Source organism: Ferruginivarius sediminum (assembly GCF_003344765.1).
Lineage (GTDB): Bacteria > Pseudomonadota > Alphaproteobacteria > Kiloniellales > Rhodovibrionaceae > Ferruginivarius > Ferruginivarius sediminum.
The window spans coordinates 57,672-173,014 of record NZ_QPMH01000006.1; the positions used below are offsets into that span (position 1 = coordinate 57,672).

Genomic DNA, 115,343 nt, shown 5'->3' on the forward strand with positions numbered 1-115,343 from the left:
GGGCGGCGCGGTGGGCAGCACGTATTCCTCAATCAGCGCGGTCGGCACGCGCAGGATATCGACGTAACCAACGGCCCGCAGGCTGCGGCGCAGGCACAGTTCCTCGCCATGGCGGACATGGCGCAAGACCTCTTCCAGGCCGAAGACATCGTTCTTGGTGGCGTAGCCGACGGTGCGCTGGCCGTGGTCGAGCTGCTCGGTGATGCGGGCGAAGCCGGAGCGGATCAGCATCAGCCCGTCCAGGTAGTGCCCCTCCTCGGCGATCACCGGCTCGTGCTCCAGCACCTCGGAGGGATCGCGCTGCTTCACCTGCTTGAAACTGCCGAACCACTCGAAGGTGCCGTGCGTCTCGAAGATCGTCTGCTCGGCGATGCGTTGCAGCGTCGCCTCGTCAAGATGGGCGAAGATCGGCGACTCGCTGAGGTGCTGGGTCAGGCTGCGCTGCCGGTAGAGGCCGTCGACATACTCGCGGAAGCCGCGGTCGCGGCGACGGATGTCGCGCAGCCCCTGCCAGCGAAGCTCCACCACCTCGGTCTCGCCCTCGGCGAACACCGTGGCCGTGCGCGGCGAACGGGCCAGGGCCGCGATTTCCCCGAACGCCTCGCCGGCATCGATGGCAACCGTCTTGTGCCGGCCGAGAAAAGTGTCGAGGTCGTCGATGAACGTCCGCGCGTCCTCCGCCGTCCCGCGCACGTTGACGTTGCCGCCGTTGCGATAGGCGGCGACGTCTCGAACCTCCGGCTGCCGTGGGTTGGCCCAGAGCTGGCGCAGCGCCTGGAAGAAGTTGCGCCGGTCGTGGCTGGTCCGCCGGCCGAGCTCGCGGTCCGTGGTGCCGTCGAGAACGACGCGCACGCGCCCCGACAGCACCACGAATACCGAGTTGCCGTAGTCGCCTTCCCGGACGATCACGTCCCCCGCCGACAGCCGCTGGATGCGCGCGTCGTTGCGGATGATGTCGCCGAGCGACAGCGAGGCCGGGAACTGCGCCGGGTCGATGTCGCGGAAGATCGGCTGCGCCAGGACGCGCTCGACGTCGGCGTCCGTCATGTCCGGGCCGAACGGGCGGTCCCAGCGCTGCGGACGCGAGATCGCGGTTCCGGGGTTCGTGACGACGGTCATCTTGACCTCTTTTCGGAGCCGACGGCTACTGCGAGGGTTCGCCTTTCCACTTCGATTTGCCCGGCAGGGCGGGGTCGATGGCGGCAAAGGCGCTGCCCTCGTGGCTGTCCACCATTTTCCGGGTCAGTTCGCCGATACGATCGGCGGCGGCGGTCAGCTCGGCCTCGTTGTTGAGCTTCAGGCCGGCGCTCTTCGCGACCTTGGTGATCTCGGCCATTTCCGGGACATCGCCGACCAGTTCGGTCGCCTGGGCGAAACGCTTGCGCGCCCGCGCCGCGCGCTTGGCCATGGAGACAGCGTATTCCGCCTTCTCGGTCGCCTTGCCGACGGCGCGGAGCGCGGTCTCCAACTCCACCGCCATGCCGACGACGAACATCTTGCGCCGGCGGTCCATGTCCGCGGGCGGGTTGGACTCGCCCTCGTTGTACCAGACGTTGTGGCGGACCTCACCCTGGGACCAGGCGACAAGCTCGAACGGGCTGCCCGCCGTGTGGCCGCCGACGTTGACCAGCTTCTCCTGCGGGACGACGTGGCAGCTATAGCAGTTCTTCGCCCAGCGATACATCATCTTGGGCCGGATCATGCCGGCGGCCTCGGACTTGGCCCAGCGCTGGGCCTCTTCCTCCGCCGTCTCGTCCTCTTCCTCCTTGCCGGAGAACTCGCTGTGCACCTCCAGATAGCCCTTTCCGGCGCCGTGGCAGGATTCGCAGGAGATGCCGGCCACCGGCTCGCGCTCACCGTCCTGCATCGTTGTGGTGAAGTGGCAGTCCAGGCACAGGCTGCCCTCCTTGATGCGGCGAAGGCCCATCTTGCGGGCGATCTTGATGCCGTCCTTGTTGCGCGGCATCTCGCGGTAGGTCGCGTAGTGGTGCGTATTGCGCCAGATCGCGACGGTATCCTTGTGGCACTCCGCGCATTCCTTGGGACCGACAACGTCCTGTGGGTCACGCTCCACCTGCGCCGACGCGCCGCCGGCGTGAAGCAGCATGCCCGCGAAGGCCAGCGCCGCCAGCAGGCCGGAGCGCCGCAAGAGGCTACCCGTAGGCTTCGTGTTGGTGTTCGGCATCGGATCCGCTCCCGTTTCGACTGACCTGTCTTCTTCGTTGTCCGCGCAGCGCCCCGGGCGGCCGCGCGGGGAATCATGCATCCAGCACCACGCGGCTCTTCGGCACGGCGATACAGCTCAGGCAAGAGCCCTGCTCCGGCGGCACGCCCGGCTCGCTGAGGTAGGTGACGTCGCCTTCCTTGACGGCGGTGACACAGGTTCCGCAGTTGCCTGCCCGGCAGCCGAAGTCGAGGGAGACGCCGTTCGCCTCGGCCAGGTCCAGGATGGCGCCGTCGTCGGGCCGCCAGGTCACCTTCTTGCCAGAACGAGCGAATTCCACCTCGACGCCGTCGTCCGCGGCCTGTGCCTCGGCCTGCTGGGCCGGCTGGGGATGCGGCTTCTTCTTCACCGTGGCCGGTCCGAAGGCCTCGTAGTTGATGGCGGACTCGGGCACGCCCCAGTCCTCCAGGCCCTCGGTGATGATCTTCATCATCGGCGGCGGGCCGCAGATGTAGAATTCGTAGTTCGGCGCCCCCAGCATCTGCTTCATCAGATCGACGCTGACGTGGCCCTCGGCCTCGTAATCGACGCCCTTCCGGTCTTCCTCGCGCGGCTCGCTGTAGCAGGCCACCACGTGCACGTTGGGGTGGTTGCGGTCGATCTGCTGCAGATGCTCCTTGAAGGCGTGTTCGCCGCCATGGCGAACGCCATAGAAGAACCAAGTCTCGCGCCCGCTGCCGGTCTCGCAGATCGTGTTCAGCATCGACAGCATCGGGGTCAAGCCGACGCCGCCGCCGATCAGAACGACCGGCTTGTCCGTGCTTTCGTCCAGGTAGAAGTGGCCATTGGGCGCGCGGACATCGACGATGTCGCCTTCCTGCAGCGACTGATGGAAGTAGCTGGAACTCAGCCCCGGCGGCGCCTCGGGCTTGTCGCGCGGCGGCGGCAGCCGCTTGATGGTGACCCGGTAGCGATCCAGGTTCACCGGCCCGTCGGAGAGCGAGTAGCAGCGCACCACCGGCTTCGGCTGATCCGGGATGCGAAGCTGGAAGGTCAGGTACTGGCCGGGCCGGAACGGCGGCAGCGGTTTGTGGTCGTGCGGCTTGAGGTAGAACGAGCAGATGTCGTTCGCCTCCATCACCTTGCGCTCGATGGTAAACTTGCGCAGGCCGGTCCAGGACAGCTCCTTCTTCGCGCGCTCCGCCTCGGCGGCACGCAACAGGGCGGTGGCGCGGCGCTCGAACAGCTTTGCGTCGGCCTGCTCCTGCCGGGCCTGCCGGGCGCGGCGCTGCAGCGTGCCGGCCAGTCCGACGCCCGCCTGCGCCAGCGCCGCCCCGACGATGGCGACCCCCGCTCCCTCGATAAGACCTATCATCCCGTGCCTCCGTGTTCCGAAACGCACTGCCTAGAAGCGCGTCACGAACTCCGTGCGAAAACCGCTGCCCGTGTCGCCGATGTCCTGCGCGGACACGAAGGCGTCGGCGCGGACGATGAAACGGTCGCCGATGGCTTGCTGTACCCGCGCGCCGATGGCGGCCTGGTCGTTCTCCTCATCCTCGGTGCCCGCGCGACCGCCGGCCTCGAAAATCACCTGCGTACGCTCGTCGTTGAAAAACATCTGATAGCCGATAGCGGCCCCCATGACGTTATCGGCCCGGTTCGACAGGGCAGAGCCGTACTCGCCCAGGCCGACGGCGGCGAACAGGATGCCGGTCTGGCCCAGCGGCCCGCCGGCCGTCTCGTCGCGCGAGGCGGAGCTGTACTCGTCGATGCCCCAGAAGGCGTTGCCGTAAAGGACGTTGTTGGTGCCGTGCGGGGTGGTCGAAAGCTCGGCGAACAGCAGGGTGCCATCGCTCACTTCCGAGGTCTCGTCGTCGAGCGCGAAGGAGGTATTGGCGCGGAAAGCGGTATTCACCGTCTGCCCGAGGATCGCCATGCGCTGCACGCTGCTGGCGCCGAGATAGAGCCCGTCGTTGTCGCTGTCCACGTAGGCCGCGTCGAACTGCACGGTGCTGGTCAGCCAGTCGCCCTCGGTGAAGACGCCGAAAAGCTGCGCGTCCTTGTCCTCGTCGTTGTCGTCCCGGTTGACGTCGTTCCAGGCCCAAAGGGCCGTCACCCGTGTGTCGACGGAAAGCCCGGGAATGATGATGGTATCCCGCGTGATGCCCAGCGCATCCTGCGTATCGTTCACCATCATGCCTTCCTGGAAGAACAGCGGCTGGCGGCCGACCGAGAAGCCAAGGTCCAGCGCGCCGCTGTCGTCGGGGTCGAGGTCCGGGAAAATCTCCACGATCTCGCCTTCGAAGAACAGCGTGGTAATGTCGGCGTTGAACTCGTTGTCCCAGCCTTCCTCGACCTCGGAATCGAAGGTGTAGCCGCTGAACTCGCTCTCGTCGCGCAGGGGCGACATGCCGAACAGGATGCGCTCCGTCCCCGTCAGCCGCAGGTTGGCGAAAAGATCCAGGCGGTTCGCCCACTCCGTCGTTTCCGGGTTGCGCCCGTCGTCGAAGTAGTTCAGCGCCGTGCGATAGCTGCCGAACACCCAAAGCGCCGGGTTCCACACCGCACCCGTCGGCAGTTCGATACCCTTCGGCAGGTTGCCCGTGCCCAGGAAGTCCGGGCCGATCTCGATAAGCGGCGGCGTGCGGGCCGGCAGGTCATCCTCGGTGGCCATCGGAATCGGCTCGTCCGAGAGTTCGCTGCCCGCCGCGCGGACGCGGTCGACCGGTGCCGCCGCAACCGCGAGCGCCGCGGCAACCCCGGCGCAGACCGTTTTCGAGCAAACACCCATGCCCGTCTCAATCCCCCTAGCTTTGCCGCACCCCTGCGGCGGCAGCCGGGCCCGCCACGCTACTGCGCGGCGTTGGCCTGCTGCGCGATCCCGGTCTTCAGGTCCACCGTGACCTGCTTTTCGTAAAGCGTTTCCGCGCCCTTGACGACGCGCTCGGCAATCTGCTTCGGGCTCATGCCGTAGTCGAAGCCGACGCCCTGAATGGCGGCGATGAGGTTCACCGGCACCATCTGCGCCATCAGCTTCACGTTGATGCTGTAGGGCCCCTCGCCCGCCAGTTCGCTGCCCGCGACGTCATATTCGGCGGTGCGCTCGCCCAACGGCTCGATCGTCATCTTGTGCTTGCGGGCGCTGCGCGGCCGACCGTAGAGCGTGGTCGCCCGCGTTTCCGGCCGGACGAACGGCTGCGGCGAGAATGAGTGGTTCAGCGACAGCACCTCCTCGCGCTCGCCGCCGCGTTCCAGGCGCACAACGAAGCGGGTCTGCAGGCTGAACAGGTCCTCGTCCAGCGGCGCATCGCCGTTATGGACGTAGAGCGAGTGGGAATCCCGCACGTCCCCGTTCGGATCGCGGTCGCCCGAGACGTAGACCAGCTTGCCGTCGGCGTTACGCACCTCGACCTGCAGGAAGATCAGGCGCTCGGCGTCGAAGCCGGTGGGAACGGCGTGCCCGTTCGTCGGATTTCGCACGTCCACCTCGAAGGACAGCCCGTTGACGCCGGCCTCGACGACGCGGATATCGCTCATCTCGAAGCCGTTACGCAGGACCTCCAGACGCTGCTGGCGCGCCCATTCCAGGCGCTCGAACTGCTCGTCCAGGATCTCGCGCGCGTCATAGCGGTCGTCGATGGAGAACCAGGCGTCCGGGAACTCGTGGTCGAGGGAAATACTGTCCTCGAACGCGTCCGTGCCCCAGCCGGCCTTGTAGTCGAACTTCAGCCACTCGCGCAGGGTCTTGAACTTCGCCGCCTCCACGTTGTGCGGGAAGATGCCCGGATGGATGATCGGGTAGTCCGGTCCCGCGAAGTAGTGGTTGGTCAGCTTGCGCTCCCGCGTCGGCTCGCCGCCGACGACGGCCGCCGGTCCCCGGTCATAGCCGGACGCCACACCCTGCTCCTTGCCCATGTGGCAGTCCTGGCAGGTGACGCCTTCCTTCGAGGCCTCGGTCTGCTGGTACTCGGCGAATGCTTCCTCCAGCCGGAAGCCGTTCAGCAGCGTCACGTCGTGGCAGGTGCCGCAGAAGCCGGGCTTGGTAAGCTGGAAGAACTTCTTCGCTTCCTTATGGATGCCGCGGCCCGCCTCTTCCCGGTCGGTGACGACGCGGTACTTGGTCGGCTTGCTCAGCACACGTTCCAGCTCCTCGCCGCCCTCCGGGCCGTAGACGGGACTGAACAGGTCGCCTTCCTGCAGCGGCAGGCGGCCGGACACCTTGCCATAGGGCTTGTTGATGCGGTGGCAGACGACGCAGGTGATGCCCTCGCGCGAGGTCGGGTGGCGGTCCAGGTTAGAGGTATAGACCGACTCGCCCAGGTTCATGCCGACCTGGTTATGGCAGCGGATACAGAAGTCGCCGTTCGTTCCCGCCGTCTTGGCGTTGATGGCCATCTGCATGGCCATGTACACCGGGCTCAACTGGGCGTAGGCGTGCTGCGAGACGGACCACTGCCGGTACTGGCGCGGATGGCAGGTCGCGCATTCGTTCGCGGAAGGATAGCGCTCGCCCGCGTTCTCGAACGCCGCCTTGTGCATCTCGAAGGCGGTCTTTTCCGCCTCCGTATCCTCTTCGGCGGTCTTGGTTCCGCCCTCGCCGCCATCCTCTTCGCCGTCAAGCAGGTCGTCCGACAGCAGGTTATCGTCCCCGCCACCGTTGCCCCCGCCCAGCAGGTCGCCGCCGCCTTCGTCGCCGCCTGTCGGATCATCGGAAAGAAGGTTGTCCTCGCTGTCCTCGGCGCCGGACAGAAGGGATTCGTCGCTTTCCTCCTCCGCGCCCGACAGCAGCGAATCTTCCCCGCCGCCGGAGGCCGCCCCCTCGTCCGACTGCGACAACAGATCGTCGTCGGCCGCCAGTTGCAGGCCGCCCGGTTCGGAGGGCGGCGCCGCCACGGCATCAGACGCCTCGACACTCAGGCCGAACGCCGACAGACAGAACGCCAAAGCCAAGAATCGGCCCAGGATGTCCCCCTGCCGCATGTTTCCCCTTCCCCGTGACTTGCCGGCCGTGAACCCCCACAGTCTGGCGGTCGTCCCACCGCCGCCGGCGCAGATTCCGTTAAGACTCTAAGCACTAAACTATAAAGAAAATCATACCACCTAAAGCGAGGTATCGGAAGGCGAAAGTCTCACCATACTGATGTTGCAAGATAACGAAGGAAGTGAAATTTCCCAGTCATTCCAGGTAATTTTTGATATTTTCACGTAACGTTTGTTTGCTTTCCGCCCGATATCGAGCCATAGCACCCCGAGCCGTCCCTAGAACTCGAAACGCTTTGTTACGAGCGCGCTCGCCCGCCAGTTTTCGTAATCGAAGTTCGTGATGTTGCTGTCCGACCGGAAATACTCTCCCGAAACCGAGAGGACGAGGTTGCGCAGGAATTCCGGCTCCTGCGGCGTGCCGAACGTCGTCGCGATCAGGGAAGCCGGCAGGCCATAGGTCAGCCTGACCCGGCTGTCCATGTCCTCGCGCGTCGTGGTCGGGCTGATGAACGGGTCAATCTCGTCGAAGTCGAGGAACTCGACGCTGCCGCTGGCCAGCGCGAACATCCGGTTCGGAAACACCCAGGTATAGGAGGCGCGGAACTTGTGGGACTCGTATGAGTGGAAACCCACGTCCGCGCTCTTGTCGCCATAGGTGTAGCTGGCCGCGACGCGCATGCTGTCGCTGATGTTGTACCCCGCGCCGGCCTCGATCTCGTAAAGCTGACCGTTCTGCTCGTTGTTGAAGCGCAAGGTCTCGGTGTTGCTGAACTCCTCATAGGCGGCGCGGCCCTCGATGTGCGCGTCCAGCCCCTGTACTTGCCGGAAGCGCCGCTGCAGCCGCAGCCCGGCCTCGCTGATCCGGGCGAAGAGGTCGCCGTCCAGGCGCAGATGCTCGTGGCGCAGGTGCGGGACGATCTCGACAACCGTCGCGTCATAGCTGGCGCCGACCTCCAGGATGCCGGCCGCGAGGTCGAGCGAATCCTCCTCAACCTGATCGTCGACGAGGCCGGTGGCGATGGCATAAAACTCCCGCAGCCGCTGGAAACCGGGATCGTAGGTGACATCGAAGGTGCCGGTCAGCAGCCGGCCGACGTCGGCGTTCTCTTCCTCCGTCCCGTCGATCAGGGTATCCAGCACCCGGAACTCGTCCGCCTGCGGATAGCTGTTACGGTTGGAGTCGTAGTGCGCGCCCGCGCCCAGCGTGAAGCTGCCCTTGAACGCGCGTTGCTGGCGCCGCGAGGCTTCGAGGTAGCGGTCGGCCTGCCGTTGCAGGTTCTCCGGCAACTTGTCCGATCCCTGGAGAACCTCGAACTCCCGCTCGGCTTCCGTGTAGTTCGCGATACGATAAAGAACGATGGCGTAGTAAAGCCGCACGCGGTCCAGTTCCGGATTCAGCAGCAGGATGCGCTCCAGCGCCGTCGCCGCCAGGACGAGATTGCCCTCCTGGACCAGCTTGCGCGCATAGCGCAGGTTGCGGCTCGGGCTTGTCGGGTCCGCCAGGATCTCGTCGAAACTGATCGCCGCCGGCCCTTCCGGCAGCACGCCCTCGGGAACGTCGCCGCCAGTTTCCGCCGCCTGTGCGGACGCCTGCGCCATGCCGAAAGCGACAAGAAGAGCCGTTACATATTTAATTGTCCGCACTCCCATGACGGATACTCGACCCCGATCTACCTGCTGCATTAATCCAACTGGTTTGCTGGATTGCCGTCAGTTGTGAAGATCAAGCTATTAATTTCCTGTATGCTTTGCGTATTCGGGTCGATATCAAACCCGTACAAAGTATTGGCTAGCCCTTGTGGCACTTGATCAATACGTGCAAGTTCCTCGCCATTTACAACAACACTGCCGCCCGGGCCGCGCTCTATGACGCCATTACGCAACAGCGTCAGAACCGCACCGGTATCGAAAATCGACTGGGTCTCGAAATCGGCGTTCGGGTTGAAAACTGTAACTTGGTAAGGGTCACCAGGATTGAACTGTCCGATCGAAACAACCTCGGACACTTTGCCGCCGGACGACGTCGCATCGTTGTCCGCTTCCGTGAACGGCGTCGTTTCAAGCGCCCCAGGATCACCCTTGAAGGAGACGTTGAAGCGCCCCGTTGTGTCCGGGTCGTTCCCGATGACGTGCAAATCCAGATCCGGAACCGACGGCTGAACCGGATTCGTCCAGGACAACTGCGCGAACATCTCGATGTTCACGGTCGTGTCCATGTTCATCATGTCGTTGACGCGGTCGGTCAGGCGCGGGATATCGCCAGTATTCCGCGTGGCGCCCTCGTCGGTGCCCTCGACCTGCCATTCGGCGTAGCGGTCGCCGGACTCCAGGAACTTGCTCAGCTCTTCTCCGAGGCTCGTGCCTTCGGCCAGCAACTGGCCGGACAGCGCGGCCGGGTTGAACCCGCCGCCAAGGCGGCCGGTGCCGAAATCGGTCGTATCTCCCGGGCCGCCGCGGTCGTCATCCGGGCTGCCCTGCAGGTTCTTTTGCATCAAGGCCGTTATGCGCTCGGGAATGCGCACGGGCTGCCCCGGCGCCTCGCCCGGCTTGACGAAGATGCCGAAACCCCCGCGGCGGACCACCTGACTGCCGAACTCGTTGGAGAAAACGAAACCGCCCCGCGTCAGGCCGGCGTTGTTCGTCGGTCCGGGCCCCAGAAGGCCAATGAAGAAACCGCCGCTTTCGGGATCGCGCAAGGCGAAGAGGACGGTGCCGCGGATGCCGATCGTGCCTGCCGGTGTCTCCACCTGGACATTCTCCGGCTGCAGCTTGCCGACGCGGCCCGAAACGTAGCGGAAAACGCCCTCGACGAACTCCGCGGACACCGTGCCGCCGGTCTCGGGATCGTACACGAACTCGTCGATGACAAGTTCGCTGTCCGCGCCAACGGTAAAGCTGGTTTCGTCAAGGAGCAGGAGCTGCGCGCGCGAATCGGTGCGCGTGACAACCCTGTCGAAACGCAGGAGATCCATCCCGCTTTCGGCGCCGACCGGCTGCGGCCGCGGCTCACCCGTCACGGTCACATCGCCGACGACGGCCGCCGCGATGCCGGCCTGGTCCGCGGCGCGAACAGGCGCGCTCGAAAGGGTGGCCGCGAACGCGGCGTACATCAACGTAAAGGCAAAAGCGACGAAACGCCCGCCGTTCAACATTCCGATTCCCCCGTCCCCACGAAGGCGTATCCGGCCGAATGGTGAGAACCGCCTGCCTTCGATGCGACAATCGGTATCACATCATATGGCTATCACAAAACGTTTACCGGGGACGGGAAGATCAGAGGAAACATGAGTCAAATATTATCGCACATTCTTATGCTGTTTTGTCACGGACCTACACTGACTCCATGTCATTTGTTTTTCAAATTTTCCGGCACGCAACACCCCGGAGGGTCGATTGCTCGCCGACCACCGGACACGAACCGGATGGAGCCGAAAAGCCCCACCGCTATCTCGCCGCCCCACAGAACCCCGCCAAGATGAATCCCGGAAAGCGGATCAGCTATGCTGCAGGGTCATCAACTCAAGGAAGACATCAGGCGCGATCTCGATGAAGCGCAGGCCAACCTGCCCCGCGTCGTCCATCCAGATCACCTCGCCCGTGAACTCCCCGGACGGTCCGCCCGGAATCTTCAGTGTGCCGTCCACGCGGTCGAGGCGTTGCACCGGCCTGGGATAGTCGGCGATACGCACGCCGCCAAGGGACCAGTCGATGGTGCGATACGCACGACCGTCGACGCGCACCTTCAGGCGCGGCTGCTTGATGCGCTCCGAACGGCGCCGTCCAGTCAGCTTATCCCACAGGTCCGGCAGCATGATCGCCCATAATTGACGAGACAACTTGCCGAAAGGTTAATGGCAGTTCAATTTTCAGCTTTTCCACTGTAGGACAGCTGTGAAACTAGAAATATATATCTTATGTTCATAAATGAACAAAAAACAATATTATACATATATTGCCCGCGGACGTCAGGGCGATAAAATTATATTTCATACGCCAAATCAAAGCGCTGGCTCATAAAAGGGTCACACAATCAAAACTCCGGCTCGCCGGTGCATTCCGGTAACATGGGACAAGTCTCCCTGTTTTCGGGCGCGCGTTTGTGTAATACCTTGCGCGCACTCGAAACCCGGTGTGCTACCGACGCCGACGGATCGCGCCGTCGGTGGCCAAGCGCAAGGCGGCGGAAAAGGCCGGTCGATGACCGTCACTGGCAATCACAACGATCCCGATGTTCGCGTCTGGCTTCTCAGGGGCGCGCGGACCGGTGACAACAACCAGCTTGACGCCCTGGCCGAGGCCCTGCCCTGGGCTTTCCAGGCAATCGACATCGAATACAACCCGCTGTTCTGCTGCCCTAACTGGATCATGGGCGCAAGCCGCGGCAGCGCGCGCCGGGTTTCCAGACCGCTCGCGCCGCCGTGGCCCGACCTGACGATCGGCATCGGCCAGCGCAGCGTCCCACTGGCGCGGTGGATCAAACGGCAGAGCGGGGGGCGGACCAAGCTGGTGCAAATCGGGCGGCCCCGGGCGCCTTTGAACTGGTTCGATCTTATCGTCACGACGCCGCAGTACGGCCTTCCAGAACGGCCAAACGTGCTGCGCAACCTATTGCCGCCGCACCGCCTCTCCGTCCCCGGTCTCGCGGGGGCAAGCGCGGAATGGTCGCCACGGCTCCAGCACTTGCCGCACCCGCGCATCGCCCTGATGGTGGGCGGGCCAACCTGGTCTTATCGCCTGGATGCCGCCACTGGGCGGGATATCGCGCGGCGGGCGGACGCGGCGGCGCGCGCAGCCGGCGGCTCCCTTCTGGTCACCACCTGCCCGCGCACCCCGGCCAAGGTCGCCGATGCCGTGACGGCGGAAATCGGCGTCCCGTCGCACGTCTACCGCTGGGACAGGGCTTCGCGGCGCGACAACAACCCTTTCCTGGGATATCTGGCGCTGGCCGACCGCTTTTTCGTGACGGAGGAAAGCGTCTCGCTCCTGGCCGAAACCTGCGCGACCGGCAAGCCGGTCACGGTCATCCCGTTGCGCAAACACCCGGGCGCCGGCCTGCTGGAAGCACTGGCCAAGCCATCATGCCAAGCCCATTACATGAGCCTGATCGAGCGGGGAATATTCACGCCACCCCGCCGCATCCGCGCCGTCCACGAGGAACTCGTGCGACTTGGCCTTGCCCGCTGGCGCGACGGAGCGCTAGAGGTTCATATGCCAGCGGAAGCTCCCCACGATCCGCTTCAGCGGACCGTTGACCGTATCCGCCGGCTTGTTGGCCTGGACGCAGCCCCGATCGCAACTTCGCCAATGATCGCGGCCGAATAGGCCGTCGGCGCTGTCAGTCCGCCGCTCCGGCGTCGTCCCTGCGGCGCTTGCGCAGGTAGTCCCGCGCCACGACCAGCGCCCCGACCACGCCCTTGCGCTGGCGGCGAAGCTCCGCCTCCAGGCTGTCGATGTGGCGCAGCACGGGCGCGAGGTCGGCGTGCGTGCGCTCGATCCGCGCCCACTCGGCCTTGAATGCATCGGACTCCAGCGTCGCCTCGCCGGATGCCAGCCGGTAGAGCGCCAGATAGGCGTCGCGCGCCAGCGGGTTCAGGCGCGGATGCGTGCGCAGGTCGTCCGCGTCGAAGCTGTGGTGGCGGAGGTCCTTGCTGAGGAACTCCCCGGCGTAACGGTCCACGCCGGCCTCGACCTTCGGCGTCACGGGCAGCGACAGTTCCCTCGCCACCCGCATCAGCTCGCCCTTGGCGTCCAGCATCAGCCGGTCGTAATCGACGACGGCCAGCGGATGCCGGGCCGCGCGGGCGAAGTAGGGCACCACCCGGGCCAGGAACTCCAAGTCGCTGTTCTCCTGGATGCCACGGCGCAGGCTGACCTTGGAGCGGGAGCGCGCGACGCTGAGCGGGTTACGCAGCGCCAGCACGTAGTGCGGTTGCTGCCCGGTGGCCTCGAAGACGCGCTGCCAGAACGGCAGGAAGCTCAAGACGCCGCCGGCCTTGAAGCCCCAGGGGTCGGCGTGGGCGAAACGCTCGCGTATAAGGCTCACCGCCGCATCGTGGATCGGCCGCACGTCCGGCTGCTCGAACCGCTCGGGCGGCACGATGGAGACGCCGGCCCCGCTGCGCTTGATGCCGAAGGCGTCGCGCAGGCGGTAGTTGATGTCGATGAAGTCCTGGTCCTCGAAGAAGCCCTTGGCGTTCTTCTTCGTGCCCGCTTTCAGCCGGTCGCCAAGCTCCACCCCAAGCGCGCCGATGCCGCGGGTAAGCGCGCTGGTGCCGCTGCGCCCGGCCCCGACCACGACGATCAGGCGCTGCCGCGATGGCGCGGCGGAGGTGTCTTGTCTCTCGTTCATGCGTGTGAAGGCTTTCCGTTCGCCGCGTGCCGGTGTTCCAGTTCCCTGCCAGTCGTTGTCACGCGACGAGGCTTTTCAGGCGGGTGGCCAGGTTCCGGCGCTTGATAACGACGATGAAGACCTTGCGCAACTTGCCCTCGGGGCAGGCGATCTCGCGCACGCCGTGCCAGGACCGGCCATTGCGGATGAACAGCAGGCTGTTGTTGCCAAGGGCGTTGGAGCCATAGGCATGGTCGAAGTCGCCGAAGTCCGGCGCCGAACGGAAACTGAAGCGCCCATGATCGTCCAGGATCACGGTCTCGCCGCCCCAGTCGGGGGACCAGTCCGCCTCGGTATTGAAGTAGAAGATGTGGGAGCCGAGCTTCCACCACGCATCGCAGTGCGGCGACACCGAGCAGCCGTTCGGCGTATAATGCCAGTGGAAATCCAGCTCGAAGCTGTCGCTGCCCATCATCCGGGCCAGGAAGGCGCGGTAGTCCGGCCCCTGAAGCTCGTCGACGAAGCCGCGCCAGGCCTCTGGAAGGTCCAGGCCATCGCTGTAGGTCAAGGCGTAACGGTCGTGGCTGCGCTGACCGTGCTTGCGCGCCTTGCCGAAGCAGGGCTGCATGATGTCGAGCGACGGCAAGTTCGCGCGCAACGCCTCATAGGCGTCGTCGCGCAACAGCCCGGCCGGATTGCACCAGGGATACGGGTGCGCTCCCTGGAAGGCGCGCTCGTCCTCCGCAGCCAGACGCGATTCGTCGAGATACTTCAAGCCCGGACCATCCTCGCTTCGGTAAAACGCCCGCCGCGCGCCCTCGCCCGCGCGGCCCACACCGCCCCGGATGTAATCACCCCGGCGCCGCTCGTCCAGGGCCGCCGCCAGGACGGCTTGGCCCTTCACGCGAAGGCCGCCCGCAGCGCCCGCCGTCCGAACAGCAGCATCAGCGGCGGCCCCAGCAGCACATGCGCCAGCGTGGCCATGCCGGCGCCCGCAAGCCCGTACCACGACATCGCGAAGTAAAGCGCCACGAGGTAGCCGATCATCGCCACCAGCCGCACCGTGACCACCAGCCGCACCCAGCCGGTGGAGATCAGCAGCGGGCCGACCGGGAACAGCCAGACGCCCAGCATGCCGGCGAAGGCAAGCCACAGCATGGCGGTATAGGCTTCGGTGAACTCCGGCCCGACGACGAGGGCGATCAGCGTCTCCCCGAAAACCGCGAGCGCGGCGAAAACCAGGGCGGAGATGCCGCCGGACAGCAGGGCCGTGCGCACCACCATCTTGCGCCGGGCGCCGGTCTTCCCCTTCGCCGTCAGGCGCGCCAGCTCGGGATAGATCGACGGGACCAGAAGCTTCTGCGTCGGCTTGCTCAGCACGTTGGCGAACTGTCGTGCCACGCGGAACAGCCCCGCCGCCGCCGGGCCCAGCACCCAGCCGACCGCCAGCACACCCAGGTGCTGCTGCGCGGTGCCGAGCGACGTACTGAGGTTGGTGCCGAGGGAAAAGCCCCAGATGCCGGGCTCCGGCCGCCACGATCCCCGCATCGACCGCCAGAAGCCGTCGCTCAGCCCGCGCCGCCGCATCTCGTGCCATGCCGCCAGCGGAAGATAGAGCCGCCCCACCATGCTGGCCACGAACCATACCGCAAGGAACGCCACCAGCCCGCCGCCGAGGAACAGCAGCGCCGCCGAGCCGATCACCCGGATCAGGGGGGCGATGGCACTTTGCGCCGAGAGCAGATCGAAGCGGTCGCAGAGCCGCAGCGCCCCGTTTGCCGCCGAGTTCAGCATGAAGAACACGACGGAGAGGCCGTACCACCGCGCGGCATCGTGCAGCTCCACCGGAATGCCGAGCAGACCCGCCATCGGCGCCATCGCCAGCAGCACGATCCCCGCCCCGATGCAGGCACTGATCACGTCCAGCATCAGGCCGAAGCGCAGGATGCGCTGCAGGCGCGGCGTGTCGCCCGCCTCCATCGCCGGTGCGCCGTAGCGCAGGACCGGCTGCCATGACTGGAACCGGACCATCTCACCCACCATCAGCACGAAGCTGTGCAGCAGCGTCAGGGTGCCGAAATCCACCGCGCCCAGCGCCCGCGCCGCCAGCGCCACGGCCACCAGCGACAGCACACCCTGGGCGGAGCGGCCGATCAGCAGCACGCCTGCGCTGCGAAACGGCTTCAGCCAGGCCTTGCCGCGCAGGCGGGCCAGCAATCCCGTTCGTGTCTCGGTTTCGGCGGTCACCTGGACGTTTACTCCGTCCCGCAAAGAGCACATCCCTCACCCTGTCCCTCACCCCGCAAGCGGGGCGAGGGGACCATAAACGCGCTTGTTCAGCTACTCACCGGCATCGCGGGAACCAGTCGATTATCGTTCCCTCTCCCCCGCGTCGGGGGAGAGGGCCAGGGTGAGGGGGAAGGCCCAGGCTTGTCCGTCAACTCTCTTCCCATGCTGCTGCCGCGATGGTGTTCAGAATACTGAAACAGGTCGCACAGGACACGCACGCGGCCACCGCAAAGTCAATCGCGGGGCCTGCGCCCCGCCCCCGCCGCCTCCAGCAGCGCCTCGACGTATCCCGCGACGGCGCGGTCGACGCCGAACGCCGCCGCACGGGCCCGCAATGCCTCCCGGTCGGACCGCTCGTCGAGCGTTGCCTCGATCGCCTCGGCCAGCGCCGCCGGGTCGCGCATTGGCACCAGACGGCCATACGCGCCGTCGTCCAGGATCTCGCGCGGGCCGCTGGGGCAGTCCGTGCTGACAACGGGACAGCCGCAGGCCAACGCCTCCAGAAGGGCGTTCGGCATACCCTCGAACGTCGAGGACAGCACGAATACCCCCGCTCGCGCCATGAAGGCATAGGGGTTGGCGTTGAAGCCGGCAAGGTCGACGCAATCGCTCAGGCCCAGTTCCGCGATCAGCGCGTCCAGTTCCGCCCGCGCGGGCCCATCCGGCCCCAGGACGATCAGGCGAACCTCGCGCCGCTCGCGCACGCGGGCGAAGGCGCGCAGCAGCGTGGCATGATCCTTCTGCGCCACCAGCCGGCCGACGTTCAGCACCACGGGCGGCTCGCCCGGCGCAAGCCAGGGATGATCCGGCGTCTCGCGGGCCAGGGTCGGCACCGCCTCGGCCACGCCGGCCTGCACGGTGCACACGCGCGCCGCCGGCAGGCCGGTTGCCGCGACGACGTTGTCGGCCACGCCGTGGGAAACGGCGATCACCCTGTCGGCGCCGCGATAGAGGGTACGGACCACCGGGTCGCGCAACTGGCGCTGCACCTGGCCATAGCGCGCGTCACCGGCAATGCGGATCACGTTGCTTTGCCGCAGGACGACGCGCGTCGCCGACCCGGCCATACGCCGGGCCAACAGCGCGGCCAGGTTCGGCGGGATCGAGCCGGACAGCAGCGCATCCGGCCGCGTCTTTCGCAGGTAGCCGGCGACCAGCGGCGTACTCAGGTATGTCCGGTGCTTGCTGCGCCGGCGCCGGCCCGGCACACGCATCCACCAGCGGTCCAGGCAGACGAAGCGCGCCCCTTCGGGCAGGCCATCGCCCAGCACCTCGCGCGGGGCCGGCAGCAGGATGTCGACCGTGTGACCCAGCTCCAGCAGCCGCCGCGCGACACCCAGCAACAGTCGCTCGCGCCCGTAGACGCCCACGGGGCTGAGCAGGATGGCGAAGCGCAACGGCCCGTCACTCCGCGGCAAGGCGCTTGCCATCGCTTTCGAGTATCCGCCGGAACAACGCCAGATGCGCGTCGGCGGAGCGTTCCTGCGAGAACATCGCCGCCCGCTCCATCAGCACGTTCCGGGCCGGCGGCGCGTCAAGCGTCTCCGCCATCGCGCGCGCCAAGCCGGCATCGTCGCCCACCGCCACCAGCGGCCCATAGCGCCCACCGTCGAGGATTTCCCGCGGGCCGCTCGGGCAGTCGGTGCTGACGACGGGACAGCCGACGGCCATGGCTTCCAACAGCGCGTTCGGCAAGCCCTCGCCGCGCGAGGACAAGGCGAAGAGATCGGCGTTCGCCATGAAGGGATAGGGGTTGTCGGCCCAGCCGGGAAGATCGACGTCCTCGGCCACTCCAAGCTCCGTCACCAGTGCTTCCAGGGTCCGACGATGCTTGCCCTCGCCCAGGATGACCAGCCGGGCGGCCCGCTCGGCCCGCAGCCGCGCGAAGGCGCGCAGCAGCGTGGTGAAATCCTTCATATCGGCCAGCCGGCCGACGCCCAGGATGACGGGCCGGTCGCGCTCGACGAACCACGGATGCGTCACCGGCTCGCGCGCGCGTTCGTAGACGGCGGGCGTCACCACCGGGTTGTAGATGACGCTGATCCGCTCCCGCTCCAACCCGGTGTACTGCGCCAGTTCATCGGCCACCCCCTCCGACACGGCCACGATGCCATCCGCCCGCGGATAGTTCCGCGCCAGCAGCGGCGCAAGATAGCGCCAGCGCCACTTGTATCGGTGGTGAGCGTCGAGAAAATGGGAAAAGCTGACCCGCTCGCTTCCCACCACCTTTGTAGAAGCCCCGGACATCCGCCGCGCCCAGAGCGCAATCAGGTTCATGTAGGGGCCGGCCGAAAAAATGACCTCTGGCTGACGCTCGCGCAGGTAGTCGCTCAAGGCGGGCAGGTATTGGATGTGCCAGGATGTCTTGACCGGAAACAGCACAGGCAGCGACAGTTCCCGCCACCCCTTTGAATCGGCCCGAAGTGTACTCACACGGCCGCAGATATGCCCGGATTTCTGCAAGTGAGTAACAGTGATGCCGGGTGGAACGGGGTGGAATGGCGGTCCCTCATCGCGACAGGCAATTAACTCGACCCGGCATCCCCTGCGATGGAACTCATTTGCCAAGTGCAACAGTGACCGCTGGACTCCTCCTCCGCGCACTTTGTGAAAAAGGATGGCGATCATACTAGCTTGCCGTGAAATTCCTGGATATCCAGCGGGATATGGGGGCTCGACCCGTCTTTGCGCAGGTGATCCGACGGGATTCTCTGACGACTATCGGCGCAACACGGCCGAGCCAAACCCGCTGGCCTCATTACTTCGCCGGATTATCACGTTCAGAAACCGTCGAGAACAGTGCAAGATGCTCGTCCGCCGACCGTTCAAGTGAAAATTTGGCTGCCCGCGCCTGCAACGCCTCCTTTGGTGTGGGGCTTTGGAGCGCCTTGACAAGTTCGTGGGCAAGCGCCGCACTGTCCCCGACCGGGACAAGGGATCCGTAATCCCCATCGGCTAAAATCTCTCGCGGACCGCTTGGGCAATCCGTGCTAACCACCGGACACCCGCATGCCATAGCTTCAACGAGGACGTTCCCGAAGCCTTCCGACTTCGACGACAATGCAAATACATCGGCCCGTGCCATGTAGGCTTCGGGATTGCTCACCCATCCGGCCATATCGACGTCATCCGTGATCTCAAGTTCTCGCGCGAGATCCATTAGCTGCTCTCGGTCCTTGCCATCGCCGAGAATAATGAGCCGGACCCGGCGCACCTGCCGAATGCGCGCGAAAGCCCGAAGCAGTGTCGGATAGTCCTTGGTTTCGACAAGCCGACCGACACTCAGAATCACGGGCCGGTCGCGGCATTGATCCAGCCAGGGATGGGAGATGGAAGCCGCGGCGCGTTCAGCCAGAGACGGTGCGACCGCCGGATTGTAAATCGGTGTCATGATCGTCCTGTCGAGGTTGGCGTGGCAAGCCAGTTCATCTGCGACACCCTGCGAAACGGTGACAATTGCATCCGCCGAAGGATAGACACGATTGAGCAGAGGCGCCAAGTATCGCCACCGCCACTTGCACAGCCGCCTTGAGTCCAAGTACTGCGAGAAACTTACAGGCTCACTGATGACAACCTTTGTGGACGCGCCCGCCAAGCGTCTTGCCCACAACGTAACGGCGTTTGTATACGCTCCGGCTGAAAAGATGATTCTCGGGCGTTGGCGCCGCAAATAAGATGAGAGACCCAATAAATACTTTATGTGCCAGGGAGCTGTAATTGGCAGTAGTATCGGCCGCAGCACTGTCGTGCGCGCGCCCTTCGCGGCTCGTAACACCGAAACTCGGCCTATAATGCTTTGCGTCTGGGAAAGGTGCACGCATTCCACGCCCGGAGGCACCAGTTCAGATTGCTGTCCGTCGTCACGACAGACAACAAGTTGAACATCATGCCCACGCCGCCGAAATTCCTCCGCCAGCGCCAGAAGAGAATGCTGAACGCCGCCTCCCGCCAACTTGTGCAGGACGATTGCCATCATGGCAAGCAAAGCGGTAGAAGAAAGGCGCCATGCGGGACCTCAGCACAGGCCTGCGCACGTGCAGATAGCACGCTCAAGATTTCTTGCCCCCAACAACCACCGCGGCGGATCATAACGGATGATCGTTTCGTTCGTACATAAGTTCATTTTCGTCAAGACCCGTAAGGTGGCGGGAACATCGGTCGAACTTGCCCTTGCCCCGAATTGCGGCCCGGAAGATATCATTACGCCGACCGTGCCAACCGAGGCTGGCCACGAACGAGCGTGCATCGAATTGCCGAGGAATTACAGCGCGTTGCCCGGTTTCGAGCGTGCCTTTCGATGGTCCGCAAAAGCCGGTTTCGAGACGCCTTTTCACAATCTCACCAAGCGTCGCTTGATGATATATAAGCAACATATGTCGGCAGCGCGAATTCGCAGGCGCCTGGAAAAGACCAAGCCCGGTTTTTGGAACGAAGCATTCAGCTTTACGATTGAACGCCACCCTTATGACAAATGCCTATCGCAGGCGGCGTTCATGCTTTCCCGGATTATGCCAAAGCCGATACCAGAGGTAGCAGCGGTGCGACGTATTGATGAAGCGATCCAAACCGGCGAAATTGAACGATGGAGCGACTGGAAAAACTATACATATAATGGTGAAATCTGCGTCAACCGTATTATCAGGTACGAAAATATTGCGGATGAATTTAAAGATGTAAGCCGAATTATTCAATTACCAGAGATACATTTACCCCAAGCGAAGGCGGGGGCGCGCGAGACGACTAAAAGGCCAAGCCATGAGGTGTTGTCAGAAAGACAGAAAACAGCCATTCAAGCTGCCTTTGCGAACGAGTTTTCATACTTTCAGTTCGAAACGTAGAAGCAATAACTTGATTCTCACAATGGCAACCGAACAACTGATGAAAATTATGGATTACACCCGATCAATACGAATGTCTGCTTCTATTCCGAATACAATTTTTACATATCTAATATGAATATCCGATTTTATTTAACATATATTCGGATTATTGAAAATAATATTCTTGCATTAATGCATCGCAAGAAGCGCTGCTTTATACATCTGAAACACGTTGGCGCGGCATTCCAAATACGTACCGGGAATGACAGAATAACCATCAGCACGTTGCGGCGATGGCGTCGGTATAGGTTTGGCATCGACCGATGGTTGGAAAGGCTTGCTGGCGAATATGGCTATAAGCAGCACTGGACCCTGCGGCCTGGTGACACAGTCATCGATATCGGGGCGAATATCGGAGAGTTTTCTATTTTTTCGGCCAGCCAAGGTGCCCAGGTTATTTCAATAGAAGCCGATAATTATATTTTTGATATATTGAAATCAAACGCCAAAGAGCAAGCCATCGAAACGATAAACTGCGCTATTTGGAAAGAGGACGGGGCCGTTACATTCTATTCAAGCTACGAGGACGCCGACAGCTCGACCATTGAGCCGGCATCGTTCACAGAAGAATACCCCCAGCGGGCGCTCACCCTCGACACCATCGTGGAGCAGCGTGGCATCGAAGACATCGCCTTGATCAAGTGCGATGCTGAAGGGGCCGAGCCGGAGGTTCTGGCGGGCGCCAAGCGCACGCTGCTGAGAACACGCGCCCTCACCCTCGACTGCGGCTATGAACGTCAGGGAACATCAACCGTAGCGGAGTGCAAGGCCATCCTGCAAACTGCGGGTTTCCACGTGACCGATTACAAGATACGGGGGCGAATCATCGTTTTCGCCAGAAAGGATGGCCCCTGACGTGCGAACGTGCCTCTAGCGTCAAGGCACCACCACGCACGGGCAATGCCCCAACCCCACGACCTTGTGGGAGACGCTGCCCACCATCAGGCCCTTCAGCGTGCCCAGGCCGCGCGTGCCGAGGACGACGAGGTCCGCCGCCTCGCTCTTCACCACGTGGTCGATGACCTCGGTGGCGTCGCCGTCCTCGATGACGGGGGTGACCTTGGCGACGCCGGCCTTCTTGGCGTGGTCCCCGGCGTCCTCGACGATGGCGCGGGCGACCGCGAGGCGGGCCTGATAGGGCACGCGCATCAGGCGGTCGTGGGTGATGGTGCCAAGCCGGCCATAGGCTGGAATGTCCTCCGCCGGCGAGGGCTCGGGTGGCGTTTCCACCAGATGCTCGGCGCGCGCCCATTGCAGCAGCCCCTCGGGCATCGGGCCGCCCATGATGGCGTGCATCACGATCAGCTCGGCGCCGTACTGCCGTGCCAGATCGATACCGACGTTGAGCGCGCGCTGCGCGTTGGCCGAACCGTCGGTGGCCACCAGGATCTTCTTGAACGCCATGTCTGCCCCGCTCTTGTTTGTCAATGGCGGCGCCCGCCGGCCCTCCGGCCTCAACGGCCGCACAGGTGACAACTGACCGCGCGGACCCCGTCATGCATTGAGCGAGGTCAAGCAAACCCGCCTCGGAGGAACACGCCGACGGCGGTTGACGCGCCTCATTTCCGCCAGGGCCAGGGGGCGGCTACCCTTACCCCGTAACCGACATTACCCTGCAGGACGCACCATGCTGCGCAGTCTTCTCGTCGTCGTGGACAACACCGTGGCCAGCCAGGAGGCGGGCGAGCGTGCCCTGGCGCTGGCGCGCGAGCACAATCTGGCGCTCGGCTTCACCGGCATGCTGGACCTGTTCTGGGCCTGCCGCGCCGCCTATCGCAGCCCGCTCGTGGGCCTGGAGATCGCCCTGCACCCGGACCGGATCGAGGCGATCTACGACGAGCAGCGCGCCATCATCGATAAGCTGGAACACACCGCGCGCGCCGCCTCCATCCACGCCGAGACGGTGCACGTCCCGGACTATCCCGACCCGGCCTTCGCCGCGTTCCCCCACGCCTACGACGCGGTCGTGCTGGGCAACGACGCCACGTTCCACCTGGAGGTCGAGCCGCACCTGCGCTCTCCGGTGGAGAGGATCTGCCGGGAGATGGTGCGCCCGGTCCTGGTCCATCCCGCGCGGCCACACGGCGGGCAAGGGGTGCTGATCGGCTACGACGGCAGCGCCGCGGCCTCGCGGGCCATGCTGCTGGCGGTGCTGCTGGATTTCGCCGTCGAGATGCCGGTCAACGTGCTCAGCATCGCGGACGAGCCGGAGGCGGCGCTGCGCATCGCCGAGACCGGCGCCGCCCTGCTGCGCCACCACGGCATCGAGGCGACGCCGCATGGTCTTGCCCGCGACGGCAACGAAAGCGCGATCTTCCTGCGACGAATCGCCGACGAGCCGCCGGCCCGCGTCGTGCTGGGCGCCACAGGTCATTCGGCATGGGCGGAGGCGGTGCTGGGCTCGACCACGCGTACCCTGCTGCACGACGCCGGGGTGCCGCTTTTCATCGGCTCCTGACGCGCGGCTTGCGCGGCGAATACAGCCGTTACGACCGCGCGTCCTCTTTACCCAACGCCTCGAAGCCGGAGACGATGTCCAACAGCTCCTCGGTGATCGACTGCTGGCGGCTGTGGCGGTAGGCCGCGCGCAATTCCTCCAGGTGGTCCTCGATATTGCGCTCGGCCGCCTGCATCGAAGCGAGGCGGCTGGCATGCTCGCTGGCCAGGGATTCGGCGGTGGCGCGGAATACCGTGACGACAAGGTGCTGACGCACCAGGCCGGCGAACAGGGTCTCCGGCTCGGTGCGGAACTGTGGCAGGCTGCGCGACGGCCACGGCTCGTCCCGCAAGCGGCGCAGCCATTCGGGCAGCATCGGCAGCATCTGGTGCATCGCCGGCACGGCGGGCGTTTGCCGGCCCCGGCGGTTGTGCACCAGCATGACCGTCCCCACCCCCTCGTCCCGCCAGACCTGCACCCGCCCGATCACCGCATAAGCCGTCTCCACCAGCGCATTCACCGACCCTGGAAGTTCAAGCCATGCCTCGACCGGCAAATCGGCGGCTGAGAGGCGGTCGGCGGCGCGCGCGCCTACCGCAAGGCGCCGCGCGGACGCGAGATCGACCCCGGCCTCGGGCAGGTTTTCCCTGGCGAAGCGCACCGCCTCCTCATTGAAACGTCCGCAAAGGCCGTGGTCGGAGCCGAAGACGACGACGCCCGCCCGGCCGTCGCCGCCCGTCTGCTCCTCCGGCATCACGGCCCGCTGGCGCAGCACCGCCTGCAAGCCGGCCTGCACGGTGTCGGCGTAGTCCTCCAGGGCATCTGCGGCGCGCTCGTACTGCCGGATGCTGACGGCGGCCAGGGATTTCATGGTGCTGACGATGCCGTGCAGGTCGTCGGTCGTCTCGATCTGCCGGCGCAGGGCCTCAAGCGTCTGCATCGCCGCTGCCCTCCTCCTCGCCCGCCTCGCCGGTCAGGCCGGCGTCGCGCAAGGCATCGCGCGCGACCTCGAGCAGGCGCTCGCGCCCCTCGTCCCGCAACGCCTCGCCCGCCGTCATGCGACGGCACAACTCGGGCATCTCCGCCGTGACGCGCTCGCGGATCGCCTTTTCGGCCTCGCCCACCTTCTCCACCGCCACGCTGTCCAGCACCCCTTCCGACGCCGCCAGCAGTACGGCGATCTGTTCCGCTACCGGAATCGGCGCGTACTGCGGCTGCTTCAGCACCGCGCGCACGCGGGCGCCGCGATCCAGCTTGCGCCGTGTTTCCCTGTCCAGGCGGGTGCCGAAGCGGGCGAAAGCCTCAAGCTCCTCGAACTGCGCATACGACAGCCGCAGCTTCCCCGCTACCGCGCGGTATGCCGCAAGCTGCGCCTTGCCGCCGACGCGGGACACCGACTTGCCGACATCGATCGGCGGCAGGTGGCCGCGTCGCTGGAGATTCGGGTTCAGATAGATCTGCCCGTCGGTGATCGAGATCAGGTTCGTCGGGATATAGGCGGAGAGGTTCTGCGCCTCGGTCTCGATGACCGGCAGTGCGGTCAGCGAACCGCCGCCCTTCTCTTCGCGCAAGTGCGTCGCGCGTTCCAGCAGGCGGGAGTGGATAAAGAAGATGTCGCCCGGATAGGCCTCGCGCCCCGGCGGCCGGCGCAGCAGCAGCGACAGTTCGCGGTAGGCGCGGGCGTGGCGCGTCAGGTCGTCATAGACCACCAGTACGTCGCGGCCCTGTTGCATGAAATACTCGGCCATCGTCGTCGCGGCGTAAGGGGCCGCGTACTGCATGCCCGGCGGATCCTCACCGCCCGCTACGACGACGATGCAGCGCTCGAAGTCCGCGTGCTCCCGCAGGTCGGCTATGACGCGGGCGACGGCGGTGCCCCGCTGTCCGATTGCGCAGTAGATGGCGACGACCTCGGTGTCGCGCTGGTTGATGATGGTATCCACGGCAATGGCGGTCTTCCCGGTCTGGCGGTCGCCCAGAATCAGCTCCCGCTGTCCGCGCCCCACGGGAATCAGCGCGTCGATGGCCTTCAGGCCGGTTTTCAAGGGCACGCTGACCGGCGCGCGGTCCAGGATGCGCGCAGCTTCCTGCTCGATCGCACGGCGTTCCAGTGCGTGTAGCGGCCCGCCCTCGTCCAGCGGACGGCCAACCGCGTCCACCACGCGGCCAAGCAGCGCGTTGCCCACCGGCACGTCGATGACGCGTCCGGTACGCCGGACGGTATCCCCAGCGCATAGATGCCCGCTATCGCCCAGCAGGACCACGCCCAACTCATCCGAATCCAGGCCGGAAACCATGCCGGTCAATCCGCCAGGGAAACGCAGGACCTCCTCCGACTGCGCCCGGTCCAAACCGCGCACGCGGGCAATACCGCTGGTGACGTGGACCACCGTGCCGGTCTCCACCGCCTGCGGCGCGCGCCAGAGCCCCTTACGCGCCGCCTTGGCTGCGTCCAGGCTTTCCTTGCCCGCCTTGTCCAGGATGCCGGCCATATCCCGCGTGTCCTATGCCGCTTCCGGCTGCGTCTTGGCTGCCATTTCCTGTATCTTCTCCGCCAGCCGCTCCTCGAACTCATCAAGGTAGGCGTCCAGGCTCCACAGGACGCTGTGACCGGCAGCGCGCAGTTCGATGCCGCAGGTGAGGTCGTCGCTCTGCTCGTAAATGACGTCCAGCCGGTCGCCGAAGGCCTCGTGCAGCACGCGCGTCACTTGGCGGCGCACGTCGGCGGGCAGGTCGAACGCGCTCGTCACCGTCAGGCGGCCGTCCTCGCGCAGGGCGGCCTCGGCGATGCGCTGGCGCAAGTCGGCGTCCATGTCGCGGACGCGGTTCGCGAAGGCATCGGCGATTTGCGCTTCCAGGCTGCTGTCGGCTAGATCGCTCATGGCGCGGCGGGCCAGGGCCTCGAACTGCTCGGCAATCTGGCGGCGCAGGTCGCGCACGAAATCGGCCTGATCCCGCGCCACCTGCTTGTGCATCTGGCGGCGCTCGGCCTCCATGTCCTCGCGCACCTCCTGACGCAGCTCCTTGCGGTAGCTCTTCGCTTCCTCGCGGGCGTCGCGCAAAAGCTCGTCGCGCTTCTGTTCGAGATCGCGCTCCTTCTCGGCGTAGGCCTCGGCCTTGTCCTGGGCCGCCTTCTCCCGGTCCTCGGCCTCATGCAGGCGGTCGGCGATGTGCTGCTCGCGCCGGGCCATCGCGCGCACCACCGGGCGGTAGAGGAACCGCTTCAACAGCCACACCAGGATCACGAAATTGACGATCTGGGCCGCGACCGTCACCCAGTCGATCTGCATAGCGCTCAGCCTCCGGCCGTGGCCAGCACACGATCCCAGAAAGGATTGGCGAAGATCAGGATCATCGACACCACGAAGCAGTAAATTGCGGTCGATTCGATCATCGCCAGGCTGACGAACAGCGTGCGGGTGATGGTGTTCGCCTCGTCGGGCTGCTGGGCGATGGCGTTCAGCGCCTGCGAGGCGGCACGCCCCTCGCCCAGCGCCGGGCCGATGGAGCCGATGGCGATGCACACCGCCGCCCCCAGAATCGAAGCCACGGCCACCAGTGCCACGTCGCTCATGAAATCGCCCTCCTTGTCATGATTGCGCGCTGGCGTTCTCGCCGCCCTCGTTGGAGTCGCCGTGCTCGCCGGGGTGCGCGCGGGTCGCCGAGGCGATGTAGACCATCGCCAGGATCGCGAAGATGTAGGCCTGGATCAGACCCGTCAGCAGGCCCAGCAACTGCATCACGATGGGGAACAGGAAGGGCACGATGGACAGCAGGATGCCGACAATCACCGTGCCGCTCATGATGTTGCCATAGAGACGCACCGCCAGCGCCACGGTGCGCGACAGTTCGCCGATGATGTTGAACGGCAGCATGAAGAACGTGGGCTGCACGTACTTGCGCAGGTAGGCGAGGACGCCGCGCTCGGCGATGGCGAACACCGGCACGGCCACAAGGACACAAAGCGCCAGCGCCGTGGTGGTGGAAAGCGACCCCGTCGGCGGCTGCCAGCCGGGCACGATGGTCAGTGCGTTCGACACCGCGATGAACAGGAACAACGTGCCGATGAACGGCAGGTAGTTGCCCGGCTCCTGCCGGCTGACCTCGCGTATCTGGCTGCGCATCCCCTCGACCAGCACCTCGACCAGGTTCTGCCACCGCGAGATTCGGGTCGTCGTGCTCAGCCGCCAGGTGATGACGCGCGCACCAACGGCCAGCAACGCCATCACCATCCAGGTGAAGACGATGGTCGCGTTCAGTTCCAGCGTGCCCCAGCGCCACAGCACGACCTGATCGGGACTGATCTCCACGGCCTGCCTCCACCCTCAGTCGCTGGCCTTGGCCGGCACGCGCCGTGGCAGCCAGCGCACCGTCAGCGTCCGCGCGATCAGGAGCCCGGCGATCCCGCCGGCCAGCACCTCCGGCCCTGCCCGCGTGGCCAGGTAGATCGCCGGCAGCACGCAGGCGAAACGCGCAAGCGCGCCAAGCAGCAGGCGCCGTTCCGGCCTCGTGTCTCCGGCCAGGTCGCGCACCGAGCGCCACAGCGCCGCGAAATAGGCGGCGCCCACGACCGCACCCCCCGCCAGACCGGCCAACACCAGCATCGGATCTAAGCCCACGGATTTCTCCTCCCCGCGCCGAAGTTCGGCGCGTTCAGTGATTGTCGTGCCGGCTTTCCCGCTTCACCCAGAACCAGGCGTTCAGGCAGCCCAGCGCCACGCCGGCCAGCAGCAGCGTCAGCGTCCAGGACACCTGGCCGGGGAACGTCGCGTCGAGCCAAAGGCCCAGCGCGGTTCCCGCCACCGTCGGCACCGCCACCGACCAGCCGACCAGCCCGAACATGCCAAGGCCGAACCACACGCCGCGATCACGCTCGCGCCGGGCGCGCAGCTTGCGCCGGGCCTTGCGGTCCACGTCCTCGGCCATGCCGCGCTTGTGGGCCCGTCTGTCCCGCTCGTCCGCCCGGCGTTCGTCCTGGGGGGACATTTCAGCGCTCCGCCAGCTCGATGAAGCGGCGCACCACACCGGCCTCCAGCCGCGCCAGCGCGCTGCGCGCCTGCTTCTCGCGCTCGTCCAGCGTGCGATAGCGCTGCTCCACGATAAGCCGAAGCTCGTCCAGGTCGCGGCCCGCCACGGCGTCGCGCAACGACAGGTTCACCCTGTCGCCGCGCTTCACCAGCACGCCCTCGTCCACCGCCAGATAGCGCTCGCGGGCCATCTCATCGTCGCCGGACCCAGAACCCGGCAAGGTGTAGAGCACGACGCCCGGCACGATCAGCGCCACGTAGTCGGCGTGGCGCGGTAGCAGGCAGAACTGGCCCTCCAGCCCCTCGGCGATCACCTTGTCGACAGCCTCGTCCACCAGCACCTCGGTTGGCAGCAGGACCTTCAAGTGCATCGCCCCGCCCCCTTACGCCGCCTCGCCGGCGGTCTCGCGCACGGGCAGATCGTCCAGGGCGCCGATCATGTAGAAGTCACCCTCGTCGCGCCCGCGGAACTCGCCGTTCAGGATGCGCTCGCAGCCATTCAGGCAGTCGGCCAGCGAAACCAGGCGTCCCGCCTGTCCGGTGAACTGCTCGGTGGTGAAGAAAGGCTGCGTCAGGAACCGCTCAAGCTGCCGGGCGCGGGCGACGGTGGCGCGGTCGCGTTCCGACAACTCCTCCATGCCCAGCATGGCGATGATGTCCTTCAGTTCCTCGTACTCCGCCAGCGTCTGCCGCACGCCCTGGGCGATGCGGTAATGCCGCTCGCCGACCACTTGCGGGTTCAGCATCTTCGAGGCCGACTGCAGCGGGTCCACGGCCGGGTAGAGCCCCTGGCTGGCCCGCTTGCGCGACAGCACGATAGTGGCGGAGAGGTGCGAGAAAACGTGCGTGGCCGCCGGGTCGGTGAAATCGTCGGCCGGCACGTAGACCGCCTGGATCGAGGTGATGGCACCCCGGTCGGTGCTGCAGATGCGCTCTTCCAGGCCGGCAAGCTCGGTTCCCATCGTGGGCTGGTAGCCGACGCGCGAGGGGATCCGCCCCATCAGGCCCGAGACCTCCGAGCCCGCCTGGATGAAGCGGAAGATGTTGTCGATCAGCAGCAGCACATCCTGGCGCCGGTCGTCGCGGAAGTATTCCGCCATTGTCAGCGCCGCGTGGCCGACCCGGAAACGCACACCCGGCGCCTCGTTCATCTGGCCGAACATCAACACGGTGCGCTCCAGCACCCCGGCCTCGCGCATCTCGCGGTAGAGTTCCTCCGCTTCGCGGCAGCGCTCGCCGATGCCGCAGAACAGACTGACCCCCTGGTAGTGGGTCACCATGTTGTGGATCATCTCGGTGATCAGCACGGTCTTGCCCACGCCCGCCCCGCCGAAAAGTCCGCTCTTGCCGCCGCGCTCCAACGGGGAAAGCAAGTCGATAGCCTTGATGCCGGTTTCGAAGACCTCGGAACTCACCCGGCGGCGCGACAGCGGCACCGGCGTGCCATGGATGGAACGGTAATCGACGCCTTCCAGCGCCGGGCCGTCGTCGATCGGTTCGCCGAAGACATCGAACATGCGGCCCAGCAGCGCCGGGCCGACCGGCACCTGCAGCGGCTGGCCGGTGTCGATCACAGGGTCGCCGCGCGCCAGGCCGCGTGTGGGATTGAGCGCGATACCGCGCACGCGGTGCTCATCCAGATGGCTCGTCACTTCGACGACGACGCGACCGTGCGGACCGACCAGCAAGCGGCTGTTCAGCGCCGGGAGGTGATTGGCGAACTCGGCATCCACCACGCTGCCCTGGATGCCGCGAATGCGGCCGCGGCTTTTCGTCGTCGTGGAACTGCCGGGACGGGTCATAAGGTGCCGGATGCCTTGCACAGCTACGCATTTCGGCCGTGGCCGATTGGTGGCATCATCGGTGGGTAAACCGGCATCGGCATTGACGTGCCTCAAGGTTTGCACGGCGCGACTGCGGCATTCATCAAACAGAAAGGGTGACGCCGATGAACGACGAAATCGCGGAACGTATCGTCCAGGACGCCGCCGACGCGCTTGGCGAAGGCTTGCTGCAAGTTACCGGCGGCGACAAGGTCCAAGGATATGAGGGCTTGGCGAAGGCAACGCTCCTGGCCGGGCTGGAGCGTCTGGCCGACAGCGAGCCGCCGGCGGCGCGGCTGGAAACGGTGGCCCGCGCCATCTACTTCAAGCTGCATGACGAGGATCGGCAACCCTGGTCCGAACTGGATAGTTACCAGCGCGGCTTCTGGCACGACATCGCCCGCACCGCGATCCGCGCGGCGGATGAAAGCGCCGTCACCGAGATCCGGGGCAAATGAAGCAGCCGGCCCTGGCCGCGCGCGACCCGAAGGTGACCCGGTGACACCCGCCACACGCGCCAGCTCGTCGGATGCGAACGCCGCGACGATCGCGGTCGAGCGGTTCGATGCCGTGCTGCTCGACCTCGACGGCGTGGTGACGGAAACGGCGGCACTGCACGCCGCCGCGTGGAAGGAAGCCCTCGACCAGGCGCTGGCGGAATGGAGCCGGCAGAGGGATGGCAGCACGGCGCCCTTCGATATCGACACCGATTACCACCGCCACGTCGACGGCAAGCCGCGCGAGGCCGGTATCCGCGCCTTCCTGCAGGCGCGCGGGATCGAACTTCCCGACGGCAAGGAGGCCGACACCGCCGCCGACCTCAGCGTGCGCGGCATCGCCAATACCAAGAACGCCGCCTACCACCGCCTGATGGCGGAACGCGGCGTCAAGGTGCACGACGACGCCCTGGACTTCATCAAGCGCGTCCGGGCGGCGGGCCTTGTCTGCGCCGTCGTATCGTCGAGCCGGAACGTCGCCTCCGTGCTGGCGGCGGCGGATCTGGAGGAGTCGTTCGACCTGCGCGTAGATGGCAATGACCTTGTCGCCGAAAACCTTGCCGGAAAACCCGCGCCCGACCTGTTCCTGCTGGCCGCCCGCCGGGCGGGGGTCGAGCCCGCCCGCGCGGCGGTGCTGGAAGACGCGCTGTCCGGCGTCGAGGCCGGCAAGGCCGGAGGATTCGGCCTCGTGGTCGGCGTCGCGCGCGGCAACGCCGCCGAGGACCTGCGCGCCCACGGCGCCGACGTGGCGCTGGTCGATCTGCGCAAGCTCGGTGTCTCTGGCGCGACAAAGCGATTGCCGGAGGAACTGCCGTCCGCCCTTGACGCCCTTCCCGAACTGACGGCCATCGCCGCAAGCCGGCGGCTGGCTGTCTTCCTCGATTATGACGGCACGCTCACACCTATCGTGGCGCGGCCCGATCTGGCCGTGCTGTCGCCCGAAATGCGCGACGTGCTGCGCGGCCTGGCAAAGGTCTGCACCGTCGCCGTCATCAGCGGCCGCGACCGCGCCGACGTGGCCGAGCGCGTCGGCGTGGGAGACCTGATCTACGCCGGCAGCCACGGCTTCGACATCGCCGCGCCGCACGGCCAGCGGATCGAGCACGAGGAGGGCGCGGCCCACCGCGACGAGCTGCGCGCAGCCGCCGAGGAACTGCGTGAGGCCCTGGCCGAGGTGCCGGGCGCCATCGTCGAGGAAAAGCGCTATGGCGTCGCCGTCCACTATCGTCAGGTGCCGCCGGCGCGGCAGGACGCGGTGAACGAGGCCGTCGACGCCGCGCAGCGACGGCATCCACGCTTGGCGCGCACGCTGGGCAAGAAGGTCTACGAGTTCCGCCCGGGCATTCCCTGGGACAAGGGCAAGGCCGTCGACTGGCTGCTGAGCGCGCTGGATCTGTCGGACACCGGTGTGCTGGCGATCTACCTGGGCGACGACGTCACCGACGAGGACGCCTTCGCACAGCTTGCCGAAAGCGGTATCGGCATCCTTGTCGGCGAAGGCTATGGGGCGACGCGGGCGCGCTACCAGCTGGAAGACGTTGAGGCGGTACGGGCATTCCTGGCCGCGCTGAGCGAGGCGTCGGCAACGCGGAGGCGTTGAATGAGCGACGACTGGCGGCTCGTCTACACAGGCTACGATCCGGCCTCGGAAGGGCTGCGCGAGGCGCTGTCCACGCTCGCCAACGGCTACCTGGGCACGCGCGGTGCCGCGCCAGAGTCCGAGGCGGACGGCACGCACTATCCGGGGACCTACATCTCCGGCGGCTACAACCGCCTGAAGACCGAGATTGCCGGCCGGACGGTCGAGATCGAGGACCTGGTCAACATGCCGAACTGGCTGCCCGTCGCGATCCGCGTCGATGGCGGGCACTGGCTGCAGCCGGACCGGCACGAGACGCCGGACTATGAACAAGTCCTGGACCTGCGTCGCGGTATGCTGGAACGCCACTACCGCATTCGCGACCACGAGGGCCGCGAAACCCGGATCGCCGAGCGGCGTATAGTGCATGTGCACGAACGCCACTTGATGGCCCTGGAGATCGCGGTCGCAGCGCTGAACTGGAGCGGCCATGTCGAGGTGCGTTCCGGCCTGGATGGCCGCGTGGAGAACAAGGGGGTCGAGCGCTACCGGGCGTTCAATGGCCGGCACCTGCGCCCGCTGGAGGCGAGGGCGGACGCACAGATGCTGTTCCTGAAGATGGAAACGGTGCAGTCCGAGCTGCGGGTCGCCGTGGCGGCACGGACACAAATTCTGTGCGACGGCCAGCCGATCGCGCTGACGCCCGAAGTTGAGCAGGACGACGACCGCTGTGCCCAGGTCTTCGCCACCACACTGGAACAGGGCCGGACGATGGCCGTGCGCAAAACCGCGGCCATCTTCACCTCGGCCGACACGGCGATTTCCGAGGCCGGCGACGCCGCCTGCAAGCTGGTGGCCCGCGCGCCCAGCGTGCCGGAGCTGTTCGAATCGCAGGCGACGGCCTGGGCCCACATCTGGCAGCGCTTCGACCTGCACCTTGCCAGCAAGGCAACCCCCAACGGCAATGACGCACAGAAAGTCCTGCGCCTGCACCTGTTCCATCTGCTGCAGACGGTGACCAGCGAGGACCACGCCGCCAAGAGCTGCATTCCCGCGCGCGGGCTGCACGGCGAGGCCTACCACGGGCACGTGTTCTGGGACGAGTTGTTCGTCTTCCCCGTCCTGAACCTGCGCGATCCGGAGATCACGCGCGGGTTGCTGTCCTACCGCCACCGCCGGCTGGGTGAAGCCAGGGCCACCGCGCAGGAAGCCGGCTATCGCGGCGCGATGTATCCCTGGCAAAGCGGCAGCGACGGCCGGGAGGAGACGCAGGCGCTGCACCTGAACCCGCGCTCGCAGCGTTGGCTGCCGGACAACTCCTATCTACAGCGCCACGTCGGCACGGCCGTCGCCTACAATATGTGGCAGTACTACCAGGCGACCGGCGACATCCACTTCCTGGCCCACCGCGCCGGCGAGGTGATCCTGGAAATCGCGCGTTTCTGGGCCAGCACCGCCACCTACAACGCGCGCCACGCGCGGTACGAGATCGCTGGCGTTATGGGGCCGGACGAGTACCATGACGCCTATCCCGGCGCCGACCGGCCCGGCCTGCTGAACAACGCCTATACCAACATCATGGCCGTCTGGGTGCTGTGCCGGGCGCTGGAAACGCTGGAAACCGTGCCGGAGGGGCACGCGACCCGGCTGCGCGACATGATGGGATTGAGCGACAGCGAATTAAAGGAATGGGACGCCATCAGCCGCAAGATGCGCATCCCCTTCCACGACCGCGACATCATCAGCCAGTTCGAGGGCTATGCCACGCTGGAAGAGTTCGACTGGGCGCATTACCGGGAGAAGTACGGCGACATCCAGCGCCTCGACCGCATCCTGGAGGCCGAGGGCGACACGCCCAACCGCTACAAGGTTTCCAAGCAAGCCGATGTGCTGATGCTGTTCTACCTGTTCTCGTCCGAGGAACTCACCGAGCTGTTCGAGCGCCTGGGCTACCCCTTCGACCCGCAGAGTATCCCGCGCACGATCGAGTATTACGAGTCCCGCACCTCGCACGGCTCGACGCTGAGCCGCGTGGTCCATGCCTGGGTGCTGGCTCGGGGGGACCGCACAAGATCCTGGCAACTGTTCCGCGAGGCGCTGGAAAGCGACATCTGCGACATCCAGGGCGGAACGACGGCCGAGGGCATCCACGTTGGCGCGATGGCCGGCACGGTGGACCTGATCCAGCGCTGCTATACCGGCATCGAACTGCGCCGTGACGCCCTGCACCTCTCGCCGTGCCTGCCCGACGACCTGCACCGGCTGAGTTTCCGCATGACCTATCGCGGCCAGCCATTGGCCGTGGACCTGACACCGGGCCGATTGACCCTCACCGCCGGGCGGCGGCCGGAGCGGCCGATCCACGTGAAAGTCCGGCAGGAGGAAACGACGCTGGCCCCCGGCCAGACGCGGCTGTTCGAGGTCTAGGAGGAGTCGCCGGAAGAAGTAGTTCCCAGACGCTGGCGGGCGACAACCGAGGACCAGGGTGGCGTCAGCGACTATCCAGCGTGACGCTCCCGCCAGGCGGCCGCAGCGGTAACAGCAACTGCGAACGCAACCAGGCCTACAGGCACGAACAATTCCACCATCAGCCCCGGCGCGACGACCAACACCGTGCCAAGTCCCAGCATCATCAAGCCCGAGACGAGCTTGAGAAGCCGGCCTTCCCGCTCAGTCAGTCTGTGCGTGCCGAGTGTTATGGCGAACCATGCGACAATGGCGGCCAGCGGGATCACGTAGATGACGTTGTAAAGCGCAAGATAGAGGTAATGCCCGGCGGGGCTGAGGTCCTGCAGCGTCAGGGCACGGGTGTAGACCATTGGAAAGCCGGCTGTGCAGAGCACGGCATAGAGGTTGGCGCCAATGGCCAGGACGGCGGTTCCCGACAGCAACAAGGGCAGATTCGCGGCCTGAACGAGCTGCCGCATGCGCGCGAACAGCTTCGGCTTGGCCGATTCCGGAATATGCAGGCTCACACCGGGCGCAAGCCGTAGGAAGTCCTTGACATTCAGAATGCCGATAGCAAGAGCCACCAAGCCCGCAACTGTGGTGATTACGGCAATTTGCCCCACGACCATGAAGAAGTTCAGCCACGCCGCCATGAACAGGAAATAGATCACACCCGAAAACAACACGAATGCGCCACCCACAATGGCCATCCGTGCATGGCTGTGAGCGTGGACAAGGAGACTTAGCAGGAACAAAAGTACGAAAAAGCTGCACGGGTTGAAGGCATTGAGACCCGCGAGGACCAGTGTCAGCAGGGGAAGCGAATACGTCTCCAAGGAGACGGTGCCGAGCAGGGGAATTTCGGCAGTTCGTTTGGCTTGTAAGGGCGCTGCCGAGACGTCCCCCGAAAGCGCCTGCGTCGCATAACTTCTGCATTTTTCACTCAGCGCCCGTATCCTGGCCCCGGTCGTTTCCGCCCCGTCGAAGCCGACGATCGACCGCCCGCATATAAAGACCGCCGGAACGTATTGGGCCTCCTCCCCCACGGATTCCGCCATTTCAGCGAAAAGCTCGGCGTTGGCGGGGATCGCGACGACCTCGTGGCGATGTACGCGAAGCCAGGGCCATTCGGCTTCAAGTTCGGAAAGGAAGGCAGCGGCCTTGAGGCAGTGGGGACAGGTGTACGTCCAGAAGAAATAGAGGTCGACGACGACGCCACCCTGGCTGTCCGTCCCAAACCACGGCGATAGCCGCGCCTCGTCGGAGGCGGGAGCGCGCGCGGACCCCGCAGCATAGACAAGCAATAGCACAACCAGAATAGCGCGGAACATGGGTCATGTTGCCCGGCAGGGCATCACCACGCACAGGACATCAAGGTCCTCAGGCCGGGCTTCTTTCCTTGTTTTTCCAGGCTCGGGTCAAGCCTCAATCCGCCATGCCAACGATACTCTGGGGAAGAAACGACAATCGCGCATTGACCGGGGTCAAGCGCAAGACCATGCCTCGACGGCGCTTCTTGCCGCCCTCGGTCTTCATCGACCGCACAGGGCCGTCAGCGCCCCGCGCGGTGGATATCCTCCAGATACGCGCCGTAACCTGATTTGGCTTGGCTGCGCGCCAGGCGGCAGAGCTGGTCGCCGTCGATATAGCCCATGCGGTAGGCGACCTCCTCCACGCAGGCGACCTTCATGCCCTGGCGGGCCTCGATGGTCTGCACGAAGGCGCTGGCGTCCAGCATCGACGCGTGCGTGCCGGTATCCAGCCAGGCGTAACCGCGCCCCAGGCGCTCCACGTCAAGCTCGCCGCGCTCCAGGTACCAGTTGTTGAGGTCGGTAATCTCCAGTTCGCCGCGCGCCGAGGGCCGCAGGTTGCCGGCAATGTCGGACACCCGTTCGTCATAGACGTAGAAGCCGGTGACGGCCCAGTTCGACGGGGCCGGGTCGGGCTTCTCCAGCAAGCGGCGCGGCGTCCCGTCCTCGGCGAATTCGACGACGCCATAGCGTTCCGGGTCGGCCACCCAATAGGTCAGGACCGACGCCCCTGCCTCGCGCGAGGTCATGCGCCGCAGCGTTTCCGGCAGGCCGTGGCCGAAATAGATGTTGTCGCCCAGGATCAGCGAAGCCCCCTGCCCGGCCAGGAAGTCGCGGCCGATGATGAAGGCCTCGGCAATGCCGTTCGGTTCGGCCTGCGCGGCGTATTCGATACCGATGCCAAGATGGCTTCCGTCTCCCAGCAGGCGGCGGAACAGTTCCTGCTCCTCCGGCCGGGTGATCACCAGGATCTCGCGGATGCCGGCCAGCATCAGCGTGCTCAGCGGATAGTAGACAAGCGGCTTGTCGTAGATCGGCAGAAGCTGCTTGCTGACCGCGAAGGTCGCCGGATACAGGCGCGTGCCGTTGCCGCCGGCCAGGATGATGCCTTTCAAGTCGCGCCCCTTTCGGTTTCCAGTTCGCCAAGCTCGCCCAGCACCTCGCGCAGCGAGGCGCGCCAGTCCGGTGCCGGATAGCCGAAGGCCGCCTCGAACGCGCTTGTATCCAGCACCGAGTAGTGCGGCCGCCGGGCGCGTGTCGGGAACTCGCTGCTGGGAATCGGCTGCACTTCCGGCACGCGCGGCCAGCCCGGCGCGGCAAGGTCGAAGATCACGCGCGCGAAGCCGTACCAGCTTACCGGGGGCTGCCCGCCGAAGTGAAAGGTGCCGGTAACGCCGTCGCGAACATGCGGCGCGGCGGCAAGAAGCGCGCGCGCCAGGTCGATGGCGGAGGTCGGACTGCCGGTCTGATCGTCGACAATGGTCAGGCGCTCCCGCTCGCGCCCCAGCCGCAGCATGCTGCGCACGAAGTTCTGGCCCCACGGCGAGAACACCCAGGCAGTACGCACGATGGCCGCCTGCGCCCCCGCCGCCCGTACGGCCTCCTCGCCCGCCAGCTTGGTCGCGCCATAGGCGTTCAGCGGCGACGGCGGGTCGTCCGGCCGCCAGGGCCGCTCGGACGTGCCGTCGAAGACATAATCGGTAGAGACGTGGATCAACGCGCAGCCCTGCCGGGCGCAGGCCCGGGCGATGTTCGCCGCGCCATCGCGATTGACCCTGTAGGCTGCCTCGGTCTCGTCCTCGGCATCGTCGACCTTGGTATAGGCGGCGGCGTTAATGACGGTGCCGGGCGCGGCATTGGCGATTGCGTCGGCGACGCTTCCGGCATCGGCGATATCCACCTCACCATGCCCCAGCGCCATAAGCTCCGCCCGGGAGTCGGCGGCCGCCTTCCGCAGGCCACGGCCAAGCTGGCCATCGCCGCCGAACACCAGCACGCGCCCTGGGCCGCTCATGCCGTCTTGCCCAGACGCTGGCCGTCGTAGCGCTCGCGCCGGATGCGACGCCACCAGGCGGCATTATCCAGGTACCACCGCACCGTCTTGCGCAGCCCGCTTTCGAACGTCTCCGCCGGCGCCCAGCCGAGTTCGCGCCGGATCTTCCCGGAATCGACGGCATAGCGCAGGTCGTGGCCCGGCCGGTCGGCGACGAATGTGATCTGCTCGCGGTACGGCCGGCCGTCGGAGCGGGGGCTTAGCTCGTCCAGGATGTCGCAGATGGCGCGGACCACCTCGATGTTCCGCCGCTCGGCCCCGCCGCCGATGTTGTAATGCTCGCCAATACGGCCCTCGGTCGCGGCCAGCAAAAGGCCGCGCGCATGGTCGTCCACGTGCAGCCAATCGCGCACGTTCTCGCCGCGCCCGTAGATTGGGAGCGCCTCGCCGTCCAGCGCCTTCGTCACCACCAGCGGGATCAGCTTTTCCGGAAACTGCCACGGGCCGTAGTTGTTGGAGCAATTGGTGATCACCACCGGCAGGCCATAGGTCTTGTGCCAGGCCCGGACCAGATGGTCGGACGCCGCCTTGCTGGCGGCATAGGGCGAGTTCGGTGCGTAGGCCGTTTCTTCGGTGAAGGCGCCCGTCACACCGAGGGAGCCGTACACCTCGTCGGTGGAGATGTGGTGGAAGCGGAAAGCCGCGCGCCGCGCGCCGTCGAGCCCCTCCCAGTAGCGGCGAACGGCGTCGAGCAGCACCTGCGTGCCGACAACGTTGGTGCTGATAAAGTCCGCCGGCCCGTCGATGGAGCGGTCGACGTGGGTCTCGGCGGCCAGGTTCATCACCAGGTCGGGCGCGTGCCGGGCCAGCACCTCGGCCATGCGCGGGGCGTCGGCGATATCGGCCTCGACGAAGCTGTAGCGCGGGTTGCCGGCAACCTCCGCGACCGCGTCGGGGTTCGCCGCGTAGGTCAGCTTGTCGAGGTTGATCACCGCGCTGTCGGTTTCGGCGATCAACAGGCGCACCATCGCCGAGCCGATGAAGCCCGCGCCGCCGGTGATCAGAATCCGCTTCGCCATCCGCCTGCCCGTCCAAGGTTCCTAGAACAACTCATCCGCCGCCGTTTCAGCGAGAGGCAGCCAGCGGCTGTCCTTCTCCGATACGGTTGCGGCCGCCGCATTTACCGGCCAGTCGATGCCCAGCGACGGGTCGTGCCACAGCACGCCGCCCTCGCAGTCCGGGGCGTAGTAGTCGGTCAGGTTGTAGTGCACCGTCGTTTCCGGCATCAGCGTGCAGAAGCCATGCGCGAAGCCGGCCGGAACATAAAGCTGCCGCCAATCGCCGGCCTCCAGCCGCACGGCCACATGCTTGCCGAAGGTCGGCGAGTCCTGGCGCAGGTCCACGGCGACGTCGAGGATCGCCCCGGCCATCACCTGCACAAGCTTGCCCTGCGCGTGCGGCGGCTTCTGATAATGCAGGCCGCGCACGGTGCCCCGGTCGCGCGAATACGACAGGTTGGACTGCGGGAAATCGCCGGGAAGGCCCGCATCCTCGAAGCGGCGGCGGCTGAAGCTCTCGGCCAGCGCGCCGCGGGCGTCGCCGTAGGCACGCAGGGTGATGAGCTTCACATCCGGAATGTCGAGATTTTCGATCTGCATCGCGAACACGTTTGCATGACTGGCCGACACTTACATGAGCGCGAAGACAAGTGTCGATATACCCGCCCGGCTGTCGCGCGGGTCATGCGGACTACCCCGACCGTGCCAGGCGCGCGTACCCTCTCCCCGCGCGCCCTGGTCAGGGCGCCCGGCCCTCCAACGGCGTAACCTCTCCGAAGCCGCCGCGTACCGCGATTGCATCGTTGCAATAGCAAGGGCGGCGGCGTGTCCTGTAACTGCCCTGTTTCGCGACCGGCGGGCGCGAGCGAGCAGGGCAGCGCGAGGGACGGGGAACATGGGCGGGATTTTCGGCAGGGACGGCATCCGGGGCACGGCCAATCGCGGCGCTCTCGGTGCCGGCAGCGCACTCTCCATCGCCATGGCGGCGGGCGCCGTCGTGCGCCACGGCGGCCGCCGGCAGCTTGCGGTCGTCGGCAGGGACACACGACTTTCCGGGCATATGCTGGAGCCGGCGTTAAGCGCGGGGTTCACGGCTGTCGGCCTCGACGTATTGCTGCTGGGCCAAATCCCGACGGCGGCGGTGGGCATGCTGACGGCCGAACTGGGTGCCGATCTCGGCGTGATGATCACGGCTTCGCAGAACCCCTATGCGGAAAACGGCCTGAAGCTCTTCGGCGCCGACGGCCACCTGCTCGGCGACGAGATGGAGGCGGAGATCGAGGCCGGCATCCGCGACGGCGGGCAGGAGATGGACGTCTCCTCGGCGCAGATCGGCTGCGTGAGCAAGCTCGACGATGCTGCTCACCGTTATGTGGAGCGCGTGGCGGAAACCCTGCCCGACAGCGCCCGCCCGAACGGCCTGACGGTCGTGATCGACTGCGCCAACGGCGCCGCCTGCGAAACCGCGCCGCGCGCGCTGCGCCGGATCGGCGCGCGGGTGGTGGAGATCGCCTGCGCGCCCGATGGCTTCAACATCAACGCGAATTGCGGCGCAACCGCGCCAGGCGTCATGCAGCAGGCCGTGGTGGAACACCGGGCCGATCTCGGCATCGCCCTGGACGGCGACGGCGCCTGTCTTGCCATGGCGGACGAGACGGGCGCGCTGATCGACAGCGATCAGATCCTCGGCACGATTGCCGCTTTCCGAAAGAGGCTCGGCGTTCCGCCCGGTACCGGCGTGATCGGTACGTGGTCCAGCAATTTCGGCCTGGACGCCTACTTGAAGGGGCTGGGGCTGGACCTGCTGCGGGGACCGGCAAGCGAACGCGGGATCCTGACCCGGATGCGCGAGGGCGCACATGTCCTGGCCGGCGAGCCGTCGGGGCACTTCGTGCTATCGGACCATGCCGCCACGGCGGATGGCCTTGTCGCGGCGTTGCACGCCCTCTTGGCCGTCGCCGCGTCCGGACGGCCGGCCAGCGAAACCCTGCGCCCCTTCGAGCTGATCTCCCAGCGCCTCGCCAATGTCCGGGCGGAACGCGGCGTCCTTCGCTCCGCCGAGGTTCAGGCAACGATCGCCGAGGTGCGCACGCGCCTGAACGGCCACGGCCACCTGCTTGTCCGCGCCTCGGAGAACGAGCCGGTGATCCGCGTCCTCGCCGGCGGCAACGACGACGCCCTCGTCGATGAGGCCGTGTCGACGCTGGCGAATAGCATCGCAGAAATTGCGTTGAAACAAATCCCATCAAATACAGGCATTATTATATAATTGCAGCGCATAATAATTATTTTATTTCGACCACTTCCAATTTAGGCAAATCGGATACAATTTCTCTACCGATTTTCTGGCAACAATCTTTCAACTTAGAAACTGCATGCTTATTTCTCCTTTTGAATTCATAGCCGGCAATCATTGCCGAAAGCCATAGCGGGCTACTGTATAAGGCAATTGTAGCTGCGAAAGCGAATGACGCAACCACGACAATTAAAAGAAACAATGAAAATACGAGACTAAATATCCCGAGTATCCAGAATGATGACATATAGGACGCAATCCCGGCAAATATTCCTATACAGAATCTTATTATTGTAATCATTGGGCTTGTTACCATAAAAAAATATTTGAAGAATTTAGATTTTTCAATGTGAATTGTACTAATAAAATGTTTAATATTTTCTTCATCAAAATTTATATAATCTTCGTAAAGATATATTTTCGCAATAGAAGGCATTACACCAAGCGTTTGGGCATTAGAATGAATTTCAACTTCAGAATCATTTTTCTGAAGAGCATTTACCTCAATGTTCTCACCGAAAAGTTCCAAGGTAGCGGAAAATTTCTTCATCTTTTTGATGCCCCCTGATATCAGCTCTTACTGGCAAATCTTTGGATACGCACAGTATCCAGTGCAAATTGTTAACAAAAATATAACGACTGCATGCCCATAGGGTGCGGCAGCCTTTTGATGGCAAAGAAAATATTCAAATACTTTATCGTTCACTCACAATATATTTTCCATTTTATGTATTTATTACTATGACTCTACAAATAGCTCGTTCATTATATTTCGATTTTTCGTCATATTCGCGAGAAAAGTTAGAGATTGTTTGAGAAGGGGATTCCCTCGGAAGCGCTTTCGTGATTCATACCTTGGATGTGGACACGAGAGGCGCGAGTCCGGATGGCCGCTGATCGAACGGAAGACCAAGCGGTATCCGACCGATCTCACCGACGAGGAATGGGCTCGGATCGCACCGTTGCTGCCGAAGCCAACGAAGCGGGGACGCAAGCCGAGCGTCGACCTGCGGGAGGTGGTGAACGCGATCCGCTATATGACCCGCACTGGCGGCGGCTGGCGGATGCTGCCCAAGGATTTTCCGCCCTGGCAGACGGTGTACTGATGGTTCCGGCGCTTCGTGCGGTTGATGTTGTTCCGAACGATCCACGACATTGCCCTGATGATGGACCGCGAGCGGGCGGGCCGCGAGGCCAGTCCGAGCGGCGGCGTAGTCGACAGCCAGAGCGTGAAGGCGCCCGCGCCGGGTGCGCGGCGTAGCTACGATGCAGCCAAGAAGACGGTGGGCCGCAAGCGGCTCGTGATGGTCGACACCGACGGCCGGCTGCTGATGGTCTACCTGACCTAGGCCAACATCTCGAACAGCGCTGGCGCCCAGATGATCCTCGACGCCATCCGCAAGCGTTGACCCTGGGTCAATTGGCGCGACGCGCCGACGTCGTGTCCGCCGACGTCGCCTACGACCAGACGCAGCTCATGGACAAGGCCACCTTCCTCGACTTCGTCATCGAGGTCGTGCGCCGGATCGACCACGAGCCGGCTTCAAAGTTCTGCCCCGGCGCTGGGTGGTCAAGCGGACTTTCGGCTGGATGACCTGATGGCGGCGCCTGGTGCGCAACTACGAGCAACGCCTCGACGTCTCCGAGGCGATGATCCACGTCGCCATGGGAAGCCTCCTGCTGCGCCGGATCAGCCATTAAAACCATTCTCAAACAGACTCTAAGGCCCAGCAAACACAAGAAGGCCACACCCTACTTCTCGATAAGCCCGCGTGCCATGGCGTCGGTCAGCGGCTTGGTCAGGTAGTCCAGCATGGTGCGCTCGCCGGTCTTGATCAGCACCTCGGCCGGCATGCCCGCCTGAAGCTGCCGCTCGCCCAGCTTCGCGAGTTCCTCGCCGGGAATCTCCACGCGCGCCTTGTAGTACGCCCGGTTCTCGCGCTCCTTGACGATCCGGTCGGCGGAGATCGTGACCACCCGGCCCTGCAGGACCGGCGTCACGCGGCTGCTGTAGGATGTCAGCCGCACCTCGGCCCCCTGGCCCCTGGAGACGGTGTCGATGTCGGTGGGCGAGATCTCGGCGTCGACCACCATGCGGTCGCCGGAGGGCACGATCTGCATGATCTCCTCGCCCGGCTTGATGACCTCGCCCTCTGTATGGACGGCCAGTTCCTGGATCGTGCCGGTGCGCGGGGCCGTAATCGTCGTGCGGTCCAGCTTCTGCTTGTTGACGATCAGGCGCTGGCGAAGCTCGCTGATCTCGTCCTCGGTCTCGCGCAGGTCGCGAACGACCTTCTCGTTGAAGTCCTCGCGAATCTGCTGAACCTGCATGCGCACCTCGCTGATGCGCTCATTCGCGCGAGCCATCCCCGCCTGCTTGGAGCCGATGTCGCCCTGCAGGGAAGCCATCTCGCGCTCCTTCGCCAGAAGTTCGGTCTTCGGGAAAAAGCCCTTCTCGTTCAGTTGGCGAAGGCCGACCAGTTCTTCTTCAAGAAGGCGAACCTGGGTGCGCGTGCTGTCCTGCTGTGCCTTCAGGCCGGCAATCTCCTCCCGAAGTTCGGCGACCTTCTGCTCCTGCAAGGCAAGCTGGCCCTCAAGCGCCCGGCGCCGGGCCTGGAAGTGGACGCGCTCGCCCATAATCGCCTCGCCGACCGAAGCCGAGTCACCGCGCCGCTCGGTCAATTCGGCCGGAAACGAGATCGTCGGCTGCTCGGCCCGCTCGGCCATCAGGCGCGCCCGACGGGCCAGGGCCGAATCGAGCCGCTGGCGCACCGCATCGTAGTTGGCCTGCGCCTCGGTCGCGTCGAGCTTCACCAGAAGCTGGCCGCGCTCGACCTGCTGGCCGTCGCGCACGTTGATCCGGTCGACGATGCCGCCGTCCAGATGCTCGATGACCTTGCGGTTGCTCTCCACGGCCACCGTACCCGGCGCCATCGCCGCGCTGTCCAGCGGCGCCGTCGCCGCCCAGATGCCCATGCCCACGAAGGCGAGCAGAATGATGGCAATGCCCGCGATGACGACCTTGTTGGGACTGCCGTGCTCCGATTCCGGCGGCTGCGTCGGGGCGCCGGTCCTGGGGAGTTCGACGACATTGTGCTGCGGCTCGTCGATCTTGCGTTCCGGTTGGACGCTCATCTGCGGTTCCTCGGTCTCTGGGCCAGCAATCGCGGCTCGATAATGATACGCGTTTTCTTGCAAATACGTTATTGCCCCGAACGATCCCCGGATTCATCCGGTGACGATGTCGTGCCGTGCCCCATTCCCGCGGCCCCGCCGCCCGCGGTCCCCTGTTCCGCACTTTCCTGACCGGACGCCCCGTGTCCGGCCGCGCCTTGCCCCGCCATCGTCGTCGCCCGCGGTCGTGTCTGGCTTTGCACCACGGACGGGCGCGTCAGCTTCGCCATGATTTCCTGGCGCGGGCCGAAAGCTTTCACCTGCCCCTGCTCCAGCACCAGGATCTTGTCCACGTTCGAGAGGAGCGGCAGGCGATGGGTAATCACGACGACGGTCGTCCCCGCCCGCTTCAATTCCGTCAACGCTTCAGACAGCGCCTTCTCGCCCTCGATGTCCAGGTTGGCGTTGGGCTCGTCCAGCATCACGAAGCGCACCCCGCCATAGAGCGCGCGCGCCAGCCCGATACGCTGACGCTGACCGGCCGACAGCGATTCGCCGCCGGGGCCGATCTGTGTGTCGTAGCCCTCGCTCAGCCTCAGGATCAGTTCGTGGACACCCGCCATCCTGGCTGCGCGCACCACAGCCTCCGGGTCGATCTGGCCGAAGCGGGCGATGTTCTCGGCGACGGTGCCGTCGAACAGCTCGACGTCCTGCGGCAGATAGCCAAGGTACGGCCCCAGCGCCGACTTGTCCCAGTCGCCGATATCCGCCCCGTCGAGGCGGATACTGCCCGAGGCCACCGGCCAGACGCCCATCAGCGCGCGGGCCAGGCTGGTCTTGCCGGCACCGCTTGACCCCACGACGCCCAGCGCCTCGCCGGCCGCAAGCTGGAAGCTGGCGCCGTTGACGACCGGCATCCGCGTGCCCGGCGGCGCCACGATGGCGCGCTCCACGGCGATCGCGCCCTGCGGCGCGGGAAGCGGCATTCGCTCCGGCTCGCCCTCGTTCGCAAGCAGCAGCTTGTTAAGCCGCCGATATGCCATGCGCGCGCCGACGAAGCCGCGCCACTGCCCGACCGCGGCCTCCACCGGGGCGAGCGCGCGGCCCATGATGATCGACGCCGCGATCATCGTGCCCGGCGTGATCTGCTGCAGCAGGACCAGATAGGCACCGACGCCCAGCATCGCGACCTGGAGGATCAGGCGCAGGCTGCGCGAGCTGGCCATGATCAGGCCGGCGCGGTCGCTGGCCGTCGACTGGCGCGACAGCACATCGCCATGACGATCCGCCCAGCGCCGCATGATGCCCGGCAGCATGCCCATGGCGGCGACCACCTCGGCATTACGCAAGCTGGTATCGACGAAGGAATTGGCCGATACCGCGAAGCGCGAGGCGTTCGCCAACGGAGTCCGGGTAAAGATCTCGTTCGCCAGGGCCAGCATGAAGATGATCAACGCGCCCGCCAGCGCCACCGCGCCCAGGACCGGATGGAACAGGAAGACGATAGCGATGAACACCGGCACCCACGGCGCGTCGGCAAAGGCGATCAGCCCCGCGCCCGTGGTGAAATCGCGCACGGTGTCCATGTCGCGCAGCGCCTGCGCGTGGCCCCCGCCCGGATTCTTGACGCTCTGCTGAAAGACCGAGGCGAAGACCGTCCCCTTCAGCCGCTCGTCCAGGCGCGTGCCGATCCGCACCAGAACGCGCGAGCGCACAAGGTCGAGGCAGCCGAACACGATCAGCATGCCGACCGCGATGATGGTCAGCATTACCAGCGTCGTCTCGTTGCGGCTGGTCAGCACGCGGTCGTAGACCTGCAGCATGTAGAGCGGCGCGACCAGCATCAGCAGGTTAATAAAAAAGCTGAATGTAACGACCGCCGTCAGCGCGCCGCGCACCGAGCGCACGGCGTGCTGCAACGCTTCAGCGCGGCTGTTCGAGCCTGATGAAAGGGCCAAAGAGAATCATCCCCTGGATGTTGCGTTGGCGGCGCCCGGCGCTCGCCCCGATACAAGGCCGGCGGCACTTGCCATCGCGAAAATACACTGCGAGTCGCTTCCCTATCACGGGAACAATATTGAGAGCCAGACTGTATTTTTGATCAATAGTAGTACTATTATTTAGAATTACCCCTTTTGATTCAGGCCGTCATGAATTTGATTTTGAAAACCACCGCCTGATCGCGGATTGGAAAGCGCACGACACGGCCGGGTCACGAGGCTTCCATCGAAGCCGCCGGGGCCGCGTCCATCTCCTCGACCACTTTCACCGCCGGCGCCAGGCCCAGATCCGAGAGTTGTCGCCTCACCTCCTCAAGGTAGAGCGGGTTCATCAGCAGCACGATGTCGGGCGAAACCGCCTTGAGGGCATCGGGCGCGACGATCCGCTTCCCGGCGCCGGCGACGAACTTACCGTCCTTCTTCGGATTGACGTCGACGATGCACTGGACGGCGTCGATGCCGCGGTCGACGAGATTCAGAAAGGTCACACCCTTGGACCCCGCCCCCCAGGCAACCACGGTCCGGCCATCGCGCACCGCCCTCGTCAACTCGCCGCGCCAATGGCCGACCATGCGATGAAACCTTTCACTGAAGGCTTCGACATGACGCAGGGACTCCGGCATTTCGCCCTGACTACCCGAGCCGGAACCGGGCGCGGCGTCGGCGCACAGGAACTGGTCGCCGTAGGCAGGCGCCAGCCGAATTGCCGGCAAGCCGCTATCGCTCAGCAGGCGGGCAAGCGAGCTTTCGCAGAAATAAGAGCAGTGCTCGTAGATCAGGTCCCAGATGTGGCCTGTAATCAGCGTGTACATGCCGTTCGGCACTTCGACGAACAGCCGGGACGACTCGTCCTTCATGGCGGAGCGCAGCAAATCCACGAAGGCGCCCGGCTCCTCGATATGCTCCAGGACATGCCGGCAGATGACGAGGTCGCCCTTGTAGCGGCCATAAGCCTCGCCGTAGTAGTCCGCGAAGATACGCACGTCCTCGCCGTTGGCACCCTCGTCGCGTGGCCGTCCGCTGGGGTCGAAGCCGAAGCCCCGGTTGCCGCCCTTGGCGCAGATCAGGTCCAGGAACGCGCCATTGCCGCAGCCGATCTCCACGACGTCCTTGCCGCGCAGGTCGTGGTCGGCGATCAGCCGGTCGGCCAGCGCATCCGCATACGCCTGGAACAGGCCGGAGCCGTGCAGCGAGTTCTCGTAGGCCCCGTCATAGCGCATGCGTTCCGGATCGAACGCGCGGTTGAAGATATGCCCGCAGTCCCGGCACACGGCGAGATCGAGGTCCGCGCGCGGCATCGCCAGCGCCTCTTCCCGCGTCTTGCAGACGACGTTGCAGTGAACCGGCACGTCGGTCATCTCGACCAGCGGCGCCAGATCGGCGCCGCCGCAGACGAAGCACTGCACGTGCATGGTCATGCTTCCGTCTCACACGTTTCGGTGAAGGCCGTCACCGGCAGCAGGGTCGGGTTCAGGCCCAGCCGGTCGAGGTCGGCGCGGATCTCATCCATGTAGATCGGGTTCATGACGATGATCCGGTCGGGCGGCGCGTCCTTGAGGTGCTCCGGGCCGACCACGGGATGGCCGCGGCCCGCCAGGAAGGCGCCCTGCTTGCGCGGATTGATGTCCACGGCATAGGCGACCTCCGGCCCCGCGCCCAGGGTCGTGAGGAAGGCGACGGCCTTGGAGCCGCCGCCCCAGAGCGCCGTGCGCTGCCCGCGGCGCCCCGCCTCGGCCAGCTCGTGCCGCCACCGCTCGACCTGATATTCCCAGTTGCGGGCGAAACGGCGCACCCAGGCCGCGATCTCCGCGACGCCTTCCGCCCTCACGGCGTCCGCCGGCGGGACACTGCCGGGCTTCGCCTCGACCATCAGGTACTGATCGCCGTACTCGACGCGGCTACCCAGCACGTCGAAGCCCTCCCGCCGGAACACGTAGCTGAGCGAAGGTCGCGTGAAGTAGGAGCAGTGCTCGTAATAAACGTCCCAGAACGCGCCTTCCTGCATGATCCGCAGGAAATCGGGAACCTGGAAGAAGACGTGCGTGTCGGGCCGGTCGCCGATGGCGCGGCGCACGCTGCGCACGAACTCGGCCGTGTTCGGAATGTGCTCCAGCGTCTGCTTGCAGCACACGAAGTCCGCCGCGTAGTCGCCGTAGGCTTCCGAGTAGTAGTCGGCGATAACCCGCGTCCGGCCGCTGTCGTCGGCGTTCAGGCCGTGAGCATTGGTATAGGCCGGGTCGAAGCCGATTCCCGTGTTGCCGCCCATCTCGCAGAGGAGCTGCAGGAACTCGCCCTGGCCGCAGCCGATCTCCATCACCTCCTTGCCGTGCAGGCCGTAGCGCTCGATCAGGTCGCCCGCAAGCTTCCGGTGGAAGGCATTGAAGGTGTTCGAGAAGCTCTGGCTCGCCTCGTAGTCGGCGCCGTACTGCTCCAGCGCCGGGTCGAAGCGGGTGTTGGTGATGAACGCGCAGTCGCCGCAGAAGGCCAGGGTGATCCGGCCGGTGGGGAAACGCTCCGCCTCCTGCCGGTCGTGCAGCAGGACCATGCTGTGCGCGGGCACGTCGTCGCAACGGTAGAACTGGCTGAGGTTCCGTCCGCCGCAGTTCGGGCAGTATGTCGATGGCTCGCTCACAGCCGCGTCTCCCTCGGCCAGGTTCAGTCGATGCGCGGCTCGGGCACGGGAATGATGAACTTCCCGCCCAGTTCGCGGTACGCCTGCTGCTGCTTCATGATCTCGTCGGAGAAGTTCCAGGCGAGGATCAGGACGTAATCCGGCTTGTCCTCCATCAGACGCGCCGGCGGCAGGATGGGCAGATGGTTCCCGCCTGTGTAGCGGCCCTGCTTGAAGCTGTTCAGGTCGACGACGTAGTCCAGCGTCTCGGCGTCGATGCCGCAGTAGTTCATCAGCGTCGTCGCCTTCGCCGCCGCGCCGTAGCCGGCAATGCGCCCGCCGCGCTGCTTGATGTCGTTCAGCATCTCGACCAGGCGCAGGCGCAGTTGCCCCACCCGCTCGGCGAAGTCGCCGTAATAGGCGAAGGTATCGACACCCCGCCGCCGTTCGTCTTTGAGAAGCGAGCACACGCTTTCGCCCGGCTGCTCCCTGGGCTCGACGAAAAGCCGCAGCGAGCCGCCATGGATCGGCGTGCGCTGGACCTCGTTGAGGTACAGGCCGTGCCGCCGGAACAGATGATCCAGTGCCGTCACCGAGAAGTAGCAGAGGTGCTGGTGATAGATCGTGTCGAACTCCAGCTTGTCGACCAGATCGACAACGTATGGCGCCTCGATGACGGCCACGCCGCTGTCCTTCAACAACGTGGCGATGCCGGCGACGAAGCCGTTCAGGTCGGGCACGTGGGCCAACACGTTGTTCGCCAGGAACACGTCGGCACGTAAGCCGTCCCTGTCGCGAAGCTGCTGCGCCAGTTCCTGCGTGAAGAATGTATTGAGGGTTCGAATCCCCTCGTCCTGCGCCTTCTTCGCCGGGCCATCCGCCGGATCGATCCCCAGGACCTGGATGCCCCTCTTGGTGAAGTTGCGCAGCATGTAACCGTCGTTGCTGGCCGCCTCCACCACCAGTGAGTCGGGGCCGAGGTCGCGCGTCTCGATGACGCTCTCCGCGCTGCCGGCGAAATGCGCCAGCAGCGAGGGTGAGACCGAGGAGTAGTAGGGGTAATCGTTACAGAACAGCTCTTCCGGCGAGACCGAGACCGTGAGCTGAACCAGCGAGCATTCAGAGCAGAACACCACGTCAAGCGGTGCCTGGATCTCCGGCCTGCCCAGATCGTCCGCCGTCAGCAGGCGGTCGGCCAGCGGACTGTCGCCAAGCGAGAGCACGTGCTGCAGGCCGCCGGCGCCGCAAGAGCGGCAAGTGACACCCGTATCGCTCATGCCTGCCATCTCCTAGCTGGCCGTGGAAGCGACGGCGGGCTCTTCGGCACGCCAGCGCAGATCGTCGTCGATGTGCCCGTCGGCCAGCAGCTTGCGCAGATACTTGATGCGGCTGAACTCGGCGCCCTCGAAGGCATCCAACGTCAGGCCGACCCGCTTGTAGGTCTCGTACAGTTCGACCACGCCCTTCTGCACCGTCCACTTCGGCTGGAAGCCGGGAAGGGTGTTCATGATCTTGCTTGCGTCGACGCGGTAGCAGCGCTTGTCCGGCCCTGCATCGGCCGCGTACTCGACGTAGGAGTTCGGCACCACCTCCGCGACCATATTGGCGATCTCGCGGATGCGCAGATTGTCTTCGTTGCGCGCGACATTGAAGGCGACGTTGTGGATCTTCTCCACTGGCGCATTCAGCACCGCCAGGAAGGCGCGGCAGACATCCTCGACATGCACCACGGGGCGCCAGGGTGTGCCGTCGCTCTTCAGGTAGACCTGACCCGTCGTGAACGCCCAGGCGACCAGGTTGTTCACCACCAGGTCGAAGCGGATGCGCGGTGCCACGCCATAGACCGTGGCGTTGCGAAGGTAGGTCGGGCAGAAGCTGTCGTCGGCCAGTTCGGCGAGATCCTGCTCCACCTTGACCTTGGAGATGCCGTAGGGCGTCACCGGGTTGAAGGGGCTGTTCTCGTCCAGCATGTCCTCCCCGCCCGCGCCGTAGTTGCTGCACGAGGAGGAGAAGATGAAGCGCGGCACGCCGGCCGCCTTGGCATACTCCGCCAGGCGTACCGAGGCACGGTGGTTGATCTCGGCCGTCAGCTCGGGATTCAGGTCGCCCAGCGGATCGTTGGAGAGACCCGCCAGGTGGATGATCGCGTCGAAGCCCTCCACATCGGCCGGGACCACGTCGCGGATATCCTTGCGGATGGCCGGGATCGCCGGGACCGAGCCGACGTAGGTGCAGGCCTGGAACAGGCCCGAGTCGAGGCCGACGACGGAATGGCCCTGCTCCAGCAGCATTGGTGTCAGGACACCGCCGATATAGCCTTCGTGGCCAGTCACGAGGATTTTCATTTCGCTGAATCCCAGATTTTCCAAGGGCAATTGCCGCTCTGCCAGAGGTTCTCCAGCAGATATTTTTCACGCAGCGTGTCCATGCACTGCCAGAACGAGTCGTGCTTGTAGGCCATCAACTGGCCATCGGCGGCCAGCCGGCGCATCGGCTCGTGCTCCCACATGACGTCGTCGCCGTCGATGTAGTCGAGGACGCCCGGCTCCAGCACGAAGAAGGCGCCGTTGATCCAGCCTTCGTGCGCCTGCGACTTCTCGTCGAAGCTGAGCACCCGGTCGCCGTCGAAGGTCATGTGGCCATAGCGTGCCGGCGGACGCACCGCCGTCACCGTCGCCAGCTTGCCGTGCGAGCGGTGAAATTCCACAAGCTCGTCGAGATCCACATTCGAAACGCCATCGCCCCAGGTCAGCATGAAGGTATCGTTGCCGAGATGCGGGGCCAGCCGCTTGATGCGGCCGCCGGTCAGGGTCTGCTGGCCGGTTTCGATCAGCTCCACCGACCAGTCGAGGTCGTGCGAATTTTGCACCTCGACCTCGCCTGTCTTGAAGTTGACGCGCATATTGGCGTGATTTTCGCAATACGTGCGCATGTATTCCTTAATCACATCGCCCTTGTATCCTAGCGCGATGACGAATTCCTTGTGCCCGTAATGGAAATAATGCCGCATGATATGCCAGAGAATCGGGTAGCCCCCGATTTCGACCATGGGCTTCGGTCGGACCTTCGTTTCCTCGGCCAAACGGCTTCCCGCGCCGCCCGCCAGGATGGCCACCTTCATTGCGCCCTCCGAATGATTGACACCTGATACCAGGCAGGAAATCCAGTTCTGAATAGATCAGAATTGGAGACCGATAAATTATCCGTGCGGGGTATTATTCGAAGAATGACGCCCTACTCCCAATGGACGCCGAGCCGCGACAAGGCTACAGCCGCGAGGCCACCCGCCGGAACTGCCGGAACATGTCCTGGCGATAGCGTCGCACCAGACTCCACATTCGCGCCGCGCGCCAGGCATTGACGCGCCATACCGATGCATGCAGCGGATACCGGCAGCGCGCGAACTCCCACGCCAGGGCGCCCACAGCCCTCTGGGGCGCTGCCAGCCACGGACGCGCAGCCGCAGCCATGCGGGCACCGTGGATCAATCTGGGCCACAGCCGCCGGCGCAGGCTCGCCGGCAACGGCGCGCCGAACAATGCATGCGCGGCAAGGAGGTGGCTGACGGCCATGCTGGAAAGGCCGTGAGGGCGCATCATCGTCACGCTCTCGCGGACCTCCGCCGCCTTCATGTCGCGAAGTAGCTCCGCGATGTCCAGAAGGTGGCGGAGGTTGAGCCGTGCCGCGTAGTGGTCGTGGCCCTGAAGCTGGTCGTGCAGGATAAGGTGCAGCAGGTGGTGGCGCAGGTCGGGCACGAGAACTTCGGAGTCCCGGAACCGTGCCCGCCGGGCGGCGGCAAAGACATCCTCGGGCGGGATCAGGTCGCGGCAATGGGCGCGTCCGCCGCGATGCCCGTAGTGGCTCGTCAGCGCGCGGTGCAGGTCAATGGCGCCGAAGTCGCCCGGGCGGGCGAAATCGCCGATCTCGTGGGTATGCTCGACAGCGTCGAAGGACTTCACCTTCCTGTAGCCGATCGACTCCAGAGCCTTGCACGCCGCGAAAGCGGACTCCTCCGGCACCATCAGATCCAGGTCGCACATAACCCGGCAGCCAAGCCGTCGTCGATCGTCCTCCAGCAGTGTGCGCGTACCCTTGAGCACGAGCGGCTGGATACCGGCGGCGTTCATGGCACGCGCAGCCTCGGCAAGCTGGCCCGCGAATGCTTCGTTCCGGTCCAGGTTCACCTGGTGGAAGCTTTCCAGGAACGGGCGGACCGGCTCCCGTATCTCGTCCAGAAGCCCCTTTACCGATAAGGCATCGTAAAGCGCCGGCGTTATCAGCGCCTCGTTCGCGGCGGCGACCACATCGTCCTGAACCGCCGGGTCGGAAAGCCGGCGGCGCAGGACGCTCGCTGGCGGCTGCGCCTCGCCTTCCGCCACGCTCAAGCACTCTCCGAGGAGACGAAGAGTATCAGCGGCCATTCACGGCACCGGTAACGCTCAAGCCATCAACGGATCGAAGAGGAAATCGTCGCTGGTCAGGGACAGGCCCGTGACGCCGTTCGTGATCCCGACAAGCTCGTCCTCGCTGTTCGCGGCCACGCGGTAAATGGCGGTCCCCGCCGGCTTATCGGCCGGCGCGTCGGCAAGCGCGTAATCATCGGCCGCACCGGCAAGCCGGATCGTGTCGATCCCGGTCTCGAAATCCCAGATCAGGGCATAGTCGTCCATGCCGGCGGTGCCGTCGACACGGTCGTCGTAGTAAACCTGCCCGGCCTCACCCAGCACGAATGTATCGGACCCTTCGAAGCCGCGCAGGACATCGATCTCGCCCTGGCCTGGATTTGACGTGCTCGTATCGACCGCGACCAGGAGGTCGTCGCCCGAGGTGCCCGGAACGGTGTCGTCGCCCTCGATCTCCGCGAAGGAGACGTCGCCGAAGGTCACGTCGTAGTAATGGGCGTTCAGCAGGAAGGAGCCCGTTCGGGGTTCATCGAAGGTCTCGACGCCCTGAACCGTCCAGTCCGACGGCTCTAGATCGCCGTCTTTCCAGAACTTGAAGCTGTACATGCGGTCGATGACGTTCACCTGCTCGACGCGCAAGGTGATATTGTAGGTCTCGCCTTCGGTGAGTACGACGTTGGAGCGGTCGGCCCCATCGCCGTTAGGAACTGACCAGAAGCCCGCACCATCCGCATTGTTATCGACGAAGAAAGCGTCGGAAACCGGCTCCCACCCAGCCTTCGGTTGCCAGTTCTTGATCGGGCTGTCCGTATGGCCCCCCCACAGGAAGCCCAGGGCGAAGCCGCCGCCGTCACGGCCGGCGGGATCGCTGCCGAACGCGTTGATCGTAACGTTCAGGTTGGCTTCGTAGTTGTCCCAGAACTGGTCGCCGATGGCCACCAGGCGGTCATACCCCGGCTGCGACGGCCGTACGCCCAGGTCGCTGACCGACCACAGGCCGTCGACCACCTGCGCGACGGAGTTGATGTCCTGCACGGTGGCCCAGTCGATGCTGTAGTTCGTGGGCCAGCGGTTGCCCGCCTCGTAGTCTATCGTGATGTCCCGGGTGAATACCTGGCCGTTGCCCAGTGTCGCCTTGATCGTCACGATGTCATCTGTTGCCGTGCCGTCCAGCTCGTCATAGGCCAGATCGACGTTGAAGTCGCCGAGGTCCTGCAGCCGCCGCGTATCCGGCCCCACCGAAAGCGGGCGTTCCTCGCCGCCGTTGAGGGAATAGCTCAGGTCGACCAGATCCGTCGTATCGACGTTGCCAAGGATGTTGACCCATGTCTGGGGTTCGCCAATCTGCCCGAAGCTTTGCGTTTCGCCGTACCAGACATCGATCACCGGCTCGACGACAAGCTCGACATCGGCGGTGTCGGTGCTGAACCCATCGGTGATCGTGTAGGAGAAGCCGTCCAGACCGATGTAGCCGTCTTCGGGCGTGTAGGTCAGCGTGCCGTCGCCGTTGTCCACCAACGTGCCGTGCGCCGGCTGCGTAAAGCCTGTCAGGCTCAAGGTCGCGCCCTCGGCATCGGTGTCGTTGGCCAGCAGGTCGGCAACGGCAATCACGAGGGGTGCGCCGATACGCGCGCGCGCCGTGTCGTCCGTCGCCACGGGCGGGAAGTTGCCTGAGGTATTGACATAGAGGGCCACGGTAGCCGTATCGCTGCCGCCGTTCCCGTCGCTGATCGTGTAGGTGAAGCTGTCCGCGCCCTCGTAGCCCGTCGCCGGGGTGTAGGTCAGCGTGCCGTCGCCGTTGTCCACCAGCGTGCCGTTCGACGGCTGCGTGAAGCCCACCAGGCTCAGCGGGTCGCCGTTGGCGTCGCTGTCGTTCGCCAGCAGGTCCTCCGCCACGCTCAGCGACAGCGGCGTGTCCACCACCACCCCGAAGGCGTCGTCGCCGGCCTCCGGCGGGATCGGCACCGCGCCGTCCTCATCCGCGATCGGGTCGCTCGAAACCTCGAAGTAGTCCAGCTTCGCCGTGTAGCCGCCGGCCACCTCCGAGGCCCCCGCGAACGGCCCCACCGAGCTCACCTGCAGCGCGTGCGTGAAGCTGCCCGCCGTCGACCACGCCGACCCGTCGGCCGAGTACTCAAGCGTCCACTCGTCGCCCACCCGCGCCACCCGCAGGTAGGCCGCCCCGCCCGCCGGCACCTTGGTCGACAGCTCGAAGCTGGTCGAGCCGTTCACCGTCGAGGCCGCGAACACGTACTGCTTGTTGCCGTCGTGGTAGGTGTCGAAGCGCAGCCAGTTGTCCGCGTCCTGCTCCACCAGGATGCCCTGGATCTCAAACCGCGCCGTCGGCGTGCTCAGGTACTTCGCCGTCACCTGGAAATCGCCGTCCGGCGCGTCCTGCATCGCCCGCAGCGCCGTGTTGGTGTTCCAGGCGTCGTAGGGACCACCCTCCGGCACCGACAGCGCCAGGTAGCCCTCGCCCGACTCCGCCAGTTCCTCGACCGTCCCCGCCGGGCCGGCCACCACCCACATGCCGTCCAGCGCCGCGTCGCCGAAATCGTCCGAGACGATCTCCGGCCCCTCCGCCACCGTCACCGACACGCTGGCGCTCGCCGTCTCGAAGCCGTCGCTGATCGTGTAGGTGAAGCTGTCCTCGCCCACGTAGCCCGCCGCCGGCGTATAGGTCAGCGTGCCGTCGCCATTGTCCACCAGCGTGCCGTTGGCCGGCTGCGTGAAGCCCGCCAGGCTCAGGGTGTCGCCGTCAACGTCGCTGTCGTTCGCCAGCAGGCTCGCCACATTGATTACCAGCGGCGTCTCCAGCACCGTCTGCGTGCTGTCGTCCTGCGCCACCGGCGCCGTGTTGCCCGCGCTCACCGTCAGCGACACCGTGGCCGTCGCCGTGTCGCCGCCGTCGCTGATCGTGTAGGTGAAACTGTCCGCGCCCTCGTAGCCCGTCGCCGGGGTGTAGGTCAGCGTGCCGTCGCCGTTGTCCACCAGCGTGCCGTTCGACGGCTGCGTGAAGCCCACCAGGCTCAGCGGGTCGCCGTTGGCGTCGCTGTCGTTCGCCAGCAGGTCCTCCGCCACGCTCAGCGACAGCGGCGTGTCCACCACCACCCCGAAGGCGTCGTCGCCGGCCTCCGGCGGGATCGGCACCGACCCGTCCTCGTCCGCGATCGGGTCGCTCGAAACCTCGAAGTAGTCCAGCTTCGCCGTGTAGCCGCCAGCCTCGGGCGAGGCCCCCGCGAACGGCCCCACCGAGCTCACCTGCAGCGCGTGCGTGAAGCTGCCCGCCGTCGACCATGCCTCACCATCCGCCGAGTGCTGCAATGTCCAGGTATCCCCCGAACGCGTCACCCTCAGGAAGGCGGCGTCACCTTCGGAAATCTTTTGCCGCAGGACCTGGCTGGTGTTGCCGTCCACGGTAACGGCCGCGTAGACATAGTGCCGCGTGCCGTCCGTGTGGGTATCAAAGCGGATCCAGTTGTCCGCGTCCTGCTCCACCAGGATGCCCTGGATCTCGTAGCGCTCCACCGGAGTGCTGAGGAAATGTGCGGTTACCTGGAAGTCCTCGTCAGGCGCATCCTGCATCGCCCGCAGCGACGTATTGGTGTTCCAGGCATCGTATGCATTGCCATCATCTGGCACTGACAGCGCGAGGTAACCTTCACCATTTTCTTGCGCCGTGCCGACGGTGCCCGCCGGGCCCTCGACCGTCCAGATATTGCCAAGACTGGCTTGACTGAAGTCATCGGAAACGACCGTGGAGCCGTCCGCCACCGTCAGGTCCACTGTCGCGGTGTCGCTCTCGGTGCCGTCGCTCGCCGTGTACGTGAAGCTGTCGGGGCCGGTGTACCCCTCGTCAGGCGTATAGGTGAGTGTTCCGTCGCCGTTGTCCACCAGCGTGCCGTGCGCCGGCTGCGTGAAACTGGCGAGCGTCAGGGTATCCCCGTCCGCGTCGCCGTCGTTGCCGAGGAGGTCGGTGCCGATATCGATCAGAATGACCGAACCGGCAGCCACATTGATCGAGTCGTCGCGTGAAACCGGCGCCGTGTTCGTGCTGTCAGCCATCGATCCCTTCCCGCCTGCTTGGCCGTTTCAAGCCTCTGGAGCGTAGACGCCAGCGCGCGTCCAAGCCCGCAACCAACCTGAAACCCCTCGCCCGGCTGTTCGATATTCAGGCGGCTCTCGCCACTACCTGCGGCTCGCTGCCTGGCCTCGCCGCCGCCATTCAGCACTCGTTCGGGCACAGGTTACCCACGCCCAATCCCCTCAGACGGACTGTTACGCGCCGCCGATGTTAATAAAAATTTTGCCATCGCGATTTGGGAAAAGAGTATAGCGGCGCTAACTCAATTTGATTAGAGCGCCGAAAGAGGTAAGCGTTTACCTCTTATGTTCTATCACTCACTCGCAAGAACGATATACTTGTTCGGACGACGCTGCTACCTGAGACGGTAGTTTTGTTGAATTTGGACACTTCATCACAGGGTGTCCCCAGCGCTTTGACCCGGCACATCATAGAAGAGAGCCTGAGCCAAACGAATATGTATTAAATATTTTGGATAAACTCTATTTCTACTTACGGGTAATTTGACAACGGATCGATTTCACTGCACAAGTAAAAGTGAAAAATATTCCTTCTGGAATCCAATTCTCTTGCCCTCCAGTGGAGCCGTGAAATGCCGAGCGAACCAGCCATGAACCCGATGGCAAAACGCGTTCTCGTGACCGGTGGCGCTGGATTCCTGGGCAGCCATCTATGCGAACGGCTGGTCGAGCAAGGCCACGAGGTTCTATGCCTGGACAACTACTTCACGGGCCGGCGGGCGAATATCGCGCACTTGCTGCAGAAGCCGAACTTCGAGGTCATCCGTCACGACGTCACTTTGCCGATCTATCTGGAGGTCGACGAGATCTACAATCTGGCCTGCCCCGCCTCGCCCATCCACTACCAGTACGACCCGGTACAGACGACGAAGACGTCCGTCCATGCCGTCATCAACATGCTGGGACTGGCGAAGCGCACGGGCGCCCGAATCTTTCAGGCATCGACGTCGGAGATCTACGGCGACCCGGAGATCCACCCGCAGGTGGAGGAATATTGGGGCAACGTGAACCCGATCGGCCCCCGGTCCTGCTATGACGAGGGTAAGCGCTGCGCGGAGACGCTGTTCTTCGACTACCACCGACAGCACGGCGTGGAAATCAAGGTCGGCCGCATCTTCAACACCTATGGCCCCCGGATGCATCCGATGGACGGACGCGTCATCTCCAACTTCATCGTGCAGGCCTTGCACGGAGAGCCGATCACCGTCTTCGGCAACGGTGAACAGACCCGCTCCTTCTGCTATGTGGACGACCTTGTCGAGGCGTTCATTCGGCTGATGGCGACGGACGCGGAGGTGACAGGACCGATCAACCTGGGCAATCCAGGTGAATTCACCATGCTGGAACTGGCCAGGAAGGTGATCGCGCTGACCGGCTCCAAATCCGAACTGACCTTCAAGCCGCTGCCGGCGGACGACCCGAAACGGCGCTGCCCCGACATCACCAAGGCGAAGACCCATCTCGGCTGGGAGCCCCGCGTGCCGCTCGACCAGGGGCTCGCGAAGACGGTCGAGTATTTCGAGTTCCTGCTCCGCAAGGGCGTGATCTGAGCGATGGTGGGGCTGTCGCCTACCCCGAAACGGATACCACGCAATATCGGAAGACGGCATCGCCCGGAATTGGCCAATATCGCTTCCGTTGGAACGGCATGAACGCCCTACCGCGCCTCACCCGGGGCCGGGACGGATTTCCATGGGATTTCCCGGCGAAAGCAAGAACCTGGTTGTTGGAGAACGACGTTGAAGATCGCCCTGGTCAATCAGCCGATCGGAAAGATCGTATTCGAGGATCCGAGCCAGCCGCTGCACGCCGACTCGCTTGGCCTGTGGGATTGTCACGTCGCGCGGCAATGCCGGCAGATGCACGACGCCAGCGTGATATCGCGCGCGAAGATCGGGGCGAACGTGACCGCATTGCCCGGCGGCGTCCCGGTTCACATCGTCGCGGACGAGGACCGCTCCGTCTCCGCGCGCGCCGCGCGGAAGATAAGCTGGAAGCTCAACAACCTGTCCGGAGAAAAACGGGACAGGCCGCACTTCGCCAGCAGAACCTACTGCGCGGACTATGGCGCCAAGGTCGCCGAGGTGATCCGCGATAACGACGTGGATCTCGTCCATCTTCACAACTTTTTCCAGCTTGCGCCTATCATCAAAAAGAAAAACCCGAATGTGAAAATCAGCCTGCACATGCAGTGCGAGTGGCTTTCCCAACTCGACAAGAGCCTGTTGCAGGAAGGCGTCGACAACAGCGATTTCCTCTCGGGGTGTAGCGATTTCATCGCGCGGGGCATCAAGGCCAGGTTCCCGGACCGGGCGAAGGACACCTTTCCTCTGCTGAACGGCGTCGACACCTCCCTCTTCACGCCCCGCCCGCCGGAGAAGCAGGACGACGGCGTGGAGGTCCTGTTCATCGGACGCGTGTCTCCGGAAAAAGGCGTTCATGTTCTTCTGGAGGCGTTCAAGCAAGTCACTCAAGCGATCCCGAACGCACGGCTGCGCGTCGTCGGCGGCAGGTGGTCGGCGCCCTACGACTACATCTGCAGGCTTGATCCCGACCCGCTTGTTCAGGCGATGGAGGGATACTTCCGCAACGGCAGCGCCTACCAGGCCTACGTTGACGAGCTGGCCTCGGCCCTGCCGGAAGGCTCGGTGGAATTCATTCCGGCGATGCCCCAGGCGAAGCTGCTGGAAGCCTTTCAGCGGGCCGATGTCTTCGTGTTTCCCTCTGTCTGGAACGAGCCGTTCGGGATGCCGATCATCGAGGCCATGGCATGCGGCAAGCCGGTCGTCAGCACTTATAGCGGCGGCATTCCCGAGTTCGTGCACGAATACAAGGACGGCCTCCTCGTCGACCGCGGCGATGCCCAAAAGCTGGGCGATGCGCTGATCGCCCTGGGCCACGACGCCGCGATGCGCGAGGCATACGGCACCGCAGGACGCTCCTTCGTGGAGAACAACCTGACCTGGAAGGATGTTGCCAGGCGGTGGCTGGAGAATACGCTCGTCACCACCTGACGAGGCGGCCGCGGCCGCCGGCGTCACGTCAATTCCGCGCCGCCCACATACGCCAACCGGAACCGCGCGGGCCATCGAGAGCGGCCCTTTTCACATCGCCGCCCAGCTTGCGCCAGATCAGCGCCGTCTGCCGCGCGAGGGCCGTGTAGCAGGAAAGCTTGTCGAAGGCCCCCATGCGCTCTGCCCGGACGGCCTTCTCGTATTCCCGGATCATACGCCAGTACGGCAGCCGCCGCTTCGCGGCATTCGTGCGGTCGAACCATTCGTCGTACTGACGCTTGTCGCGAATGTATCGCTGCGACTGGTCGGGGTGCCGCCGGGGGAAAAACAACGGCTTCGGGACAAGCGCGAACCGGCCCATCAGCCCCAGATGCGCCAGCAGCACGCCGTCTCCGTTGGAGTAGCTGCCGATAAGCGCCGTCTCCTTCAAAGCACCCGTGCGTATCAGCCCGAATATCTCGTAACAGGCGAAGCGATGGAACTGAACGAGCTGCGAGAACCTGTCGCCGGCCGAGCGTGAATCGAACTTGAGCGGGTGCTGATAGGGCTCGGTCATCCGGCCCGTTTCGTCGATCCGGTGAACCATGGGGAACGCAAGCACGGCGGAGGTATCCGCATCGAGCGCCGCCACACAGGTCTCGATGAACTCCGGTGCGATCAGGTCGTCGTGCGCCGCCCACTTGAAGAATTCCCCGCGCGCTTCATGGAAGACGAAATTGAAATTCGGCGCCGCGCCGGAGTTCATCTCATGACGGATATAGCGGATCCTGGAATCGCAGGCGGCGAGCTCGCGGCAGATCTCAGCCGTTGCATCGGTGGATGCGTTGTCGGAGATAATGAGTTCGAAGTCCTCGTAGGTCTGGGACAGGATCGCGTCCAGTGCCTCGCGAAGATAGTTCGCACCATTGTAGACAGGCAGTCCGATACTGACACGCGGCATGATACGCATCCCCCCCTATGAACAGTGGCCGACGGCGTTCCTGCCGGGCGTAACGACGGGAACCGCCGCGCTCACAGACGGCATAGCCCGGCCACCTTTCTTATCCCCCACGCGACGTCGTCCTTTTCGTGAGGCTCCATGCAGTAGACGTAAAGCGCCGCTGCGTAGAACAGCGCGCCGATCGCGGTGTATGCGCCCAGCTCCATCCAGGTATCCGGCGCATCGTGCAGCTTCAGGCCGCCCCATACGACGAGGCCGACAAGCGAGGGCATCAGTCCCGGCACGATCGTCTGCCGCAGGAACCGCCCAAGTTTTTCCCCGGCCAGCGTCAGGCCCAGGGGCCAGAAGAAGACGACGTTCGCCGTTGCATGCACGACAAAGATCGCGAAGGCGACGCCCACGGCCCCGGCCTCCATCCAGTGAACCAGCGCCACCATCAGCCCGACGCAGATCACCTGCGTGATGAACGCGCCAAGGAAGAAGACCCGGACGCGCGCGGTCGCGATGGCGACCGGCCCCAGCATGAACGTCGAGAAAATGAACGGGAACGTCCCCATCAGGAGAATGATGACGATAGCCGTCTCCGCGTAAGTATTGCCGATGTAGAGCTGGACGAACTCCTGGCTGTAAACGGAGAGTGGGCAAGCAGCCAGAAGCGTCACCCAAAGCGCATAGCGCCCACCCCTCAGGTAGGCGCGTCCCATCCGGTTCAGGTCGCCCGTTGCGTGCATGGCGGTGACGGCGGGCTGCACCGGCGAGACCGCCATGCTTGTCATCGTACGGATCTGGCGATCGATCATCGACCCGATGTAATACGCCGTCACGTCGATCGAGGTTCCGAACTGATTGAGGATGATGACGGCGGCGCTTGTATGAATCATGGCGACAAGCTGCCCGATACTGGTCCAAAAGCCGAAGCCGAGCAGTTTCTTGGCTGTCTTGAAGTCGAACAGACGCGGCCGGAAGCGCAGTTCAGGCACAAGCCGACGGGACACCAGGGTCTTGAGAAGGGTCGCGGCGACCTCGGCACACACGGTTGCCACCACCACCCATAGCACCCGCGTGCTGACACCGAAAAGCAGCACGAACAGAACGACGATCCTTAGAACCGTCCGCGCCACCTCGATCAGATTCAAATACACGAACTTCTGCTTCACGTGGAATCCGACGCCGAAGGGCAAGAGAATGAAAGTCAGCAGGAAGCTGGAAATCAGCAGCACCATCATGATGCGCGCGTCCCAAAGCTGTCCGGGCGCAATGGCAAGGACATGGTCGATGTGCCACGAAAACAGGAAACCCAGCCCAAGCAGGACGACACCGAATACCGCCAGCAGAGGAAACAACGAAGAGATAAGCCGCGTCACCTGCTCCGTCTCCCGACGCGCATATGCATCGACGACGTAGCGGCTGACGCCTCCCGTAAACAGCGACGAGAACAGAGGCGCGAAGGCCATGACGGAGACGATTACGGGATAGATCGCGAATTCCTCGGAGGAGATGCGCTCCAGCAGATACTGGTACATCCATACCAGTACGAAGACGTTCAATAGTCGGGCAGCCGCCGAACTGGCGGAATTGACGTAGACGAGCCGGCGATCGATCGCGACGGCCGATTGCGTGCTGTCCCCCATGGTCATATACGCGATCCTTGGAAGACAGCTTTATGGAACGGGCATCCGTGGTCGAGCATCTTGGTTTTCTCAATAGCTTGGAAAATCAGTCACGTTACGCCAAACTGAAGTAAACCAAGTAAACTTTTGCGTGCACCCGTATCTAGTATGCATTCGGGTGCCATAGTACCGAAAACGTCATTACAATTATCTTCAGATCCAGTATGACCGACCAATTGTCGACATACCAGACATCGTAATCGATACGGGCCTTCATCTTCTCCAAGTACGCGGTCTCGCCGCGCCAGCCGTGGACCTGGGCCCAACCGGTGATGCCTGGCTTGACTCGGTGACGGGCCATATAGTTCTCGATCAGGGGGCCGTAGAATTCGTTGTGCTCGACGGCGTGGGGCCTGGGCCCCACAATCGACATTTCTCCGAGGAGCACGTTGAAGAGTTGCGGCAGCTCATCCAGGCTCGTCCGTCGTAGGAAGCGGCCGATCCGCGTCACACGCGGATCGTTCTGTCTCGCCTGCGGCACATCCTTCGAGCCGGAGGTGTCGACGTACATCGTCCGGAACTTCCATACCTTGAAGCAGGCGTGGTTGAACCCGTGCCGGTTCTGCCGGAAGAGTACGGGACCCGGGCTGCCCAGCTTGACCACGGCGGCGATTGCCAGCATCACCGGCGCGAGGAACAAGAGCGCAAGGCAGGAAAGTACGATGTCCTCGACGCGCTTCACGAAGACCTGCGTATCGCTGAGCGGCCTCGTCACAAGCCGCACCGCCGGGATTCCCGCGAAAGAGACGGCGGGCCAGCGCGCTATATCGGGATCGTAACCGTTCGCCACCGCATCAACTTCCACGGCGCAGCAGCGCAAGGGCTGTAACCGGTGGGCCAGCTCTCTGCCCGGTATATCGGGCGCAGCTACAAGTATGCGATCGACGCCGTACTCGTCGCAGCGCATCACGAGGTCGCCGATCGTCTCCGCCTGCGCGACGCCCGGCACCGTTGCATCGTGACCGGGTGCGGCAAGCGCGACGACGCGGGCGTTTCCCCGCGTCGCACCCTCGACGCGCGCGATCCAATCAACGGCACGTTCGGCATCGTCGTAGACCACGAGCGCGACTCGCTCGGCAAGCCGTGACCGGAATCGCGGAACCCTCAACAACGCTTCCGATACCAGCGTGCGCCACCCGACGAGACCGGCCAACGAGAGCGCGTACCAGCTTGCCATGTCGAGCGTAGCCTCGGCTACGTCGCCCTTCATGACGTAGGCCAGCGGAGAGACTGCCGCGAAGGCGAGCGTCCAGTTGACGGCGGCCCGGCGCGCGGCGCGCGGGCGCTCGACCAGACGCGCCTCGCCGCTTGCCAGAAGAACGAAGATGCAGCTAGCCGCTAGGACGGTGACGATCACAGGAACGAAGGCAAGTCCCAGATCGGGTCGGACCTGCCAGCGGGCCCACTCTCCAAGCACGGCGAATGCGAGCAGAACCAGCAGATCCCCAGCCACCACGGTACGGTACAGAACGGACCTGGACGACCGGATCGCTTGCTGTTGCACCGTGCCGGATTTTGGATAGACCGCTTGCCGCGTACTCACACCTTGCACTCCTCGACACGGCCAACCCATCCGCGTAACTGGGAAATCGCGCATGTTGCCAGCCCGCCAGCCCGGCTAAATCGAAACCAAGATAAATTCGAGCAGCTTGAAGGCAAACGGCCATTTGGTAGTAACACCGAAAACGGGAGCCTTTCACCGTTGGATTCGGGATACGCGGGCACTTGAAGATTTAAGATTTTCGCCGGTTATGCCCGACTAACCGTCAGATAGGGTGCAATGCTGTCGCGGCAGCTGCCACAACTTCGGCGGGTGAGTATCGAAATTCACTGCATTTCCGGCGCCAGAGAAAACGACGCACCGGCACAATGAGATCACCCCCTCCGAGGCCGAGGACTGCCTCGAAGGGGGTGAGAAGCGTCACCAGGCGTTGGTCGACGACCCGCCGATCAAACTACGCCCACAGATCCACGCTGTCGGCGGTCAGCAGGCCACTGCCGTCAATCGCCAGGTAATCCACCGATTCCGATGTGTGCGCAACCTCGGTGTTGGAGCTTTGGTCTTCCTGCACGCGAATCACGACCTCGGAGCCATCCACATCCTGATAGCGCACATCGACGGGGTTCGCGCCATCGAACGAGGATACACTCGCCAGGATTTGCGGAGCGCTGTCGAAGGCGTCGGCGAAAGAAACGCTCGCGCCGCTATCCGTTATACGGTCGCCAGTCGATCCAGCTTCGAACGCGTGCCCATCCCACAGGCCGGAGCCCTGCTCGATGGCCATCCAACCGACGGTTTCCTGGCCATGATCGGTGAGGAATTGTGATTCTTCCTCTTCCATGGCGAAGGAGAAGCCGTCGGAGTTCGCGGGCATCTGGCGGGTGTGCACGTAGTCCGGATCGTTCGTCGTCTGGGTCTGCGTGAAGACCGCCGGCGTCGCCCCGAAGTCCTGGGCGAAGCTGACGTCCTCCCAGCCACCCGTCAGGGCCTGCCCGCTGGCATCCCGCGTGCCGACCTCCAGCCGCGTCCCATCGGCAAGCTGCCAGCTTCCGGCTTCCAGCACCATGAAGCTGACATCTTCGGCTACGTGGGATCCATCCAGGTAAGCGGGTTCCTGAAGCTGAATGGTGAAGCTGTCGCTCTGCACGTTGGAGACGCGCACGGCGACCGGCTCAAGGCCGTTCTCGGACGGCACCATCGCGAAGACGACCGGGTTGTCGAAGCCGTGACTGAGCTGCACGGTCTGCGGCTGATCGGTTAGCCCGCTGATCTGTCCGAACTCGCCCATCGTGTCATCGACAATGTCGTTGACGGTGACATTGACGTTGGCCGTGTCGCTGCCGCCGTTGCCGTCGCTCACCGTGTAGGTGAAGCTGTCGCTGCCGCTGAAGCCGGCGTTCGGGGTGTAGGTCAGCGTGCCGTCGGCGTTCTCCACGACCGTGCCGTTCGACGGGTCGCTCAGGCTGCTGATATCCAGCGTATTGCCGTCATCGTCGCTATCGTTCGCCAGCACATCCAGCGTGACGGCCGTGTCCGCATCCGTGGTCGCGCTGTCGTCGCTGGCAACCGGGGCAGTGTTGCTGGGCTCGCTGACGGTCCCGCCGTCGGCCCGGGTGGCGATCTCGTCGGCCGGCATCGCCTCGTTATAGAGCGCGACCGTGCTCATCTGCCCGTCGAAGGCGTCCTGAATGCTGTCGGCGGTGTTATCGCTGCTGGCCCATTGGTTGGCACCGATCACGATCGGCTCCGAGTTGGCCGAGATGCCGCCGGTGTAGGACGCCTCGCCGGCCAGTTCGCCATCGACGTAAAGCTTCAGGCCCGCATCGCCAAAGGTCAGGGCCACGTGATGCGCCTTGCCCGCGCTGACGGCGTTGGACGCGGTCAGGACCGGCACGTTGACGCCACCATCGCTCTGCAGACGCGCCACCAGATCGCCGTCCTCGATCAGGACCGTCAGGTGCCCGCCGTCTCCATTGCCGCTGGCATCCTTGGAGAAGAGTCCTTGCCGACCGGATACGGTATCTGCCGTGAATGCGAGCTCCAGCGTGCCGTTGGGCAGTTCATAGCCGGCCTCGTGGTCCAGCACGAGGGCCGAACCCGACGTCCCATCGAACGTCAGTGCGGTTTGTTCGAGCACGGCATTCGGATCGCTGCTACCGGCAGGCTCGGTGACGTCGATGGAGACCGTCGCGGTGTCCGTGCGGCCGGTGCCGTCGCTGATCGTGTAGCTGAAGTTGTCGCTGCCGCTGAAGCCCGAGACAGGCGTGTAGGTCAGCGTACCGTCGGCGTTCTGCACGACCGTACCGTTTGACGGCTGTTCGACGCTGTCCAGGCCGAGCGGGTCGCCGTCCGGATCGGTATCGTTCGCCAGAACGTCGAGCGTCACGCTTTCGCCCGCGGTGACCGTCGCCTGATCGTTCACGGCATCCGGGTTGTCCGGGGCATCGTTCACGGTAACGTCGACCGTCGCGGTGTCGGTGCGGCCGGTGTCATCGCTGATCGTATAGGTGAAGCTGTCGCTGCCGCTGAAGCCGCTGTTCGCCGTGTAAGTCAGCGTGCCGTCGGCGTTCTGCGTCACGCTGCCGTTCGCCGGCTGTTCGAAGCTGTCCAGGCTGAGCGGGTCGCCGTCCGGATCGGTATCGTTCGCCAGGACATCCACGGTGACGCTTTCGCCAGCGGTCACCGTCGCCTGGTCGCTCACGGCATCCGGGTTGTCCTGCACCTCGTTCACGGTGACGCTCACCGTGGCGGTATCGCTGCCGCCGTTGCCGTCGCTCACCGTGTAGGTGAAGCTGTCGCTGCCGCTGAAGTCGGCATCCGGCGTGTAGGTCAGCGTGCCGTCGGCGTTCTCCACGACCGTGCCGTTGGACGGGTTGCCCAGGCTCGTGACGTCCAAGCTATCGCCATCGCCGTCGCTGTCATTCGCCAGCACATCGACGGTGACGGCCGTGTCGGCATCCGTGGTCACGCTGTCGTCGCCCGCAACCGGGGCAGTGTTGCTGGGCTCGCTGACCGTGCCGCCACCGGCCAGCGTCGCGATCTCATCGGCCGTCATTGCCTCGCCATGCAAGGCAACCGTGTCGATCCGGCCGTCGAACGCATCCTGTATCTTGTCGGCCACATTGTCGCCGCTGGCCCACTGGTTCGCGCCGATGACGATCGGCTCCAGGTTGGGGGCGATACCGCCGGTGTAGGATGCCTCACCCGCCAGTTCACCATCGACATAGAGCTTCAGGCCCGTATCGCCGAAGGTGATCGCGACATGGTGCGTCTGCCCCGCCGTGATCGCGTTCGTCGCGGTCAGTGCCGGCACATTGACGCTGCCGTCACTCTGCAACCGCGCCACGAGGTCGCCGTTCTCGATCAGGACGGTCAGGTGACCGCCGTCGTCGTTACCCTTCGAATCCTTGGAGAACAGGCCCTGCCGACCGGAAACCGTGTCGGCCGTGAATGCAAGCTCCAGCGTGCCGTTCGGCAGTTCGTAGGTGGGATCATGGTCCAGGACAACCGCGGATCTCTTCGATCCATCGAACGTCAGGCCGGTTTCTTCCAGCACCGCGCTCGAATCGCCGCCGGCAGGCTCGGTGACATCGATGGAAACCGTCGCCGTGTCGGTGCGGCCAGTGCCATCGCTGATCGTGTAGGTGAAGCTGTCGCTGCCGCTGAAGCCGCTGTTCGCCGTGTAGGTCAGCGTGCCGTCGGCGTTCTCCACGACCGTGCCGCTGGACGGCTGCTCGAAGCTGTCCAGGCTGAGCGGGTCGCCGTCCGGATCGGTGTCATTCGCCAGCACGTCGACTGTGACACTTTCACCCCCCGTGACGGTCGCCTCATCGCTCACCGCGTTCGGGTTGTCCTGCACTTCGTTTACGGTGACGCTCACCGTGGCGGTATCGCTGCCGCCGTTGCCGTCGTTGACGGTGTAGGTGAAGCTGTCGCTGCCGCTGAAGTCGGCATCCGGCGTGTAGGTCAGCGTACCATCGGCGTTCTCCACGACCGTGCCGTTGGACGGACTACCCAGGCTGCCAATGTCCAGCGTATCGCCATCGCCGTCGCTGTCATTGGCCAAGACGTCCAGGGTCACCGCCGTGTCGGCATCCGTCGTCACGCTGTCGTCGCCGGCGACCGGCGCGGTGTTGCTGGGCTCGCTGGGCTCGCTCGGCGCCTGACCGGCCAGGGCTTGGATGTCGGCCTGCGACAGCGCCTCGCCGTAAAGGGCGACGGTGCCGATTTGGCCGTCGAACGCATCCTGGATGCTGTCCGCGGTATTGTCGCTGCTGGCCCACTGGTTCGCGCCGATCACCATGGGTTCGGTATTGGACGCAATGCCGCCGGTATAGGACGCCTGGCCAGCCAGCTCGCCATCGACGTAGAGTTTCAGGCCCGCATCCCCGAAGGTGATCGCGGCATGATGCGCCTCGCCCACGCTGACAGCGTTGGACGCGGTCAGCACCGGCACGCTCACGCCACCATCGCTCTGCAGGCGCACGACGAGGTCGCCATCCTCGATCAGAACGGTCAGGTGACCGCCGTCGCCATTGCCGCTGGCATCCTTAGAGAACAAGCCCTGCCTGCCGGAAACCGTATCGGCCGTGAATGCAAGTTCCAGCGTGCCGTTCGGCAGTTCGAAGGCCGACTGGTGATCCACGACCACGGCGGAATTCGTGGTTCCATCGAAGTTCAGGCTGCCGTCCTCGTAGGTCGGCGTCGGGAAATCGTTCACGTCGATGGAAACCGTCGCCGTATCCGTGCGTCCGGTGCCGTCGCTGATCGTGTAGGTAAAGTTGTCGCTGCCCAGGTATCCGCTATCCGGCGTATAGGTCAGCGTGCCGTCGCTGTTCTGGCTCAGCGTCCCGTGAGTTGGCTGGTCGAAGCTGTCCAGGCTGATCGGATCGCCGTCCGGATCGCTATCGTTCGCCAGCACATCGATCGTTTTGCTGCCGTCGGCGCGCACCGAAACCCTGTCATCTGCGGCGACAGGCGCATCGGGCGTGTCGCTCACCTCCACCGAAACGGTCGCCTGGTCCTGGCTGCCGTTGTTGTCCGTGACCGTGTAGGTGAAGCTGTCGGTGCCGCTGAAGTCCGCGTCCGGCGTGTAGGTGTATGTCCCGTCTCCGTTGTCGACAATCGTGCCGTTGGCGGGCTGGCCGAGGCTGTCGATGGACAGCGCATCGCCGTCGCTGTCGCTATCGTTGGACAGGAGATCCTGGCCATCGAACGTCACCGAGTCGCCTTCCTGAACGGAAAGGCTGTCGTCCACCGCGCTCGCGCTGTTGTCGAGCGAGCCCAGCAGCTCAGCGATACGCTCCTCGGCGCCCATGCCCGAGCCGAAATCGACGGGGCCGCCCGCGACCGGCCGCAGATCCTCGAGCGTGATGCCCCTGCCCTCAGAGGCATTGACATAGAAGTCGTCATAATAGGCGCTGCCATTCGGGTCGGAAAACTGCGCGGTATAATTGCTGCCGGACGTCGAGCCGTTGCTCTTAGCGCCTGTCACGTTGTTCTGGGATACATTGCTCGAGCCGGAAGGAATGATGATGGCGGCAGCGTTATGCCCGGCCTCCGGGATCGTCAGCACGGTGTTGTTCTGAACCGTGATATCCGTGCCTTGCTTGATGCTGATGCCACGGACCAGACCCGTGTAGATGATATTATTCTCGATCAGGAAGTTACTGTAAGAGCCCACATCTCCCATGAAGATGCCTTGGCTCAAATGGTCAGTCTCCGGCAGATACACGTTGCCGCGAATGACGAAGTCGTGGGACGGCGCGCCCTGGAACTGGATGAAATCGACGTGATCGGTTGCGCCTGGGTGAACATGTCGCGCACCGGTGTTGTTTTCGACCAGGCCGCCCCGATTCGAAATGAACTTCATGCTGTCCGTGCGGACATGGTCGAAGGTATTCCCGACGACCTGGATATCGTCTGTCCCAACGAAGACGCCACCATGTTTGACGTCATGAACGAAATTATTCTCAAATCGAACTGAGGTGGCGTCGCCGGAATGGATGCCGTAGAATCCATCGTAATTATTGTCTACCCGACCATTTACCTCTGAGTTGATGAACTCAATATTCCGGCTACCGCCGTCAACGGTTACCAACGGCGCCGAAGCCGACCCGTTGCCCGAGTTGCTGACGTGGACGTTGTCGACGCGCAGATAGCTGGAATCGTAGATGCCGAGGTCTTCGAACACGGCGCCCATATTGCCGTCAGCGGACTTTACCGTGACGAATTCGCTGAACTGGTAGCCCTTGAGGTCGACGGAACCGTAGCTGCCGCTCTCAAGCAGGATCGTCTCGCCACCAGTGGCCTGGGCAAGAGCGTTCTTGAGCTCCTGCACGCTGGACACTGTGATCGTTTCGTTCGACGCAGGCATCTTGCGCTCCCTCTGCCTTAGCCCAGTTGACCTGTGTAGTTACACTGAAGTACTTAAGAAATTATTGCCCAATGCGCATTTTTATATGTGCATAATCAAGTAATACAGAGCAAACACCGCCATCATTTACCACAAAAACCACCTATCATTAGGACGACGCCGCACCCCCGACATTCGACTCACGAACAACCGCTTGCCGGGCAAGACTATTCGCAGTCCGCGATTTCCGGGCTGTTCGTTCCGGTGATATTCGTTGTTCAAGCCAAGCCCCGGCTTCGCTGATGAAGATCAGGTGCGGCGTGGGCGCGTCCAATCGCCAGCGTTTTCCCCTGCAGCGATGAACCTGGACGCCCATCTAAAGTGGTATTGGTGGTGCATTGGGGTGCCCCCTTATCCGTCCCCACAAATCTCCATCACGGTGTGTTACATTACGATTGTTGAATCGATCATCGTCACGGTCCCTGTGTACCGGGTCCGTTGTGGGGTTAGTGTGACTGAGGGACATCAAAAATCAGGCACCGCTCCAGCGTGGGGATTTTTGCGGCATCAGGGTCAGACGGTCCGGATAGGGATCTAAGCGCGACGCGCCCCGCAACCGGCTTACCACTATGCGCTTCCCAGCGTTCGTCAGTTGCTTCTTGGTTGCGCGAATCCTTTTGAAGGGATTGGCGGCGCCTTGCCGAGAGATCGACCCGAACCACCCTTGCGCTGGGCTATTCCGGTAGCGGTAAATACACGCCGCCGACCGTTGGCAGTGCTTGCCTCAACCTTTCGGACTACGACTTATTCTTTTGAGCAAATCCAGAAGAACCAGTCGCCCCGCATTGCGGTTCCGGTCTAATTTCCGCAGGCTTACTTACAGCAAACGTGCGAATTCCAAGGTTTGAAGGGGTCTTCATTCCAGCCTGCGTCTTAGGAAAGACACAGATGGTATGACCCTCATGCCAATCTGGCGGCCGAAACGCCTTCAAGCGCCAGTACGGCAGCCATTTCAAGAGGAAGATCGGTCATGGCGGTGGTTCCGGTTATTCTGTGCGGCGGCTCGGGTACGCGGCTCTGGCCCGTGTCGCGCCGGGATTTCGCGAAACAGCATGTGCCGATCCTCGGCGGTGAATCCCCGTTCCAGCGGACATTGCAGCGGATCGCAGCCACGGGGTTGGTCGGCACGCCGATCGTGATCACCAGCGTGGGCGAGCGCTTCCTGGCCGCGGACCAAGCGGCGAAGGCAGGCGTTCCCATCGAGATCGTGCTGGAGCCCGAGCGGCGCGACACGCTGCCCGCGATCGCCGTTGCGGCGGAACTCGCTGCACGCCGTGATCCGGAGGCCATGGCACTCATCCTGCCCTCCGATCATCTGATTCCGGATTTCGACGCCTTCGCCAGGACTGTGCACGCGGCGGCGGCGGCGGCGGCACAAGGCGACCTCGTCACGTTCGGACTGACTCCGACCAAGCCGGCGACATCCTACGGCTACATCCGTCCCGGCGCGCTGAACGGCTCGGGGAGCCGGCATATCGAAGCGTTCGAGGAAAAGCCGACGGCCGAGCGCGCCGCAGCCCTGATCGCGGAAGGATGCCTGTGGAACAGCGGCATGTTCTGTTTCCAGGCGAAGGCAGGCATCAAGGCGATCGAAACATATGCCCCCGAAACGGCCAAGGCCGTTGCAAGAGCACTGGCCCAGGGCGAGGACGACCTCGGCGCCCTGCGGATCGGGCCGGCCTTCGCGGACGCGCCGAAGATCTCCTTCGATTACGGGATCATGGAGAAGACGGACCGGGCGGTCGTGGTGGAGGCCGACTTCGAATGGTCGGATATCGGCGACTGGCGCGAAATCTGGGAGCAGTCCGCCAAGGATGAAAGCGGCGTCGCGCTCGAAGGCGAGGCTGTCGCGCTTGACGTTCGGAACAGCTATCTCCGCTCCGACGGACGGTTGGTGTGCGCGCTTGGCGTGGAGAACATCGCCGTCGTCGACACGCCGGACGCGGTGCTGGTGGCGCCGCTGGACCGCACGCAGGAGGTCAAGGACCTGGTGGGCAAGCTGGCGGCGCAAGGCCGCGCGGAGGCAACCGAGCCGGCCCGCGTCCACCGGCCCTGGGGCTGGTACCAGACCGTCGACCAGGGCGAACGCTTCCGGGTCAAGCGGATCCAGGTCGCACCCGGCAAGCAGCTCTCCCTGCAGAAGCATCATCACCGCGCCGAACACTGGGTGGTCGTGCGCGGCACGGCCGAGGTCACACGCGACAACGAGCTGCTGATGGTGCGCGAGAACGAGTCGGTCTACCTGCCGCTCGGCTGCGTCCATCGCCTCGCCAACCCCGGCAAGATCCCGGTCGAGATCATCGAAGTGCAGACAGGCGCATACCTGGAAGAGGACGACATCGTCCGGATCCAGGACGACTTCGGACGCCACTGAGCTGCCCTCCGCGCCCAGCAGCGCGCGAAGGGCAGATAAACCCTGACAGGACAATGACCGAGCGGCGGTTGAACGTAATGACGGTGCGAAACAGAAAGATCGCGGTGTTCGGACTGGGCTATGTCGGCGTGGTGTCGGCAGCCTGCCTGGCACGTGACGGACACAAGGTGGTCGGTGTCGATCCGCAGCCGGAGAAAGTGCGGCTTGTGCGGGAAGGCAAGCCGCCCATCGTCGAGCAGTTCGTCGGCGAACTGATCGAAGAGGGCGTGCGCACGGGCGCGCTGACCGCCACGACCGACGCCGCGGAAGCGGTGGCCGCGAGCGACATGAGCCTCGTATGCGTCGGCACCCCTTCCCGCCGCAACGGCTCGCTGGACACGGCGGCCGTCGCGAGGGTCTGCGAGCAGATCGGCGCCGCGATCCGTGGCACGACCGGCAGGCACGTCGTCGTGATGCGCTCGACGATCCTGCCCGGCACCATGCGCGGCGTGGTCATCCCCACGCTGGAGAAAGCCTCGGGCATGACGGCGGGCGAAGGTTTCCACGTCGCCAACAATCCGGAGTTCCTGCGCGAATCGACCGCCGTCTACGATTACGACAACCCGCCGAAGACCGTCGTCGGCGCCACCGACCCCGCGACCGCGTCAGAAGTTCTGTCACTCTACGAAGCGCTTCCCGGCCCGAAGATCGCGACCACGGTCGATGTGGCGGAGATGGTCAAGTACGCCGACAACGCCTGGCACGCGCTCAAGGTCGCCTTCGGCAACGAGATCGGCAACCTGGCCAAGGCCGTCGGCGTCGACAGCCATGCCGTCATGGATATCTTCTGCCAGGACGAGAAACTTAATATCTCGCCGTACTACCTGAAGCCGGGCTACGCCTTCGGCGGCTCGTGCCTGCCCAAGGACCTGCGCGCGCTGACCTACAAGGGGCGCGAGCTCGACCTCGACCTGCCGCTGCTCAACTCGATCATGCCGTCGAACCAGCATCAGATCGAGCGCGCCTTCGAGCGCGTGGCCAGCTACGGCGTCCGGCGGGTGGCCTTTCTGGGAATCAGCTTCAAGTCCGGCACCGACGATCTGCGCGAAAGCCCGCAAGTAGCGCTGGTGGAGCGGCTGATCGGCAAGGGCTACGACCTTCAGATCTATGACCGCAACGTGCACATGGCCAGACTGACCGGCGCCAACCGCGAATACATCGTCAACGTCATCCCGCATATCTCACAGCTTCTGAGCGACGATTTCGACGCAGTCCTCGAACACGGCGAGCTTGTTGTCATCGGTAACCCCGCACCGGAGTTCAAGGGCCTTGCGGCAAGGCTGCGAGAGGACCAGAAGCTGCTCGACCTGGTGCGCACGCCAGGAGCTTCCGACGGGCTCGGAACGCGATATGACGGCATTAACTGGTAGGCGCGAACTGGCGGCGGAACCGGCCAGCAAGCCGGGGCTGGGACGGCGGGTCCTGATCGTCGTGGAGAACCTTCCTGTCCCCTTCGACCGGCGCGTGTGGTCCGAAGCCACGACGCTGGCCGCCGCCGGGTACGACGTTTCGGTGATCTGCCCGATGGGCAAGGGACACGATGCGGAATACGAGCTTCTTGAAGGCGTGCACATCCATCGCCATCCCCTGCCCTTCGAGGCGCACGGCGCTCTTGGCTACCTGCGCGAGTACGGCAACGCCCTCTGGCACGAGCTGCGGCTTGCGCTGAAGGTCCGCTCCCAACGGGGTATCGACGTTATTCACGGCTGCAACCCGCCGGACCTGATCTTCCTGGTGGCTTGGGCCCTGCGGCCGTTCGGCGTGCGTTATATCTTCGACCATCACGACATCTGCCCCGAGCTTTTCGAGACCAAGTTCGGCAAGCGCGGCCTCCTGTGGGGCGCCACGCGGCTGCTGGAGCGGCTGACCTTCGGGACCGCGACCGTCTCGATCGCCACGAACGAAAGCTACGCCGAGATCGCCCGCCGGCGCGGGAAGATGCGGGCCGAGGACGTCTTCGTGGTGCGCTCCGGCCCGAAGATCGAAAGGCTGGAACTGCGCCCGGCGAAGCCGGAACTGAAGAAAGGCGCCAGCCACCTCATCGGCTATGTGGGCGTGATCGGCCAGCAGGAAGGCCTCGACCTGCTGCTCGACGCCGCCGAACACCTGATCCACGAGTTGGGCCGGCGCGACGTGCATTTCGGGATCGTCGGCGGCGGGCCGGAGTTGCCGCTGGTGGTGGCGGACTGCGAGAGGCGCGGGCTTGCCGACTGGTTCACCTTTACCGGACGCGCGCCCGACGACCATCTGCTGGACATGCTGAACACCGCCGACATCTGCGTGAACCCCGACCGGGTGACGCCGATGAACGATCTGTCCACGATGAACAAGATCCTCGAATACATGACGCTGAAGAAGCCGATCGTGCAATTCGATATGAAGGAGGGACGGGAATCGGCCGGCGAAGCCTCGCTCTACGCCACGCGGAACGATCCGGTCGACTTTGCGCGGAAGATCGCCGAATTGCTGGACGACCCAAAGCGGCGCGAGCGCATGGGCGAGATCGGGCGCGAGCGCGTGGAAACCCGCTTTTCCTGGGACCATTCGGCCCCGGTGCTGCTCGCCGCCTACGATCGCGCGTTCCAGAAAGCAGGCCGTGTGTAACCGGGCAAGAGGCAGCTACGCCATGGACCCCGGCGGCGGCAGACAGGTTGAACCATTTCCGACGGAACTACCCGGCATGAGCTTGAACCGCGCCCAGGAAAAGCCATTCCTGCAAGCCGCCATGCGAAGGCATGAGGCGGGCGATCCGAGATGAGTGTGATCGCACAGCCCGGCACCGCCAAGCGTTCCGGACGGACACGGACGGCTCGCAAGTCCAAGGGCGTCGCCGTCGCGCTGTTCTTCATCGTGACCCTGCTGATACCGATCGAATGGTCGATCGGGCCGCTGCACCTTCCGCCGTACCGGATGGTGCTGCTGGTGCTGACCCTGCCATGCATCGCACTCCTGTTCTCCGGCACGAAGGGGCGCGTCAGAACAGTCGACGTACTCCTCCTTCTTCACGGACTTTGGGTCTGCCTTGCCCTGATGGCCGTTCATGGCGTTAGCAAGGGGGTCGAAGCAGGCGGTATCTACTTCGTGCAGGCCTATGGATCCTATGCGATCGCACGTTGCTTCATCCGGACGCCCGAGGATTTCAGGCGCGTATTCCGCTTCCTTCTGATCGTTGTCGCGATGACGATACCGTTCGCGCTGTACGAATCGGTGACCGGCAAGCATTTGATCCTCGATACGCTTCGCCAGTTCGTTCCGGTCTTCACGCCGGCGCTGAAGGACCAGCGGATGGGCCTCTACCGCGCGGTCGTCGTGTTCGAGCACCAGATTCTCTACGGCGTATTCTGCGCCAGCATTCTCGGCATCGTTTTCTTCATCGCGCGAGGCGGAAAGCGGCTGACCCGCGCCGCCATCCCCATCGCAGCGACTTTCTTCTCCTTGTCTTCCGGTCCCATCGTTGCCGTGTTCTGCCAGGTTGCGATCATCGCATGGCACTACCTGACCCGGCGGATCGCTATGCGATGGTGGCTGCTGAGCGGGGTCGTCGCGTTCATGTACATCGCGGTCGACATCCTCTCCAACAGAACGCCTGTCCAGGTCTTCATCAGCTACTTGACGCTGAACCCGCGCAGCGCCTGGAACCGCATTCATATCTGGAACTTCGGCACTGAAGAGATCGCCCGGCACCCGATCTTCGGCATCGGTCAGAACGAGTGGATCAATGCTCCCTGGATGAGTCAAAGCATGGACAATTTCTGGCTGTTCGTTGCCGTTCGGTACGGATTGCCAGGGTTCATCCTGCTTGTCCTGGCATTCGCGGCGCTATTCATCCCATTGATGAGGTTGAAACCGGTCGACCGCCTGATTGGAGATTATCGTCTTGGCTGGATCATTAGCATGATCGGTCTGATCATCGCGGGCGGAACGGTTCATTACTGGAAAAATATTTTCTGCCTGATGATGCTGATATTTGGAAGTGCCGTCTGGATGCTGGACTACCGGCCCGAGCGGCGTCCTGAAGAGAAGAACCCTGCCACGCCACACGCGGTGGACACCGGGGGGTCGATGACGCCAGGCCGTCGACGACGCCGGCCCTAGCCATTCGCCATGTCGAGACCGCTGACGGAGCGGGTTGCGTATGCACCAGAACATCAGGACCGAAGCGGGTCACGTCGATTCCGCGGGGCAGCGCCCCCTCAAGACGTGGGCGTCCAGGGTTTCCGGCTTTGTCTCAAAGAACAAGGGGATACCGACCCGGAAACTCTTCTGGAATATCGTTTTTTTATTCTTGATTATTAGAGTATCGAAAATCTTTTCTCCCTCCAGCGTCAAGAAGAAAGACGGCTTCGTATTCGTCGCATGCCATCACAAGGTGATGACGACCTATTTCCATGCCGTCCTGCGTATCCTGTCGGCCGGGCTGAACCTGAAATTCCAGAAGATCAACTTCGAACAGCCGCCACAGGGAACGGACCTCCTGCTGTCGATGCAAAGCGCGTTCGACCCGAAGCAGTTCGGCGACTGTCGCGGCATTCATCTGATACGGGATCCGCGGGACATGATCGTCTCCGGCTACCACTATCACAAGTGGACGCACGAACCCTGGGTCCACCGCAAGGACGAGAATGGCAGGTCGTATCAGGAAAAGCTCAATGCGTGCTCCAAGCACGACGGGCTATTCATGGAGATCGATCATTTCATCTATATCTACGGCGATATATTGCGGAAATGGGACATCGGCGACCCGAATGTCCTGGAAGTACAATACGAACAGCTTATGGGAAGCGAAAGGCGCGTACTCTATGAGGAGATGTTCCGGCATCTTGGGTTCGCAAACAGGGAACTGACCTTCGCCTGCCGCCTGATGGAGCTGTTCGAATCGGAAAGCAGGACCGGCCGGAAGACCGGAGACGAGGCGGCGAAGTCCCACATCCGCAGTGGCCGCGCGGGACAGTGGCGCAGCGAACTGGGCCCCGAGCATCGGACCTACATAGAGGCGGAACTCGGTGACATCCTCAGGAAGTTCAACTACGAGCAGGATGGCTCGTGGGTAAAGGATTCGTGACGGTTGCGCTGGTGGGATGGAGCATGGCATTTCCCATGCGTGTCGGCGTTGGCGGCATTTCCCGCAATGTAACGTAGCGGCCGATAATAACGCGCCGCGCTAATCGATCGCCCATTCGGCGTCCGTGTAGTACTTTCCGGCGACAGGCATGGTGATGTCGCGTATCCTCTGAAGTTCATCTCGCCCGATTTTCCGCCGCCAGCTATACGCAACATCCTCCGAGTTGCGGACAAGATCGTGAAGCCGGTCTCCCCGTGCGTCCGCAGTATCGCCGCCCGTGGTTTTTCGAATGTAGGCCTCCACGCGTCTGGACATCGGAATGTCCAGCCTGTCCATGATCGCCGAGATTTCGCCCATGGGATCGAGGCACAGATCCTCGTGCCGCAGCCAGATCCAGGCGCCGTCCGCTTCCGCGTGGAAGTCGGCCAGCACCTTGTAAATGCAGCCCCAGAGAAGGCTGATCTCCTCGACCTTCGACAGATCCCGCGTCATCATCTCCCGATAGTCCGAGAGATGCCGCGCCATGAGCTGATCCTGTTGCAGGAAGTTCCTGAAATCGAAGGACCAGTTCCGCCGGCGGATACTTTGATAGAAAGCCGCGGGATGGCGGATCAGGACGATCACGTCGAAATCGAACTGCTTCCAGACGTAGTCGGCCGCGAAGCTCGCGATCGGGTCCTTCACAAGCATCGGCCACAGATGTTTCAGGAACATGCCATAAGCGGCATGCCGGAGCTGCCCACTTATGTTCGACATGTAGGGCCTCAGTTTTTCGCGGCGCGCAGCCGAAAAGTTGAAGCTCTTGTATGCCGGAACGCCTCGGACGAGTTCATCGATGACGGGGTTGTATTCCGTTGGGTCATCGATAGCCGCATAGGGAAAGGAATGCCGGACCTTGGCCATGCCGAAGCGCCGGTTGCACGGCTCGTGAAGGTACCAGTATTTACCCGAGCGCCGCAGAACACTGCCAAGGTAGGTCGACCCGCTGCGGTGCGAGCCGGCAATCAGAAGGTTCTTTCTTGTTCCGGCCATGCCGTAAGCGCCTCTCGGATCACGCCGGAACGCCATTGCCCCGTGCGGCCAGAGCCACGAACCTCCTGCCAAGCCACGGATCGACGGTTCCAAGCGAATACTTCGACAGACGCGCCTCACGACCCTCAAGCTGGTAGCTGATTCGCTGCGGCTGCAGGCCGGCCGCCTTGAACCACTGCCGGATGCCGGCGCCCGAGACGGTGTGAATGCCCGTGTCCGCGAAAGTGGCGTGTCCGTTCAGCCGGCGGGCGACAGGGTCCCCCTTGTAGCGGCGCATGCGCAGTGAGACATGCGCGAAGTTATACGATTCGGCGACGACGATACCGCCCGGCGCAACATGTTTGAGGAACTTCCGGATGAGGTCTTCGGGCTGCTCGACATACTGCAATACGTTATTGAACAGAAGCGCATCGAACCGGCGGTCGCCCAGGGTCTCGGACGCCATGCCGTAGTCGGCCGGCAGCACCTCGATCCCCCGCATCTTCGCCGATTCCGCTATCACACAGTCCAGCGGAACAGCCGTCACCTCATGGCCCAGCTCGATAAGCCTTCGCTCGCTCAGACCACGCTCGCAGCCGATCGAGAGCACGCGCCGCGCGCCGCGCGGCAGCGCATCAATGATGTCCTGGCGATAGGGCTGGAAGTACCGCTTGTCGAATTCCGCCGTATCCAGCCTGGGCCGGGGATTGAACAGCGGCCCGCGCGGCTCGCCATCCTGCTGAACCAGGGACAGGAGTTTCTCGATCTGCCGGTCGACCTCCTGCTTCTCGATGCCTATCCGGCCCAGATACACATCGGACAGATGCCGGAGGCGGAACTGCGGCAGGTGCGAGATCGGAATGACCTTTGCCAGTCCGCACCGCGTGTACGGGTCCGTCGCGGCCGAGCACAGCATGTCGTAGCGGCCCTCGTGCGGCGTTATGGCGTACCCTCCGGACTCGATGCAGCGGTGCAACTGCTGCCGCGTCAGGATATAGCTCGCGGCGTGATCGTTGGTGTAGCGCGCAAAGGTGTACCCGCCCGCCTGGAAGACCGAATTTGGATCCCAGTAATATCTTCCGTGGACGGTGGAGTAATATGTGGTCCCGTCCTCTGCGATCTCGTATCTGATGAACCCTGCGATCTTGTCGGCGGGGAGAACTTCGGTCGCTTTCAGGAAGGCGTCGATGTGCTCTTCTTTGATTTCAGTATCGTCTTCCGAATATATGAACAGGTCGTAATCATCTTTCCTGTCCACGAATATCGGACGATGCGCGAAAGGGAGAGACCAGGGGTTCTCCGAAGGCAGGCCGACGCGGACATCCACGTTGTCACCGAAGTCCTTATCAATGTTCGAGAGTACGACGATATCGACATCATGCTTAAAATTTCGATATGTATTTATTAATTTTTCCGCCAAATGGACGTTCTTCGTCCCATAATTGGCGATGGCGACGAGAATCTTCACGATCTTGCCCTTCCATTTCGTGCAATCGCGCAAACGGTATACTTCATGATATGGGCCAGCAATATCCGCAAAAGGACAATAACGGCGGCCCTATCCGCCAACGCGCATTACCACGAGCGGGCATCTCGACTTACCAATTTCGAGGTAATCCGGGCGAACGCAACCGCATAGCGTCGATCACTTCCGCCCGGGAAGCACGATACGGCGGATCGTCCCGAGGAAACTTCGCACATTCTGCCAGATGCCGGGTTTCCGTGCGGCCTTGGCCAGGTTGAAGCCGGCAAACCTCGGGACCGGCTTCAGCGTCACCGCCATGGCCACGATCCGGGAAAGTGCGAGTCCCTTCCGCTTTACCTGACCGGGCTGCATGTTCTCGATGCCGTCGATATCGGTCTGCGAAGCAACGATGGCGCCGTCGTCCATCGCCCTTTGCAGCAGACCCTCGCCATGCCGATTGCGGCTGACGATCAGGCTCCACCCCTCCTCCTCCTCGAAAAGGGGATAGCCCTTGTCATCGCAGATCCAGGCATCGGCGCAGACGATATCCGCCGCCCCCCCTGTCCCGTCGGGGCAGATCTTGCAGCGGAACTGCACATGCCGGCTGAGGATGCCGCCCCAGGAGTCCGCGTAACTCAGCCGCGCCACGCGTCCGTCCCTTGAGACGGCGGTGGCGAAACCCGGCCAGCCGTCGCCGCGGTATCGGAAACTCTGGAGTTCACCCTCCTTGACCCCAAGGCGCCCCAGAACCTCGCGCGCTCCGTTCAGACTGGGCACGCCCGCGCAGAAGAAGGAAAAGACGTAGGGGATCTTGCGTTCGATCCGACTGTCGAACCGGCTCATCGCCCGCAATGCCGCGACATCGCAGGGCTTGCCGACAAAGGCGAAACGCCCCTCTTCGGAAAGATGAGCCTCCAGGCTTGCCAGCGGCGCCGAGGGGGCATAGCGCGAGCCGGCCGCATCGAATACCTCGTCCCGGCCGAAGCTCTTGACGGTGACGTTGCCGATCGGGAACCCGGCATCGGCGCTCGTCTGAACGACATAGTCGACCTCCTTCTTCTCCAGAAGGTAAGCCAGCAACGCCGAAAGCGCCCCGCCCGAGGACGCGTTCCGCCGCATCTCCGGATCGGCCGCATGACCCGAGCGAACCTGGACGACCGGCCCCCACAGCGTATGATCGGTGCTTCCCTCGGAAACAGGCTGGGCGAGCCGAAGGCCAGGACACGTCGCGGAGATGAGGCGGTCTTCCTCACCGGACAGCGGTGCAAGTTGGCGGGGCCGCAGAAAGCCGCCGTCGGAAACCTCCATCTCGATCTTGCCATCGCTAATCGCGGCACAGAGCCCGCAGCCGCTGCAAAGGTCGCCTTTTCGCACGCGGGAGAGCGCCGGTGACGTCAACGCCATGCCGTCCCCCCCACCTCTTGGCGGCGCGGGGCGCGAACGTCGCGAGGCCGGGTCACCCTCCAGGGCCTCGCGCCGATAGCGTCCACTCGCAACCACTTTAACCATCCGGCTAACAGCTCTTCCCAGAAGTCTTACACCATTGTGAGTACAATAACGGGTGATCGCGAGCCCGTTCTGTGCCAAACTTCGGTTGTGCGGGTTTTTCCTATTCGCGTGTGTCGCCATCGATGCACGCCGGCGCCATGACGGGATGCCGCCATGACGTCACTCGGGGAAGAACGGTCTGGATTGGGGCAGTAATGTCGCGCCACATTGCGCATGGACGATCCGACGGTCGCGTCAGGAGTCGGTCGCATCGTATGCAAGAGCGACAGCCCTTCGGGATGTTTCAGGAGACGACGTCGCGCGGCGTCGACCCCGCCCCGAAGCCGGTGCGCCCGACAATGTGCCAGCCGATTGCGCTGCCCGCCACGGCGCCGACCGTGGCCCCCGATACCAGGACCGCGGCGTCGGGCGCCAACCACGAGGCAAGGCCCGCGCCCGCCAGGGCACCGATCATCGAACAGCAGAAACCGCCAATAGTAAGAATCCGCCAGGACATGGGATGTGACTTTCGTCCGCCTTGTGAATTCCTCGCGGTAAACACTCACCGCGCCAATCGCATTAAGGAAATGATAACCAGCCCTGAGATATGCTGGAATAGGCCCTTAAGGGGTAACTAATGAGACTTGATGCGTACCATTTATGTCGGCGACCGAACTTCGGTGAGATAAAGAGCACGACAAGACTATTAGATGCCGAAATCGACTGTGTAGCCAGACGTATCCGGGCCTGGAACTGAAGAACAACAATGGAGGAAGGGGTGATCGCAGTGGAACGCTCTCCGGACCGAGTTGGGCCGGGCAAGGCACTGGCGATTTGGGTTGCCGCCGGAATCCTCGGGTGGGGCGTGGTGATAGTGGCCATCCTGGCCCTTATCTAACGCAAACTGATCCTCTCCGGTATCCAGGCGCCAACCGCGGCCGCCATGAAGGCGCGTGCAATGGCGCCCGCATGACGTGTCGAAATCAAAGCATTCGACGCCTGTATTCATAGTCAATCGGCATTTCAGCCATTTCATTTTGAAACTTCTTCGCCGACAACTGATACGTTTAGGTTGCTCCCAAAGAGTTCCAGCATCGACCTTGCGCCGAGCATGACCTTGCCGGATAGTTCCGCAAGGTTTGCCGGTCGGGACCGGCTACACTGCCGACGTGCGCTGGCTTGAAAGCCGAAGGGGTAAAGGGGCGCCGCTAACTGGCGTTTCCAACCATCAACTTGTCGGCCACCAATAGCTGAGCGCGCTGCGTGCGTGGGGTGGAGTTTAACTCCGTGGCCCGGCGCGGACTTGGTTGGAGAGACGCCTTCATGAAGTTCGAAGAGTCAGTCGCTCGCACATTCGCGCGCTTATGGGCGGACAACAGCACATGACTGGAATTGCCAGCCGCTCCAGCATTGAGCCGCGCGCCTCGGTCATTGTTCCGGCGTACAACGAGGAAGCGACGATCGGCCGCCTGCTGGATGCCTTGCTCGATACGGCCCCGGACATCGAGATCTGCGTCGCCTGTAACGGATGCCGGGACGAGACGGAGGATATCTGCCGCGCCTATGCGCCGCGCGTCCGGGTTTTCGTGCAGGACCATGCCAGCAAGGTCGACGCGCTGAACATGGCGCTGCGGAAGTCCCTTGGCGCGGTCAAGGTTATCGTCGACGCCGACATTTTGATCGGCGCACGCGATGTGGAACGTCTCTGCGAGCTGGCTGAACGACCGGGCGTCGACGTGGTGCAGCCACGTCTCCACTACCACGCCGAGGACTCTGACTTCGCCGTCCGGGCCTACCTGCGGGCATGGGTGAGGCACCCTTACTTCCGCACCAAGATCGGCGCCGCCTACGCGCTAAGCCCGGCCGGCGTAAGCAGACTTGGCACCTTCCCGCAGATCGTGGCCGAGGACGAGTACGTCCGACGCAAGCTATACGACGGCGCGCTGTGGACCGAGGACGCCAAGGCGCACGTTTATATGCCGACGACGCTATGGGCGTTGATTCGCATTCGCAGTCGGAGTCTGTCGGGTGCCGAAAGTTTGGAGCACATACTCGGACACCTCGAACCACCGCCGGTGCCCGGCTTCAAGCCGGCGTTCCTGCGTATGCTGTTCGGCGGCGCGCCTGTCGCCGCCGCCGTTTATGCCTTCGTCGCCGCCGCCGCCAGGCTGCGAAGCCGCCTGCGGCGCGGCCGGCAGACGTGGGAACGTGACGGCACCTCGCGGGGGCCTGGCCAGGTCGCTCGCCGGGCGGGTTAGAGCGACATGGCGGCGGCACCGGAATCATGAACACACGCCCAGGCCTCTCGGATACCGAGCCCGCCCCGTGCCTGCGCATCGGGCTACTGTGGCATAGCGTCAACTCACCCAACCTCGGCGTCGGGGCGCTCACGATCTCCAATATCGCGATCATGGAGAAGGTCGCGAACGAACTGGGGGTCTCGGTTGAGTTCATCGTGCTGGGCTGGATGGACAAGAGCTTCCCGGTGTACGTGCAGGCGCCGAATGTCCGCGCCCTGGCGCTGAACGGCCGCGCCTGCAAGCCGGGCGGCGCTTTCTCGGCGGCGGTCGGGGATTGCGATCTCGTACTCGACATCGGCGCGGGCGACAGCTTCGCCGATATCTACGGCTGGCGGCGCTTCCTGTATCTCGCCTACACGAAATGGCTGGTCAAGCGGGCCGGGCGACCTCTTGTTCTGAGCCCGCAAACGCTCGGCCCGTTCAAGAACCGGCTCGCGCGGGCCATCGCCGCCTTCCTGATCCGGCGCAGCGATCTGGTTTTCGCCCGCGACAGGATGTCAGTGGATTACGCGCGCGACATCGGCGTTTCCCGGAAGATCATCGAGACGACGGATGTGGCCTTCCGCTTGCCGTACGAGAAGCCGTCACCATGGCCCGGTCCAAAGGAAAAGACGGTGGTGGGCATCAATATATCGGCGCTGCTATATCAAGGCGGCTACACGCGCGATAACATGTTCCAGCTCAGCATCGATTTCCCGGCTTTGATGGACAGGCTGCTCGACTACTTCGCAGGCATTCCGGACTGCGAGGTCGTCCTGGTGCCGCATGTCCTTTCCCACCGCGCCGTCGAGGACGACCTGAGCGTCTGCCAGCAGGTGCAGCGGGCGCACCCTGGGGTCAGCGTGGCGCCGGCATTCCGCTCGCCGTCGGAGGCGAAATCGTTTATCGCCGGCCTGGATTTCTTCATCGGCGCGCGAATGCACGCCTGCATCGCCGCGCTATCGACCGGCGTTCCCGTGGCGCCGCTCGCCTACAGCCGCAAATTCATGGGCCTGTTCTACGCCCTGGACTACCGCGACGTGATCGACTGCGCCGCGGAGACGACTGAAAGCGCCCTGGAAGCCGTGACCTTGGCGTTCGGCCGGCGAGACGAACTGGCCCGCATGGCCCGGCATTCGGCGGCTCTGGCGCAGGACCGGCTCGGCATCTACGAGGACGGCATCAAGGACTTCCTGGCAAGCCGCATTCCGAACCGCCGGCCCGCACCCGTTGCCGCCAAGTCGCGCTTGAGCGCCTGAGTCTCATCCTTCCCTTCCTCTTGAACTCCCAAAGAAATGCCGCGCTTCGACAGGCGAGCAGCGCCGATCATATGGAGTAGAACAACTTCATCGGAATAATACCTCGCACGGATAATTTATCCGTGGGGTATTCTGCTCTACACAAAAACAGGTCTACCGGCGGGTCTTCATCCAGAAAAAATGCGGGGGCCGCGGTGAAATCGGCAATCGCAAACACAGGCGCGCGGGCCGCGAGGTTGCCGAGGCAACGACTCTCCGATCACAGGAGACCATGTCGATGAGACAGCTTATCTCGGGCGATACGCTGGCCGTCGGCGACGAAGCGGAATGCGACGTCTCCGTCGTCTGTCCCTTCTACAACGAGGAAGCGATCCTCCGGTCGGTCGTCCGCGACTTTCTCGACCGACTCAAGCGGCATATAACCGGAAGCTGGGAACTGATCATCGTCAACGATGGCAGCAGCGACAATTCGCTGGCCATCGCGCAGGAGATCGCCCACGACGAGCCGAACCTGCGCGTCCTGACCTATCGGCGCAACCGCGGGCGCGGTCATGCGTTGCGTGTCGGCATCAGCCAAGCGCGCGGCGAGATCATCGTGACGACGGAGATCGACCTGTCCTGGGGCGACGACATCGTCGAGCGCCTGCTGGCGGCGATAGACGAAAGCCCGGACGTCGACATCGTGGTGGCAAGCCCGCACCTGAAGGGTGGTGGCTACAGGAACGTGCCGCGCAAGCGCGTGTTCTACAGCACCTTCGGCAACTGGATTATCCGCGCGTGCATGAGCAACGTGGCGACGATGAACACCGGCATGACCCGTGCCTACCGGCGCGACGCGATCCGCGCACTGCCGTGCGAGGAGAACGGCAAGGAATTCCACCTTGAAGCCATTCTCAAGGCCAGGGCGCTGAACTACCGCTTCCGCGAGATACCCGCGCTCCTGGAATGGAAGGAACACAAGTTCGCCGGACAAGCCGGCGGCCGACCGGCCCAGCCGCAGGTACGGAAGAGCAAGTCATCCACGAACAAGCTGATCTTCAGCCACACGCTGTTCAGCCTGTTCGCGAACCCGATTCGCTATATCTGGGGGATGAGCGCCGCGTCGTTCCTTATCGCACTGGTGTTCATCGCCTACGCCGTCGTCCGGTTCGCCACTGGGCAGGTCTCGGTCTTCATGGTGATCATCGGCTTGGCGCTTGGCATCATCTCGTTGATGCTGTTCGCCTTCGGCGTCGTCTTCCAGCAGGGCAACATGGTCCAGAAGCAGCTCTGGCGCCTGCAACGCGATCTGGCGACGGGGCCGCCGCTCAGCGAAGGGGGCAAGGCGTTCTATTTCGACGTCGCGGAAAGAACCGCCCCGGCTCCCGAACCCCGGCGCAAGCCGGTGGCGGTCGAAGGCCATGGTTAGCGCCCCTGCAGGCTCGCGGCCGCAGGCGGCGGTCCATGTCGATCTCGACGGCGCGAGCCAGATCTTCCGGCACAACGGCTGGGATTACCCCTACGCCGACGACCCTGTGTTCGAAACGGGCGTGCCGGCGCTGCTGCAATTCCTGAAGCACAACAACCTGCACGCAACGCTGTTCACCATCGCAGCCGACCTGGACGATCCAGTGAAGCGCCCGCTGCTGGAGCAGGCGGTCGCCGAGGGGCATGAGGTCGCCTCCCACACGATCCGCCACAGCGAGTTGAATACGCTGGACCCGGCGGCCAAGCGCGCCGAGATCGTCGACAGCAAGCGGAAGCTGGAATCCGAGCTGGGCGTCCGGGTCGAGGGCTTCCGCGCACCGTCGTACAGCATCGATCGGGACAGCCTTGAGCTGATCGCCGAGGCTGGCTACCGCTACGATTCATCGACCTTTCCGCAGCGCCGCTTCGCCGAGCGGCTGCAGGTTCCGGCGATCCCGCCCGCGCCCTACCGGCCCTTGCTGGACCGGCCGCTCGTCGAGTTGCCGTTGCCGATCAACCGGGTGACCGGCCTGCCGTTCCACCCCTCCTACAGCCTCATCCTCGGCCAGGGGTACTTCAGGCGCAGCCTGAGCGCCTACGCGCGGGCCCGGCTTCCGGTGGTCCTGCTATTCCACCTGATCGATTTCGCCGAGCCGCTGCCTTCGGACCGGCTGGCGGGCTTCAAGAGCCGCATCCTGACGCTGTCGCACCGCTCCGCCGCGGCCAAGCGCCGGCAGTGCCGGAAGGTCATCGAACACGTGCGCGAGTCCTTCGACATCGTCGAAACCTCGGCGCTTCTTCGAAACATGAACAGCGAGCAGCAGATGTCGAAAGTCGTTCTGGGCATTAGCACGACGCACGAAACCGGTGCCGCCGTGTACGAGGGCCATCGGTGCCGCGCTGCCGTCAGCGAGGAGCGGATGGACCGGGTCAAGTTCTCGACCAAGTACCCGCCGAAGAAGAGCATCAAGGCCGCCGTCGCCGCGTCCGGGGTCGACCCGCGGGATATTACCGACGTCGTCGTGGCCGGCTTGCCGGCCGGCCGGCTGTTCAGGCGCCTCGCCGCCGGCCAGCTTCAGGACACCTTCGATTTCCACGGCTGGAACGACTACTTCCCGCACTTCAACAAGGTGCTCTATCGCGGCTTCGCGTTCAGCCGGGCGCTGGGCTACCGGCGGGTGCTGGACTTCCTGCGTCAGGAATACGGCATCCGGCCGAACCTGCATTTCGTCGACCATCACCGCTGCCACGCGGCGGCGGCCCACCGCACGGCACCGTTCGCCGATTCCCTGATCGTCACGGCGGACGGCGTGGGCGACGGCCTGTCGATCACCATCTCCGAGGGCCGGCAGGGCCGCATCAACCTGCTGCACGAGGTGCCCTACCCGCACTCCTTCGGGCAGTTCTACACGGCCTGCACGCAGATCCTGGGCTTTCGCGCCAACCGGCACGAGGGCAAGATCACCGGGCTCAGCGGCTATGGCGAGGTGAACCCCGAGCTCTACGCCAAGGTGAAGTCGACCATCCGCAGGTCCGGCCCCGATTTCCGGCTGGACAAGCGCTATTACTCCGAAGGCATCGTCCGCGGCTTCTCCCTTGCCAAGCTGCGCAAGGGCGAAGACCTGTTCGACACCCTGCAGTACCGGGACTACAAGCCGCCGCTGAAGAAGCTGGTCGAGGGCTATAGTCGAGAGGACGTGGCGGCCGTTTTCCAGAAGCTGCTGGAAGAGGAGGTCATCGAGGTCGTCCGTCCCTTCGCCGAGCGCACCGGGATGAAGAACCTGAGCCTCTGCGGCGGGCTGTTCGCCAACGTCAAGCTGAACGCCGTCCTGTTCCGGGCGCTGAACTTCGACAACGTCTACGTCTACCCGCATATGGGCGACGGCGGGCTGTGCGCGGGCGCGGCGCTGGAGTTCCTGCAGGCCGAGCCGGAGCCGTTCGACGACGTCTACTTCGGCCCCGGCTACTCGGAAGACGAGATGGCCGAGGCACTGCGCGAGGCCGCCGGCGACGACCTCCAGTTCGAGCGGCACGACGATGTGGAGGACACGATCGCCGGCTTGCTTGCCGACGGCAACGTCGTGGCGCGCTTCGACGGACGCATGGAGTTCGGCCCGCGCGCGCTTTGCAACCGCTCCATCCTGTACTCCGCCGGCGACCCGAAGGCGAACGACTGGCTGAACAAGCGCCTGGGACGGACGGAGTTCATGCCCTTCGCCCCCGTCGCCATGGCCGAGCGCGCGGGCAGTATGTTCATGGACATCGAGGGGACCGAGCACGCCTGCAAGTTCATGACCATCATCCTGGACTGCACAGAGTGGACAAAGAAGAACTGTCCCGCCGTCGTGCACGTCGACGGCACCGCGCGGCCCCAGCTCGTCACGCCGGCGATCAACCCCAGCATGCATCGCATTCTGGAATGCTACGAAAAACGAACTGGCATCCCGTTGCTGGTCAACACCAGCTTCAACATGCACGAGGAGCCGATCGTCTGCTCGCCTCGGGACGCGGTCCGCGCCTTCCTGGCCTCGCGGCTGGACTACCTGGCGATGGGCCCGTTCGTCGCGCGTATCGGCGAAGCGGCGGCGCGGAAGGACAGCCGCCAGGACAGTGTGCTCGTGGCCAGCGGATGATGATAAGCGTGACAGCCGGGAGGTTTCACATCGCCCGCCGCGCGCGCCAATCTTGCACGGTGACTGAGACACCGTGCGCGTTCCCCGGCTGGATCGAAGCATGAGCATGCGTCCCGGCCCGAAAGCCAAGAACCACATCTTCACGGCGTTCAAGGTTTCGCTCGCCGTCGGGCTGTTCTACTGGCTGTTCCAGTCCGGGCGGCTGCAGCTCGACGAGCTTTCCAGGACGTTCGCGAACTGGGAATGGCTGCTGCTTGCCCAGGTCTTCTTCCTGGGAACGCAGGTCCTGAACGGCCTGCGCTGGAAGCTGCTGCTGCGCGCGCAAAGCATCGAATATCCCCTGTCCTCGACGGTGAGCCTCACCCTGGTCGGCTGGTTCTTCAACCAGGTGGCCTTCGGCTCGACCGGCGGCGATATCTACAAGGCCTACGCGGTCGCGCGCGGATGCCCGACGAACCCCGGCGGCGGCATCGTCTCCGTGCTCGTCGACCGGGCTTTCGGCCTGCTCGCGCTTTTCGTGCTGATCATCGCGGCTGGCATCCTGAACTTCGACTTTCTGCGGGCGAACCCGGAGTTGCGCTATCTCTTCCTGCTGTCGATCGGCGTTGCCGTCGCGCTCCCCATCGCGGCCTGGCTTTATTTCTCCGGCGCGGTGCGGCGAAGCCGCCTCATCAAGGTCGTCTTCTCGCGCCTGTCGAGGTATAGACTTGCGGGGCAGCTCCACGAGGCCATAGACGCCTACAGATCCTACCCGAAGATCCTGTGGTCCTCGGCCGTCATGTCGGTCGCGATGCAGCTTCTCATCGTCGCGATGAACGTTTGTTTGGCGCGCACGCTATTGAACGATTTCGACTGGCTGCCGTTCCTGCTGATCGTGCCCGCAGCACACTTGGCGATGGCCGTGCCGATCAACCCGCCCGGCGCGCTTGGCACGGCGGAAGCGCTCTACGCCTACCTGTTCGAACTGGCCGGCATCACGCTTGGCGGCCTGATCGCGCTCCTGCAGCGGATCACCTTCATCGCGTGGTCGCTTGTCGGTGCGGCGATCTTCGTGTCCCGAAAGCATTGGTCCGCCGTCGATCTCAGGTATTCGGCAAACGCGGAGAAGGCGGGATGACACTGGCACGGGCGCAATCCGGCGCCGACGAGGCAGCCGGCGCGACGGCGGAAAACCGCGAGGCGGCGGAGGTTTACCTCTCGGCGCTGCGAAGCCAGGCGGTGCGGGTCCTGAGCCTTCTCGACCGCGAGCCGTTCAGCCCGACGCAGGGTTGCATGGACCGCACGCATTGGGCCTGGAAATTCACCGACTTCCCGGGCGCGCGCTTCCAGGAAGGGCTGTGCTTCCTCAGCTTCCTCTACGCGACGCCGCTGGACGACAGCCCTTATTACCGCAGCGAGAAGCTGCTGCACTGGATTGCTGGCGGCTTCGACTACTGGTGCGGAATCCAGCGGCCGGGCGGCGATTTCGACGAGGCCTACCCCTACGAGCACTCGCTGGCCGCCACCGCTTTCACCTCGTTCTACCTGTCGGAGGCATGGCGCTTCCTGCACGGCGCGCTGCCCACGGCGACCGACGAGCGCTTCAAGGCGGCACTGACCCGCGCCGGCGACTGGCTGGTCCGCAACGACGAGACACACGGCTTCTTGTCCAACCATCTGGCCGCTGCGGCAGCAGCGCTCTACCACGCCTACCTGATCAGCGGCGAAACCCGCTTCGAGGAAGGCAGCCGTTATTTCCTGGACAAGATCCTGCGCCATCAGTCGGACGAGGGCTGGTACGACGAGTACGGCGGCGCCGACCCCGGCTACCAGACCCACGGCAGCTTCTATCTGGCCCGCTACCTGCAACTGAGCGGACGGAAAGACCTGGAAGAGTCGCTGCTGCGCTCGTTCGACTTCCTGGCCCACTTCATCCACCCGGACCGCAGCCTGGGCGGCGAATACGCCAGCCGGAACACCCAGACCTACTACCCGGCCGCCTTCGAGATGATGGCTAATCGCAGCGGCGCGGCGCGGTGGATCGCAGAGGAAATGCGCCCCGCCGTGACAAGCCTGTCGGCCGCCGGACTGGGCACGGTGGATGCCTACAACCTGTTCCCGCTGCTGAACAACTATGTTTTCGCCTACCTCGCCGCGCGCGAGCGCAAGGCCGGTGTACCGCCCACCCCGCCCGAGCAGCCGGAGCGGCTGCACTTTCCCAAAGCCGGCCTTCTGAAGGTGCGCAAGGCGCGGTACGACCTTTTCGTCGGCCTTGGCAAGGGCGGCGTCGTCAAGCTGTTCGACCGCGCCGCGCCCAGGCTCGTGTTCAGCAACGCCGGCTATATCGGCAAGCTGCGCGGCGGCGGCACGGTCTCGAACCAGTGGCTCGAACCCTCGCGCCACTGCGAGGTGGCGGACGGCGAAATCGCGGTGGACGGCTGCTTCTACAAGGTCTCGCGCCCGGTGATGAGCCCGCTGAAGTTCATGGTCCTGCGCGGGTTCAACCTGACGCTGGGCCGCATGCAGAAGCCCGCCGCCTGGCTGAAGTCGGTGCTGGTCAAGGTGCTGATCTACCGCAAGCGCCAGATGGACCTGCACGTCCGACGCCGGATCGTGCTGCATGACGACGGCATCGAGGTTCACGACAGGCTTCACGGCGGCGGCGCGGGCGAGGTCGATACGCTCGTCACCGACGAGGCCTTCACGACGATCCATATGGGCTCCGCCCGCTACCACGTGCCGGCGGAGCTGACTTCGACAAAAGACGGCGGCGATGCGTTCTACCGCCCGATCCTGGCAGACGAGCTGCGCCAGGGCGCGGAACGCCGTTGCCGTATCGTCCTGCCCTGAGCGGATCGGAAACCCATGTGCGGTATCTGCGGCTTTATCGGTTTCGAGGCGCCCGGCCTGATCGAGCGCATGACCTCGGTCATCCACCATCGCGGCCCCGACGATGCCGGGCATTTCGAGGACGGCAATATCGCGCTGGGCCACCGGCGGCTTAGCATCATCGACCTGGCCGGCGGCCATCAGCCGATGCATACGCCCGACGGCGCCATGGTCATCAGCTTCAATGGCGAGATCTACAACTACCGCGAACTGCGCGAAGACCTCGCCGCGCGCGGCCACGCCTTCCAGACCGATTCCGATACCGAGGTGCTGCTTCGCCTGTACCAGGAGGAGGGGCCGGCGGCGCTGAACCGGGTCAACGGCATGTTCGCTTTCGCCGTGTTCAACCGACAGACGCGTGAGCTGTTCCTTGCGCGCGACCGTGTCGGCATCAAGCCGCTCTATTACATGGAGCAGCCGGGGCGCCTGCTGTTCGCCTCGGAGACGAAGGCGCTGCTGGAGTACGACGGCTTCTCGCGAACCATCAACGCACCCGCCGTGCAGGAGTACCTGAGGCTGCGCTACGTACCGGGGCGGCAGACGCTGTTCCGCGATGTCAAAAAGCTTCCGCCGGGTCATTACCTGCGCTACCGCAACGGGCAGGTGGAGATCGAATCCTACTGGTCCCCGCCCCTGAACGGCCGGGGTGAGGAGAAGCGCGGCGAAGAGGATTATTTCCAGGAGTTCAAGGACCTGATGCGGCGCAGCATCAAGCGCCGCCTGATCAGCGACGTGCCGTTCGGCGCCTATCTGAGCGGCGGAGTCGATTCCAGCGTCATCGTCGCGCTGATGTCGGAAGTTGGCTCGTTGCCGGTGAAGACGTTCTCGGTCGGCTTCGACTACGAACACGACGAGTTGCTGGAAGCCGAAGCCACCGCGCGGCGCCTGGGCTGCGAGCATCGGACCGTCGAGTGCCGGGCATCGGACGTGGCGACACTGCTGCCGCAGGTGATCTATCACGCGGACGAGCCGCTGGGCGATGCCATCAGCGTCCCGATGTTCCAGCTTGCCCGGGAAGCGAAGAAAGAAGTCACGGTCATTCTGACCGGGGAAGGCGCGGACGAGATCCTCTCCGGCTACCTGTTCCACAAGGTGATGGTCGCCGGGCACCTCTATCGCAAGGTGGTGCCGTCTTTCCTGAGTTCGCACGTGGTGCAGCCGATGCTCTCCGCCGCCCCGGCATCCTGGATGAACGCGGCCTTCCAGTATCCGGCGTATCTGGGAGAGCGCGGCAAGCTGAAGGCGGTCGATTACGTCCGCATGCTGACTGGCGGCTCCATCGCCGACCAGTACCATCACCTGATCTCGCTCTTCGACGACCGCGACATGGGGAACCTGTTTACTGCCGAGTTCGCCGAACAGATCGCCGAGCAGCGGGCGGGGCAATTCGTCTTCGACGACGTGCCGGGCACGTTCTTCGACCGGATGCTGCGCCTGCAGTTCGATCACTGGCTGCCGGACAACATGCTGATGCGCCAGGACAAGATGGGCATGGCCAGCGGCATCGAGGGGCGCGTTCCCTATCTCGACCACGAACTGGTCGAGTTCGCCTTCGCCCTGCCCCGGAACCTGCGCCTCAAGGGGCTGACAGGGAAATACATCCTGCGCCGCTTCGCCCAGGAGTTGTTGCCGCGCGAGACCTCCAACCGCAAGAAGATGCCGTTCTACGTGCCTGTTGAGAACTACTTCGAGCAGCCCGATTTCATGAGGCTGATGGAAGAGCTTCTAAGCCCCGACGCCATCGCCCGGCGCGGCATCTTCGATCCCAAGGCCGTCGAATCCCTGCGGAAGGCGATACGCCGTAAGGAGTTCCTCCTCGTAAAGCAGGTATTCAGCCTGATGGCGCTGGAGCTGTGGTTCCGCATGTTCGTGGATGGGGAAAGCGTCGAGTCGTTGATGTAGGCTTGGTTTTTCCACGCTCGTTGCCTGCAAAGTCGCATCCTTACGAAATGTGGTGTTTGCAAATTTTATTGCATCTCAAAATTTTCGGTACTAACGTTCGCGCTTGATTTGTTTCTTGGGAAAAGGCGAACAGGGCCGTGCGCAGGCCTCGATTCCGAACCATTATTATCTTTTGGCTTTCATTTGCAATTGGATGGGGAGTCCATTCATTGCCGAATATCCTGTCGTGTTGCGGACAAATGTTTGATTTCGCCGATGCGATAGGCATCCGAATATTTGGTAAATATACCAACAACACGGATCACCGGCTACCCGGTGAGTCGGCGGATTATCCGAATGAAAATCGGGTCACCGAGGGCTTTGGCGTTGTGTACCCGAGCATCCATGCCTTCTTGACGGCCAAGGCAAGCAGCCTTGATGCCCAACCGAACCGGAAGGACAGTCACTCGACAGTCGGAGCTGAGAACCGCGAACAACTTATCGATGCTCTTGGCGTTCCGGGGGAGTGCCAGGAGTCGTCGGTGAGGCTGGTGCTTCGAGAACAGATTGCTGAACGCCACGGAATACGGATCGACAGAATCGTCCTGGAGGTCTGTGGTGGCCCGCTGCGCCTCTATGGCCTGGTTGGGCAGTCCCTTGACGGCCAAGAGAAGCCCCTCGTCATTGCATTGCACGGCTCAGCAGCAAGCCCGGAGCGGATATTCGGGCTGGACGATCCTTCCCGCTATCAGATTGGCGAGTACCACCATGAATTCGCCTTCCGCCTGGCCAAGGCAGGCTTTGCCGTCTTCGCGCCGCAGCTCACCACGGAAATTAAACTGCGTGCGGTCCAACACTTCAATCAGTACCGGAACGCCGTCGATCTCAGGGCCATGCCGCTTGGCTATCGCATCCAAGGCATCGAAATCGGCATGATCTCGAATGCCATTGACTATTTCGCCAGTCGCCCGGGAATCGCTGGCGATTCCGTGGCCGCGTACGGCATAAGCCTTGGTGGACAGACAGCGTTCTATCTCGCCGCAATTGACGACAGACTGGATGCGGTGGTTGTCAGCCAGTGGATCGATGACCGAGCAAAGAAGCTGCTTGGCAAAAATCACCCCATCGCAAATTGGCGGTTCGTCAGTGAGCTTTCCAATACGTTCTTCGATATTCTTCCTGAAAACCTGGACTCTCGCGTCTCCCGACTCATCGCGCCGCGCCCGATGTTCATCGAAATCGGCGGCGACGACCAAAGAGCAAAGGGCGCGGAGGCGGTGCTCCGCAAATTGGAAGCAGCGCATAAAAACAATAAATCAGAAAGTTATGGATTATGTTATCAAATTTACGGGCAAGGTAAACATGAAATCATGTTCGATGGGGCGGTTGAATTTCTTCAGTATTGGCTGCTTCGCAATGAATCAGATAATTTAGACCCATACTGCATGTATTAATTTCGACCGCCACGCCCCCGATAAATAAGGATCGAATGCCCCACCTGATCGTCTGGCTCCATCGCGCGCAGCGGTTCGTAGTAGCCGGGGTAGAACACGCCGGCCCATAGGGTGGCGCTGATCGCGAGCGGCTCGTCCGTAATTTCGAAGGGAGGCAGGTCGCTTCCAGGGCCGCGCTCGAACCACCACTTATCGCCCGACCCGACGGGGGCCAGACCAATCGACGGGAGATAGTCGTAGTCGATGCCGTAATACCGGGCATCGCCACTGCCGAAGTAGGCCAGTCTGATCCGCTCGATGTCGTTCTTTTCCATGTAGCGCTTCAGCAACTTCAGGTCCTGTCCCCAATCCAGGTAGGAGTCGACCAGGTACTTGTAGCCGTTGCTCGGCCCGCCGACGGATTCGTTGAAGTACGCTAGATAGTTGGGATGCACCCGCAGCGTCCCGGCCACGTACCAGACAAGCAGCGCCGCCAGTGCGACCGCCGTCGTTCGCGTCCACTGGGTCGAATCGCGGGCTAGCCGGCTGACGAAAACGAAAAGGAAGGGGTACAGCGGCAGGATGTAGCGCAGTCCGATGGCCACGCCCTTCAGATAGGCGAACAGCGCCATGAACGTCGCGATGACAAGCAGGAAAAGCCACTCGACCGGCCTCAAGTCGCGGCGGCGCAGCACCAGCCACAGCGCCGCCACGGTGAGCAGCAGCATCGGGATGGGCGTCTTCATAAGGAAGGCGAGCGGCATGTGGTAATGCCATCCTTCCCTGGAGGTCTCGCCCGCCAGATAGAGCACGTTCCCGCTGGACACGCGTGTCGCCTGGAACCGCACCATCTGCACCAGCGCCTCCGGCGCCGGCAGCGGCAAGTCGATCAACGCACCTGCGATGAGACGCGCCGGTCCCGGCGCCGTTGCGAGGCGCTCCTGGATTTTTTCGGCCGGAAGATAGGCCGTGACCGGCTGGAAGGTGCCCTGGAACAGATACGCGGCGTTTACCGAGACTGCGATGACGGCGGCGAGCACCAGGCACGCCGCGGCGAAGGAGGCGAACTGCCGCGTCCTGATCCGTTGCCTGTCGATCCGCGCGACGAATGCGCAGCCTTCCCAGACGCCGTGCTCACTACGGCCCAGGATGACGATGGCGCAGAAGGCCAGGAAAGCGGGCGCCGCGAAGAAGGCGGAGGACTTCGTGACAAGCGCCGCTGACAGGAGAAGACCGGCGGCCAGAAGCCGCCACAGGCTCGGCCGCTCCACGTACTTCCAGAAGGCGTAGGCTCCCAGGAAAAGGAAGGCCGTCAGCCCAAGATCCTGCGTCGCCAGCCGGGTGTGCGCCAGGAGGTTGGGGCTGAAGGCGAACAGCAGCAGGGCAAGCAGCCCGGCACGGGTGCCGTAAAGCTCGCGGCTCCAGCGGAACACGAAGAAGCCAAGGATGACGCCCAGCAGAACGACCGGAAGGCGCGAGGCGAAGAGCAGCGTGTCCGCATCCACGATATTGTCGTAATGGAAGCGGCGGGCGTACTGCCATTGCTCGATCTCGTTGAACTCACTGAGATCGCCCGTCGTCTCGGGAAGCTGCGGCTTCAACAACAACAAGGGCGCCGCCGCGATCAGCTTCATCATCGGCGGGTTGGTCATGTTGAAGCGGAAATCGCCGGTCGTCAGGTGATAGTAGCCGGCCGTGATGTAGACCAGTTCGTCGACCGTGACCGACTTCTGCCGCATGCTGACGACTGCCTGCCCCGCGAACGCGGCCAGCAGGACGGCAACGATCAGACAGACCCGGAGCCGGCTGGCGCTTCTCATGTCTTGCATCCCGTCGCCGCGGCGGCCCGTCTTCCCCAATGGAAAGGCCACTTTTGGTTACGTTTCGCAGAGTTGCGGCGCATACCGGCGTCCACGCGCCCTAGCGCGGCTCGCCGCGATCCACCCGCCACAGGCCAACGGTGTCGATGACCACACGCTCGTAGATCTTGCGCATGTCGACCTTTCGGAACTCGCGATGCCCGACCAGCAGGACGAGGATGTCGGCGCGGGAAAGGGCGTCGTTCATCTCCACCTTCTCGACGTGAATGGCCTCGGCGAGTGTGGCGGGAAGCGTCTTCAGATGCGGCTCCACCACGAGAAGCTGCATCTCGTCGTCCCGCGCCAGTTCCTCGACGATGTGCAGCGCCGGGCTTTCCCGCAGGTCGTCGACGTCCGGCTTGTAGGAAAGGCCCAGGCACGCCACCACCGGCTCGCGGAAGCGGCGCATCTGCCTGCGGACACGTTCCAGCACTGCGTGGGACTTCACGTCGTTAACGCGGCGCGCCGCCTGCATCAGCCGCGTCTCCTCCGGCGCGTTCGCGATCAGGAACCACGGGTCGATGGCGATGCAGTGGCCGCCGACGCCGGGGCCGGGCTTCAGGATATTGACGCGGGGATGCCGGTTGGCCAGGTCGATGGCCTCCCAGACGTCGACATCCAGCTTCTCGCAGACCATCGAAAGCTCGTTGGCAAAGGCGATGTTGACGTCGCGGTAGGCATTCTCGGTCAGCTTCACGAGTTCCGCCGTGCTGGCGTTGGACACGTGCAGCGTACCCTTGACGAAGATCTCGTAGAGCTCTTCCGCCCGCCGCGCACAGGTCTCGGTCATGCCGCCGATGATACGGTCGTTCTCGACCAGTTCCAGGATCATCCGTCCCGGCAGGATGCGCTCGGGGCAGTAGGTGACGTTGATATCGGGGTTCGCCGGCTCCTCGTGCGGCAGCCGAAGATCGGGACTCTCCTCGGCGATCCACTCGCAGAATCGCAAGGTTGTGCCAACGGGGCAGGTCGATTCCAGGATTACCAGGTTGCCCGGCTCAAGCACCCTGGCGATGGCGCGAGCCGCCGCTTCGACACAGGAGAGGTCGGCGTTATGGTCGGCCCTGAATGGCGTCGGCACGGCGACGAGGAATGCATCCGCCGGCTCCGGCTCGCTGACGGCGCGCAGCCTCTCGGTCGAGACGGCCGAGCGGACCAGCATATCCAGATCCGGCTCCGAGAAATGCGACTGCCCTTCCGAGATCTTGGCGACAACCGACTCATTGACGTCGACGCCAATGACATCCACGCCACGGCTGGCCAGGGTCGCCGCGGTCGGCAGCCCGATGTAGCCGAGCCCCATCACGCAAATCCTGTCGAAGGGCTTATCCATTGCAGACGGTCTCCACGATGCGCTGGCTGGCATGGCCATCGCCGTACGGGTTGTGAGCGCGGCTCATGCTGGCGTAGGCATCCCGGTCGCCGAGAAGCCGGCACGCCTCGCCGGCAACCCGGTCGGTATCGGTTCCGACCAGGCGGGCGGTGCCAGCCTGCAAGGCTTCCGGCCGCTCGGTCACGTCGCGGGTGACCAGCACCGGCTTGCCCAGGGACGGCGCCTCCTCCTGCACGCCGCCGGAATCCGTGATGACGATCTCGCAGCGGTTCAGGAGATAGACGAACGGCAGGTACTGCAGCGGCTCGATCAGATGGATGTTGGGCCGCTCGCCAAGCCATTGCCGGACGGGGCCCTGCACGTTCTCGTTCAGATGCACCGGATAGACCAACTCCACGTCGTCGCGCTCGGCGATGCGCAGCAGGCCCCGGCAGATCCTCTCCAGCCCCGGCCCGAAGCTCTCGCGGCGGTGGCCCGTGACGAGCACCAACTTCTTGTTGTTGTCCAGGAACCGGAACTCGCGCGACAGCACGTCGTTCAGCTTCGGGTCCGTCTCGATGCGGCCGACGACCTCCATCAGCGCATCGATGACGGTGTTGCCGGTGATATGAATACGCTCCGTCCGCGCACCTTCGCGCAGCAGGGCGTCGCGCGCGCCGTCGGTCGGGGCGAACAGCAACTCGGCCATGACATCCACGACCTTGCGGTTCATCTCCTCCGGCCAGGGAGAATAGAGGTCGCCGGTGCGCAGACCCGCTTCAACATGGCCAACCGGGATCTTGAAGTAGAAGGCGGCCAGCGTCGCCGCCATGGTCGTTGTGGTGTCGCCGTGGACCAGGACCCAGTCCGGGGAAAGGTTCCTCAACACGCCGCCAAGCCCGCGCAGCACGTCGGCGGTTATGTCGAACAGGTTCTGCCCCGGTTTCATGATTCCCAGGTCGACGTCGGGAACGATGTCGAAGATCTCCAGCACCTGATCGAGCATCGTGCGATGTTGGGCCGTGACACAGACCCTGAGATCGACATTGGGGACGGCTTGGAAAGCCTTTACCACCGGCGCCATCTTGATGGCCTCGGGACGCGTGCCGAAGACGACCAGGATCCGCATTCTAGTCGCCGCCCGTGATGTGGGCGGGAGTCGTCACCGGGCGAGAAAGGGCCGGCAATTCGACACGGCACTGCCGACCGGGATGGCCGCGTGCATTGTTACCGAGAAGGAACCGATCGTTCGCCATAAGCCGCCCGCTCGAGACTGGGCTGCTCCGGCACCTTCCTCCGTCAAAGCTGCCTGGAGCAGGAAGAGTTGAGATGGCGCGCGGGATTCGTTCGATCTTCCACATGCCGCGTGCAGGACTATTGGTATCAAGGCCGAGCCACCCGACAAAGCACGCAGGCGAAGTACTCTCTTTGTGATATTTTGGAGAGGACTTCTGTTCTTAGGTTTTAGTGTTTTCGTGACTTGCGAGTCGTGCGTCGATGAAATGGACGGGCGTCAAAGCGCGGATGCGGCAGGAGGGCCTTCAGAAACCGATACGCCCACCGATGAACGCGGCGTTTTCCGTATAGTTGTCGGCGTCGATGTCGGAATCCTGCTCGCTGCGCGAAACGCCGAAGTATATTTCCGCGTTCCGGCTGACGGTCCGCACAAGCTCCAGACGCGTGCCGTAGAGCGAAGTGTCGTCGACGTCGTTCTCAGTCGTCTCGCGGCCGAGCAGGCTGACGCGGGTCCTCCAATGGCGGGACAGGCTCCGCTCCCAGAAAAGGCGCGCCGCGAAGGTGCGGTCGGAACCGTCCTCGAACTCTCGGTCGATGAAGCGAAAATCGAGGCGAAGGGTGTTACGCCCGATACGCGTGGTCGCTTTCAGGCGGCCGCGCCAGCTGAGGGCGATACCCTCTTCGAGGTCGTCCCTGAACTCGTTCGGAAAGACTGCGCCGGGCGTAGGATCCGCGATCCGCTCTCGGTTCAGCGCGGCGATGGCCCCCTGGCTCGTGTCCAGTTCGCGCGTCAACTGCGCTTCGACGGAGGTCTTCGGGCTTGGCTGGTAGACCGCGTCAAGGGTGGCGCGGTTCTCTCCGTAGCGCCGCCCAACAGTGGCCGCGCCCTGCAGCCGCTTGCCGTCGACCTCGACGCCCACATCCCAAAGAGGTCCACTGAGATCCCTTTCGTCGTCCGCATTCACATCGGTTCCACCGACCGTCGCCAGCACGGCGAAATGCGGGCTCAACGCGTAAGCCGTCGTCACTGCCCCCTGGAATGTCTCGAGATCGTCGTCCTCGCCGTCCGAGTCCCCGTCCTCGCGCACCGACCGGCTGTCGCGATGGCTGACTTCGCCTCGAAGTTGATAGCGACCCAGGCGCGGTCCGGACGCGACGGCCAATTGCTGCTGGTCGATGCGGCGGTCGGAAAGGTCCGCGCTGGTCGAGTCGCTGTCCGAGACGAAGGTTTCCGTGTGGCGAAGGCGTAGTTCTCCGCGCGCATAGGAGCCGATGCTGCGCGAAATGTACGGGCTTGCCTCGACGATGTTGACGGTTGCGCGATCCTCGCCACGCGCCCTACCCGAGGCGGAGATGCCGCTGGTATTGTTCACCAGTTGGCGCCTCGAAGACCCCAGGACATCGACGAAGAACCAGTCGGGCACCACCTCGACATTGCCAAGCGCGCGCACATCCTGGTCGACGGTGACGTCGCCCCGGCTCGATTCCACGTCAAGCTCGATATCCGAATCGAGGTCGAAATCCAGGCGGTTGCCGTCCAGGCTCAGACGCGCCCTGTGGGAAAGCGTCGTGACCACCGCTTCCCTCGCCGACTCGTCGGGTTCGAGATCGACGTTGTCGGTCACCCCCACTTCCAGTCCGGCACCCTGGGTCAGGCGCGTCTCGGCGGACTGCGCGCCGTTCCCGCCCAGCCCGACAATCAGAAATGTGAAAGCAAGCGCCCGTAGACCGGGCCGGATGCCGGACATGGCCCGCGCCCCCAGGTGGCCTGCGAACTGTCTGGAGCACGGCACACTGCGGTTTGCCGTTGCGAGATGCGAGCGACCTTCCACGCGGACCCCGGCGCTGCGACGCGGTTAGATGAAGGTTTCGGGAATCAGGATCACATCGCCCGGCAGAACGGGAGCGTTTGCGCTGACGTCCCCTTCGCGCAGCAGACTGTTGAGGCGAAGGCGATAGGACGTCTGCTCACCATCCTTCCGGCGTATCAACACGGCGCGATCCCCGGCGGCGAACTCGGTCAGCCCCCCGACCTCGATCATCACGTCCAGCACCGTCATGTTGGCGCGATAGGGGATCGCAACGGGCTTGCGCGCCTCGCCGACGACGCGGATGCGCCGATCCAGCGGCCCGCCGAACTCGCGTATCATGACCGTGACGAGCGGATCCTGGACATAGGTTTCCAGCGCTCTCTCGATGTCCCGCGCCAACGCGGAAGCGGTCTTGCCCGCCGCCTCCATGTCGTCGACCAGTGGCAACGAGATGCGGCCGTCGGGGCGCACGGCGATCGTCGTCGACAGTTCGGGCGAACGCCAGACGAAAACCTCAAGGTTATCGAGCGGCCCGATTACATAAGGTCCAGCGTCCGCCGCATCCAGCGTCGCGTCCGACGGCGGCGCGGGCAGGTCACTCGAACAGCCGGCAAGCAGAAACGCGAATCCCGCCAGTGCCATGGCAATGCATTGTTTCAACGCCCTCATGCGCGCGCCCCTCTCGTGGTTGTCTTCGCCGCGGCCAGGATCCGCGAAAGCCCCATGACATCCGGGCCGGTCTCTTCCTTCACCCGGATCCCTTGACGATACTCGACAGGCACAAAAATGCGCCCGACGCCCCCGGACGAACACCGAAAACGATGCCAGTGAAACATGCCGAACGCGACATGTGATAGCAAGCGATTCACTATAAACCGGCGCCGTCAGAGAGTTGCCGCAGCGACAATGCAACGCTACAGCCAAGGAAAGGCCGCCGCGAAACCTCCGGCCGCCATATCGGGAGCACACATCTTTCAGGCTTGGCGACTGGCCTTTGCCAAGCTATCGGGAGCGATCGCATCAAGCCGACGCCACAGGATGTCGCGGATCTGGTCGCGACTCTTGCCGGAAAGCTCACCCCTGAACGGGCTGAGGCCCCCGGATTCACGCGACTCGGCGACGTCGGCGATGACCTCGTAGTCGATCTGATGGCGATTCTCGGCATAGCTGTAAACCAGCGCCAGATCGCAAAGCACGTTGATCAGGCGCGGAATACCGCCTGAATAGACGTATGCGGCCGCGCATGCCAGATCGTCGAACAACTCCGGGCTTCCGCCCGCCACGCCGAGGCGGTGGCGGATATAGTCGACAGTGTCGGCAAGATCGAGTTCTTTCAGGTGATAATTGATACCGATCCGCTGCACGAATTGCTCCAGCTCGGGCTTGCGCAGATTCTCAAGCAACTGGGGCTGGCCGGAGAGGATGATCTGAAGGACGAGCCTGCTGCCCAGGTTCAGGTTCGACAGCATCCGCAGTTCCTCCAATGCGCCGATGGAGAGATTCTGCGCCTCGTCGATGATCAGGACTGCGCGCCGCCCCTCTCGCTCGCAAACACCGAGGAAATCGCGGAAGCCGTTGTAGATCACCTGATTGTCGCCCGTGCACTTCAGTTCGAACGCGGAGGCGACCGAGCGGATGACGCTGCCATAGGCGGCGTGGGTATGCGTGATGAGGCCGCTGCGGACATCGCCGCCCATGGTGCCCAGCAGGCGGTGGATCAGCGTTGTCTTTCCCGCCCCGATCTCGCCCGTGATGACGACGAAGCCCAGGCCCTCCTGAACGCCGTACTGGAGCAGGCTGAAGGCCGTCCTGTGCCGACGTCCCAGATAGAGAAAGTCGGCGTCGGGAAGCAGGGAGAACGGCTTGCGGTCCAGGCCATGAAATCGCTCGTACATCGCAGTGCCAGTCCGCCTTATGGAGAGACTCGTTTCAAGGACCGCCGGAACCTACGACCCGTAATAACTTCTTGGAGACTCGTTCGATTTGTTCAGGACCGTCCCCAAAATCGGCAGGCCGCTCAACATCATGAGCGTCTGCTCGATATCGCTGACCGGCGTCTCGCCCTCGGCCGCGACCAGGAGGCCGCAGTCGACGTAGCCGGAGAAAGCGATCGCATCATCGGAGGTCAGCAGCGGCGGCGCATCATAAATGACGATACGATCCGGATAACGCGCCTTGAGTTCCGTCGCGAGGCCCGTCATGAGCGGACCGGTGAGAAGTTCCGACGAGTTTTCCATCGGGGGCCCGGCGGGAAGAAGGACGAGGCTCTCGATGCCCGGCCTGACCAGGCATTCATGCAACGCGGCCCGTTCTTCCAGGTAATCCACCAGTCCGGGCGTCCCGCTCACCGAAAACAGCTTGTGCACCGAAGGCCGCCGAAGGTCGGCATCGACCAGCAGGACCGAGCGCGTCGCCAGCTTGGCGAGGCTGATGGCGAGGTTCGCGGCCACGACGCTCTTACCGTCCCCGGGGTTGGGGCTGGCAATCATGAGCGTGCTGAAATCGTTCTCCTCCAGCAGTTGCAGCACGCGGGTGCGCAGCACGCGGAACGTATCGCCCAGCTTGTGCTCCGGCAGGCCGGCGACCAGACGGTTGGCGGCCAGCGCCGCCTCAGAGACCGGCTCCACCCGCGTGCGCGGCGCCGGACGGGACGCCGGCGCGCTCTCCGGCTGAACGTGAGCCTGAAACCGGAGAGCCGTCGCCGAACGCCCCGCTGCCACGTGGCCGGCCTCAAGTTGCGCCCGTTCCAAGGCTTTCAGGATCTTCTCCACGTCGTTCTCGCTCCGCCTAGCCGCCTATTTCAGGAAGCGGTCGAGCTTGTCGTCGACCTGCTGCTCTGCTTGCGACGCCACAATGTCGAGCGGCACGACATGCGTATGGACGTAGAACAAGCCTCCGGCCGCGGCCGCCAGCACGCCGGCCGCCGAGGCGCCGCGCCACGTCCACGCCCGCACGATCTCGCGCCGGGTGCGTATGTAGGGAACGACGACCAGCGGCTGGGCGCCCGTCAGAGCTTCCAGCTTCCGCACGCCGCGAATCGAGCCGTCCGCCATCTCCCTGAGGAACGCCAGCCCGCAGCCGAAGGCCAAGGACATGAACGCGCCAGCCAGCACAATCATCTTCCGGTCGGGCTTGATCGGGCTGAACGGCTCCTGCGGCGGCTCGATCAGCGTGAAGCGCTCGCCTTTCTGGTTGAGTTCCAGCGAAGCGCCCATGTCCGCCGTCAGCTTCTTGCGGCGCAGCGTGCGGTAATCTGTAACCGTATTATCGTATTCACGCTGTAGCGCGCGGTACTCGTCCTCGATCGCCGCGGCCCGTCTCAGCGCCTCGCGCTTCTCCTCGATATCGCTGCGCAGGACGTCCCGGCGGCGCGCAAGCGCATTGAGATTGCGGTCGATCGCGGCCAGCTCTTCCCTGATCTGGAAGATCTGCGGATTGCCGCTTCGAGCCGTCGTCGAACCCGACGCCTCCGTGCCCTGGTCCTGTCCGCTCTGCCTGGCTTCGAGCGCGGCGATCCTGCGGTCCAGGCTGATGATATCGGGGTGCTTCTCGGTATATTGAGCCGCGAGCGTCGCCCGCTCGTCACGCAACTCCTCCAACCGACTGTCCGGCGCCAGCGCCGCGGGCTCGCTGCCGCTCTGGATCCCGGCCAGCGTCTGGGCCAAGTCCGCGCGGCGCTCGCCAAGCGACTGCCGCTCGAAGTTGAGGTCGCGAAGGGAGCGCTGCAGCTCGACAACCTCGCCGCGGATCAGATCCTGCTGATTCGGCAGTTGGCCTGCGTTCTCTTTCTTGAACTCCGCCAGCTCCTCTTCCAGACGCCCCACCTCGCTTGCCAGCGCGGAGGTCTGCTGTTCAAGGAATTCGGCGGTTTCGCGCGATTTTTCCTGACGCGCGCGCAGGTTCTCCCGCAGGTACCAGGTTGCGACCTCGGAGGCGACCTGCTGTGCCTTTCCAGGCTCCGAGTATTCGAAGCCAACCTGGAAGGCCACGGCGGGCTCGCGCCGGCTGCTCTGGACCAGTTCGACGTGGATTCCCTGGCGGAACCGATGGACGACATCCGCCATCGGCACTTCACGCCGCATTTCTGGATAGAGGTCGTATTTCTCCACGAGGCCGGCAAGGTTGTCCGACGCGATGAACTCACGACGGATCTTCTCGATGCGCTCATCCGCCTGACTGGTGACGGTGCTATCGATCAAATCCGGCGGCACGTTCGGCCGTTCGATCAGGATCGTGCCTTCGGCGCGATACACAGGCGGCAGCATCAGCGCCACGGTAACCGCCGCTGCGCTCAGAAGGAGCGTCGGAATCGCGATCCACCACTTCCGACGTTTTATGATGCCAACCAGATCTCCCAGATTGAAACTGGCGCCCGGTTGTTCCCTGTCTAGCTCGTCCACGCGCTCAACCCCATGATTTGCATGTAAGGTAGCAAGCACCCGGTGGGGCGTCGACGGCACTTTCGTGCGCCCAATACAACGAACACAGAGTAACCCTTTAGTAGAGCCAAATCATTTTCGCATCCCCGTTAGATATGCGACGGGGAGCCACTGGCCCGTCATTCGACGGGCCGGCTGCTTGGCAAATGCGCGCCCTGGCCCTGGTCCCGCAACGCTCGCCAGACCTCTCGCCAGGTCTGCAGGCCGGCTTCGCATCGCCGCATGCCCAGGGTCGTTGCCAATCGGAAAGCGAGGTAGCGCGAAAGCGGCCACATTTGCAGAAGCGCGGCCTGCACCACGGCGCGGGGGCGTCCGGCATGCTTGCGGATCAACTGCGTATTCGCGGTCAACAGGCGGATCATCTTGCCGGCCTTGACCTTCTCGGAACTGCCGCCTTCATGGATGACCGTCGCACGCGGCGTGACGCATGGGCGATAGCCGAGGGCCGCGGCCCGCAGACAAAGATCAACGTCCTCACCATAGACGAAGAACTGCTCATCGAAGCCGCGAAGAGCGTCCCACAACGGCTTCGCGATCAGCAGGAAGCAGCCGGAAACCACCTCGACCTCGCGCTCGTCCGCTCGCGACCAGCCGCCATAGCCGTGGTAGTTGAACAGCGGACTGTCCGGCATTGCATTGTCCAGGGCCAAGATGCGGCACAGCAGGGACCAGGTCGACATGGCCCGCCAGCACGATGCTGGGTTGAGCGAGCCGTCGGGCCGCAGCGTTCGTCCGCCCCAGATACCGCCTTCCGGCCTGCGCCGGGCAAAAGCCAGGATCTCCTGGATCGCGCCCGGCAGCACCACGACGTCCGGGTTTATCAGCAGGATATGCTCGCCGCGCGCCCTGCCGCCCGCAAGGTTGCAGGCCGCACCGAAGCCGAGGTTTCGCGGGCTCTCGATCACGATGGCATCGGGGCATATAGGCTCGACGGCCGCCCGCACGTCGTCTTCGCGCGAGTTGTCGACAACGATAACCTCGAGATCCACGTCGCTCGCGTGCTCGCGAATGCTCTCGACGCAGGCGGCGACGTGATCGCGCGTGAAGTAGTTGACGATAATGATACTCAGCATGCCGCGCCGGCTTCCCTAAAAGTCCGCGGCCCGCCGGATCACCGAACCCGGAAGGCGGCGGTTCAATCAATAAATTCGGTATCCAATACACGGCGGCGGAGCAATACCCATTACGAGTAGCTTCAGCCGGAGCAAACAAAAGGATTCAGAAGTACCTCGGCGCCACCATGTGGCTGCGATTTCGAGCCCACCCACGTCCCGTATCCGATCACGTTGTCGTGCGGGATGCTTGCCATCGCGGGCCGCCACTCGCAGTTTCGCCCGAGTTCGGCAGGCATTTCGGCAGTCAATCGGGCGAAAGCAATGCGCTCGGCAGGATTATCGGGAGAACTGATGAAGCGTAGGCGGCTCGCACAGCGGATTCTGGCTGCGCCGAGGAAACCTCGGGGCAGCGCGGTCGTCATGCTTTTTGCCGCAACGATGCTCGCGGCATGCGCTGACATCGGCGATGAGTCCATCGGCAACGGGTTTCAGGGACGTCAGAATGCCTTTACCTGGCTGGAGCCTCGGCGCATCCCGCCGCGCACACCGATCAGGACCGCCGGCGCGCCGACCGATCTGGGCGCGTTCGAGGGCGAGGTCGTGGTCCTGAACTTCTGGGCCACCTGGTGTGCGCCTTGCGTGGAGGAGCTGCCGACACTGGACCGCCTGCAGGCCCAGCTTGGCGACTCGGGCGTGGAGGTCGTCGCGGTCGCCATGGACCGGGGCGGAATCGACACGGTCCGGTCGTTCTATGACCGCCTTGGAATCCGCCACCTGGACATCTATGCCGACCCGAGCGAACGCACGGGCTATTTCAGCCAGGAAAACGCCAACCGCGCCGCCTTCCCGCTCTACGGCTTTCCGATTACCTACATCATTGCGCCGGATGGCCGGGCGGTGGGCTATCTATCCGGCCCGGCCGACTGGACATCGCCAGCGGTGAAAGACTTTCTCAAGCGACTGCGCTCGCCGGACGACAACCGGTAGAATCCTCCAGGCATAAGCCAATATATGGCGAAGGCTGCCGGCTTACTCCGCCGCCTTGGACAAGGCGGCGTACCGCCCAGGCATCTCCAGCGGGCCGAGAGACTGCAGTGCCTTACTGGCATCCGCCCCCCTTGTATATGGCGGAAAGCTTGCCGGACCGTCGCGGAAGCTTTTCAGCGGCTGTCCCAGGCCCATGGTGCCCTCGCGGCGGCTACGGCGCACCCGCTCTAGGTCGAGGGGCAAAGGTACGATCTCCTGACCGGCGCCACACTGGTGCATCACATCGCCGTCTGGCCCCACTGCGATAGAGCGCCCCAGTGCAAGCTCGCCGGCGCTATTCACGTCGATCAAATAACACTGGTTGGTCAAGGCGTGGGCGCGCGCAATCGCAAGCTCGCCGTCGCGATCGGGCGTATCGGTCATGGTGGGATGCAGGATTACTTCCGCGCCCTTCCATGTCAGAGTGCGGATCGTCTCCGGGAACCAGAAATCGTAGCAGATCGATACGCCGAAGATTCCGACGTCCGGAACCTCGAAGGTCACGCAAGCATCGCCCGGCGTCACGCCCGGTTCATAGGGTAGGAACGGGTAAATTTTCCGGTAGCGGGCCACGACACGGCCGTTCGGATCGATCACGGGGGCGGTGTTGTAGATGGCGCCCTCGAGCCGCTCATACAGCGTGCCGGGCAGCAGCCAGACACCGTGCTTGCGTGCCAGCTCGCAGAAATGCCTCTCCGTCGGGCCCGGCATCGGCTGCGCCGCGGTCACGCTTGGACCGTGGGCGGCAAGCTCCCCGAACATGATCATATCAACCCACGGATAGCGCCTTGCCACATCGGCCACATGGCGGGACATTTCGGCCACGTTGTCGCCGACGCGTGCCTCGAATTGCACTGAGGCAACGGCAAACGATGTCATTCTGAACCTCCTTGGTAATCGAGCCCAAAGGGGCACGGTCGTAAGCAGTTGACCGATCACATGCACACGCACGGGAGGGACGCTCGCGCGCCGCAACAGGACACGCCAACGCACACACGCTTCCACGCCAGCATCCGACGCGTCAGCTTGCCTTGCATCTCCACGGAGAAGCGCCACCCTTATATGTGGTATTTTATCTAAAAACTACTCTTATACAAACATTAATTGTTCGCACGATCAAACTGACACGCCAAGGCTGCATCGCTCTCCGCCTTCCGCGTGAGCACATCAAGTGCGGCCACCCAGCAAAAGCAAGCCTAAACGGGCGTGACGCCGTAGCAGGATGACCGATTGCGCGATCTGGGATATTTCGACGAGGAGAGCTGCCGGCTGGAGCGGATAGACAACCCCTTCGGCCCGAGCCTGTTACCCATGTCTCGGGAATAATCCGTAACCCATGTGATCGGTATAGACCCGCAGGCAAATGGCGTCCCCGGGAGGATTCGAACCTCCGACCTACTGCTTAGGAGGCAGTTGCTCTATCCTGCTGAGCTACGGGGACGCGAACGCCTTGCGGACGCTGAGGGTTATAGCATGCAAGCGCGGCAGGGGCCATGCCGTGGGTAACGCAACGCTACTGCCCCAGCGCCTGGCTTAGCCGGCCGATCGGCAGGTGATAGTAGAGCGTCACGATCTCCGTTCCCGGATTGTCGTCGCCGATACCGGCGTTCGAGATATGGCTGAAGGCAAGCGCCAGGCGCGAGCGGTCGTCGAACCGCCATGCGACCTCGGCCTGAGAGCGGAACTCCAGCGTCGAGCCGAGGTCCTTGCCGCTGCCTTCCTCATAGGCGCCGACACCCGTGGCACCGGTCAAGACGATATGCTTGCCGAGATCCACGTCGATCAAGGCACCACCGCCCGCCCAGAGGCCGCCGTCGCCGGTCAGTTCCAGGCCCGCCCAGGGCTTGACCAGCCAAATGCCTTCATCATGCCGGTATTCCAGACGGAAATCGGCGGCCTCGTCCTCTCCGTCCACCAGATCGTACCAGCCGGCCCCGACCGAAAGGTAGGCAGGGTCGGCATTTTCCTTCATAGAACCGTCCGCTTCCTGCGCCACCGACCGTCCCGCCCAAAGGCCGGCGATCAGCATGGCCAGGATCAGTAGAACCGCCCGCTCGCGCACGACACCATCCCCCCCGCTGTTTGCATATAATCTCCGCCAAATACCCGCCATCTTAGCGGTCACTGCACGAACCGCAACCGATAGGGACGTTACGCCACGTTCTTGAAGCGCTCGGCCGCGGATACGAGGGCCCGGCGCACGCCCGGCTCCATGGCCGAATGGCCGGCGTCGGGAACCACCGTGTAGTGGGATTTCGGCCAGGCCTTGCGCAGGTCGTGCGCGTTCTGGATCGGGCAGACGGCGTCGTAGCGGCCCTGAACGATGGCGCCGGGGATATCGTGGATGCGGCCGATCTCGTCCAGTAACTGGTTCTCCCGCAGGAACACCCGGTTCCGGAAGTAGTGCGCCTCCAGCCGCGCAAGTCCGAGGGCCATGCGTTCCTCGCCGAAGGCCGCCACGGTTTCCGGACTGGGCAGCAGCGTCGAGCACGCGCCCTCGTAGGTCGACCAGGCCCGCGCCGCCGGCATGTGAATACCGGGGTCCGGGTCCAGCAGGCGGCGGTGATAGGCCGTCAGGAGGTCGCCCTGTTCGGCTGCCGGAATGAACCCGGCGAAGCGCTCCCACGCTTCCGGGAACAGCTTGCGCATGCCATAGAGGAACCAGTCGATCTCGGCCGAACGACAAAGGAATATACCGCGCAGGATCAGGGCCGTCACCCGCTCGGGGTGCGCCTCGGCATACGCCAGCGCCAGCGTCGAGCCCCAGGAGCCGCCAAACACCAGCCATCGCTCGATATCCAGGTGACGCCGCAGGAGCTCCATGTCGGCGATCAGGTGCTGGGTCGTGTTGTCCCGCGTCTCGCCCAGCGGGCGCGACCGCCCCGCCCCGCGCTGATCGAATACGACGATGCGGTAGTGCCGTGGGTCGAAGAAACGCCTGTGATCCGCCGATGCCCCGGCACCGGGACCGCCGTGCAAAAACACCACCGGCTGCCCGTCGGCGGCACCGGAGACCTCCCAGTACATGGTGTGCAGATCGTCCAGCCGCAGCATCCCGCTTTCGCGGGGCTCGATCGGCGGGTAAAGGTCGCGCTGCTGCCGGGTCATGGAAGCTCCTTCACGGTCAATGGATGCATAGCGCATCGGCGCCCCCCGCGTCACCTGCTAGGATAGTCGCCATGCGGATTCCCGTTCTCGCTATAGCCCTGCTGCTTGTGACCGTCCCGCCGGCAGAGGCCGGAGAGCCCGGCATCCCGGAGGTGCTGGAGTCCGCCGAGGCTGGCGAGGTCGTCGAGATCGTGGACGGCGACACGCTCATCCTGGCGGATGGGCGGGAGGTCCGGCTGGTCGGTTTACAGGCACCGAAGCTGCCGCTCGGCCGGCCGGGCTTCGAGGCGTGGCCGCTTTCCGACGAGGCGAAGGCCGCGCTGGCGGAGATGACGCTGGACCGGGAGGTGACGCCGGCCTATGGCGGGCGCAGGACGGATCGCCACCGCCGCCAGCTTGCGCACCTGTTCCTGGAAGACGGCACATGGGTGCAGGCGGAGATGCTGCGAAAGGGCCTGGCGCGGGTCTACAGCTTTGCCGACAACCGGGCGCTGGTGCCGCGCCTGCTGGAGTTCGAGCGCGCGGCGCGCGCGGCGCGGCGCGGTATCTGGGACCATCCTTATTATCAGGTCCGCACGCCCTGGCAGGTTGGCGAGGACGTGGGCAGTTTCCAGCTTGTGGAGGGACGGGTGATGAGCGCCGCCGTCGTGCGGGGCCGTGCCTATCTGAATTTCGGCCGCAATTGGCGGGAAGACTTCACCGTGACCCTGACGCCGAAAGTGCGGCGGCTGTTCGAGGACGAGGGTATCGAGCCCGAAAGCTATGAAGGACGTGTCGTGCGCGTGCGAGGCTGGATCGAATCGTATAACGGCCCCATGATCGAGGCGACGCATCCTGAACAGATTGAGGTGCTGCAATGAGCGCGAAACGTCGGAACCGGGCAAGCCGGAAGGGGCGGATCGCCGCCATCTTCACGGCCATGCTGCTTCTGCCGGCCGTGGCCGGCTGCGCGACCTCGCCGGCGACGGGGGAGACCTTCTTCACCGGCGGCCTGACGCCCGAGCAGGAGGAGAAGCTCGGCGCCGAGCAGCATCCGAAGATGGTGGAGCAGTTCGGCGGCGCCTACGACGACAAGGCCGTCCAGGACTATGTCCAGAGCATCGGCAACCTGCTGGCCAAGACTTCCGAGCAGCCGAACCTGGACTGGACATTCACGGTGCTGGACAGCCCCATCGTCAACGCCTTCGCGCTGCCCGGCGGCTATGTCTATATCACGCGGGGGCTGATGGCGCTGGCGGACAACGAGGCGCAGGTCGCCGGCGTGCTGGGCCATGAGATCGGCCACGTCACCGCCCGCCACAGCGCCCAGCGCTATGGCGGCTCGGTCCTCGCCACCGCCGCCAGCATCGCCGCCGGCATCTTCCTGGGCGGCGATGCGGCGCAGGCGGCGGGGGCCCTGTCGCAGGTGGCGCTCAGCGGCTATTCGCGAAGCCAGGAGTTCGAGGCCGACCAGCTTGGCGTGCGCTATGTCGCGCGGGCTGGTTACGGGCCGGATGCCATGGCCGGGTTCCTGGAGAAGATGCAGGCGGAAAGCCGGCTGCAGGCCACGCTGCGCGGCGATCCGGACGCCGCCGACAGGTTCAGCCTGTTGCAAACCCATCCGCGCACCGCAGAGCGTGTGCGCGAAGCCATCGTGGCCGCCAACGTCAAGACGGTTGCGAACCCCATGGTCGCGCGCGACATCTACCTGCGAAAGATCGACGGGTTGCTGTACGGCTACAGCGCGGACGAGGGCTTCGTGCGCGGCCGGCAGTTCATGCATCCCGAACTGCGCTTCGCCTTCGAGGTGCCGGAGGGCTTCCGGCTGTTCAACGCATCGACCCAGGTGGTAGCGATGGGGCCGGAGGATTCGGTTATCGTCTTCGACCAGGCCGGCAAGGACGCCAGCAACGATCCGCTGCGCTACCTGACGGAGCAGTGGGCGCGCAATAGCCAGCTGCAAGAGGTCGAGCGCATCGACATCAACGGCATGCCGGCGGCGACGGGCCGCACCACCGCCCGAACCAAGAAGGGCTCGCGGGATCTGCGCGCGGTGGCGATAAGCTATGGCGGCGGCAAGATGTACCGCTTCCTCTTCGTGACGCCGCCGGAATTGACCGACCGCCTCGGCGAGGAATTGCGGCGGACAACTTACAGCTTCCGCAAGCTCAGCGCCCAGGAAGCGAGCGAAGTGAAGCCGCATCGCCTGCGCATTCACACGGTGAAGGCCGGGGAGACGCAGGAAAGCCTGGCGGAGCGCATGCCCTACCCGGATTACCGCCTGCTGCGGTTCCGTGTGCTGAACGGACTGTCGGAAAGCGACAGGCTGCAGCCGGGCGAGCAGGTCAAGCTGGTTCAGTAGCCCCCTGGAGGCGGCGCGAGCATCACGCTTCCAGGTGCTCGATGACTTGTCCGGCGCGGTCGAAGCACGCCGCCACCACCGGTCCACCGAAGCCGGCACCCGCGTCCAGGGTCAGCTTGTGCGGCAGTTCCTCCGGCCCCCGGCGGCGCGGATCGAAGCCGCGCACGATACGCTGGAATCCGGCATAGGGGCGGTCCAGCTCGCTGAATCCGGCGCCGTGCCACCAGAACAGGTCGCCCTGCTCGGCCAAAGGCTTGTGCGGGTCGAGGCCGGCGTTGACGAACAGCACGCCGTTCTCGCCCGTCTGCGCGGCACTGTGCATGCGGCCCAGCAATTCCACGTGCCCGGCATGGCGCTGCATGGCCTGCCGTACGCCCGATGTCCAGCGGGTGAGCGCAACCGTGCCGGCGCGCGCGGCGCGAACCCCGGCTTCCGCGTCGGCGCCGTAGGCCTCCAGCGTTGCCGACACGCCGCGTTGCAGCATCCAGGACAGTGCGCCGACCGGATCGGGGGTGAACTGCAACTGCAGCAGTTTCTGCCACATGACTTCCTGGCTGCCACGAAGATAAACGAGATGGCAGGCGAAGCCGCCAGGGCGGGCCATCACGGCGCGCCTGAAATCCACGAGTTCGTCCACGGTCGCCACGATGGATTCGCCGTGACCGATCATGTTGCCCAGGTAGACGACACGGTCCCCGCGCGCGAGCCGTTGCCATAGCTGATCGTGCAGGCGGGCAAGGCGGCCGGCTTCGCCGTGGATCGCGGCGACCGCCCAGACCCGCTCGGGAGTCTCCAGGTTGGCGATGCGGCGGTCGGTCATCGCATTCGGTGGGTCCGGTTCAAGCTTTCACGAGAATGTGGGATATACGTTGGCGCGAAAAAGGCCCGCGCCAGCTTTTCTAAACCGGCGCGGGCCCGAAACGGAAGCGGATTGGACGTTTGCGCGGTTTTACGCCGCGCGCAGCACGTCCTCCAGCTTTTCGGCCGCCGCCACCTCATCGATGCGCTCCATCGCGGCGAACTCGCGGGCAAGG

The 115,343-nt window shown here is 64.2% G+C and carries 87 protein-coding genes, 1 tRNA gene and 1 pseudogene (2 of these 89 cut by a window edge); 27 read left to right on the forward strand and 62 right to left on the reverse strand.

What is annotated here, in order from left to right:
• The 8 genes from DRB17_RS08320 to DRB17_RS08355 form a co-directional block, all read right to left on the reverse strand.
• On the reverse strand, positions 1 to 1,119 hold the 5' portion of the coding sequence (locus DRB17_RS08320) for a cyclic nucleotide-binding domain-containing protein (protein WP_114581744.1). 615 nt of this gene lie to the left of the window's left edge; 1,119 of the gene's 1,734 nt are visible here — the first part of the coding sequence; the start codon lies at positions 1,117 to 1,119; the stop codon falls past the left edge of the window.
• A gap of 25 nt (positions 1,120 to 1,144) precedes the next feature.
• Positions 1,145 to 2,185 carry a cytochrome c family protein gene (locus DRB17_RS08325; protein ID WP_206607824.1) on the reverse strand — a complete coding sequence of 347 codons (1,041 nt, stop codon included), beginning with the start codon at positions 2,183 to 2,185 and terminating at the stop codon, positions 1,145 to 1,147.
• A gap of 73 nt (positions 2,186 to 2,258) precedes the next feature.
• Complete coding sequence (locus DRB17_RS08330) at positions 2,259 to 3,539, reverse strand: 2Fe-2S iron-sulfur cluster-binding protein (RefSeq protein WP_114581745.1); 1,281 nt, start codon at positions 3,537 to 3,539, stop codon at positions 2,259 to 2,261.
• Between the two features lie 30 nt (positions 3,540 to 3,569).
• On the reverse strand, positions 3,570 to 4,955 hold the full coding sequence (locus DRB17_RS08335; protein ID WP_114581746.1) for a hypothetical protein: 1,386 nt from the start codon (positions 4,953 to 4,955) through the stop codon (positions 3,570 to 3,572).
• A gap of 59 nt (positions 4,956 to 5,014) precedes the next feature.
• Entirely contained in the window at positions 5,015 to 7,144 is a 2,130-nt protein-coding gene (locus tag DRB17_RS08340) for a multiheme c-type cytochrome (RefSeq protein ID WP_114581747.1), read from the reverse strand.
• A 279-nt stretch (positions 7,145 to 7,423) separates the two neighbouring features.
• A complete protein-coding gene (locus DRB17_RS08345) occupies positions 7,424 to 8,746 on the reverse strand; it encodes an autotransporter outer membrane beta-barrel domain-containing protein (protein WP_161958744.1) in 1,323 nt (440 codons plus the stop codon).
• An 83-nt stretch (positions 8,747 to 8,829) separates the two neighbouring features.
• Complete coding sequence (locus tag DRB17_RS08350; protein WP_114581749.1) at positions 8,830 to 10,299, reverse strand: FecR family protein; 1,470 nt, start codon at positions 10,297 to 10,299, stop codon at positions 8,830 to 8,832.
• A 342-nt stretch (positions 10,300 to 10,641) separates the two neighbouring features.
• Positions 10,642 to 10,959: a PilZ domain-containing protein gene (locus tag DRB17_RS08355; RefSeq protein ID WP_114581750.1), complete on the reverse strand. Its 318-nt coding sequence runs from the start codon at positions 10,957 to 10,959 to the stop codon at positions 10,642 to 10,644.
• 385 nt (positions 10,960 to 11,344) lie between these two features.
• On the opposite strand from DRB17_RS08355, the gene DRB17_RS08360 reads away from it, so the two are divergent.
• The gene (locus DRB17_RS08360) at positions 11,345 to 12,469 is read left to right on the forward strand and encodes a mitochondrial fission ELM1 family protein (RefSeq protein ID WP_114581751.1); all 1,125 of its coding nucleotides are present in this window, start codon (positions 11,345 to 11,347) and stop codon (positions 12,467 to 12,469) included.
• Positions 12,470 to 12,482: 13 nt separating this feature from the next.
• Here the strand turns inward: DRB17_RS08360 and DRB17_RS08365 are convergent, their stop codons facing one another.
• The 6 genes from DRB17_RS08365 to DRB17_RS08390 form a co-directional block, all read right to left on the reverse strand.
• Positions 12,483 to 13,496, reverse strand: a complete 1,014-nt coding sequence (locus DRB17_RS08365; RefSeq protein ID WP_114581752.1) for a sulfotransferase family protein — start codon at positions 13,494 to 13,496, stop codon at positions 12,483 to 12,485.
• Between the two features lie 58 nt (positions 13,497 to 13,554).
• A complete protein-coding gene (locus DRB17_RS08370) occupies positions 13,555 to 14,379 on the reverse strand; it encodes a 2OG-Fe(II) oxygenase (RefSeq protein WP_114581753.1) in 825 nt (274 codons plus the stop codon).
• Positions 14,376 to 15,746: a lipopolysaccharide biosynthesis protein gene (locus tag DRB17_RS08375; protein ID WP_161958745.1), complete on the reverse strand. Its 1,371-nt coding sequence runs from the start codon at positions 15,744 to 15,746 to the stop codon at positions 14,376 to 14,378. The genes DRB17_RS08370 and DRB17_RS08375 overlap by 4 nt, the downstream gene beginning before the upstream one ends.
• A gap of 251 nt (positions 15,747 to 15,997) precedes the next feature.
• Positions 15,998 to 17,194, reverse strand: a complete 1,197-nt coding sequence (locus tag DRB17_RS08380) for a glycosyltransferase (protein ID WP_114581755.1) — start codon at positions 17,192 to 17,194, stop codon at positions 15,998 to 16,000.
• Positions 17,169 to 18,392, reverse strand: coding sequence for a glycosyltransferase (locus DRB17_RS08385; protein ID WP_114581756.1), 1,224 nt, complete (start codon positions 18,390 to 18,392; stop codon positions 17,169 to 17,171). Before DRB17_RS08385 ends, DRB17_RS08380 begins: the two co-directional genes overlap by 26 nt.
• A 130-nt stretch (positions 18,393 to 18,522) precedes the next feature.
• A complete protein-coding gene (locus tag DRB17_RS08390; RefSeq protein WP_114581757.1) occupies positions 18,523 to 19,740 on the reverse strand; it encodes a glycosyltransferase in 1,218 nt (405 codons plus the stop codon).
• Between the two features lie 118 nt (positions 19,741 to 19,858).
• Between DRB17_RS08390 and DRB17_RS19920 the strand changes: the two genes are divergently transcribed.
• Together DRB17_RS19920 and DRB17_RS08395 are read left to right on the forward strand one after the other, a co-directional pair.
• Positions 19,859 to 20,602 (forward strand): hypothetical protein, encoded by a 744-nt coding sequence (locus tag DRB17_RS19920; RefSeq protein ID WP_147274852.1) that lies wholly within the window; start codon positions 19,859 to 19,861, stop codon positions 20,600 to 20,602.
• Positions 20,603 to 20,716: 114 nt separating this feature from the next.
• The gene (locus DRB17_RS08395; protein ID WP_114581758.1) at positions 20,717 to 21,499 is read left to right on the forward strand and encodes an FkbM family methyltransferase; all 783 of its coding nucleotides are present in this window, start codon (positions 20,717 to 20,719) and stop codon (positions 21,497 to 21,499) included.
• 21 nt (positions 21,500 to 21,520) lie between these two features.
• Here the strand turns inward: DRB17_RS08395 and DRB17_RS08400 are convergent, their stop codons facing one another.
• Positions 21,521 to 22,048 carry a universal stress protein gene (locus DRB17_RS08400; RefSeq protein WP_114581759.1) on the reverse strand — a complete coding sequence of 176 codons (528 nt, stop codon included), beginning with the start codon at positions 22,046 to 22,048 and terminating at the stop codon, positions 21,521 to 21,523.
• A gap of 223 nt (positions 22,049 to 22,271) precedes the next feature.
• Here DRB17_RS08400 and DRB17_RS08405 point away from each other — a divergent pair, with 223 nt between their 5' ends.
• Positions 22,272 to 23,102 (forward strand): universal stress protein, encoded by an 831-nt coding sequence (locus DRB17_RS08405; protein ID WP_114581760.1) that lies wholly within the window; start codon positions 22,272 to 22,274, stop codon positions 23,100 to 23,102.
• A gap of 28 nt (positions 23,103 to 23,130) precedes the next feature.
• On the opposite strand, the gene DRB17_RS08410 is transcribed toward DRB17_RS08405, so the two are convergent.
• From DRB17_RS08410 to atpD, 9 genes are read right to left on the reverse strand one after another with little or no spacing between them, the layout of a single operon-like run.
• A complete protein-coding gene (locus DRB17_RS08410) occupies positions 23,131 to 24,021 on the reverse strand; it encodes a F0F1 ATP synthase subunit gamma (protein WP_114581761.1) in 891 nt (296 codons plus the stop codon).
• Positions 24,008 to 25,573, reverse strand: a complete 1,566-nt coding sequence (locus DRB17_RS08415) for an alternate F1F0 ATPase, F1 subunit alpha (protein ID WP_114581762.1) — start codon at positions 25,571 to 25,573, stop codon at positions 24,008 to 24,010. The genes DRB17_RS08410 and DRB17_RS08415 overlap by 14 nt, the downstream gene beginning before the upstream one ends.
• A 12-nt stretch (positions 25,574 to 25,585) precedes the next feature.
• Complete coding sequence (locus DRB17_RS08420) at positions 25,586 to 26,371, reverse strand: F0F1 ATP synthase subunit B family protein (protein WP_114581763.1); 786 nt, start codon at positions 26,369 to 26,371, stop codon at positions 25,586 to 25,588.
• 5 nt (positions 26,372 to 26,376) lie between these two features.
• Positions 26,377 to 26,655 carry a F0F1 ATP synthase subunit C gene (locus DRB17_RS08425; protein WP_114581764.1) on the reverse strand — a complete coding sequence of 93 codons (279 nt, stop codon included), beginning with the start codon at positions 26,653 to 26,655 and terminating at the stop codon, positions 26,377 to 26,379.
• A gap of 16 nt (positions 26,656 to 26,671) precedes the next feature.
• Positions 26,672 to 27,391 (reverse strand): F0F1 ATP synthase subunit A, encoded by a 720-nt coding sequence (locus DRB17_RS08430; RefSeq protein WP_114581765.1) that lies wholly within the window; start codon positions 27,389 to 27,391, stop codon positions 26,672 to 26,674.
• A 15-nt stretch (positions 27,392 to 27,406) separates the two neighbouring features.
• Complete coding sequence (locus DRB17_RS08435; protein ID WP_147274853.1) at positions 27,407 to 27,700, reverse strand: ATP synthase subunit I; 294 nt, start codon at positions 27,698 to 27,700, stop codon at positions 27,407 to 27,409.
• 34 nt (positions 27,701 to 27,734) lie between these two features.
• Positions 27,735 to 28,067 (reverse strand): AtpZ/AtpI family protein, encoded by a 333-nt coding sequence (locus DRB17_RS08440; RefSeq protein ID WP_114581767.1) that lies wholly within the window; start codon positions 28,065 to 28,067, stop codon positions 27,735 to 27,737.
• A gap of 1 nt (position 28,068) precedes the next feature.
• On the reverse strand, positions 28,069 to 28,479 hold the full coding sequence (locus DRB17_RS08445; RefSeq protein WP_114581768.1) for a F0F1 ATP synthase subunit epsilon: 411 nt from the start codon (positions 28,477 to 28,479) through the stop codon (positions 28,069 to 28,071).
• Positions 28,480 to 28,491: 12 nt separating this feature from the next.
• Positions 28,492 to 29,910: a F0F1 ATP synthase subunit beta gene (atpD, locus tag DRB17_RS08450; protein ID WP_114581769.1), complete on the reverse strand. Its 1,419-nt coding sequence runs from the start codon at positions 29,908 to 29,910 to the stop codon at positions 28,492 to 28,494.
• A 146-nt stretch (positions 29,911 to 30,056) separates the two neighbouring features.
• Between atpD and DRB17_RS08455 the strand changes: the two genes are divergently transcribed.
• From DRB17_RS08455 to DRB17_RS08465, 3 genes are read left to right on the forward strand one after another with little or no spacing between them, the layout of a single operon-like run.
• Complete coding sequence (locus tag DRB17_RS08455) at positions 30,057 to 30,389, forward strand: hypothetical protein (protein WP_114581770.1); 333 nt, start codon at positions 30,057 to 30,059, stop codon at positions 30,387 to 30,389.
• A 40-nt stretch (positions 30,390 to 30,429) separates the two neighbouring features.
• Complete coding sequence (gene otsB, locus DRB17_RS08460; RefSeq protein WP_206607826.1) at positions 30,430 to 32,028, forward strand: trehalose-phosphatase; 1,599 nt, start codon at positions 30,430 to 30,432, stop codon at positions 32,026 to 32,028.
• Entirely contained in the window at positions 32,029 to 34,434 is a 2,406-nt protein-coding gene (locus DRB17_RS08465; protein ID WP_114581772.1) for a glycoside hydrolase family 65 protein, read from the forward strand.
• A 71-nt stretch (positions 34,435 to 34,505) separates the two neighbouring features.
• Here DRB17_RS08465 and DRB17_RS08470 read toward each other — a convergent pair whose 3' ends face one another.
• The 5 genes from DRB17_RS08470 to rfbC all read right to left on the reverse strand — a co-directional run bounded on the left by DRB17_RS08470 (position 34,506) and on the right by rfbC (position 39,416).
• The gene (locus DRB17_RS08470) at positions 34,506 to 35,786 is read right to left on the reverse strand and encodes a glutaredoxin family protein (RefSeq protein WP_114581773.1); all 1,281 of its coding nucleotides are present in this window, start codon (positions 35,784 to 35,786) and stop codon (positions 34,506 to 34,508) included.
• Between the two features lie 221 nt (positions 35,787 to 36,007).
• Positions 36,008 to 36,880: a glucose-1-phosphate thymidylyltransferase RfbA gene (rfbA, locus tag DRB17_RS08475; RefSeq protein WP_114581774.1), complete on the reverse strand. Its 873-nt coding sequence runs from the start codon at positions 36,878 to 36,880 to the stop codon at positions 36,008 to 36,010.
• Positions 36,877 to 37,779 (reverse strand): dTDP-4-dehydrorhamnose reductase, encoded by a 903-nt coding sequence (rfbD, locus tag DRB17_RS08480; RefSeq protein ID WP_114581775.1) that lies wholly within the window; start codon positions 37,777 to 37,779, stop codon positions 36,877 to 36,879. Before rfbD ends, rfbA begins: the two co-directional genes overlap by 4 nt.
• On the reverse strand, positions 37,776 to 38,837 hold the full coding sequence (gene rfbB / locus DRB17_RS08485) for a dTDP-glucose 4,6-dehydratase (protein ID WP_114581776.1): 1,062 nt from the start codon (positions 38,835 to 38,837) through the stop codon (positions 37,776 to 37,778). Before rfbB ends, rfbD begins: the two co-directional genes overlap by 4 nt.
• Positions 38,838 to 38,858: 21 nt before the next feature.
• Positions 38,859 to 39,416, reverse strand: coding sequence for a dTDP-4-dehydrorhamnose 3,5-epimerase (rfbC, locus tag DRB17_RS08490; protein ID WP_114581889.1), 558 nt, complete (start codon positions 39,414 to 39,416; stop codon positions 38,859 to 38,861).
• A gap of 295 nt (positions 39,417 to 39,711) precedes the next feature.
• Here rfbC and DRB17_RS08495 point away from each other — a divergent pair, with 295 nt between their 5' ends.
• Positions 39,712 to 41,085, forward strand: a complete 1,374-nt coding sequence (locus DRB17_RS08495) for a phosphohexomutase domain-containing protein (protein ID WP_114581777.1) — start codon at positions 39,712 to 39,714, stop codon at positions 41,083 to 41,085.
• Positions 41,086 to 41,101: 16 nt separating this feature from the next.
• Here the strand turns inward: DRB17_RS08495 and DRB17_RS19925 are convergent, their stop codons facing one another.
• Positions 41,102 to 41,662, reverse strand: coding sequence for a hypothetical protein (locus DRB17_RS19925; protein ID WP_147274854.1), 561 nt, complete (start codon positions 41,660 to 41,662; stop codon positions 41,102 to 41,104).
• Between the two features lie 309 nt (positions 41,663 to 41,971).
• Here DRB17_RS19925 and DRB17_RS08505 point away from each other — a divergent pair.
• Positions 41,972 to 42,813 (forward strand): annotated as a pseudogene (locus DRB17_RS08505) (IS5 family transposase).
• Positions 42,814 to 42,864: 51 nt separating this feature from the next.
• Here the strand turns inward: DRB17_RS08505 and DRB17_RS08510 are convergent.
• From DRB17_RS08510 to DRB17_RS08550, 9 genes are all read right to left on the reverse strand, one after another.
• Positions 42,865 to 44,247: an HlyD family type I secretion periplasmic adaptor subunit gene (locus DRB17_RS08510; protein WP_114581779.1), complete on the reverse strand. Its 1,383-nt coding sequence runs from the start codon at positions 44,245 to 44,247 to the stop codon at positions 42,865 to 42,867.
• 68 nt (positions 44,248 to 44,315) lie between these two features.
• The gene (locus DRB17_RS08515) at positions 44,316 to 46,184 is read right to left on the reverse strand and encodes a type I secretion system permease/ATPase (RefSeq protein WP_114581780.1); all 1,869 of its coding nucleotides are present in this window, start codon (positions 46,182 to 46,184) and stop codon (positions 44,316 to 44,318) included.
• 254 nt (positions 46,185 to 46,438) lie between these two features.
• Complete coding sequence (locus tag DRB17_RS08520) at positions 46,439 to 47,644, reverse strand: class I SAM-dependent methyltransferase (RefSeq protein ID WP_114581781.1); 1,206 nt, start codon at positions 47,642 to 47,644, stop codon at positions 46,439 to 46,441.
• Positions 47,641 to 48,858, reverse strand: a complete 1,218-nt coding sequence (locus DRB17_RS08525; RefSeq protein WP_206607827.1) for a class I SAM-dependent methyltransferase — start codon at positions 48,856 to 48,858, stop codon at positions 47,641 to 47,643. Before DRB17_RS08525 ends, DRB17_RS08520 begins: the two co-directional genes overlap by 4 nt.
• A gap of 23 nt (positions 48,859 to 48,881) precedes the next feature.
• Positions 48,882 to 50,114, reverse strand: coding sequence for a class I SAM-dependent methyltransferase (locus DRB17_RS08530; protein WP_114581782.1), 1,233 nt, complete (start codon positions 50,112 to 50,114; stop codon positions 48,882 to 48,884).
• 12 nt (positions 50,115 to 50,126) lie between these two features.
• Positions 50,127 to 51,182, reverse strand: a complete 1,056-nt coding sequence (locus tag DRB17_RS08535; RefSeq protein WP_114581783.1) for an NAD-dependent epimerase/dehydratase family protein — start codon at positions 51,180 to 51,182, stop codon at positions 50,127 to 50,129.
• On the reverse strand, positions 51,179 to 51,958 hold the full coding sequence (rfbF, locus tag DRB17_RS08540) for a glucose-1-phosphate cytidylyltransferase (RefSeq protein ID WP_114581784.1): 780 nt from the start codon (positions 51,956 to 51,958) through the stop codon (positions 51,179 to 51,181). The genes DRB17_RS08535 and rfbF overlap by 4 nt, the downstream gene beginning before the upstream one ends.
• 145 nt (positions 51,959 to 52,103) lie before the next feature.
• The gene (locus DRB17_RS08545; protein ID WP_241503786.1) at positions 52,104 to 53,216 is read right to left on the reverse strand and encodes a nucleotidyltransferase family protein; all 1,113 of its coding nucleotides are present in this window, start codon (positions 53,214 to 53,216) and stop codon (positions 52,104 to 52,106) included.
• Between the two features lie 60 nt (positions 53,217 to 53,276).
• On the reverse strand, positions 53,277 to 57,305 hold the full coding sequence (locus DRB17_RS08550) for a cadherin-like domain-containing protein (protein ID WP_114581786.1): 4,029 nt from the start codon (positions 57,303 to 57,305) through the stop codon (positions 53,277 to 53,279).
• Between the two features lie 611 nt (positions 57,306 to 57,916).
• Here DRB17_RS08550 and DRB17_RS08555 point away from each other — a divergent pair.
• Both DRB17_RS08555 and DRB17_RS08560 read left to right on the forward strand, forming a co-directional pair.
• Positions 57,917 to 58,894, forward strand: a complete 978-nt coding sequence (locus DRB17_RS08555) for a UDP-glucuronic acid decarboxylase family protein (protein WP_241503778.1) — start codon at positions 57,917 to 57,919, stop codon at positions 58,892 to 58,894.
• 189 nt (positions 58,895 to 59,083) lie between these two features.
• Positions 59,084 to 60,358: a glycosyltransferase family 4 protein gene (locus DRB17_RS08560; protein ID WP_114581788.1), complete on the forward strand. Its 1,275-nt coding sequence runs from the start codon at positions 59,084 to 59,086 to the stop codon at positions 60,356 to 60,358.
• Between the two features lie 28 nt (positions 60,359 to 60,386).
• Here the strand turns inward: DRB17_RS08560 and DRB17_RS08565 are convergent, their stop codons facing one another.
• The 4 genes from DRB17_RS08565 to DRB17_RS08580 form a co-directional block, all read right to left on the reverse strand.
• Complete coding sequence (locus DRB17_RS08565; RefSeq protein ID WP_161958747.1) at positions 60,387 to 61,298, reverse strand: glycosyltransferase family 2 protein; 912 nt, start codon at positions 61,296 to 61,298, stop codon at positions 60,387 to 60,389.
• A gap of 71 nt (positions 61,299 to 61,369) precedes the next feature.
• The gene (locus DRB17_RS08570) at positions 61,370 to 62,935 is read right to left on the reverse strand and encodes a lipopolysaccharide biosynthesis protein (RefSeq protein ID WP_114581790.1); all 1,566 of its coding nucleotides are present in this window, start codon (positions 62,933 to 62,935) and stop codon (positions 61,370 to 61,372) included.
• Positions 62,936 to 63,071: 136 nt separating this feature from the next.
• On the reverse strand, positions 63,072 to 64,511 hold the full coding sequence (locus tag DRB17_RS08575) for an undecaprenyl-phosphate glucose phosphotransferase (protein WP_161958748.1): 1,440 nt from the start codon (positions 64,509 to 64,511) through the stop codon (positions 63,072 to 63,074).
• 412 nt (positions 64,512 to 64,923) lie between these two features.
• Complete coding sequence (locus tag DRB17_RS08580; protein ID WP_114581792.1) at positions 64,924 to 70,845, reverse strand: Ig-like domain-containing protein; 5,922 nt, start codon at positions 70,843 to 70,845, stop codon at positions 64,924 to 64,926.
• Positions 70,846 to 71,854: 1,009 nt separating this feature from the next.
• Between DRB17_RS08580 and DRB17_RS08585 the strand changes: the two genes are divergently transcribed.
• The 5 genes from DRB17_RS08585 (at position 71,855) to DRB17_RS08605 (ending at position 78,359) form a co-directional block, all read left to right on the forward strand.
• Positions 71,855 to 73,258 (forward strand): mannose-1-phosphate guanylyltransferase/mannose-6-phosphate isomerase, encoded by a 1,404-nt coding sequence (locus DRB17_RS08585; RefSeq protein WP_114581793.1) that lies wholly within the window; start codon positions 71,855 to 71,857, stop codon positions 73,256 to 73,258.
• 77 nt (positions 73,259 to 73,335) lie between these two features.
• The gene (locus tag DRB17_RS08590; protein WP_114581891.1) at positions 73,336 to 74,667 is read left to right on the forward strand and encodes a nucleotide sugar dehydrogenase; all 1,332 of its coding nucleotides are present in this window, start codon (positions 73,336 to 73,338) and stop codon (positions 74,665 to 74,667) included.
• On the forward strand, positions 74,648 to 75,901 hold the full coding sequence (locus DRB17_RS08595; RefSeq protein ID WP_114581794.1) for a glycosyltransferase family 4 protein: 1,254 nt from the start codon (positions 74,648 to 74,650) through the stop codon (positions 75,899 to 75,901). Before DRB17_RS08590 ends, DRB17_RS08595 begins: the two co-directional genes overlap by 20 nt.
• Before the next feature lie 150 nt (positions 75,902 to 76,051).
• Positions 76,052 to 77,392 (forward strand): O-antigen ligase family protein, encoded by a 1,341-nt coding sequence (locus DRB17_RS08600; protein ID WP_114581795.1) that lies wholly within the window; start codon positions 76,052 to 76,054, stop codon positions 77,390 to 77,392.
• 277 nt (positions 77,393 to 77,669) lie between these two features.
• Positions 77,670 to 78,359: a sulfotransferase domain-containing protein gene (locus tag DRB17_RS08605; protein ID WP_161958749.1), complete on the forward strand. Its 690-nt coding sequence runs from the start codon at positions 77,670 to 77,672 to the stop codon at positions 78,357 to 78,359.
• A 99-nt stretch (positions 78,360 to 78,458) separates the two neighbouring features.
• On the opposite strand, the gene DRB17_RS08610 is transcribed toward DRB17_RS08605, so the two are convergent.
• The 4 genes from DRB17_RS08610 to DRB17_RS19930 all read right to left on the reverse strand — a co-directional run bounded on the left by DRB17_RS08610 (position 78,459) and on the right by DRB17_RS19930 (position 82,840).
• On the reverse strand, positions 78,459 to 79,391 hold the full coding sequence (locus tag DRB17_RS08610; RefSeq protein ID WP_161958750.1) for a sulfotransferase: 933 nt from the start codon (positions 79,389 to 79,391) through the stop codon (positions 78,459 to 78,461).
• Between the two features lie 19 nt (positions 79,392 to 79,410).
• Positions 79,411 to 80,838 (reverse strand): class I SAM-dependent methyltransferase, encoded by a 1,428-nt coding sequence (locus DRB17_RS08615; protein WP_147274855.1) that lies wholly within the window; start codon positions 80,836 to 80,838, stop codon positions 79,411 to 79,413.
• Between the two features lie 177 nt (positions 80,839 to 81,015).
• A complete protein-coding gene (locus tag DRB17_RS08620; protein ID WP_114581799.1) occupies positions 81,016 to 82,239 on the reverse strand; it encodes a Coenzyme F420 hydrogenase/dehydrogenase, beta subunit C-terminal domain in 1,224 nt (407 codons plus the stop codon).
• Between the two features lie 388 nt (positions 82,240 to 82,627).
• Positions 82,628 to 82,840, reverse strand: coding sequence for a hypothetical protein (locus DRB17_RS19930; RefSeq protein WP_147274856.1), 213 nt, complete (start codon positions 82,838 to 82,840; stop codon positions 82,628 to 82,630).
• Between the two features lie 865 nt (positions 82,841 to 83,705).
• Here DRB17_RS19930 and DRB17_RS08625 point away from each other — a divergent pair.
• The 8 genes from DRB17_RS08625 (at position 83,706) to DRB17_RS08660 (ending at position 96,143) form a co-directional block, all read left to right on the forward strand.
• Positions 83,706 to 84,581: a glycosyltransferase family 2 protein gene (locus tag DRB17_RS08625; protein ID WP_161958751.1), complete on the forward strand. Its 876-nt coding sequence runs from the start codon at positions 83,706 to 83,708 to the stop codon at positions 84,579 to 84,581.
• A 26-nt stretch (positions 84,582 to 84,607) separates the two neighbouring features.
• Positions 84,608 to 85,861, forward strand: a complete 1,254-nt coding sequence (locus tag DRB17_RS08630; protein ID WP_114581801.1) for a polysaccharide pyruvyl transferase family protein — start codon at positions 84,608 to 84,610, stop codon at positions 85,859 to 85,861.
• A 277-nt stretch (positions 85,862 to 86,138) separates the two neighbouring features.
• Positions 86,139 to 87,269 carry a glycosyltransferase family 2 protein gene (locus DRB17_RS08635; RefSeq protein ID WP_161958752.1) on the forward strand — a complete coding sequence of 377 codons (1,131 nt, stop codon included), beginning with the start codon at positions 86,139 to 86,141 and terminating at the stop codon, positions 87,267 to 87,269.
• The gene (locus DRB17_RS08640; RefSeq protein ID WP_114581803.1) at positions 87,262 to 89,940 is read left to right on the forward strand and encodes a carbamoyltransferase C-terminal domain-containing protein; all 2,679 of its coding nucleotides are present in this window, start codon (positions 87,262 to 87,264) and stop codon (positions 89,938 to 89,940) included. The genes DRB17_RS08635 and DRB17_RS08640 overlap by 8 nt, the downstream gene beginning before the upstream one ends.
• A 100-nt stretch (positions 89,941 to 90,040) precedes the next feature.
• Positions 90,041 to 91,057, forward strand: a complete 1,017-nt coding sequence (locus DRB17_RS08645; RefSeq protein WP_114581804.1) for a lysylphosphatidylglycerol synthase transmembrane domain-containing protein — start codon at positions 90,041 to 90,043, stop codon at positions 91,055 to 91,057.
• Complete coding sequence (locus DRB17_RS08650) at positions 91,054 to 92,769, forward strand: hypothetical protein (protein ID WP_114581805.1); 1,716 nt, start codon at positions 91,054 to 91,056, stop codon at positions 92,767 to 92,769. Before DRB17_RS08645 ends, DRB17_RS08650 begins: the two co-directional genes overlap by 4 nt.
• Before the next feature lie 15 nt (positions 92,770 to 92,784).
• Positions 92,785 to 94,710: an asparagine synthase (glutamine-hydrolyzing) gene (gene asnB / locus DRB17_RS08655; protein ID WP_114581806.1), complete on the forward strand. Its 1,926-nt coding sequence runs from the start codon at positions 92,785 to 92,787 to the stop codon at positions 94,708 to 94,710.
• A 209-nt stretch (positions 94,711 to 94,919) separates the two neighbouring features.
• Positions 94,920 to 96,143: a dienelactone hydrolase family protein gene (locus DRB17_RS08660; protein WP_147274857.1), complete on the forward strand. Its 1,224-nt coding sequence runs from the start codon at positions 94,920 to 94,922 to the stop codon at positions 96,141 to 96,143.
• Here the strand turns inward: DRB17_RS08660 and DRB17_RS08665 are convergent.
• The 9 genes from DRB17_RS08665 to DRB17_RS08705 all read right to left on the reverse strand — a co-directional run bounded on the left by DRB17_RS08665 (position 96,140) and on the right by DRB17_RS08705 (position 107,852).
• Positions 96,140 to 97,942 carry a glycosyltransferase family 39 protein gene (locus DRB17_RS08665; protein WP_161958753.1) on the reverse strand — a complete coding sequence of 601 codons (1,803 nt, stop codon included), beginning with the start codon at positions 97,940 to 97,942 and terminating at the stop codon, positions 96,140 to 96,142. The genes DRB17_RS08660 and DRB17_RS08665 overlap by 4 nt on opposite strands.
• Positions 97,943 to 98,042: 100 nt before the next feature.
• Positions 98,043 to 99,314, reverse strand: a complete 1,272-nt coding sequence (wecC, locus tag DRB17_RS08670; RefSeq protein WP_164496336.1) for a UDP-N-acetyl-D-mannosamine dehydrogenase — start codon at positions 99,312 to 99,314, stop codon at positions 98,043 to 98,045.
• Positions 99,307 to 100,422, reverse strand: a complete 1,116-nt coding sequence (wecB, locus tag DRB17_RS08675; protein ID WP_114581809.1) for a non-hydrolyzing UDP-N-acetylglucosamine 2-epimerase — start codon at positions 100,420 to 100,422, stop codon at positions 99,307 to 99,309. The genes wecC and wecB overlap by 8 nt, the downstream gene beginning before the upstream one ends.
• 412 nt (positions 100,423 to 100,834) lie before the next feature.
• Positions 100,835 to 102,277: a porin family protein gene (locus DRB17_RS08680; protein WP_114581810.1), complete on the reverse strand. Its 1,443-nt coding sequence runs from the start codon at positions 102,275 to 102,277 to the stop codon at positions 100,835 to 100,837.
• Positions 102,278 to 102,385: 108 nt separating this feature from the next.
• Positions 102,386 to 103,009 carry an XrtA/PEP-CTERM system exopolysaccharide export protein gene (locus DRB17_RS08685; RefSeq protein ID WP_114581811.1) on the reverse strand — a complete coding sequence of 208 codons (624 nt, stop codon included), beginning with the start codon at positions 103,007 to 103,009 and terminating at the stop codon, positions 102,386 to 102,388.
• A 305-nt stretch (positions 103,010 to 103,314) separates the two neighbouring features.
• Positions 103,315 to 104,235, reverse strand: a complete 921-nt coding sequence (locus tag DRB17_RS08690) for an ExeA family protein (protein WP_114581812.1) — start codon at positions 104,233 to 104,235, stop codon at positions 103,315 to 103,317.
• Between the two features lie 51 nt (positions 104,236 to 104,286).
• Positions 104,287 to 105,111: a CpsD/CapB family tyrosine-protein kinase gene (locus DRB17_RS08695; RefSeq protein ID WP_114581813.1), complete on the reverse strand. Its 825-nt coding sequence runs from the start codon at positions 105,109 to 105,111 to the stop codon at positions 104,287 to 104,289.
• 24 nt (positions 105,112 to 105,135) lie between these two features.
• Positions 105,136 to 106,740 (reverse strand): GumC family protein, encoded by a 1,605-nt coding sequence (locus DRB17_RS08700; RefSeq protein WP_147274858.1) that lies wholly within the window; start codon positions 106,738 to 106,740, stop codon positions 105,136 to 105,138.
• A gap of 158 nt (positions 106,741 to 106,898) precedes the next feature.
• Positions 106,899 to 107,852: a glycosyltransferase family 2 protein gene (locus tag DRB17_RS08705; protein ID WP_114581815.1), complete on the reverse strand. Its 954-nt coding sequence runs from the start codon at positions 107,850 to 107,852 to the stop codon at positions 106,899 to 106,901.
• A gap of 333 nt (positions 107,853 to 108,185) precedes the next feature.
• Here DRB17_RS08705 and DRB17_RS08710 point away from each other — a divergent pair, with 333 nt between their 5' ends.
• Positions 108,186 to 108,821 (forward strand): TlpA disulfide reductase family protein, encoded by a 636-nt coding sequence (locus DRB17_RS08710; RefSeq protein WP_161958754.1) that lies wholly within the window; start codon positions 108,186 to 108,188, stop codon positions 108,819 to 108,821.
• A 42-nt stretch (positions 108,822 to 108,863) separates the two neighbouring features.
• On the opposite strand, the gene DRB17_RS08715 is transcribed toward DRB17_RS08710, so the two are convergent.
• From DRB17_RS08715 to pip, 4 genes are all read right to left on the reverse strand, one after another.
• The gene (locus DRB17_RS08715) at positions 108,864 to 109,739 is read right to left on the reverse strand and encodes a carbon-nitrogen hydrolase family protein (protein WP_114581817.1); all 876 of its coding nucleotides are present in this window, start codon (positions 109,737 to 109,739) and stop codon (positions 108,864 to 108,866) included.
• Between the two features lie 485 nt (positions 109,740 to 110,224).
• Positions 110,225 to 110,301: transfer RNA gene (locus tag DRB17_RS08720), tRNA-Arg, on the reverse strand.
• Positions 110,302 to 110,373: 72 nt separating this feature from the next.
• A complete protein-coding gene (locus DRB17_RS08725) occupies positions 110,374 to 110,922 on the reverse strand; it encodes an acyloxyacyl hydrolase (RefSeq protein WP_161958755.1) in 549 nt (182 codons plus the stop codon).
• Positions 110,923 to 111,011: 89 nt separating this feature from the next.
• Positions 111,012 to 111,968 (reverse strand): prolyl aminopeptidase, encoded by a 957-nt coding sequence (gene pip, locus DRB17_RS08730; RefSeq protein ID WP_114581819.1) that lies wholly within the window; start codon positions 111,966 to 111,968, stop codon positions 111,012 to 111,014.
• Between the two features lie 71 nt (positions 111,969 to 112,039).
• On the opposite strand from pip, the gene DRB17_RS08735 reads away from it, so the two are divergent.
• Positions 112,040 to 112,828, forward strand: a complete 789-nt coding sequence (locus DRB17_RS08735; RefSeq protein WP_114581820.1) for a thermonuclease family protein — start codon at positions 112,040 to 112,042, stop codon at positions 112,826 to 112,828.
• A complete protein-coding gene (locus DRB17_RS08740) occupies positions 112,825 to 114,309 on the forward strand; it encodes a M48 family metalloprotease (protein WP_114581821.1) in 1,485 nt (494 codons plus the stop codon). Before DRB17_RS08735 ends, DRB17_RS08740 begins: the two co-directional genes overlap by 4 nt.
• A gap of 22 nt (positions 114,310 to 114,331) precedes the next feature.
• Here DRB17_RS08740 and DRB17_RS08745 read toward each other — a convergent pair whose 3' ends face one another.
• Positions 114,332 to 115,129 (reverse strand): hypothetical protein, encoded by a 798-nt coding sequence (locus DRB17_RS08745; RefSeq protein ID WP_114581822.1) that lies wholly within the window; start codon positions 115,127 to 115,129, stop codon positions 114,332 to 114,334.
• 129 nt (positions 115,130 to 115,258) lie between these two features.
• Positions 115,259 to 115,343, reverse strand: partial view of a CarD family transcriptional regulator gene (locus DRB17_RS08750; protein WP_241503779.1) — the end only. Its footprint extends 425 nt past the window's final position; only the last 85 of its 510 coding nucleotides appear in the window; its start codon lies off the right edge, out of view — the gene reads right to left on this strand; the stop codon is at positions 115,259 to 115,261.

Excerpts from the sequence above, each read along its gene's own strand:
- DRB17_RS08665 (WP_161958753.1), bottom strand. The coding sequence starts at position 97,942 with ATGAGAAGCGCCAGCCGGCTCCGGGTCTGTCTGATCGTTGCCGTCCTG.
- DRB17_RS08580 (WP_114581792.1), bottom strand. The coding sequence starts at position 70,845 with ATGCCTGCGTCGAACGAAACGATCACAGTGTCCAGCGTGCAGGAGCTC.
- DRB17_RS08380 (WP_114581755.1), bottom strand. The coding sequence starts at position 17,194 with ATGGCAAGCGCCTTGCCGCGGAGTGACGGGCCGTTGCGCTTCGCCATC.
- asnB (WP_114581806.1), top strand. The coding sequence starts at position 92,785 with ATGTGCGGTATCTGCGGCTTTATCGGTTTCGAGGCGCCCGGCCTGATC.
- DRB17_RS08390 (WP_114581757.1), bottom strand. The coding sequence starts at position 19,740 with ATGATGGCAATCGTCCTGCACAAGTTGGCGGGAGGCGGCGTTCAGCAT.
- DRB17_RS08420 (WP_114581763.1), bottom strand. The coding sequence starts at position 26,371 with ATGCAGATCGACTGGGTGACGGTCGCGGCCCAGATCGTCAATTTCGTG.
- DRB17_RS08395 (WP_114581758.1), top strand. The coding sequence starts at position 20,717 with ATGAATATCCGATTTTATTTAACATATATTCGGATTATTGAAAATAAT.
- DRB17_RS08715 (WP_114581817.1), bottom strand. The coding sequence starts at position 109,739 with ATGACATCGTTTGCCGTTGCCTCAGTGCAATTCGAGGCACGCGTCGGC.
- DRB17_RS08605 (WP_161958749.1), top strand. The coding sequence starts at position 77,670 with ATGACGACCTATTTCCATGCCGTCCTGCGTATCCTGTCGGCCGGGCTG.
- DRB17_RS08325 (WP_206607824.1), bottom strand. The coding sequence starts at position 2,185 with ATGCCGAACACCAACACGAAGCCTACGGGTAGCCTCTTGCGGCGCTCC.
- DRB17_RS08365 (WP_114581752.1), bottom strand. The coding sequence starts at position 13,496 with ATGAACGAGAGACAAGACACCTCCGCCGCGCCATCGCGGCAGCGCCTG.
- DRB17_RS08740 (WP_114581821.1), top strand. The coding sequence starts at position 112,825 with ATGAGCGCGAAACGTCGGAACCGGGCAAGCCGGAAGGGGCGGATCGCC.
- DRB17_RS19925 (WP_147274854.1), bottom strand. The coding sequence starts at position 41,662 with ATGAAGAAATTTTCCGCTACCTTGGAACTTTTCGGTGAGAACATTGAG.
- DRB17_RS08745 (WP_114581822.1), bottom strand. The coding sequence starts at position 115,129 with ATGACCGACCGCCGCATCGCCAACCTGGAGACTCCCGAGCGGGTCTGG.
- DRB17_RS08650 (WP_114581805.1), top strand. The coding sequence starts at position 91,054 with ATGACACTGGCACGGGCGCAATCCGGCGCCGACGAGGCAGCCGGCGCG.
- DRB17_RS08585 (WP_114581793.1), top strand. The coding sequence starts at position 71,855 with ATGGCGGTGGTTCCGGTTATTCTGTGCGGCGGCTCGGGTACGCGGCTC.
- DRB17_RS08455 (WP_114581770.1), top strand. The coding sequence starts at position 30,057 with ATGAACGACGAAATCGCGGAACGTATCGTCCAGGACGCCGCCGACGCG.
- DRB17_RS08705 (WP_114581815.1), bottom strand. The coding sequence starts at position 107,852 with ATGCTGAGTATCATTATCGTCAACTACTTCACGCGCGATCACGTCGCC.
- DRB17_RS19930 (WP_147274856.1), bottom strand. The coding sequence starts at position 82,840 with ATGTCCTGGCGGATTCTTACTATTGGCGGTTTCTGCTGTTCGATGATC.
- DRB17_RS08595 (WP_114581794.1), top strand. The coding sequence starts at position 74,648 with ATGACGGCATTAACTGGTAGGCGCGAACTGGCGGCGGAACCGGCCAGC.
- DRB17_RS08520 (WP_114581781.1), bottom strand. The coding sequence starts at position 47,644 with ATGACCATGCACGTGCAGTGCTTCGTCTGCGGCGGCGCCGATCTGGCG.
- DRB17_RS08510 (WP_114581779.1), bottom strand. The coding sequence starts at position 44,247 with ATGAGCGTCCAACCGGAACGCAAGATCGACGAGCCGCAGCACAATGTC.
- wecB (WP_114581809.1), bottom strand. The coding sequence starts at position 100,422 with ATGCGGATCCTGGTCGTCTTCGGCACGCGTCCCGAGGCCATCAAGATG.
- DRB17_RS08340 (WP_114581747.1), bottom strand. The coding sequence starts at position 7,144 with ATGCGGCAGGGGGACATCCTGGGCCGATTCTTGGCTTTGGCGTTCTGT.
- DRB17_RS08410 (WP_114581761.1), bottom strand. The coding sequence starts at position 24,021 with ATGCAGACGCTTGAGGCCCTGCGCCGGCAGATCGAGACGACCGACGAC.
- DRB17_RS08355 (WP_114581750.1), bottom strand. The coding sequence starts at position 10,959 with ATGCTGCCGGACCTGTGGGATAAGCTGACTGGACGGCGCCGTTCGGAG.
- DRB17_RS08445 (WP_114581768.1), bottom strand. The coding sequence starts at position 28,479 with ATGCACTTGAAGGTCCTGCTGCCAACCGAGGTGCTGGTGGACGAGGCT.
- rfbF (WP_114581784.1), bottom strand. The coding sequence starts at position 51,958 with ATGAAGGTGGCCATCCTGGCGGGCGGCGCGGGAAGCCGTTTGGCCGAG.
- DRB17_RS08535 (WP_114581783.1), bottom strand. The coding sequence starts at position 51,182 with ATGAAAATCCTCGTGACTGGCCACGAAGGCTATATCGGCGGTGTCCTG.
- DRB17_RS08610 (WP_161958750.1), bottom strand. The coding sequence starts at position 79,391 with ATGGCCGGAACAAGAAAGAACCTTCTGATTGCCGGCTCGCACCGCAGC.
- DRB17_RS08640 (WP_114581803.1), top strand. The coding sequence starts at position 87,262 with ATGGTTAGCGCCCCTGCAGGCTCGCGGCCGCAGGCGGCGGTCCATGTC.
- DRB17_RS08360 (WP_114581751.1), top strand. The coding sequence starts at position 11,345 with ATGACCGTCACTGGCAATCACAACGATCCCGATGTTCGCGTCTGGCTT.
- DRB17_RS08550 (WP_114581786.1), bottom strand. The coding sequence starts at position 57,305 with ATGGCTGACAGCACGAACACGGCGCCGGTTTCACGCGACGACTCGATC.
- DRB17_RS08440 (WP_114581767.1), bottom strand. The coding sequence starts at position 28,067 with ATGTCCCCCCAGGACGAACGCCGGGCGGACGAGCGGGACAGACGGGCC.
- DRB17_RS08620 (WP_114581799.1), bottom strand. The coding sequence starts at position 82,239 with ATGGCGTTGACGTCACCGGCGCTCTCCCGCGTGCGAAAAGGCGACCTT.
- DRB17_RS08570 (WP_114581790.1), bottom strand. The coding sequence starts at position 62,935 with ATGACCATGGGGGACAGCACGCAATCGGCCGTCGCGATCGATCGCCGG.
- DRB17_RS08345 (WP_161958744.1), bottom strand. The coding sequence starts at position 8,746 with ATGGCGCAGGCGTCCGCACAGGCGGCGGAAACTGGCGGCGACGTTCCC.
- DRB17_RS08710 (WP_161958754.1), top strand. The coding sequence starts at position 108,186 with ATGAAGCGTAGGCGGCTCGCACAGCGGATTCTGGCTGCGCCGAGGAAA.
- DRB17_RS08400 (WP_114581759.1), bottom strand. The coding sequence starts at position 22,048 with ATGGCGTTCAAGAAGATCCTGGTGGCCACCGACGGTTCGGCCAACGCG.
- atpD (WP_114581769.1), bottom strand. The coding sequence starts at position 29,910 with ATGACCCGTCCCGGCAGTTCCACGACGACGAAAAGCCGCGGCCGCATT.
- DRB17_RS08600 (WP_114581795.1), top strand. The coding sequence starts at position 76,052 with ATGAGTGTGATCGCACAGCCCGGCACCGCCAAGCGTTCCGGACGGACA.
- DRB17_RS08555 (WP_241503778.1), top strand. The coding sequence starts at position 57,917 with ATGCCGAGCGAACCAGCCATGAACCCGATGGCAAAACGCGTTCTCGTG.
- DRB17_RS08565 (WP_161958747.1), bottom strand. The coding sequence starts at position 61,298 with ATGCCGCGTGTCAGTATCGGACTGCCTGTCTACAATGGTGCGAACTAT.
- DRB17_RS08385 (WP_114581756.1), bottom strand. The coding sequence starts at position 18,392 with ATGATCGCCATCCTTTTTCACAAAGTGCGCGGAGGAGGAGTCCAGCGG.
- DRB17_RS08685 (WP_114581811.1), bottom strand. The coding sequence starts at position 103,009 with ATGAGGGCGTTGAAACAATGCATTGCCATGGCACTGGCGGGATTCGCG.
- DRB17_RS08735 (WP_114581820.1), top strand. The coding sequence starts at position 112,040 with ATGCGGATTCCCGTTCTCGCTATAGCCCTGCTGCTTGTGACCGTCCCG.
- DRB17_RS08350 (WP_114581749.1), bottom strand. The coding sequence starts at position 10,299 with ATGTTGAACGGCGGGCGTTTCGTCGCTTTTGCCTTTACGTTGATGTAC.
- DRB17_RS19920 (WP_147274852.1), top strand. The coding sequence starts at position 19,859 with ATGATCGTTTCGTTCGTACATAAGTTCATTTTCGTCAAGACCCGTAAG.
- wecC (WP_164496336.1), bottom strand. The coding sequence starts at position 99,314 with ATGGATAAGCCCTTCGACAGGATTTGCGTGATGGGGCTCGGCTACATC.
- DRB17_RS08630 (WP_114581801.1), top strand. The coding sequence starts at position 84,608 with ATGAACACACGCCCAGGCCTCTCGGATACCGAGCCCGCCCCGTGCCTG.
- DRB17_RS08330 (WP_114581745.1), bottom strand. The coding sequence starts at position 3,539 with ATGATAGGTCTTATCGAGGGAGCGGGGGTCGCCATCGTCGGGGCGGCG.
- pip (WP_114581819.1), bottom strand. The coding sequence starts at position 111,968 with ATGACCCGGCAGCAGCGCGACCTTTACCCGCCGATCGAGCCCCGCGAA.
- DRB17_RS08680 (WP_114581810.1), bottom strand. The coding sequence starts at position 102,277 with ATGTCCGGCATCCGGCCCGGTCTACGGGCGCTTGCTTTCACATTTCTG.
- DRB17_RS08625 (WP_161958751.1), top strand. The coding sequence starts at position 83,706 with ATGACTGGAATTGCCAGCCGCTCCAGCATTGAGCCGCGCGCCTCGGTC.
- DRB17_RS08495 (WP_114581777.1), top strand. The coding sequence starts at position 39,712 with ATGGGCGGGATTTTCGGCAGGGACGGCATCCGGGGCACGGCCAATCGC.
- DRB17_RS08335 (WP_114581746.1), bottom strand. The coding sequence starts at position 4,955 with ATGGGTGTTTGCTCGAAAACGGTCTGCGCCGGGGTTGCCGCGGCGCTC.
- rfbC (WP_114581889.1), bottom strand. The coding sequence starts at position 39,416 with ATGCAGATCGAAAATCTCGACATTCCGGATGTGAAGCTCATCACCCTG.
- DRB17_RS08590 (WP_114581891.1), top strand. The coding sequence starts at position 73,336 with ATGACGGTGCGAAACAGAAAGATCGCGGTGTTCGGACTGGGCTATGTC.
- DRB17_RS08635 (WP_161958752.1), top strand. The coding sequence starts at position 86,139 with ATGAGACAGCTTATCTCGGGCGATACGCTGGCCGTCGGCGACGAAGCG.
- DRB17_RS08415 (WP_114581762.1), bottom strand. The coding sequence starts at position 25,573 with ATGGCCGGCATCCTGGACAAGGCGGGCAAGGAAAGCCTGGACGCAGCC.
- rfbB (WP_114581776.1), bottom strand. The coding sequence starts at position 38,837 with ATGGCGAAGCGGATTCTGATCACCGGCGGCGCGGGCTTCATCGGCTCG.
- DRB17_RS08405 (WP_114581760.1), top strand. The coding sequence starts at position 22,272 with ATGCTGCGCAGTCTTCTCGTCGTCGTGGACAACACCGTGGCCAGCCAG.
- DRB17_RS08425 (WP_114581764.1), bottom strand. The coding sequence starts at position 26,655 with ATGAGCGACGTGGCACTGGTGGCCGTGGCTTCGATTCTGGGGGCGGCG.
- DRB17_RS08645 (WP_114581804.1), top strand. The coding sequence starts at position 90,041 with ATGAGCATGCGTCCCGGCCCGAAAGCCAAGAACCACATCTTCACGGCG.
- DRB17_RS08690 (WP_114581812.1), bottom strand. The coding sequence starts at position 104,235 with ATGTACGAGCGATTTCATGGCCTGGACCGCAAGCCGTTCTCCCTGCTT.
- rfbD (WP_114581775.1), bottom strand. The coding sequence starts at position 37,779 with ATGAGCGGCCCAGGGCGCGTGCTGGTGTTCGGCGGCGATGGCCAGCTT.
- DRB17_RS08470 (WP_114581773.1), bottom strand. The coding sequence starts at position 35,786 with ATGTTCCGCGCTATTCTGGTTGTGCTATTGCTTGTCTATGCTGCGGGG.
- DRB17_RS08530 (WP_114581782.1), bottom strand. The coding sequence starts at position 50,114 with ATGAGCGATACGGGTGTCACTTGCCGCTCTTGCGGCGCCGGCGGCCTG.
- DRB17_RS08465 (WP_114581772.1), top strand. The coding sequence starts at position 32,029 with ATGAGCGACGACTGGCGGCTCGTCTACACAGGCTACGATCCGGCCTCG.